This window comes from Halomonas sp. MCCC 1A13316 (assembly GCF_014931605.1).
GTDB lineage: Bacteria > Pseudomonadota > Gammaproteobacteria > Pseudomonadales > Halomonadaceae > Halomonas.
Genome location: NZ_CP053382.1, coordinates 3,463,628 through 3,576,566, shown reverse-complemented (window position 1 = coordinate 3,576,566; position 112,939 = coordinate 3,463,628). Strand labels below are relative to the sequence as shown.

101 protein-coding genes and 1 pseudogene (2 of these 102 cut by a window edge) are annotated in these 112,939 nt (G+C 63.7%); 63 read left to right on the top strand and 39 right to left on the bottom strand.

Annotated elements, in window-relative coordinates; all coding sequences use genetic code 11:
- From HNO52_RS16485 to HNO52_RS16475, 3 genes are all read left to right on the top strand, one after another.
- On the top strand, nt 1–1,148 hold the 3' portion of the coding sequence (locus HNO52_RS16485) for a TRAP transporter permease (RefSeq protein WP_197566324.1). The gene continues 871 nt to the left of window position 1, outside the view; 1,148 of the gene's 2,019 nt are visible here — the last part of the coding sequence; the start codon falls outside the window, past its left edge; it ends in the stop codon at nt 1,146–1,148.
- 143 nt (nt 1,149–1,291) lie between these two features.
- Nucleotides 1,292–1,804 (top strand): 5-(carboxyamino)imidazole ribonucleotide mutase, encoded by a 513-nt coding sequence (gene purE / locus HNO52_RS16480; protein ID WP_197566323.1) that lies wholly within the window; start codon nt 1,292–1,294, stop codon nt 1,802–1,804.
- 37 nt (nt 1,805–1,841) lie between these two features.
- On the top strand, nt 1,842–2,975 hold the full coding sequence (locus HNO52_RS16475; RefSeq protein WP_197566322.1) for a 5-(carboxyamino)imidazole ribonucleotide synthase: 1,134 nt from the start codon (nt 1,842–1,844) through the stop codon (nt 2,973–2,975).
- Nucleotides 2,976–3,057: 82 nt separating this feature from the next.
- On the opposite strand, the gene HNO52_RS16470 is transcribed toward HNO52_RS16475, so the two are convergent.
- The 3 genes from HNO52_RS16470 to HNO52_RS16460 all read right to left on the bottom strand — a co-directional run bounded on the left by HNO52_RS16470 (nt 3,058) and on the right by HNO52_RS16460 (nt 7,239).
- On the bottom strand, nt 3,058–5,079 hold the full coding sequence (locus HNO52_RS16470; RefSeq protein WP_197566321.1) for a PhoX family protein: 2,022 nt from the start codon (nt 5,077–5,079) through the stop codon (nt 3,058–3,060).
- 163 nt (nt 5,080–5,242) lie between these two features.
- The gene (locus HNO52_RS16465; RefSeq protein WP_197566320.1) at nt 5,243–5,803 is read right to left on the bottom strand and encodes a DUF2231 domain-containing protein; all 561 of its coding nucleotides are present in this window, start codon (nt 5,801–5,803) and stop codon (nt 5,243–5,245) included.
- Nucleotides 5,800–7,239, bottom strand: a complete 1,440-nt coding sequence (locus HNO52_RS16460) for an ethylbenzene dehydrogenase-related protein (protein WP_197566319.1) — start codon at nt 7,237–7,239, stop codon at nt 5,800–5,802. Before HNO52_RS16460 ends, HNO52_RS16465 begins: the two co-directional genes overlap by 4 nt.
- Nucleotides 7,240–7,463: 224 nt before the next feature.
- On the opposite strand from HNO52_RS16460, the gene HNO52_RS16455 reads away from it, so the two are divergent.
- Nucleotides 7,464–9,818: a putative bifunctional diguanylate cyclase/phosphodiesterase gene (locus HNO52_RS16455; RefSeq protein ID WP_197566318.1), complete on the top strand. Its 2,355-nt coding sequence runs from the start codon at nt 7,464–7,466 to the stop codon at nt 9,816–9,818.
- A gap of 1 nt (nt 9,819) precedes the next feature.
- On the opposite strand, the gene HNO52_RS16450 is transcribed toward HNO52_RS16455, so the two are convergent.
- Nucleotides 9,820–10,623, bottom strand: coding sequence for a TraX family protein (locus tag HNO52_RS16450; RefSeq protein WP_197566317.1), 804 nt, complete (start codon nt 10,621–10,623; stop codon nt 9,820–9,822).
- Between the two features lie 89 nt (nt 10,624–10,712).
- Here HNO52_RS16450 and HNO52_RS16445 point away from each other — a divergent pair, with 89 nt between their 5' ends.
- From HNO52_RS16445 to HNO52_RS16410, 8 genes are all read left to right on the top strand, one after another.
- Nucleotides 10,713–11,672: a LysR family transcriptional regulator gene (locus tag HNO52_RS16445; RefSeq protein WP_197566316.1), complete on the top strand. Its 960-nt coding sequence runs from the start codon at nt 10,713–10,715 to the stop codon at nt 11,670–11,672.
- Between the two features lie 187 nt (nt 11,673–11,859).
- Nucleotides 11,860–12,387 carry a TRAP transporter small permease subunit gene (locus tag HNO52_RS16440; protein ID WP_197566315.1) on the top strand — a complete coding sequence of 176 codons (528 nt, stop codon included), beginning with the start codon at nt 11,860–11,862 and terminating at the stop codon, nt 12,385–12,387.
- A complete protein-coding gene (locus tag HNO52_RS16435; protein WP_197566314.1) occupies nt 12,384–13,706 on the top strand; it encodes a TRAP transporter large permease in 1,323 nt (440 codons plus the stop codon). Before HNO52_RS16440 ends, HNO52_RS16435 begins: the two co-directional genes overlap by 4 nt.
- An 82-nt stretch (nt 13,707–13,788) precedes the next feature.
- Nucleotides 13,789–14,847 (top strand): TRAP transporter substrate-binding protein, encoded by a 1,059-nt coding sequence (locus HNO52_RS16430; RefSeq protein WP_197566313.1) that lies wholly within the window; start codon nt 13,789–13,791, stop codon nt 14,845–14,847.
- A gap of 89 nt (nt 14,848–14,936) precedes the next feature.
- Nucleotides 14,937–16,316: a glutamine synthetase family protein gene (locus HNO52_RS16425; RefSeq protein ID WP_197566312.1), complete on the top strand. Its 1,380-nt coding sequence runs from the start codon at nt 14,937–14,939 to the stop codon at nt 16,314–16,316.
- Between the two features lie 7 nt (nt 16,317–16,323).
- Complete coding sequence (locus tag HNO52_RS16420; protein ID WP_197566311.1) at nt 16,324–17,709, top strand: aldehyde dehydrogenase family protein; 1,386 nt, start codon at nt 16,324–16,326, stop codon at nt 17,707–17,709.
- Between the two features lie 19 nt (nt 17,710–17,728).
- Entirely contained in the window at nt 17,729–18,910 is a 1,182-nt protein-coding gene (locus tag HNO52_RS16415) for an iron-containing alcohol dehydrogenase (RefSeq protein ID WP_197566310.1), read from the top strand.
- 87 nt (nt 18,911–18,997) lie between these two features.
- Complete coding sequence (locus HNO52_RS16410; RefSeq protein WP_332107641.1) at nt 18,998–19,735, top strand: glutamine amidotransferase-related protein; 738 nt, start codon at nt 18,998–19,000, stop codon at nt 19,733–19,735.
- Between the two features lie 19 nt (nt 19,736–19,754).
- Here HNO52_RS16410 and HNO52_RS16405 read toward each other — a convergent pair whose 3' ends face one another.
- Nucleotides 19,755–21,011 carry an NAD(P)/FAD-dependent oxidoreductase gene (locus tag HNO52_RS16405; RefSeq protein ID WP_197566309.1) on the bottom strand — a complete coding sequence of 419 codons (1,257 nt, stop codon included), beginning with the start codon at nt 21,009–21,011 and terminating at the stop codon, nt 19,755–19,757.
- Between the two features lie 171 nt (nt 21,012–21,182).
- Between HNO52_RS16405 and HNO52_RS16400 the strand changes: the two genes are divergently transcribed.
- On the top strand, nt 21,183–22,385 hold the full coding sequence (locus HNO52_RS16400; protein ID WP_197566308.1) for a cation:proton antiporter domain-containing protein: 1,203 nt from the start codon (nt 21,183–21,185) through the stop codon (nt 22,383–22,385).
- Here HNO52_RS16400 and HNO52_RS16395 read toward each other — a convergent pair.
- Nucleotides 22,360–24,594, bottom strand: a complete 2,235-nt coding sequence (locus HNO52_RS16395; RefSeq protein ID WP_197566307.1) for a heavy metal translocating P-type ATPase — start codon at nt 24,592–24,594, stop codon at nt 22,360–22,362. The genes HNO52_RS16400 and HNO52_RS16395 overlap by 26 nt on opposite strands.
- 79 nt (nt 24,595–24,673) lie before the next feature.
- Here HNO52_RS16395 and cadR point away from each other — a divergent pair, with 79 nt between their 5' ends.
- A complete protein-coding gene (gene cadR / locus HNO52_RS16390) occupies nt 24,674–25,129 on the top strand; it encodes a Cd(II)/Pb(II)-responsive transcriptional regulator (protein WP_197566306.1) in 456 nt (151 codons plus the stop codon).
- 15 nt (nt 25,130–25,144) lie between these two features.
- Here cadR and iadA read toward each other — a convergent pair whose 3' ends face one another.
- The 7 genes from iadA to HNO52_RS16355 form a co-directional block, all read right to left on the bottom strand.
- Nucleotides 25,145–26,293, bottom strand: a complete 1,149-nt coding sequence (iadA, locus tag HNO52_RS16385) for a beta-aspartyl-peptidase (RefSeq protein WP_197566305.1) — start codon at nt 26,291–26,293, stop codon at nt 25,145–25,147.
- Nucleotides 26,294–26,358: 65 nt separating this feature from the next.
- Nucleotides 26,359–27,144: a transporter substrate-binding domain-containing protein gene (locus HNO52_RS16380; protein ID WP_197566304.1), complete on the bottom strand. Its 786-nt coding sequence runs from the start codon at nt 27,142–27,144 to the stop codon at nt 26,359–26,361.
- A 343-nt stretch (nt 27,145–27,487) separates the two neighbouring features.
- Entirely contained in the window at nt 27,488–28,252 is a 765-nt protein-coding gene (locus HNO52_RS16375; RefSeq protein WP_197566303.1) for a transporter substrate-binding domain-containing protein, read from the bottom strand.
- A gap of 120 nt (nt 28,253–28,372) precedes the next feature.
- Entirely contained in the window at nt 28,373–29,107 is a 735-nt protein-coding gene (locus HNO52_RS16370) for an ABC transporter permease (protein ID WP_197566302.1), read from the bottom strand.
- A 1-nt stretch (nt 29,108) separates the two neighbouring features.
- Nucleotides 29,109–29,810, bottom strand: coding sequence for an ABC transporter permease (locus HNO52_RS16365; protein WP_197566301.1), 702 nt, complete (start codon nt 29,808–29,810; stop codon nt 29,109–29,111).
- 10 nt (nt 29,811–29,820) lie between these two features.
- Nucleotides 29,821–30,591, bottom strand: coding sequence for an ABC transporter ATP-binding protein (locus HNO52_RS16360; protein WP_197566300.1), 771 nt, complete (start codon nt 30,589–30,591; stop codon nt 29,821–29,823).
- 240 nt (nt 30,592–30,831) lie between these two features.
- On the bottom strand, nt 30,832–31,818 hold the full coding sequence (locus tag HNO52_RS16355) for a succinylglutamate desuccinylase (protein ID WP_197566299.1): 987 nt from the start codon (nt 31,816–31,818) through the stop codon (nt 30,832–30,834).
- Nucleotides 31,819–32,013: 195 nt separating this feature from the next.
- Between HNO52_RS16355 and HNO52_RS16350 the strand changes: the two genes are divergently transcribed.
- Both HNO52_RS16350 and wrbA read left to right on the top strand, forming a co-directional pair.
- Nucleotides 32,014–32,916, top strand: coding sequence for a class I SAM-dependent methyltransferase (locus tag HNO52_RS16350; protein ID WP_197566298.1), 903 nt, complete (start codon nt 32,014–32,016; stop codon nt 32,914–32,916).
- A gap of 114 nt (nt 32,917–33,030) precedes the next feature.
- On the top strand, nt 33,031–33,627 hold the full coding sequence (wrbA, locus tag HNO52_RS16345) for an NAD(P)H:quinone oxidoreductase (RefSeq protein ID WP_197566297.1): 597 nt from the start codon (nt 33,031–33,033) through the stop codon (nt 33,625–33,627).
- A 104-nt stretch (nt 33,628–33,731) separates the two neighbouring features.
- Here wrbA and HNO52_RS16340 read toward each other — a convergent pair whose 3' ends face one another.
- The gene (locus HNO52_RS16340) at nt 33,732–34,523 is read right to left on the bottom strand and encodes a PRC-barrel domain-containing protein (RefSeq protein WP_197566296.1); all 792 of its coding nucleotides are present in this window, start codon (nt 34,521–34,523) and stop codon (nt 33,732–33,734) included.
- A gap of 310 nt (nt 34,524–34,833) precedes the next feature.
- Between HNO52_RS16340 and HNO52_RS16335 the strand changes: the two genes are divergently transcribed.
- Together HNO52_RS16335 and HNO52_RS16330 are read left to right on the top strand one after the other, a co-directional pair.
- Nucleotides 34,834–36,387, top strand: a complete 1,554-nt coding sequence (locus HNO52_RS16335; RefSeq protein ID WP_197566295.1) for a tetrathionate reductase family octaheme c-type cytochrome — start codon at nt 34,834–34,836, stop codon at nt 36,385–36,387.
- Between the two features lies 1 nt (nt 36,388).
- Nucleotides 36,389–37,021, top strand: coding sequence for a cytochrome b/b6 domain-containing protein (locus HNO52_RS16330; protein WP_197566294.1), 633 nt, complete (start codon nt 36,389–36,391; stop codon nt 37,019–37,021).
- A 91-nt stretch (nt 37,022–37,112) separates the two neighbouring features.
- Here HNO52_RS16330 and HNO52_RS16325 read toward each other — a convergent pair whose 3' ends face one another.
- Nucleotides 37,113–38,186, bottom strand: coding sequence for a tartrate dehydrogenase (locus tag HNO52_RS16325; RefSeq protein ID WP_197566293.1), 1,074 nt, complete (start codon nt 38,184–38,186; stop codon nt 37,113–37,115).
- Between the two features lie 116 nt (nt 38,187–38,302).
- On the opposite strand from HNO52_RS16325, the gene HNO52_RS16320 reads away from it, so the two are divergent.
- A complete protein-coding gene (locus HNO52_RS16320) occupies nt 38,303–39,265 on the top strand; it encodes a LysR family transcriptional regulator (protein ID WP_197566292.1) in 963 nt (320 codons plus the stop codon).
- The gene (locus HNO52_RS16315; protein WP_197566291.1) at nt 39,262–40,587 is read left to right on the top strand and encodes a glycosyltransferase; all 1,326 of its coding nucleotides are present in this window, start codon (nt 39,262–39,264) and stop codon (nt 40,585–40,587) included. The genes HNO52_RS16320 and HNO52_RS16315 overlap by 4 nt, the downstream gene beginning before the upstream one ends.
- A gap of 4 nt (nt 40,588–40,591) precedes the next feature.
- On the opposite strand, the gene HNO52_RS16310 is transcribed toward HNO52_RS16315, so the two are convergent.
- From HNO52_RS16310 to HNO52_RS16300, 3 genes are all read right to left on the bottom strand, one after another.
- The gene (locus tag HNO52_RS16310; RefSeq protein ID WP_197566290.1) at nt 40,592–41,275 is read right to left on the bottom strand and encodes a TVP38/TMEM64 family protein; all 684 of its coding nucleotides are present in this window, start codon (nt 41,273–41,275) and stop codon (nt 40,592–40,594) included.
- A 91-nt stretch (nt 41,276–41,366) separates the two neighbouring features.
- The gene (locus HNO52_RS16305; protein WP_197566289.1) at nt 41,367–42,176 is read right to left on the bottom strand and encodes a M90 family metallopeptidase; all 810 of its coding nucleotides are present in this window, start codon (nt 42,174–42,176) and stop codon (nt 41,367–41,369) included.
- A gap of 3 nt (nt 42,177–42,179) precedes the next feature.
- Nucleotides 42,180–43,748: a bifunctional GNAT family N-acetyltransferase/carbon-nitrogen hydrolase family protein gene (locus HNO52_RS16300; protein WP_197566288.1), complete on the bottom strand. Its 1,569-nt coding sequence runs from the start codon at nt 43,746–43,748 to the stop codon at nt 42,180–42,182.
- 205 nt (nt 43,749–43,953) lie between these two features.
- Here HNO52_RS16300 and HNO52_RS16295 point away from each other — a divergent pair, with 205 nt between their 5' ends.
- The 5 genes from HNO52_RS16295 (at nt 43,954) to HNO52_RS16275 (ending at nt 49,320) form a co-directional block, all read left to right on the top strand.
- Nucleotides 43,954–45,240, top strand: coding sequence for an ABC transporter ATP-binding protein (locus HNO52_RS16295; protein ID WP_197566287.1), 1,287 nt, complete (start codon nt 43,954–43,956; stop codon nt 45,238–45,240).
- Entirely contained in the window at nt 45,237–46,556 is a 1,320-nt protein-coding gene (locus HNO52_RS16290; RefSeq protein ID WP_232090345.1) for an ABC transporter substrate-binding protein, read from the top strand. The genes HNO52_RS16295 and HNO52_RS16290 overlap by 4 nt, the downstream gene beginning before the upstream one ends.
- A 181-nt stretch (nt 46,557–46,737) precedes the next feature.
- Nucleotides 46,738–47,625, top strand: coding sequence for a carbohydrate ABC transporter permease (locus HNO52_RS16285; protein ID WP_197566286.1), 888 nt, complete (start codon nt 46,738–46,740; stop codon nt 47,623–47,625).
- Nucleotides 47,626–47,653: 28 nt separating this feature from the next.
- Nucleotides 47,654–48,499, top strand: coding sequence for a carbohydrate ABC transporter permease (locus HNO52_RS16280; RefSeq protein WP_197566285.1), 846 nt, complete (start codon nt 47,654–47,656; stop codon nt 48,497–48,499).
- Between the two features lie 53 nt (nt 48,500–48,552).
- Nucleotides 48,553–49,320 carry a glutaredoxin family protein gene (locus tag HNO52_RS16275; RefSeq protein ID WP_197566284.1) on the top strand — a complete coding sequence of 256 codons (768 nt, stop codon included), beginning with the start codon at nt 48,553–48,555 and terminating at the stop codon, nt 49,318–49,320.
- Between the two features lie 58 nt (nt 49,321–49,378).
- Here the strand turns inward: HNO52_RS16275 and HNO52_RS16270 are convergent, their stop codons facing one another.
- From HNO52_RS16270 to betC, 5 genes are all read right to left on the bottom strand, one after another.
- Nucleotides 49,379–50,584, bottom strand: a complete 1,206-nt coding sequence (locus tag HNO52_RS16270; protein WP_232090343.1) for a GGDEF domain-containing protein — start codon at nt 50,582–50,584, stop codon at nt 49,379–49,381.
- Between the two features lie 78 nt (nt 50,585–50,662).
- Nucleotides 50,663–51,229, bottom strand: a complete 567-nt coding sequence (locus HNO52_RS16265; protein WP_197566283.1) for a gamma-glutamylcyclotransferase — start codon at nt 51,227–51,229, stop codon at nt 50,663–50,665.
- The gene (locus HNO52_RS16260) at nt 51,226–52,125 is read right to left on the bottom strand and encodes a DMT family transporter (RefSeq protein ID WP_197566282.1); all 900 of its coding nucleotides are present in this window, start codon (nt 52,123–52,125) and stop codon (nt 51,226–51,228) included. Before HNO52_RS16260 ends, HNO52_RS16265 begins: the two co-directional genes overlap by 4 nt.
- Nucleotides 52,126–52,244: 119 nt before the next feature.
- Complete coding sequence (locus tag HNO52_RS16255) at nt 52,245–52,511, bottom strand: DksA/TraR family C4-type zinc finger protein (protein ID WP_197566281.1); 267 nt, start codon at nt 52,509–52,511, stop codon at nt 52,245–52,247.
- Between the two features lie 310 nt (nt 52,512–52,821).
- Nucleotides 52,822–54,363, bottom strand: a complete 1,542-nt coding sequence (gene betC, locus HNO52_RS16250) for a choline-sulfatase (protein ID WP_197566280.1) — start codon at nt 54,361–54,363, stop codon at nt 52,822–52,824.
- A gap of 137 nt (nt 54,364–54,500) precedes the next feature.
- Here betC and HNO52_RS16245 point away from each other — a divergent pair, with 137 nt between their 5' ends.
- The gene (locus tag HNO52_RS16245) at nt 54,501–55,418 is read left to right on the top strand and encodes a choline sulfate utilization transcriptional regulator (RefSeq protein WP_197566279.1); all 918 of its coding nucleotides are present in this window, start codon (nt 54,501–54,503) and stop codon (nt 55,416–55,418) included.
- A 53-nt stretch (nt 55,419–55,471) separates the two neighbouring features.
- On the opposite strand, the gene HNO52_RS16240 is transcribed toward HNO52_RS16245, so the two are convergent.
- Nucleotides 55,472–55,723 (bottom strand): PA2433 domain-containing protein, encoded by a 252-nt coding sequence (locus HNO52_RS16240; RefSeq protein WP_197566278.1) that lies wholly within the window; start codon nt 55,721–55,723, stop codon nt 55,472–55,474.
- 284 nt (nt 55,724–56,007) lie between these two features.
- Between HNO52_RS16240 and HNO52_RS16235 the strand changes: the two genes are divergently transcribed.
- Nucleotides 56,008–57,648: a BCCT family transporter gene (locus tag HNO52_RS16235; RefSeq protein ID WP_232090341.1), complete on the top strand. Its 1,641-nt coding sequence runs from the start codon at nt 56,008–56,010 to the stop codon at nt 57,646–57,648.
- A 76-nt stretch (nt 57,649–57,724) separates the two neighbouring features.
- On the opposite strand, the pseudogene HNO52_RS16230 reads toward HNO52_RS16235, so the two are convergent.
- The 4 genes and pseudogenes from HNO52_RS16230 to glcD form a co-directional block, all read right to left on the bottom strand.
- Nucleotides 57,725–58,127 (bottom strand): annotated as a pseudogene (locus tag HNO52_RS16230) (GlcG/HbpS family heme-binding protein).
- 182 nt (nt 58,128–58,309) lie between these two features.
- Entirely contained in the window at nt 58,310–59,548 is a 1,239-nt protein-coding gene (gene glcF / locus HNO52_RS16225; protein WP_197566277.1) for a glycolate oxidase subunit GlcF, read from the bottom strand.
- 19 nt (nt 59,549–59,567) lie between these two features.
- Nucleotides 59,568–60,659, bottom strand: coding sequence for a glycolate oxidase subunit GlcE (gene glcE, locus HNO52_RS16220; protein ID WP_197566276.1), 1,092 nt, complete (start codon nt 60,657–60,659; stop codon nt 59,568–59,570).
- 10 nt (nt 60,660–60,669) lie between these two features.
- Nucleotides 60,670–62,166, bottom strand: a complete 1,497-nt coding sequence (gene glcD / locus HNO52_RS16215) for a glycolate oxidase subunit GlcD (RefSeq protein ID WP_197566275.1) — start codon at nt 62,164–62,166, stop codon at nt 60,670–60,672.
- 197 nt (nt 62,167–62,363) lie between these two features.
- Here glcD and glcC point away from each other — a divergent pair, with 197 nt between their 5' ends.
- Nucleotides 62,364–63,137 carry a transcriptional regulator GlcC gene (glcC, locus tag HNO52_RS16210; protein WP_197566274.1) on the top strand — a complete coding sequence of 258 codons (774 nt, stop codon included), beginning with the start codon at nt 62,364–62,366 and terminating at the stop codon, nt 63,135–63,137.
- 2 nt (nt 63,138–63,139) lie between these two features.
- On the opposite strand, the gene HNO52_RS16205 is transcribed toward glcC, so the two are convergent.
- Nucleotides 63,140–63,823, bottom strand: a complete 684-nt coding sequence (locus tag HNO52_RS16205) for a GntR family transcriptional regulator (protein WP_197566273.1) — start codon at nt 63,821–63,823, stop codon at nt 63,140–63,142.
- A gap of 179 nt (nt 63,824–64,002) precedes the next feature.
- Between HNO52_RS16205 and HNO52_RS16200 the strand changes: the two genes are divergently transcribed.
- The 10 genes from HNO52_RS16200 to HNO52_RS16155 all read left to right on the top strand — a co-directional run bounded on the left by HNO52_RS16200 (nt 64,003) and on the right by HNO52_RS16155 (nt 75,595).
- Nucleotides 64,003–64,464 (top strand): GlcG/HbpS family heme-binding protein, encoded by a 462-nt coding sequence (locus HNO52_RS16200; protein ID WP_197566272.1) that lies wholly within the window; start codon nt 64,003–64,005, stop codon nt 64,462–64,464.
- Between the two features lie 240 nt (nt 64,465–64,704).
- On the top strand, nt 64,705–65,691 hold the full coding sequence (locus HNO52_RS16195; protein ID WP_197566271.1) for a TRAP transporter substrate-binding protein: 987 nt from the start codon (nt 64,705–64,707) through the stop codon (nt 65,689–65,691).
- A 77-nt stretch (nt 65,692–65,768) separates the two neighbouring features.
- Complete coding sequence (locus HNO52_RS16190) at nt 65,769–66,287, top strand: TRAP transporter small permease (protein ID WP_197566270.1); 519 nt, start codon at nt 65,769–65,771, stop codon at nt 66,285–66,287.
- Nucleotides 66,284–67,564 carry a TRAP transporter large permease gene (locus tag HNO52_RS16185; protein ID WP_197566269.1) on the top strand — a complete coding sequence of 427 codons (1,281 nt, stop codon included), beginning with the start codon at nt 66,284–66,286 and terminating at the stop codon, nt 67,562–67,564. The genes HNO52_RS16190 and HNO52_RS16185 overlap by 4 nt, the downstream gene beginning before the upstream one ends.
- 27 nt (nt 67,565–67,591) lie before the next feature.
- A complete protein-coding gene (locus HNO52_RS16180) occupies nt 67,592–68,374 on the top strand; it encodes an enoyl-CoA hydratase (protein ID WP_197566268.1) in 783 nt (260 codons plus the stop codon).
- 51 nt (nt 68,375–68,425) lie between these two features.
- Nucleotides 68,426–69,613 (top strand): CaiB/BaiF CoA transferase family protein, encoded by a 1,188-nt coding sequence (locus tag HNO52_RS16175; protein ID WP_197566267.1) that lies wholly within the window; start codon nt 68,426–68,428, stop codon nt 69,611–69,613.
- 64 nt (nt 69,614–69,677) lie between these two features.
- Nucleotides 69,678–70,886, top strand: a complete 1,209-nt coding sequence (locus tag HNO52_RS16170) for a pyridoxal-phosphate-dependent aminotransferase family protein (protein WP_197566266.1) — start codon at nt 69,678–69,680, stop codon at nt 70,884–70,886.
- 35 nt (nt 70,887–70,921) lie between these two features.
- Nucleotides 70,922–73,918 carry an FAD-binding and (Fe-S)-binding domain-containing protein gene (locus HNO52_RS16165; RefSeq protein ID WP_197566265.1) on the top strand — a complete coding sequence of 999 codons (2,997 nt, stop codon included), beginning with the start codon at nt 70,922–70,924 and terminating at the stop codon, nt 73,916–73,918.
- A gap of 95 nt (nt 73,919–74,013) precedes the next feature.
- On the top strand, nt 74,014–75,048 hold the full coding sequence (gene ltaE, locus HNO52_RS16160; protein ID WP_197566264.1) for a low-specificity L-threonine aldolase: 1,035 nt from the start codon (nt 74,014–74,016) through the stop codon (nt 75,046–75,048).
- 22 nt (nt 75,049–75,070) lie between these two features.
- Complete coding sequence (locus HNO52_RS16155; protein ID WP_197566263.1) at nt 75,071–75,595, top strand: gamma carbonic anhydrase family protein; 525 nt, start codon at nt 75,071–75,073, stop codon at nt 75,593–75,595.
- 66 nt (nt 75,596–75,661) lie between these two features.
- Here the strand turns inward: HNO52_RS16155 and HNO52_RS16150 are convergent, their stop codons facing one another.
- The gene (locus tag HNO52_RS16150) at nt 75,662–77,365 is read right to left on the bottom strand and encodes an L-lactate permease (protein WP_197566262.1); all 1,704 of its coding nucleotides are present in this window, start codon (nt 77,363–77,365) and stop codon (nt 75,662–75,664) included.
- A 356-nt stretch (nt 77,366–77,721) separates the two neighbouring features.
- Here HNO52_RS16150 and HNO52_RS16145 point away from each other — a divergent pair, with 356 nt between their 5' ends.
- Together HNO52_RS16145 and HNO52_RS16140 are read left to right on the top strand one after the other, a co-directional pair.
- Complete coding sequence (locus HNO52_RS16145) at nt 77,722–78,429, top strand: glutathione S-transferase N-terminal domain-containing protein (RefSeq protein WP_197566261.1); 708 nt, start codon at nt 77,722–77,724, stop codon at nt 78,427–78,429.
- A 141-nt stretch (nt 78,430–78,570) separates the two neighbouring features.
- The gene (locus tag HNO52_RS16140; protein WP_197566260.1) at nt 78,571–78,924 is read left to right on the top strand and encodes a phasin family protein; all 354 of its coding nucleotides are present in this window, start codon (nt 78,571–78,573) and stop codon (nt 78,922–78,924) included.
- A 77-nt stretch (nt 78,925–79,001) separates the two neighbouring features.
- On the opposite strand, the gene HNO52_RS16135 is transcribed toward HNO52_RS16140, so the two are convergent.
- The gene (locus HNO52_RS16135) at nt 79,002–79,613 is read right to left on the bottom strand and encodes a phosphoribosyltransferase (RefSeq protein ID WP_197566259.1); all 612 of its coding nucleotides are present in this window, start codon (nt 79,611–79,613) and stop codon (nt 79,002–79,004) included.
- Nucleotides 79,614–79,933: 320 nt separating this feature from the next.
- Between HNO52_RS16135 and HNO52_RS16130 the strand changes: the two genes are divergently transcribed.
- Entirely contained in the window at nt 79,934–81,400 is a 1,467-nt protein-coding gene (locus HNO52_RS16130; RefSeq protein WP_197566258.1) for a uracil-xanthine permease family protein, read from the top strand.
- 97 nt (nt 81,401–81,497) lie between these two features.
- Here HNO52_RS16130 and uraD read toward each other — a convergent pair whose 3' ends face one another.
- Nucleotides 81,498–82,025 carry a 2-oxo-4-hydroxy-4-carboxy-5-ureidoimidazoline decarboxylase gene (uraD, locus tag HNO52_RS16125; protein ID WP_197566257.1) on the bottom strand — a complete coding sequence of 176 codons (528 nt, stop codon included), beginning with the start codon at nt 82,023–82,025 and terminating at the stop codon, nt 81,498–81,500.
- Between the two features lie 191 nt (nt 82,026–82,216).
- Here uraD and uraH point away from each other — a divergent pair, with 191 nt between their 5' ends.
- The 3 genes from uraH to HNO52_RS16110 all read left to right on the top strand — a co-directional run bounded on the left by uraH (nt 82,217) and on the right by HNO52_RS16110 (nt 84,709).
- The gene (gene uraH, locus HNO52_RS16120; protein WP_197566256.1) at nt 82,217–82,570 is read left to right on the top strand and encodes a hydroxyisourate hydrolase; all 354 of its coding nucleotides are present in this window, start codon (nt 82,217–82,219) and stop codon (nt 82,568–82,570) included.
- Nucleotides 82,571–82,637: 67 nt separating this feature from the next.
- Nucleotides 82,638–83,840: a urate hydroxylase PuuD gene (locus HNO52_RS16115; RefSeq protein WP_197566255.1), complete on the top strand. Its 1,203-nt coding sequence runs from the start codon at nt 82,638–82,640 to the stop codon at nt 83,838–83,840.
- Nucleotides 83,841–83,962: 122 nt separating this feature from the next.
- The gene (locus HNO52_RS16110; protein WP_197566254.1) at nt 83,963–84,709 is read left to right on the top strand and encodes a GntR family transcriptional regulator; all 747 of its coding nucleotides are present in this window, start codon (nt 83,963–83,965) and stop codon (nt 84,707–84,709) included.
- A 68-nt stretch (nt 84,710–84,777) separates the two neighbouring features.
- Here HNO52_RS16110 and HNO52_RS16105 read toward each other — a convergent pair whose 3' ends face one another.
- The 3 genes from HNO52_RS16105 to HNO52_RS16095 all read right to left on the bottom strand — a co-directional run bounded on the left by HNO52_RS16105 (nt 84,778) and on the right by HNO52_RS16095 (nt 88,565).
- On the bottom strand, nt 84,778–86,235 hold the full coding sequence (locus HNO52_RS16105; protein WP_197566253.1) for an NCS1 family nucleobase:cation symporter-1: 1,458 nt from the start codon (nt 86,233–86,235) through the stop codon (nt 84,778–84,780).
- A 75-nt stretch (nt 86,236–86,310) separates the two neighbouring features.
- The gene (locus HNO52_RS16100; protein WP_197566252.1) at nt 86,311–87,687 is read right to left on the bottom strand and encodes an NCS1 family transporter; all 1,377 of its coding nucleotides are present in this window, start codon (nt 87,685–87,687) and stop codon (nt 86,311–86,313) included.
- 131 nt (nt 87,688–87,818) lie between these two features.
- Nucleotides 87,819–88,565, bottom strand: coding sequence for an aspartate/glutamate racemase family protein (locus HNO52_RS16095; RefSeq protein WP_197566251.1), 747 nt, complete (start codon nt 88,563–88,565; stop codon nt 87,819–87,821).
- A gap of 571 nt (nt 88,566–89,136) precedes the next feature.
- Here HNO52_RS16095 and puuE point away from each other — a divergent pair.
- The 10 genes from puuE (at nt 89,137) to HNO52_RS16045 (ending at nt 99,968) form a co-directional block, all read left to right on the top strand.
- Nucleotides 89,137–90,069: an allantoinase PuuE gene (gene puuE, locus HNO52_RS16090; RefSeq protein WP_197566250.1), complete on the top strand. Its 933-nt coding sequence runs from the start codon at nt 89,137–89,139 to the stop codon at nt 90,067–90,069.
- 208 nt (nt 90,070–90,277) lie between these two features.
- Nucleotides 90,278–91,111 (top strand): bifunctional allantoicase/(S)-ureidoglycine aminohydrolase, encoded by an 834-nt coding sequence (locus tag HNO52_RS16085; RefSeq protein WP_197566249.1) that lies wholly within the window; start codon nt 90,278–90,280, stop codon nt 91,109–91,111.
- Between the two features lie 100 nt (nt 91,112–91,211).
- Nucleotides 91,212–91,697: an ureidoglycolate lyase gene (locus tag HNO52_RS16080; protein ID WP_197566248.1), complete on the top strand. Its 486-nt coding sequence runs from the start codon at nt 91,212–91,214 to the stop codon at nt 91,695–91,697.
- 172 nt (nt 91,698–91,869) lie between these two features.
- Complete coding sequence (gcl, locus tag HNO52_RS16075; RefSeq protein WP_197566247.1) at nt 91,870–93,645, top strand: glyoxylate carboligase; 1,776 nt, start codon at nt 91,870–91,872, stop codon at nt 93,643–93,645.
- A 77-nt stretch (nt 93,646–93,722) separates the two neighbouring features.
- Nucleotides 93,723–94,499 (top strand): hydroxypyruvate isomerase, encoded by a 777-nt coding sequence (gene hyi / locus HNO52_RS16070; RefSeq protein WP_197566246.1) that lies wholly within the window; start codon nt 93,723–93,725, stop codon nt 94,497–94,499.
- A 217-nt stretch (nt 94,500–94,716) separates the two neighbouring features.
- The gene (locus tag HNO52_RS16065; RefSeq protein WP_197566245.1) at nt 94,717–95,601 is read left to right on the top strand and encodes a 2-hydroxy-3-oxopropionate reductase; all 885 of its coding nucleotides are present in this window, start codon (nt 94,717–94,719) and stop codon (nt 95,599–95,601) included.
- Nucleotides 95,602–95,825: 224 nt separating this feature from the next.
- Entirely contained in the window at nt 95,826–97,130 is a 1,305-nt protein-coding gene (locus tag HNO52_RS16060) for a glycerate kinase type-2 family protein (RefSeq protein WP_197566244.1), read from the top strand.
- On the top strand, nt 97,127–98,614 hold the full coding sequence (gene pyk, locus HNO52_RS16055) for a pyruvate kinase (RefSeq protein WP_197566243.1): 1,488 nt from the start codon (nt 97,127–97,129) through the stop codon (nt 98,612–98,614). The genes HNO52_RS16060 and pyk overlap by 4 nt, the downstream gene beginning before the upstream one ends.
- 90 nt (nt 98,615–98,704) lie before the next feature.
- Nucleotides 98,705–99,454: a GntR family transcriptional regulator gene (locus HNO52_RS16050; RefSeq protein ID WP_197566242.1), complete on the top strand. Its 750-nt coding sequence runs from the start codon at nt 98,705–98,707 to the stop codon at nt 99,452–99,454.
- Nucleotides 99,455–99,458: 4 nt separating this feature from the next.
- A complete protein-coding gene (locus tag HNO52_RS16045; RefSeq protein WP_197566241.1) occupies nt 99,459–99,968 on the top strand; it encodes a DUF192 domain-containing protein in 510 nt (169 codons plus the stop codon).
- On the opposite strand, the gene HNO52_RS16040 is transcribed toward HNO52_RS16045, so the two are convergent.
- Complete coding sequence (locus HNO52_RS16040; RefSeq protein ID WP_197569267.1) at nt 99,954–100,811, bottom strand: DMT family transporter; 858 nt, start codon at nt 100,809–100,811, stop codon at nt 99,954–99,956. The two genes, HNO52_RS16045 and HNO52_RS16040, sit on opposite strands and share 15 nt — an antisense overlap.
- A 196-nt stretch (nt 100,812–101,007) precedes the next feature.
- On the opposite strand from HNO52_RS16040, the gene HNO52_RS16035 reads away from it, so the two are divergent.
- The 3 genes from HNO52_RS16035 (at nt 101,008) to HNO52_RS16025 (ending at nt 103,853) form a co-directional block, all read left to right on the top strand.
- Nucleotides 101,008–102,018 (top strand): DctP family TRAP transporter solute-binding subunit, encoded by a 1,011-nt coding sequence (locus HNO52_RS16035; protein WP_197566240.1) that lies wholly within the window; start codon nt 101,008–101,010, stop codon nt 102,016–102,018.
- 61 nt (nt 102,019–102,079) lie between these two features.
- Nucleotides 102,080–102,559: a TRAP transporter small permease gene (locus HNO52_RS16030; RefSeq protein WP_197566239.1), complete on the top strand. Its 480-nt coding sequence runs from the start codon at nt 102,080–102,082 to the stop codon at nt 102,557–102,559.
- Nucleotides 102,549–103,853 (top strand): TRAP transporter large permease, encoded by a 1,305-nt coding sequence (locus HNO52_RS16025; protein ID WP_197566238.1) that lies wholly within the window; start codon nt 102,549–102,551, stop codon nt 103,851–103,853. The genes HNO52_RS16030 and HNO52_RS16025 overlap by 11 nt, the downstream gene beginning before the upstream one ends.
- On the opposite strand, the gene HNO52_RS16020 is transcribed toward HNO52_RS16025, so the two are convergent.
- Complete coding sequence (locus tag HNO52_RS16020) at nt 103,850–104,365, bottom strand: macro domain-containing protein (RefSeq protein WP_197566237.1); 516 nt, start codon at nt 104,363–104,365, stop codon at nt 103,850–103,852. The genes HNO52_RS16025 and HNO52_RS16020 overlap by 4 nt on opposite strands.
- A 141-nt stretch (nt 104,366–104,506) precedes the next feature.
- On the opposite strand from HNO52_RS16020, the gene HNO52_RS16015 reads away from it, so the two are divergent.
- From HNO52_RS16015 to HNO52_RS15995, 5 genes are all read left to right on the top strand, one after another.
- The gene (locus HNO52_RS16015; protein WP_197566236.1) at nt 104,507–104,737 is read left to right on the top strand and encodes a DUF2798 domain-containing protein; all 231 of its coding nucleotides are present in this window, start codon (nt 104,507–104,509) and stop codon (nt 104,735–104,737) included.
- Between the two features lie 199 nt (nt 104,738–104,936).
- Complete coding sequence (locus HNO52_RS16010; RefSeq protein WP_197566235.1) at nt 104,937–106,325, top strand: KamA family radical SAM protein; 1,389 nt, start codon at nt 104,937–104,939, stop codon at nt 106,323–106,325.
- A gap of 289 nt (nt 106,326–106,614) precedes the next feature.
- Complete coding sequence (locus HNO52_RS16005; RefSeq protein WP_197566234.1) at nt 106,615–107,595, top strand: TAXI family TRAP transporter solute-binding subunit; 981 nt, start codon at nt 106,615–106,617, stop codon at nt 107,593–107,595.
- Nucleotides 107,596–107,746: 151 nt separating this feature from the next.
- A complete protein-coding gene (locus HNO52_RS16000) occupies nt 107,747–110,344 on the top strand; it encodes a TRAP transporter permease (protein WP_197566233.1) in 2,598 nt (865 codons plus the stop codon).
- Nucleotides 110,345–110,355: 11 nt separating this feature from the next.
- Nucleotides 110,356–110,784: a universal stress protein gene (locus HNO52_RS15995; RefSeq protein ID WP_197566232.1), complete on the top strand. Its 429-nt coding sequence runs from the start codon at nt 110,356–110,358 to the stop codon at nt 110,782–110,784.
- A 14-nt stretch (nt 110,785–110,798) separates the two neighbouring features.
- On the opposite strand, the gene HNO52_RS15990 is transcribed toward HNO52_RS15995, so the two are convergent.
- Both HNO52_RS15990 and HNO52_RS15985 read right to left on the bottom strand, forming a co-directional pair.
- Nucleotides 110,799–112,115 (bottom strand): NAD(P)/FAD-dependent oxidoreductase, encoded by a 1,317-nt coding sequence (locus tag HNO52_RS15990; RefSeq protein ID WP_197566231.1) that lies wholly within the window; start codon nt 112,113–112,115, stop codon nt 110,799–110,801.
- An 8-nt stretch (nt 112,116–112,123) separates the two neighbouring features.
- Nucleotides 112,124–112,498 carry a c-type cytochrome gene (locus tag HNO52_RS15985; protein WP_197566230.1) on the bottom strand — a complete coding sequence of 125 codons (375 nt, stop codon included), beginning with the start codon at nt 112,496–112,498 and terminating at the stop codon, nt 112,124–112,126.
- Nucleotides 112,499–112,769: 271 nt separating this feature from the next.
- On the opposite strand from HNO52_RS15985, the gene HNO52_RS15980 reads away from it, so the two are divergent.
- Nucleotides 112,770–112,939, top strand: partial view of a DUF2189 domain-containing protein gene (locus HNO52_RS15980; protein WP_197566229.1) — the start only. Its footprint extends 643 nt past the window's final position; only the first 170 of its 813 coding nucleotides appear in the window; its start codon is at nt 112,770–112,772; its stop codon lies off the right edge, out of view.

Sequence of the window (112,939 nt, the reverse complement as noted above, 5' to 3'; positions counted from 1 at the left end):
TCATGCCGCCGTTGATGGGCGCCGGGGCCTTCCTGATCGCCGAATATACCCGCATGCCATACCTCGAGATCGTCAAGGTCAGCATCCTGCCGGCGATCATGTATTTTTCCACCGTCTATCTCTTCGTGCATATCATCGCCCTCAAACAGGGCATGCAGGGCATGGCGCGCTCCGAGCTTCCTCAAATGCGCGACGTTATGAAGGAAGGGTGGCACTTCCTGCTGCCACTGCTGGTATTGGTGTGGCTACTGGTGATGAACATGTCACCGATGCGGGTAGGCTACTACGCCATCCTCACCATGCTGGCCGTGGCGGTGTTGCGCTTTGCGGTGTGGTTCCTGTTCATCGCGCCGCGCGACGGTCAGAAAGTGACCGGCGAGACGCTGCGGGAGGCCGTGAAGGCGGGGCTGGTCAAGCTGGCTGGCGGCCTCGAGCTGGGTGCCCGGAATGCGGTGGCCGTCTCCATGGCCTGCGCCGTGGCCGGCATCATCGTCGGCGTGGTGGGCCTTACCGGACTCGGACTGAAGTTCTCTTCCATGATGATGGCATTCTCGGGCGGCAACCTGTTGCTGGCGCTGGTCATGGTGCTGCTGGCCAGTCTGGTACTGGGCATGGGCCTGCCGGTCACCGCCAGCTACATCGTCCTGATCGTGCTGGTAGGGCCGGCACTGACGGCTGAGTTCGGTGTGCCGCTGCTGATCGCTCACCTCGTGGTGTTCTGGTACTCGCAGGATTCCAACGTGACACCCCCCATTGCACTGGCGGGCTTTGCCGGTGCGGCGATTGCCGGGGCCAAGCCGATGGACACCGGGTTTCAGGCTTGGAAGTTCGCCAAGGGGCTCTACCTGATTCCCTTGTTCATGGTCTACAACCCTGAAATCATCATGGGGGGCTCGATACCTGTTCTGGTATGGACGGCACTCATTGGCTTCCTGGCTCTGGGAGCCTTCGCCGCGGCCCTGGAGGGGTTCCTGTTCACCTGGATGTCATGGCCGGTACGCTTGGTATTGTTGCCGGCGATCGTGGCGGCCTTCTATCCCAACCTGCTGGTAGAGGTAGCCGGGGTCGTCGTGATGATTCTCGCGATGGGCGGCAACTGGCTGGCCAGCCGGCGTGACGCGGATATCGCCGGCGCCGGGCCGGCCTGAACCCGGTGGTCGCTCTGGATTGATGTGACCGCTTGCCCAACTGGTCAAGATGACGACGCCCGCGGGCGCCGTTAGAATACCTGCCCTTCAATTTGCGCGTCGTGTCTTTGCGCCGCCTTTCCAGCGTCACTACGGGAGCCTACATGCAGTCCTCCAACCAGCAGCCGCGCGTCGGCGTGATCATGGGGTCGAAGTCCGACTGGCCGGTCATGGAGCATGCGGTGGCAATGCTCGAACGCCTGGGGGTGGCCCACGAGACGCGCGTGGTCTCGGCCCATCGTACGCCGGATCTGCTGTTCGACTACGCCAAGTCCGCTGCCGGGCGCGGTCTGCAGGTCATCGTGGCCGGTGCCGGCGGAGCCGCTCACCTACCCGGCATGGTGGCCTCGCAAACGGCGCTGCCGGTGCTCGGCGTGCCGGTGGAGTCCAAGGCGCTCAAGGGTCTCGACTCGCTGCTCTCCATCGTGCAGATGCCGGGCGGCATCGCGGTGGGCACGCTGGCCATCGGCAAGGCCGGAGCGACCAACGCCGGCCTGCTGGCGGCGCAGATCGTGGGGCTGCAGGACGATAAGGTACGCGCTGCCGTCGAGGCTTTTCGCGCCGAGCAGACCCAGACGGTGCTCGACAACCCCGACCCACGCCCCCCGACCGAATGAACCAGAGCCGAATGAGCCAGCGAGAGGAGAAAACGACATGAACATCGGCGTGCTCGGTGCCGGCCAGCTCGGCCGTATGCTGGCCTTGGCCGGCTATCCGCTGGCCAACCGCTTTACCTTCCTCGATACCACCGGCCATCCCAGTGCGGGAATCGGCGAGGTGATGATCGACACCGACCAGAAGCACCTCGAGGCGTTCCTGGCCAAGGTCGACCTGGTCACCTATGAGTTCGAGCACCTGCCCGTGGCGCTGGTGCAGGCCATCGAAGAGGTCAAGCCGGTCTATCCCTCGAGCGAGGCGATTCGCATCTGCCAGAACCGCGCCGAGGAGAAGGCACTGTTCGATCGCCTGGGCATCCCCACGCCGGCCTACCGCCTGGTGGAGCATGCCGACGAACTGGAGGCCGCGGCCCGCGAGCTGGGCTGCCCGGTAGTGGCCAAGTCGGTCACCGAGGGTTACGACGGCAAGGGACAGGCGGTGCTGCGGGATCCCAGCGAGGCGGCCGAGACCTGGTGCAGCATCAACCACCCCCGGCTGATCGTCGAAGCCTTTGTCGACTTCGTACGCGAAGTGTCGATCATTGCCGTGCGTGGGCGCGATGGCGAGGTAGTCTTCTACCCCATGGCCGAGAACCTGCACGTCGACGGCATCCTGCGCTATTCGCTGGCGCCGATGCCGGACCTCGACGAGGCGGTGCAGCAGACCGCCGACGGCTATATTCGGGCTCTGCTCGACGAGCTCGACTACGTTGGCGTGCTGACCCTCGAGCTGTTCCAGACTCGCGACGGCAGGCTGCTGGCCAACGAGATGGCGCCGCGGGTGCACAACTCTGGCCACTGGACCATGGACGGCGCCGTGACCAGTCAGTTCGAGAACCACCTGCGTGCCATCCAGGGTCTACCGCTGGGCGATACCTCGGCGCGCATGCCGACCTGCATGGTCAACGTGATCGGCCAGGAGGGCGACCCGGCGGCGATACTCGCCATCGGTGACGCTCACCTGCACCGCTACGACAAGAGCGAGCGCCCCGGGCGCAAGCTCGGCCACGTCAATCTGCTGGCGCCGACCCACGGCGAGCTGCTCGAGAAGGTGCACGCTTGCGCCTGGCTGTTGCCCGAGGCGCCGGAGCCGCGCTTCAGCTTCGAGGACAAGTTCCGCCCAGGCCACTGAGCCGGCCGATCGCAAGACAGCGCAGCGGGCCCCGCCATGGCGGGGCCCGCTGCGCTGCGATTCGCTCGCTCAGATATTTGCCCTATGCGCCGATGATGCCGCCGTCTTCTCGCGTGATCACCAGCGTCGCCGAACGCGGAATCTCACTGCCGCCCTCCGGCCAGTGGCTTGTCAGCCGGTTCTTGGCGAAGTCCTGTGCCGAGGTGTTGGCGCCGGGGTGCTGCACGTTGACGAACAGCGTGCGCTGGTCGGGCGTCATGGCAATACCGGTGATTTCCTGGCCGATGGGGCCGGTGAGGAAACGCTTGAGCTCGCCGGTTTCGGGGTTGGCCACCAGCATCTGGTTGTTGCCGAACGGTGCGTAGACGCCTGCATTCACCGCCGATTCGCTGATGTCGGTCTGGATCCACACACGGCGATCGGGATCGATCCACAGCCCGTCGGGCGACGCCAGGATGGCGTCCTGGTCGAGGGGCTCGCCGTGCAGGTCGCGCCCGCTCTCCCCGTCGCCCGCCAGCAGGAAAATATCCCACTGGAAATGTTCTGCAGCGTGGGTGCCGTCTTCCTGCCAGCGGATGATGTGGCCAAAGTGATTCTCGGCGCGCGGGTTGGCAGCGTCGCGTTGCTCCTCGCTGCGGCGGGTGTTGTTGGTCAGCGTGAAATAGACCTGGCCGCTGGCCGGGTCCACCGCGCCCCACTCCGGGCGGTCCATCTTCGTCGCCCCGGCGTGGTCGGCAGCGCTGCGGGCATTGATCAGGATATCGGCCAGATCGGCAAAGCCGTTTTTCGGCGTCAGTCCGTTCTTGCCCGGTGCCAGCGCCAGCCACTCGCCACTACCGTCTTCGTTGAACCTGGCCACATAGAGCGTGCCCTCGTCGAGCAGTGAGCCATCGGCAGTGGCGGCCTGATAGGGTCTGGCCGAGACGAACTTGTAGATGTACTCGAAGCGTGCATCGTCGCCGGAATAGCAGACCACCGACTGACCCTCCACGGCGGGGGCGAAGATCACCCCCTCATGGGCGAAGCGGCCTAGGTGGGTGCGCTTGATCGGCGTACTCTCGGGATCGTAAGGGTCGATCTCCGTCATGTAGCCGAAGCTGTGGGGCTCGTTGCGGTAGTCCTCGCTGGGCGAGGCGCCGCGGGAGGTGGCGTCGAAGCGGATGAACTCATCGGCGCCGCCTTCGGCACGATGCCATTGGTAGCGCCCCTCGCTGCGCGTCTGGATGCCGTAACGCGACTGGCGGCGATCGATCTCGGCATCCTCGTTGGCGAAGTAGCCCGACCAGTTCTCCTCGGCGGCGAGATAAGTGTTCCATGGCGTGACGCCGTTGGAGCAGTTGTTAAGGGTGCCGCGGGTCATGCTGCCGTCTGGGCTGTACTTCGTCATGACGTGTTCGGTACCGGCCACCGGCCCGGCCAGGCGCATCGGCGTCAGGCCGGTGATACGCCGGTTGTGCTCGTCCTCGACCACCTGCCACTGACCGGTCTCGCCTGCTTGGACGCGTACGACGGTAACACCATGGCCGTTGATCTCCTTGCGCACCTGATCGGCCTCGCGCGTGCCGTCCCTCTGCGCGGGAAAGCCGCTGGAATCGAGTGCCAGGCCCTGGGCAGCAGCGTGCATGAAGCGCGGCTCGACGTACTCATGGTTGAGTACCAGCAGGCCGTCGCGGGAGCTGCCCTCGATCGGAAAGAAGTGCATGCCGTCGTGGTGGCTGCCCACCTGGTGGGCCTGGTCCTCGCCGCTGGCTTCCAGGGAAGCGGCCGGCATGCTGCCACTGATCGGCGTGCCCCAGGGGATGAAGGTCTGCACCCGGTAGCCTTCCGGCACCACCACACTGTCGGCGGTACTGACCGGGATCGCCTGGAAGCCAATGCTCGGGGCCGGTGCGCCGGTACCGGCGGCCAGGGCGCGGCCGAAGGGCAGGCTGGTGGCCATGGCGCTCGCTACCGCCACGGCCAGACTGCTGCGCAGCAGCGCGCGGCGGCTCATGCGTGCCTCTAGGATATCGCCGAAGTAGGTATTGGACGAGGTGTTGCTCGCCGGCTCGTCACCTGCGGCGAGGGTCGGGTCAGTGGTACCGATGTGCTGGGGCTGTTGCATCTGCTTGCCTCACATGAAGTCACGGGGAGCCCCATGGTCGGGTGAGAAAGTGACATCGGCATGAACGAATGAAGTCGTATGCATGACACCGGGTGGCCAACCCCGGACTGGAAGGCCCCGCACCAGAGGGGCCTTCGGCTCACTTGGTCGAGGTTGGTAGGGATCAGTCGTCGGTGCCGGACGGACGCTTGTGACGATGCCCCAGGATGGCGCAGGCCAGGCCGATCATCACCATCACCGCCACCACCCAGCCGGGACTGTAGAAGGTAGTGTAGACCTCCCAACCGGTGAGACGCAGCAACTCGGAGAATCGCGTCGTTGCGCCGGCAAGATGCCCTCCCAAGGTGCCGGTAGTGGCAAAAAGCAGTCCGCCCATCAACGCCAGGACAACCAATACCCAGCGCCGCCTCCCGTTGAAAGCGGTTGCACCGGCCCGCCATACCAGAACGGTGAGCATGCTATAGAGGCCCAGCGACCACAGGGCCATCAAGATATGGTTGCGAGCCATCGGGCTGGCCAGGTTGGCCTCCAGTGGCCAGACCAGCAGGCCGCTGACGATGGCGGCCGAAGCCCCGAGGAGGCTGAGTACCAATACCGGTAGCAGGGCGGCGCGGCTAAGTTCGGCCAGCTGGCCGGGAAGCAGGGTGCCGATCAGTATCATCAGGGTGGCCAGGGCCCAGAACGCTTCCGGAAAATGAACGAGCATATGGTGCATACCGGTCATGAGCGATCTCCTCGGGAGCGTGGGCGGAAGACGGGTAGCAGGGCGAGGGTGACGCCGAGCATGGCGAGCAGGCCGGCGATCAGGGTCAGCCACCACTGGCCGGTAATGGCGTCGTTGAACTCCATCTCCATGCCATAGAGCGCCAACTGCTTCTCGCTGTGACGGGGCCGGACCGGCTGGCCGGCGGCGATGTCCTCGGCTCCGGCGTGTGCACGGCTGGTCAGTAGCGGCCAGTCCACCTGCCCGGGGTAGAACAGCGTCATTTCGAACCAGTCGTCGCTCCACTCCGGTGAGTCGTTATCGATGCGTTGGGCCATTATGTCACTGTGACGACCGAGCCCCAGCGAATAAGGATGCGAGACGTAGTGCCAACGACTGCCTGTCGCATTGCGATACACGGCGATGCCGATGTCATAGACGCCCTGTTCGCGGAAGGTTTTGTCATCCAGTGGGTTTCCAGTATCCATGTCGCGTACCAGGGTTACGTCCCAATAGCCGTCTTGCCAGCGTGCATTCCCATGCACTGCGATGGTCCCCCGGGAACCCTGTGGCTCACGCAGCAGGCGGCGTGGGATCACGTCGCCGTTCTGCCAGTCATGACCGGGGTCGAAGTCGGTGCGGTTGGCCTCGGACAGGTAGTAGAGACCGTCGAAATCGACCTGGCCGGACGTCACGTCCTCCCAGCGCAGGGCGCGCTGGCCGGTCTGTTCGGGGTCGAGCATCCATAAAGGGCGATTGTTGTCGACGTCCCAGTTGGTGAGGTAGGGGCCAGTTCCGGCGTCGCTGTTGCGATACTCCCCGATCCACTGGTCGTCGGAGGCGCCGATGGGGTTGGAGCGTCCGGCACGCCAGTGCCACAGGTCGAGGAAGTAGCCGGCCTCGCGCTGGGCAGCGAGCGTCTCGGTATCTTCTACGCTGCGCCAGTCATGCTGGTCCGTCCGCGTGCCCGGTAGGTACTTGCGCACGTCGCTCTGGCCGAGCTGCTCGCCCAGGTGCGGATGGGCGGTGACCTCGGCCGGCGAGGCCGAGTCGCTGAAGAAGCGCATCCGGTCGCCGACGGTAACGTAGCCACCGTAGAGACCGAAGTCCGGCACGCCACCGTCGTCGACCAACATGGCCACTCGGTCCTCGTAGGTGCCGTCGGGATCGGGACCGGCCCGGGAGTTGCCGTGACGGATCCACTCACCATCCTCGAAGCGCAACATGTCGTGATAGACATGGGCGTGCTCGGCGGGCCAACGGTAGCGGAAGAAAATTCGCTCGCCGTTGTAGGCGGCCTGTACCTGCAACGGCATGGTCAGTTCGTCGGGAATCCAGATGTTGCGTTCGAGATCATTGCCAATCACCCCGGCGCCCTGGGTGGCCCAGGCCAGCCCGAGGGCGATCGGCAGGCCTAAGACCAGCCACGGGCCGGCACTCTTGTCATGACTCGCCATGAGAACTCCTGCCATGGTTAAAATATGTAACTGCCTTCCAGTGTGGACCACGTCAGAGTGAGCGAGCTGATACAAATCAAGAGCGGAGCGACAATTGGCCACATTTTTTGAATTTGGCGTGGCGCACAAGGACAGCCGAATTGCGTTGAGAGGCTGCCTCGCCAAACATAGACATATCAAGTAAATATAGAACAGTTAGAACAATAACCGACTCGGACCCCAGCATGGCCCTTGCGCTTCAGGATGAGCAACGCGAGCTAGACGCGGCACCGTCAACGGATGTTTCCCGTCGTCGCCAGTTGACCCATGAACAGGTGCTCCTGCTCTACGAGCGGCTGTGGCAGCCGGTGCTGGCCAGCGTTCTGGCGGCGTGTCTGCTGGTGGGCGCCATGTGGCCGATCATGCCGCCGAGCTACCTGCTGGGCTGGCTGGGCGCTCTGTTAGTCGTGTCGGGCGGGCGCCTGTGGCTGGCCTGGTATTTCCACCGTCAACCGGCAAAGCGGCGGCGTCAACGGCGTTGGCTGTATCGGTTTGCCTGGGGTACCGGTATCGCAGGTGGGCTGTGGGGAGTGGCCGGCCTGACGATGTTCACCATGGAGCATCACGGCCAACTGGCGGCGCTGGCGATCGTGCTGACGGGCATCGCCGCCGGCGGGGTCACCACGCTTTCACCAGTGGCATGGATGGCACCGTTGTTCGTCCTGCCGACCATGCTTCCACTTCTGGTTCAGATGTTGCTGCAAAATACCTCCCTCGCCCTGCTGCTGGCCGCCATGATCGTGCTGTTCCTGGGGCTGGTGCTCATCATCAATCGTCGCCTGCATCGCACCATTTCCGACAATATCGCCCTGCGCCTGCTCGTCTCTTCGCGCGAGCGGCAACTGCGTGTCAGCGAGGCGCGCTACCGTGCCATCTTCCGCCACACGCCGCTGGGCGTGATGCACTTCGACCGCGAGGGGCGGGTGGTCGACTGCAACGAGAAGTGCCTCGACATCCTCGGCAACAGCCGACAGCGCCTGCTGGGCATGAACCTGCTGACACAGCTGAACGACGAGCGCGTGGCCGGGGCGATACGCGATGCCCTGGAGAGCGGTACCGGCTACTTCGAGGGTACTTACCGTACCGTGGTCAGCGGCAAGCAGACGCCGCTGCGTGCATTCTACAGTGCCCTGCGCAATGAGGCGGGCGAGGTGGTGGGGGGCGTGGCGGTTATCGAGGACTTCACCGAACGCAAGCTGGCCGAAGAGACCATCCATCGCCAGGCCTACTTCGATCCGCTCACCGAACTCCCCAATCGACGCATGTTGATCGAGACGCTGGCTTCGACCATCCGCGATCGTCGCGACGACGGCCGTGTCGGGCTGGTGATGTTCCTCGACCTGGATCGTTTCAAGATCATCAACGACACCCTCGGACATGCGGTGGGGGACGAGCTGCTGCGCCAAGTAAGCAAACGCCTGCTGCTGAGCCTCGATAAAGACGCCATGGCGGCGCGGCTCAGCGGCGATGAGTTCGTGGTGATGATGCCGGCCCTGAGCTCTGACCGCCAGGCTGAGCTGAGCCGGGCCGAACACCGCGCCGAGCGGCTGCTCTCGACCCTGCGCCGTGCCTACGATCTGGGCGGGCAGCACATCAGCGTGACGCCGAGCATCGGCTACACCCTGTTTCCTCTGGGCGACGAGGACGTGGGAGACGTGCTGCGCCATGCCGACACTGCCATGTATCAGGCCAAGCTGAAGGGACGGGCACAGATCTGCGGCTACGAGCCCTCCATGCAGACCCAGATGAGCTGGCGCCTGGAGATGGAACAGGCACTGCGGCTCGCTCTAGCTGAGGATCAGTTGAGCATCGCCTTCCAGCCCCAGCTTGACGAGAATGAGCATGTTATCGGCGGCGAGGCGCTGATGCGCTGGCACCATCCCCGCCATGGCTGGGTTTCGCCCGAGGTGTTCATCGCCATCGCCGAGGAGAGCGATCTCATCGTCGAGCTCGAGACATGGATGTTGGATCGCTGCTGCGGGCTGCTTTCCCGTCTGCCAGTCGAGATCCTGCCGCGATTGTCGGTCAATATCAGCGTGCGACACTTCACCCAACCCGGTTTCGTCGAAGGGCTCACTTGGGTGACCGGTGCCCATGGCATTGACCCGACGCGGCTCGTCGTGGAACTGACCGAGAGCATCATGATCGATGGGCTCGAAGATGCCGTCGAACGCATGCAGGCGCTCAAGCAGCTGGGGGTGCACCTGGCCCTGGACGATTTCGGCACGGGATTCTCTTCGCTCTCCTATCTCAAGTCGTTGCCGCTGGACGAGCTCAAGATCGACCGCAGTTTCGTCAGCAACCTCGATACCGATGGCAGCGATGCCGCCATCGTGGAGACGGTGCTGGCCATGGCCCAGCACCTCGGTATCGACGTGGTCGCGGAGGGGGTAGAGAACGAAGCCCAGCATGAGTTCCTGCGGACTCGCGGCTGCCGGTTGTTCCAGGGGTATCATTTCTACCGGCCCATGCCTGGCGAGGCCTTCGAAGCGCTGCTGGCCGGCAGGGAAGTGGAGCAGGCCGGCCAGGATCGGGCCTGATTCAGCCGAGCGCACCGCCGCTGGTCCACAACCACAGGGCGATAAGTGCGAAGTGGCTGGGGTACCACGCCAGCCACAGCCGGCGGGGCATGGCGACGGGAACGTCGCGGGCCAGGCGATGTGCGCCGGCGGCCAGCCACAGCACTGTCAGGCAGGTGGCAACGGTAAACGACTTGGCCATATCGGAGCTGTTCATGAGTCCGGCGACGACCAACAGCGGCACGGCCATGGCGACGGCAGCGAGTCGCTCGGCAAGTGAGTCCCCGGCATTATGCAGGTGGTGCAGCGCAAGCATGAACAGCGGAATCAGCAGCAACCCGCGGTGGCCGTACTCGACCCATTCGCCGAGCAGATACCAGACCGCCAGGGTCGTCGCCAGGCCCAGCCCCGCCCAGGCGCTGCCCAGACTGCCGCTGCGATGGCGCGCGAGCAGTTCGCGCAGCCAGGCGCCCCAGGCCAACCCCAGTGCCAGGGTGAAGCAGACGTTGAGGATGAAGGCATCGGAGGCCCGCGGCATCAGCATGTAGGGTAGTTGGGCGGTCAGCCCGATGACCAGGATGCGGCGGGCATAGCACAGCGGATTGCGGGTATTGAACAGGCCATGCCAGGCGACCATCGCGGCGAACAACGGAAAGGCGATGCGGCCCAGCGACGACCCCGCCCAGCCGAGTTCCCAGCCGGCGGGCAAGACATAACGGGAGAGATGATCGATGGTCATGGTGGCGAGCGCTAGCCACTGTCCCCAGCCGGTCCAGGTGGAAACGGGGCGCTCTCGCACTGTCGGAGCGACGGCCTCTGCGGTCATCGGAACCTCCCTGTTAAAGACGACAGTCGTGTGACCGGTGCGCTGTTGGAGAAGTTCAGCGCCCGACGGGATGAAACGAGGGCATACAGATGCGCAGCGGCTTCGGTTTCGATCTTCGCAGCATGGAGATCTTCGTCGAGACATTGGAGCAGGGCAGCCAGAGCGCGGCGGCCAGGCGGCTGGGGCTCAAGCAGTCCTCGGTTTCGCAGAGCCTGGCCAACCTGGAGGAGAGCATGGGCGTGACGCTGTTCAAGCGTCACTCACGCCCCCTGGAGCCGACCAGCGCAGGACGCTTCTTCTACGACCGTGCCCGCCGCCTGCTCGACGATGCGCGCAATACCCGGCGCGAGCTGGTCAGCGGTGGTTTCGGCCAGCTCCATCAGGTTCGCCTGGCGCTGGTCGACTCGCTGGCAACGGCGGTGGGACAACCGCTGATCGAGCTGATACGGCGCCATACCCGCGACTATACCCTGACCACCGGGCTGTCGCACATGCACGGCCACTCCCTGTTGACGCGTCACGTGGATATCATCGTTTCCGATGATCGGCTGGAGAACTACGACGGTCTGGAGCGTCATGGCTTGCTGCGCGAGCCCTTCGTGCTGGTGATGCCGCTCTCCTGGAACGGCCCGCTCGACAACCTGCGCTGGCTGGCGCGCCACCTGGACTTCGTGCGCTATACGCCGCAGTCGTTGATCGGCCAGGCCATCGAGCGCCACCTGCGCTTGAACCAGCTCGAGCTGCCTGCCCGGCTGCATCTCGACAACACCTTCGCCGTGCTGCGCCTGGTCAGCGCCGGTGCCGGATGGACCATCACCACCCCGCTGTGCCTCTATCAGGCCGGCCTCGACGACCTTCAGGTTATGGTGGCGCCGTTGCCGCTGGCGCCACTGACCCGGGAGCTGACGCTGGTGGCTCGGCGTGACGAGTTGGGCGAGCTGCCCGCGCTGCTGGCACGCGACAGCCGGCGCCTGCTGGAACAGCATTTCCGGACTCAGCTGGAGCGGGCGCTGCCCTGGCTCTCCGCCGAGGTCATCACCCAGACCTGACCCCACCACTGCCGGATATCATCGCCCTCGCCACGCACCCTATGGGTGCGTGGCGCGGCTCAGGCGTCCCTTTCGCGAGCATTATCGATTTCATCGATACCCCAGACGTCGCCGATACCGATGCTTGTTGCGCATTCCCGAGTCACGTCCGAAGACTGAGCGAAACCCAAGCGATCGGTACTGGAAGATGCCAAGAATAATAACGCTCTATGTGCGTTGGGTGGATGCGTTCAACCGGGTGGTGGGGCGCATCGTCATGTTTCTGATCTTCGTGATGATCGGCGTCCTGCTCTATGCCTCGGTGGCGCGCACCGCCTTCAACAGCCCGCTGATCTGGAGCATCGAGGTTTCGCAGTTCATGATGGCCGCCTACTATCTGCTGGGCGGCGCTTACGCCATGCAGATGGACGCCCATGTACGCATGGACCTGTTCTACTCGCGCTGGTCCGACCGCACGCGGGCCATCGTCGATGCCATGACCATCCTGCTGCTCATCGTCTTCCTCGGCACGCTACTGTTCGGCGGCATATCCAGCACCGAATATGCCTTGCGCTATGGCGAGACGAGCTACACCTCCTGGGCGCCACCCCTGGCGCCGATAAAGATCATCATGACCTTCGGCGTGCTGCTGATGCTGCTGCAGAGCATCTCGACCCTGTTCAAGGACATTGCCCGGGCGCGTGGCGTGGCGCTGGAAGGGGGGAGTCCTGAATGAGCTACGAGATGATCGCCCTGCTGATGTTCTCGACCATGATGCTGCTGCTGCTCACCGGGCAGCGGGTATTCGGCGTGATCGGCTTCGTCGGCGCCGCCTCGGCGCTGCTGCTGTGGGGGCAGGGTGGCGTGGAGATGCCGTTCAATTCCGCCATCCAGCTGATGAACTGGTATCCGCTGCTGACCCTGCCGCTGTTCATCTATATGGGCTACATGCTCTCCGAGTCGGGTATTGCCAGCGAACTCTACGAGATGTTCCACGTCTGGATGGGCTCACTGAGGGGCGGCCTGGCGGTGGGCACCATCGGCCTGATGGTGGTGGTCTCGGCGATGAACGGGTTGAGCGTGGCGGGCATGGCCATCGGCGCGACCATCGCCCTGCCGGAACTGCTGCGGCGCGGTTACGACAAGATCATGGTTACCGGCGTGATTCAGGCGGGAAGTTCGCTGGGCATCCTGGTGCCTCCCAGCGTGGTGCTGGTGCTCTACGGCATGATCGCGCGCCAGCCGGTCAGCCAACTGTGGCTGGCCGGGGCCATTCCCGGCCTGATACTGGCCGCGCTGTTCGTCATCTACATCGTCATTCGCTGCCGTCTGCAGCCGCATCTCGGCCCGGCGCTGCCCTCCGAAGAGCGCCAGATGAGCCTCGCCGAAAAGCTCAAGCTGCTGCGCGCCGGCATCCTGCCGCTGCTGATCTTCTTCTTCATGACCGGGCTGTTCCTGATGGGCGTCACCAGCCTGGTGGAGAGTTCGGCGGTAGGGGCGGTGTCGGCCACCCTGGCCGCGCTGGTCAAGCGCCGCCTGACCTGGAAGGTGATCGAGAGCACCGTGCACAAGACGCTCGGCATCAGCTGCATGTTCATGTGGATCATCCTGGCGGCGCTGTGCTTCGGTGCAGTATTCGATGGCCTCGGCGCGGTGCGCGCCATCGAGAACATCTTTCTCGACCGCATCGGCATGAGCCCGTGGCAAATCCTCGTGATGATGCAGCTCTCCTACATCCTGCTGGGGATGTTCCTCGATGACACCGCCATGCTGGTGATCGTGGCACCGCTCTACGTGCCGCTGGTGATCAGCCTGGGCTTCGACCCGATCTGGTACGGCGTGCTCTACACCATCACCGTGCAGATCGCCTACATGACCCCGCCGTTCGGCTACAACCTGTTCCTGATGCGCGCCATGGCGCCGCCGGAGATCTCGCTTGGCGACATCTACCGTAGCGTCTGGCCCTTCGTCGGCATCATGCTGATCGGGTTGGCGCTGATCACCATTTTCCCGCAGCTGGCGCTGTGGCTGCCGCAGCTCTATCGCGGCTACTGACGACTCCCAGGAGGTGCACCACGGCACGACGATCGAGTACCACGATTCTTCCGACAACAAGCAAAACAGCAGGAGAAGACCCATGACCAATCGTCGCGATTTTCTCAAGAAGGCGGGCCTGGCCACTGCCGCCACCGTCGGGGCCACCACTATTTCGGCACCCTACGTCCACGCCCAGTCGCGCAGCCCGATTCGCTGGCGCTTGCAAACCTACGCCGGGCCGGCGTTAGCCGAGCATGTCATCAAGCCCTCCATCGACGCCTTCAACAAGGCCGCCAACGGCGAGATGGAGATCGAGCTCTACTACGCCGACCAGTTGGTGCCCACCGGCGAGCTGTTCCGCGCCATGCAGCGCGGCACCATCGATGCCGTACAGAGCGATGACGACTCGATCAACGCACCTGTCGACGTCTCGGTATTCGGCGGCTACTTCCCGTTCGCCTCGCGCTACAGCCTCGACGTGCCGGCACTGTTCCACCACTACGGGCTCAAGGAGATCTGGGAGGAGGCTTACGGCGAGGTAGAGGGCGTTACCTGGCTGGGTTCGGGCGCCTGGGACCCGTGCAACTTCGTCACCCGCGACCCGATTCGAAGCCTTGCAGACCTCGAGGGCAAGCGCGTGTTCACCTTCCCAACCGCCGGGCGCTTCCTCAGCCGCTTCGGCGTGGTGCCGGTGACGCTGCCGTGGGAGGACATCGAGGTTGCCATGCAGACCCGTGAGCTCGACGGCATCGCCTGGGCCGGCATCACCGAGGCCTATACCGTGGGCTGGGCGGACGTCAGCAACTACTACCTGACCAACAACATCTCGGGTGCCTGGGCGGGCTCCTACTTCGCCAACACCGAGCGTTGGAACGAGCTACCCGAGCACCTCAAGACCCTGTTCAAACTGTGCATGGACAGCTCGCACTATTACCGTCAGCACTGGTACTGGTGGGGCGAGGCGCACTACCGCACCACCGGCGGAAAGCTGGAGCTGACCTCGATTCCCGAGTCGGAGTGGCAGCAGATCGAGGACGAGGCGCTGGCCTTCTGGGACGAGATCGCCCAGGAGAGCGACCGCAGTGCCCGCGTGGTGCAGATCCTCAAGGACTATCGGCAGACCATGCAGCAAGCAGGACCTCCCTACCGCTACGGTTGAGGGAAAGGGCGGGTGCGATAGCCGCACCCGCCCTGTCGGCTTGCGCCGCAACCGTGAACGACAAAGACAAGAGGTGCGAGGAAACCGAGATGAGCCGACTCCAGGCAAGAGACATCAAGAACGCCGACGATGCCCGGCGAATCGTCGAACAGCGTGGCCTCAGCCACGTCAAGGTCGGCATGTTCGACATCGACGGCGTGATGGTCGGCAAGTATATGCGTCGCGACAAGTTCTTTCACGCACTCAGCGAGGGCTTTGCCTTCTGCGACGTGGTGCTGGGCTGGGACAGCAAGGATGAACTCTACGACAACGTGAAGTACACCGGCTGGCACACCGGCTACCCCGATGCCGAACTGCGGGTGATTCCCGAGAGTTGCCGCGAGTTGCCCTGCGAGGGCGACATGCTGCTGTTCCTGGCCGAGTTCACCGGCGCGGCCGAGACGATTTGCCCACGCGGGCTGCTACGCCGCGTGCTGGCGAAGGCCGGGGAGATGGGCTTTGCCGTCTGCGGTGCGCTGGAGTACGAGTTCTTCATGTTCCAGGAGACCCCGGAGTCGGTGCGCGAGAAGGGTTTTCGCAACCTCAAGCCGCTGACCCCCGACATGATGGGTTACTCGATGCTCAGGAGCTCGGTGCATGGCGAGCTCTACCACGAACTGCTGGGCATGGCCGAGACGATGGACTTTCCCATCGAGGGGCTGCATACCGAGACCGGCCCCGGCGTGCTGGAGGCGGCGATACGCGTCGACGATGCATTGGCCGCCGGCGACAAGGGCGCACTGTTCAAGACCTTCACCAAGGTATGGGCGCAGCGCCGCGGGCTGATGGCTACCTTCATGGCCAAATGGTCGCCGGACTACCCCGGCCAGAGCGGCCACATCCATCTCTCGCTCAATCACCGCGACAGTGGCGAATCGGCCTTCTTCGACGCCGACCAGCCCCACGGCATGAGCGACGTTCAGCGCCACTTCGTCGCCGGGCAGCAGAAGCTGATGCCGGAGTTCCTGGCCATGTTCTCCCCCACGGTAAACAGCTATACCCGCCTGATTCCCGGTTTCTGGGCACCCACCGATGCTACCTGGGGCGTGGAGAATCGCACCACGGCACTGCGGGTGATTCCCGGCAGCGCCAAGTCGCAGCGTGTCGAATACCGCCTGGGCAGTGCCGATGCCAACCCCTACCTGGCGTTGGCGGCGGCGATCGGCTCCGGCCTCTACGGCATTGAGCAGCGGCTCGAACCGGATGCGGCGGTGACCGGCAATGCCTACGAGCTGGCCCATCCCGAGCATCAGGCGCTGTCGCGTACGCTGTGGGAGGCCGCTCAGCGGCTCAAGGCGTCCGAGGCGGCACGCAGCCTGTTCGGTGATGCCTTCGTCGAGCACTTCGCGGCCACTCGTGAATGGGAAGAACGCCAGTTCCGTCGCCATATCACCGACTGGGAGCTGGATCGCTACTTTGAGATTATTTGAGGTGCACATGGCCACACAGAAAACGATTTCACCGGTCGACGGATCGCTCTACGTCGAGCGGGAGTTGGCCGACCCTGCCTGGGTCGAAGCGACATTGAAGAAAGCGGTGGCGGCGCAGCGTACGTGGCGCGAGACGAATCTTGCCGAGCGGGCGCGGTTGTGCTCGAGGATGGTCGATGCCTTCGTCGCTCGTCGCGACGAATTGGCCCGGGAGCTGACCTGGCAGATGGGGCGGCCGATCGCCGTGGCCAGCGGCGAAATTGGCGGTTTCGAGGATCGCGCGCGCACCATGATCTCGCTGGCCGAGGATGCCCTGGCGCCGATCCGCTTGGCCGACAAGCCCGGCTTCACCCGCTACATCACCCGCGAACCGCTAGGCGTGTCGTTCATCGTCGCGCCGTGGAATTTCCCTTTCATGACGGCCGTGAATGCTGTGGTGCCAGCGATCATGGCGGGCAACGCGGTAATCCTCAAGCACTCCGCCCAGACCCCGCTGTGCGCTGAGCGTTTCCAGCAGGCCTTCGACGAGGCCGGCCTGCCCGAGGGAGTGTTCCAGCATTTGCACCTCTCTCACGACGCCGCTGAAACGATGATCCGAGATGCCCGTATCGCGCATGTCTCTTTCACCGGCTCGGTGGCGGGCGGGGCGATGGTCGAGCGCAACGCCGCCGGGCACTTCATTGCCACCGGGCTGGAGCTCGGCGGCAAGGATCCGGCCTATATCCGTGCCGACGTGAACCTCGACGAGGCGGTGCCGGGCGTGATGGACGGCGCCTTCTTCAACTCGGGACAGAGCTGCTGCGGCATCGAGCGCATCTACGTGCACGAGTCGCTTTTCGACGACTTCGTCGAGCGCGCCGTGGCCTGGGTGCGCCAGCTCCGGCTGGGCAACCCCACCGACCCCGAAACCACCCTGGGGCCGCTGGTACGTCCCGCAGCGGCGGACTTCGTGCGCGGCCAGGTCGAGGAGGCGGTAGCTGCCGGAGCCAAGGCTTGGATCGACCCCGGCGACTACCTGCAGTCGGTGCCGGGGAGCGCCTACCTGGCGCCACAGGTGCTGACAGGTGTCGACCATTCGATGCGGGTGATGAGCGAGGAAAGCTTCGGCCCAGTGGTCGGCATCATGCCGGTAGCGGACGACGAAGAAGCCATACGCCTGATGAACGACAGCGACTTCGGCCTTACCGCCGCAGTATTCACTCGGGATATCGCGACGGGCGAGTCCATTGCCCGACGCCTGGAGGCCGGCACGGTGTTCACCAACCGCTGTGACTTTCTCGACCCTGAACTGGCCTGGACCGGGGTCAAGCAATCGGGGCGGGGCTGTTCGCTGTCACGCATCGGCTACGAGACATTGACCCGGCCCAAGTCATTCCACCTCAAACACGCCTGAGCTGGTCCAGGAGAACGCCATGAGCCACGACATGAAATCCTTCACCATGGGCTGGAACTATCCCGCCAGCATTCTCACCGGGGTGGGGCGCATTCGCGACCTGCCCGAGGCATGCAAGGCGCTGGGCATGGGCGCGCCGCTGCTGATCACCGATCCGGGGCTGGCGGCGCTACCGATGGTGCAGGCGTGCGTACAAGCGTGCCAGGAGGCCGGCCTGCGCATTGCAGTGTTCAGCCAGGTCAAGGGCAACCCCACCGGGCGCAACGTACTCGACGGTATGACGGCCTTCCGCAACGGCAGCCACGATGGTGTGATCGCCTTCGGCGGCGGCTCGGGGCTCGACGCCGCCAAGGCTGTGGCGCTGATGGCCAACCAGCGCGAGGGGCTATCGCTATGGTCGCTGGAGGATATCGGCGACAACTGGAAGAATGCCGACGCCCAGGCCATCGCTCCCATCGTCGCCGTGCCCACCACCGCGGGTACCGGCTCGGAGGTGGGGCGTGCCTCGGTAATCACCGACGAGGCGGAGCACGTCAAGCGCATTATCTTTCACCCCGGCATGGTTCCGGCTACGGTGATTCTCGACCCCGAACTCACCGTGGGGCTGCCGCCGGCGATCACCGCCGCCACCGGCATGGATGCGCTGTCGCACTGCATGGAGGCGTGGTGTTCGCCAAACTACCACCCCATGGCCGAGGGCATCGCTGTCGAGGGCATGCGTCGTATCGATCTCTACCTGCAGCGCGCTTACAGCGACGGCCAAGACCTCGAGGCACGCATGAACATGCTGGTGGCCTCGAGCATGGGCGCGACCGCCTTTCAGCGTGGCCTGGGTGCCATGCATGCCTTGGCGCACCCGCTCGGGGCGCTTTACGACGCCCACCACGGAACCTTGAACGCGGTGCTGATGCCCTACGTGCTGCGAGCCAACGAGCGCGCCATCGGCGAGCCGATGGTGCGCCTGGGGCGCTATCTCAACCTGGAGCAGCCGGGGACGGCGGCGGTGATCGACTGGGTGTTGGGCCTGCGCGAACGGCTCGGTATTCCGCATACCCTGGCCGAGCTGGGCATCGATACGCGCCAAGCCGAGAAGGTCGGACGCATGGCTGTGGCGGACCCCTCGTCGGGCACCAATCCGGTCGCCTTCGACGCCGACGAGTACCGCGGTATTTTCGTTGCCGCCGTGGAAGGCCGCCTCTAGGCTTCGTTCGCGAATCGTACAGACGAAGCCAAGGGTCTTTTTGCTGGCGATGCCGTGGCAGGCAGGCCGGTGTCCAGGGAAGGTTCAATGAAAGGAGATTCACCGATGCGCATCGGGCTATTGCAGTGCGATGACGTGGCGCCGGAACTGTGCGAGGCCCACGGCAACTATCCGGAAATGTTCGCCGCCCTGTTCCGGCGGGTTGACCCCACGCTGGAGTTCCAGGTCTGGCGCTGCCTGGATGGCGAGATACCCGACGACATCGACGCCGTCGATGCCTGGATGACTACCGGCTCGAAGTATGGCGTCAACGACGGGCTGCCCTGGGTCGAGGCGCTGTGTGGCTTCGTGCGTGAACTGTGGGAGGCCGGCAAGCCGCTGGTGGGTATCTGCTTCGGCCACCAACTGATGGCCAAGGCACTGGGCGGTGAAGTTATCAAGAGCGACCGGGGCTGGGGCGTAGGCATGTCGTTCAACCGCATCCAGTCACGCGCCGAGTGGATGGAGCCCTGGCAGCCGGGCCTCGATCTGCTGGTCAGCCACCAGGACCAGATCGAGGCGCTGCCGCCCGAGGCCACCGTCGTCGGCGGCAGTGATTTCTGCCCCCATTACCTGATGCAGATCGGCGAGCACTTCCTCGGCGTGCAGGGCCACCCAGAATTCACCAAGGAATACTCGCGCGACCTCATGGCCCTGCGCCGGGAGCTGGTCGGCGATGAGCGAGTGCGCGAAGGGCAGAGCTCGCTCTCCACCGAAGTCGACGACACGCTGATGGCGCGCTGGATCGTCAACTTCATGCAGCGGGCCATAGCGCTGCGCGACTGATCTTGACCGCCTGCTGCTTTCAGCGAAAACGACTGGCCGCGCAGCCTGCGAGCCAGTCGGGTGCTTCGGCTTTGATGCTGGCCGCCAGCAGGCGGCCGGTGGTGGCGGCCAGGGTCAGGCCCAGGTGGCCGTGGCCGAAGGCGTAGCTGACGCCGGGCAGGGAGGAGGCGGGGCCGATCACCGGTAGCGAGTCGGGCAGCGATGGACGCAGGCCGAGCCAGCTCTGGCTGGGCTCGCCAAGCGGGCCGAACAGTGCCTCGGCATGGCGCCTGATGTAGTCGAGTCGTTCGGGATTGGCGGGATCGTCGCGATGCCCCAGCTCGACCGTGCCGGCGATGCGCAGGCGGCCCTTCATCGGCGTGAGGTAGAAGGCGTTCTCGACCGGGCAGCAGGGGCGGCTGACCAGCTCACGGGCGGAGGGAAATTCCAGATGGTAGCCACGCTCCGCTTCCAGCGGGATGCGATCGCCGCCATCGCGGGCCAGGGGTTGCGACCGGATGCCTGTGGCAACCACCACGCGCTCAGCCTGCCAGGGCTCGTGGTCGGTCGTGATACGCACACCGCCGTCACATGCCTTGAGCCCGAGCGCCTTGGCACGCACCAGTCGTGCGCCGCGACTCTGCAGTCTTTCGGCCAGCCGCTGGGCCAGGGTCAACGGGTCGCTCAGGTGGCAGGCGTCGGGAAACAGGATGCCGCCTTTCGCCAGACCCTCTAGCGCCGGTTCCAGCGCCGCCACGGCGTGCGAGTCAAGGCGTTCCTGAACGATGCCGTAACGCTCGCGGGCGGCAATGTCGCGCTGTGCTTCGTGCCATCCCTTGGGGCTACGATAGAAATACAGCGCGCCTCGTCGGTACAGGGTAACGCCCTCGTCATTGTCCTCCAGGTCGTCGAGCACCTGTTGCCAGTCTTCGACGGCGGGAGCGAGCAGCTCGCCCAGGATCTGGGTGGCGTGCTGGGCGCGGCGCGGGGTGGAAGCCTTGAGAAAACGCCAAAGCCACGGGGCCAGCCTGGGCAAGTGCTGCCAGCGTAGGTGAAACGGCGATTGGGGCGACAGCAGCAACATCGGTGCCTGCCGCCATAAGGCAGGCTGTGCAATGGGTTCGACGGCGTAGTTGGCGAGCGTGCCGGCGTTGCCGGACGAGGCTCCGCTGCCGGGCGGTTCCGGGTCCATCAGGGTGACCTCGAAGCCCTGCTGCTGCAGATGCCAGGCACAGGCCAGGCCGACGATGCCGGCACCGATGACGACGACCTCGGCGTGCTGGGTAAGCTGGTTCATGTGCTGTTGCCTGTGTCTGGTTGTTTCGCCGTGGCGTCCAGCTATCGATTCTCTTACGCCGGTGCGTTGAGCGACAAGCCTGCCGGAAATCGCGTTGTTGTGAGCAGGAGGATACGCTTAACTCCTGCCACATCGCGGTTTTTTTCGAGTGAAACAGGGAGGCGCAGGGAGATGACGGCAAGCGAAGCCTGGCAGGCAGCCACCCGACACCTTGATCTCGCCACCACCAACCTGATTCTGCTGGGCCTCATCCTGAGCCTCAGCATCCTTGCCGACACGGTGGCCAGCCGTACCCGGTTGCCGCGAATTTCGCTGCTGGTGCTGGTCGGCGTGGGCGTTGCCATCGTTCAGCAGGTGTGGATGGGCCTGGAAGGGGGGCGTCCGTTGGAGGGGCTCGGCGAGCCGCTGATCCAGGTCGCCTTGGTGATGGTCGCTTTCCTGTTGGGGGGCGAATTGACCCTTGAGCGCCTGCGCCGTACCGGCCGGATGATCCTCCTACTGTCATTCGCCGTCCTGCTGGTGAGCGTTGCGGTGGTTGGCGCAGGGCTGTTGCTGCTGGGCTACCCGTTGCTGGTTGCCGTCAGCCTGGCAGCGATTTCGGTGGCCACCGATCCGGCTGAAGTGCGCGAGGTCATTCACGAGAATAGCGACACGCGATTGCCTGCCCGGTTGTTGATGGGCATCGTCGCCATCGACGATGCCTGGGGCATCCTGACTTTCGGCTTGGCAATGGCGCTGCTGGGATGGCAGCTCTCAGGCGATGGTAGTGGGGCATTGCTGCCATCGCTCTGGGAGCTGGGCGGGGCCGTGCTGCTAGGCACGGCTGTAGGGGCTCCTGCCGCCTGGTTGACGGGGCGGTTGCGGCCCGGCGAACCGACTCTGGTCGAGGCGCTGGCGCTCATTCTGTTGCTGGCCGGCCTGGCCGCGTGGCTCGAGGTGTCGGCGCTGCTGGCGGCAATGCTCGCCGGTGCGCTGGTGGCCAATCTCTCCCGTCATCACACTCGCTCGTTCAACGAGATCGAACATATCGAGTGGCCTTTCCTGATCTTCTTTTTCGTTCTCTCGGGGGCAAGTATCGACCTGCGTTACCTAGGTAGCGCCGTGTGGCTCACCCTGGCCTACATCGCGCTGCGTGCGCTGGGACGCTACCTCGGCGGCCTGGTCGGCGGCGGTCTGGTGCGAACGCGGGAGGTGCAGCTGCCGCGTGATATCGGCCTGGCCCTGACGCCCCAGGCAGGCATCGCCATGGGCATGGCGCTGCTGGTGTCGGAGCGTTATCCCGCGCATGGACCGACGCTGCTCTCGGCCGTCGTGGTTTCCACCGTGGTCTTCGAAGTGCTCGGGCCCTTCATGGTGCGACGAGTTCTGCGTTGACCGATTGCTGGACGCTGCGTACGCGCAGCAGGCGTAAGCCGTTGGCCACCACCAGCAGGCTGGCACCCATGTCGGCAAATACCGCCATCCACAGGGTGGCGTGGCCGCTGAAGGCCAGCGCCATGAAGACCACCTTGAAACCCAGAGCGATGGCGATGTTCTGCATCAAGATGCTGCGTGTGCGACGCGACAGGCGCAGGAAGTCGGCCAGCCGCCGCGGGTCGTCGTCCATCAGCGCCACGTCGGCTGTCTCGATGGCGGCATCGCTGCCCAAAGCCCCCATGGCGAAGCCGATGTCGGCGCGGGCGAGTGCCGGGGCATCGTTGATGCCGTCACCTACCATGCCCACCGAACCTTGCTGAGCGCGGGCCTCTATCATGGTCAGTTTGTCTTCCGGCAGCAGCGAGCCGTGGGCCTTGTCGATGCCGGCCTTGGCGGCCACCGCGGCAACGCTCGCCGGGTTGTCGCCACTCAGCATCAGCGTATTCACGCCCAGGCGATGCAGCGCTTCGACCGCCTCACGGCTCTCTTCGCGCAGGGGGTCACCGACGGCAAACAGCGCCAGCGGTCGGGTCTCCTTGCCCAGAATCACCAGGGTCTCGCCGCGGGCCTCGTGTTCGGCCAGGTGGGCCTCAAGCGTGCTGTCTATCGTTGCGAACTGTTGCATCAGTCGGCGGTTACCGAGCCAGACAGTATGCTCACCCTGCCTGGCAACCATGCCGCGGCCCGGCAGTTCCTGCACCTCGCTCACTTCCAACGGCACGATGCCATCTGCCTCGGCGGCACGTGCCAAGGCTGCCGACACCGGATGCGAGGAGCGGCCGGCGAGCCCCGCTGCCAGGCTGCGCAGCCGGGTTTGGGCAGGTTCGTCCCGTGTCGGGTCGAGCGGGTGCCAGGCCCGCTGCGAGGGGCGGCCCTGGGTCAGGGTGCCGGTCTTGTCGAAGGCGATGGTGGCCAGCCGATAGCCTTGTTCGAGTACATTGCCGCCTTTGATCAGGATGCCCGAGCGTGCGGCGGCGGCAAGGCCACTGACGATGGTCACCGGAGTGGAGATCACTAGCGCGCAGGGGCAGGCGATCACCAGCAGGACCAGCGCACGGTAGACGCCCTCGAGCCAGCCAATGCCGAACAGTACCGGCCAAGTAAGCGCGACCAGCAGGGCAATGGCGAACACTGCCGGGGTATAGACGGCGGCGAAGCGGTCGATGAAGCGCTGGGTAGGGGCGCGGCTGGATTGGGCCTGCTCAACGGTATGAATGATGCGGGCCAGGGTGGTGTCGCTGGCTGCGCGGGTGGTCCGGTAGAGGAACTCGCTACCCTGGTTGACGCTGCCGGCGAACACGGCCTCGCCCGGCGCCTTGTCCACCGGCAGGCTCTCGCCGGTGATGTGCGATTCGTCCAGCGCCGGGTGGCCCTCGGCGACGCTGCCGTCCAGCGCCAGGCGCTCACCGGGGCGCACGCGAACCAGGCTGTCGACGGCGACCTCACCGGCCGGAAAGGAACGGAAGCTGCCATCCGGCTGTTGCACGCTGGCGCTCGCCGGTGCCAGGTCGAGCAGTTCGCGAATGGCATTGCGAGCCCGGCCCAACGAGCGCGCCTCGATGCGCTCGGCCAGGGTGAACAGTACCAGCACCATCGCCGCCTCGGCCCACTGGCCGATCAGCAGCGCGCCAGTCACTGCCACGCTCATCAGCGCGTTAATGTTGAGGGTGCGGTGGCGCAGGGCGATGAAGCCCTTTTTCCACGTGGGCAAGCCGACCAGAGCGATGGCCGCCAGCGCCAGCGCGGCGGCTAGCCAGGGCTCGGCCAGTTCCAGCCAGTGGCTGGCCTCGGCGGCCAAGGCGAGCGTGGCGGCAACGCCGATCTTCCACCATGGCTCCCCGTCGCTGGCTGCCGGCGCGTTGCGCTGGGTCGGGTCATCGCGTTCGGCGGTCATGCCGGTAGCGGCTATGCGGCGCCGAATGACCTCCTCGCCGACATCCCGATGGTGCACGGTGAGCCTGCGACCGATCAGGTCGAAGTCGAGCCGCTCGATGCCCGGCATGTCCTCCAGTGCGCGGCGCAGCAGCCCCTCTTCGGTGGGGCAGCACATCGCTTCGATGCGCAAGCGCAGCGAATCGACGCCTGGCTGTGGTTCCTTCGGCCTCGTCGGGGCCGGGGACGTATCGACGCTGCAGGCGCCGCCGGAGCAGCAGGATCGTTCAGCCATGGTAGAACTCCGTGTCATTGGTCTACCTTGATGAGACACCCTGTAGCCACTACAGGGTCAAGCGACTTGTGAGGTGTTCATGAAAATCGGTGAACTGGCCACCCGCACGGGCTGCCCGGTGGAAACCATCCGCTACTACGAACGCGAAGGGCTTTTGCCCGAGCCTGGCCGCAGCAGCGCCAACTATCGGCTGTACGCTGAGCCCCACGCCGAGCGGCTGCGCTTCATCCGCCACTGCCGCACGCTGGACATGACCCTGGACGAGATCCGTACCCTGCTCGACTACCACGATCACCCGCGCCAGCCCTGCAATGCCGTGAACGGGCTGATCGACGACCACCTGGCTCACGTCGAGACCCGCATCGAGCAGTTGCAGGCTCTGCGCCAGGCATTGGTGACGCTGCGCTCGCGCTGCAACGGTGTGACCGATTCCAGCCACTGCGGCATCCTGCAGGAGCTGGCTCAGCCCACGCCGCATGAGCTTCCAGCCGAGGCTTTCGAAACCAGCCACGTACCGGGGCCGCATGGTCACTGAACCTGGTTTGTTTCCTCAATCTCTGCGATACACCCGCCGGCCCAGTGCCCAGACCTCGTCGATGTCCCACTCGCCTTCGGCAAGCACCAGCAGGTCGGCATCGCAGCCGGGGTCGAGTCGGCCCTTGGCGGAGAGGCCGAGCGCGTCGGCGGCGTAGGTGCTGGCGACGCTGATCGCCTCTTCCAGGGCGATGCCGTGAACCTCGGCGCATTCCCCCACGACTCCGAACAGGCTGGCCAGTCGGCCGGGCTCGAGGCCGATAAAGCGGCGCTGTGCATCGAAGCGGGGCAGCGAGGCGTTGGCGTCCGATGACAAGGTGATTCGCGATGGCTCGACGCGGGCGTGCAGGGCGCGTGCCACGGCCTCGGCGGCGGCCACTTCGCCGCCCGCCAGCAACTTCGGCGTGGTGCTGGTGGTGAAGTCGATGCGTCCGCCTTCTCTGGCGAACCGCAGGCCGTCCTCGAACAGCTCCGGAGTGCGGTTGATGTGAGTGGGCAGGAACTGCGCAAGGGGAATGGCGCTGTCGCGGGCTGCCTCGCGTAGCGGCTCCAGGCGGGTAGGAGCGTCGCCGGTATGGATGAAGACGATGCCGGACTTGCCTGCCAGCATGCCGGCGGTGCGGGCCTCCGAGGCCAGGCGAGCCAGCTCGAAGGCAGAGGGCTGCGAGCCGCGGTGATCGCTGATCGCCACCTCGCCCACGCCGATGAATTCGGGAATGAAGAGAATGTCGCTGCCCACCGAGCCGGTCAGCGTCACCGGCGGTAGCTGGTAGGAACCGGTATAGCAGTAGGTGGTCAGGCCGCCCGCGGCCAGTTCGCGCGCCTTGCCCAGCAGGTTGGCCGGGGTGCGGGTCAGGGCGTCAGTGCCCAGTGCGCCGACCAGGGTAGTCACGCCCGAGGCCAGCGCGGCCTCCAGCGTCAGCTCGGCGGTACGCGTGCCGAAGCCGCCCTCGCCGCCGCCGCCAATGAAATGAACCAGCGGGTCCACCAGGCCGGGGATAACGCGCCGTCCCTCCAGGTCGATCTCCGTGATGGCTTGCCCCACGGCGGGTAGTGCCTGGTCGGCAGGTACCACCGCGGCGATCCGTCGATCGGCGATCAATAGGTGGCACAACCCCATGGCACGGGGAGCGTAGAGGCGGGCATTCTTCAGCAGGGTCAGCATTCTGGCTCCTCAGGAAAGGCGAACGCCGGCTGACACCGGCGTTCGCGGGGTTGGCTCAAGCCGGGTTACAACTTGATATCGTAATTGAAGTACTTCTCCATCAGCGCGTCATAGGCGCCGTTCTCCTTGAGCGCCGCCAAGGCCTCGTTGAAGCGCTCGGCGAGTTCGCGGTCGCGCTTGCGGAAGGCCACGCCCACGCCCTGGCCGAAGATGTGCTGGGGCTCCTTGATGAAGCCGCTGATACGCTGGAAGTCGCTGCCTTTGGTGTCGATGGCGATGGTCGATTCGGCTACCGGATAGTCCATGAAGGTGAGGTCGAGGCGGCCGGCACGCAGATCGGTGACCACGTTGTCGGCGCTGGTGTAGCGGCGTATCTCCACGACATCGCCGTAGAGCTCGGAGACGTAGTTGTCCTGCAGCGTGGCGCGCTGCACGCCGACCACCATGCCCTCAAGGCTCTCTCGGTCCTCGATGTCGATGTCACGCTCGTTGGCGGTGACCCAGGCACTCGGCGTGGTGTAGTAGGGCTCTGAAAACAGCACCTGCTGGGCGCGTTCCTCGGTGATCGCCATCGACGACATGATGGCGTCGTACTTGCGCGCCAGCAGGCCGGGGATGATGCCGTCCCAGTCCTGCTCCACCCAGGTGCAGTTGGCTTCGAGGTAGTCGCACACGGCGTTGCCCAGCTCGATCTCGAAGCCGGTCAATTCTCCGTCCGGAGTGCGGTACATGAAGGGCTCGTAGGGAACATCGACACCGAGGCGAATTTCGTCGCTGTCGCGGGCCTGAGCGACACCGGTGAACAGGCTGGCGGCCAAGCCGGCGGCCAGGAACAGATTGATATGACGCATGAGGCTTCCTCCCGGGAAGGCGTTTATTGTGGTGTATTGCTGGGATTGCCGAGCACGGGCGACGGCTGTGCAATCAGCGGTCTGGTGACCGAGATGCAACGGATGGCACGGGTGTGCCGATACGGCCAGGAAGGCCGCAGGAAGGGCTTATTCGTCGAACCACTCGCTGAGGTAGAAGCTGCTGAAGAAACAGCGATAGGCCTCGAGCGATTGGCGAATGCGGTAGGCGGAATCGATCATGGACGGGGTCCCGATGCGATAGGTTTGACAGGTCGACTGTCGTGCAGCTCGGCCTGGCTGTCAACCCCTCCCCGGCCTTGCCGGGGAGAGGAGAAACGCGAGCTTACTGTTCGAAATAGCGCTGGAAGATTTCATCGTAGGTGCCGTCTTCCTTCAGCGTGGCCAAGGCCTCGTTGAAGCGCTCGGCCAGTGCCTCGTCACGCGGACGGAAGGCGATGCCGAAGCCGTCGCCGAAGTACTCCTTGGGCTCGGTGATCATTTCGCCCACGACCTTGTAGGACCGCTCGTCACTTTCGAGCAGCGTGGACTTGCCCACCGGGAAGTCGAGGAACACGATGTCCAGACGTTCGGCTTCCATGTCCAGCACCATGTCGTCGGCGGTGGAGTATCGGCTGATGTCGGCCACGTCGCCGTAGTGGTCGGTGACATAGTTGTCCTGCAGGGTACCGCGCTGCACACCGATGGTCATGCCATCGAGCGCTTCGGTGCTGGGCTCGCTGAGGTCGGCTTCTTCAGGAGCGAACCAGGCGGAAGGGGGCGTGATGTACGGATCGGAGAACAGTACGGTAGCGCGGCGTTCGTCGTTGATGGTCATCGACGACATGATGGCGTCGTACTTGCGCGACAGCAGGCCGGGGATGATGCCGTCCCACTCCTGTTCGATCCATTCGCAGGTCACGCCGATCTCTTCGCACAGGGCGTTGCCCAGTTCGATGTCGAAACCGGTCAGTTCGCCTTCGGGCGTACGGTACTCCATCGGCTCGTAGGGCACGTCGACGCCGAAGCGGACGTGATCGTAGTCACGGGCCTGGGCGGTTCCGGCGGCGATGGCGACGCCCAGCAGGGATACAGTCAGCAGTTTTTTCATCGTTCGGTTCCTTGTTTTCGTTCGTGCACCGATCAGGTGACGTCGCGCCTGAATTTAGCGCAGCCGCGTCGGGGCCGAAAGTCCCCGAGCGCGGTTTTTCCAACGCCTGTTTGACGTTGCTCAGTTCCCGCTCAGTGGCTTCAGGTGTGCCAGAAGCCGCTTCTCGAGATAGCGGAATAGATAGAGAATCATGAAAGTCAGGCAGAGATAAATCAGCGCGGCAAAAATGAACGCCTCGAAAGGCGCATAGTAGCGCGCATAGACGAAGCGAGCCGCCCCGGTAATATCCATCAGCGTGACCACGCTGGCAATGGCGCTGGCGTGCAGCATGAAGATCACCTCGTTGCCGTAGGCCGGCAGGGCGCGGCGGAAGGCGCTGGGCAGGATGATGCGTCGCATCGTCAGCCCCGACGACATACCGTAGGCACGGGCCGCCTCGATCTCGCCGCGCGAGGTGGCCTTGATCGCGCCGTGGAAGATCTCGGTGGTGTAGGCGGCGGTGTTGAGCGTGAAGGCGATCAGCGCCGGATAGAAGGCTTCCTTCAGCACGGGCCACAGGAAGCTCTCCTGGATGCCATCTACGAATACCACGCCGTAGTAGATGATGTAGAGCTGGACCAGCAGCGGCGTACCGCGAAACACATAGGTATAGAAGTAGACCGGCAGCTTGATCCAGCGATGCTTCGAGCCGCGCAGGATTGCCAGCGGAACCGCCAGTACCAGGCCGATCAGTAACGACACGAACACCAGCTGTGCAGTGGTGACCAGTCCGCCCCAGTAGTAGGCCAGCGTCTGCGGCGTGAAGATGACGTTGCCTTCCAACAGGCTCGCGAGCCATTGATTCAATTGTTCCATCTCAGTGCTCCCCGAAGCCGACGTTGTAGCGCTTCTGCAGGCGGGCGAAGATCCACTCCGACACGCTGGCGATCAGCAGGTAAATGACTGCCACGGGAATCAGGAAGGTGAACGGCTCGTGGGTGGCGCGGGAGGCCTCGGCGGCGACGCGCACCATGTCGGTGAGCCCGATCACCGAGACCAGCGCGGTGGTCTTGAGCAGCACCATCCAGTTGTTGGACAGCCCCGGCAGCGCGTGACGCATCATCAGCGGGAAGCGGATGCGCCGAAATACCAGCCACGAACCCATGCCGTAGGCCTTGGCCGCTTCGACCTGACCTTCATCCACCGCCATGAAAGCGCCGCGGAAGGTCTCGCCCATGTAAGCGCCGAAGATGAAACCGATGGTGATCACACCGGCAATGAAGGCGTTGAGGTTGATGAACCAGTCTACGCCGAACTGATCGTAGAGCTTGTCGGTGAGCATGTTCAGCCCAATCTGGCCGCCGAAGAACAGCAGCATCATCAGCACCAGGTCGGGCACACCGCGGATCAGTGTGGTGTAGAGCGTGGCCGTACGATGCAGTAGCCAACTGCGCGACATCTTGGCGCTGGCGGTCAGCAGGCCGAGCAGGACGGCCAGCGCCAGCGACAGCACCGCCAGTTGCAGGGTCACGCCAGCGCCTTCGAGCAGGCGGGGGCCGTAGCCGTGAAGATCGAGCATGGTGTCTCCCTCAGTACTTCGGCGCCAGGAACTGCTGAAGCCGCGGCGAGGTGGGGTTGACCAGTACATCCTGGGGCGGCCCGGCTTCCTCGATCACGCCCTGATGCAGGTAGATGACCTGGCTCGAGACGTCCCGGGCGAAGCCCATCTCATGGGTCACCACGACCATGGTGCGGCCTTCTTCGGCCAGGTCACGCATGACCTTCAGCACGTCGCCGACCAACTCTGGATCGAGCGCCGAGGTGGGCTCGTCGAACAGCATGACTTCGGGGTCCATGGCCAGCGCCCGGGCAATGGCGCCGCGCTGTTGTTGACCGCCGGACATCTGCGCCGGGTAGGCATCGGCGCGTGCGGTCAGGCCGACTCGCTCGAGCAGGGCACGGGCATGCTCGACGGCTTCTTTCTTCGACTTGCCGAGCACGTGAATCGGCGCCTCGATGATGTTCTCCAGCAGTGTCATGTGCGCCCACAGATTGAAGCTTTGGAACACCATCGACAGCTTGGCGCGCATATTGACCACTTGCTTCCAGTCCGCCGGCTCGCGGCCGTGTCGAGTCTGCTTGAAGCGGATCTCCTCGCCGTGAACGATGAGGTCGCCCTCGTCGGGCTGCTCGAGCAGGTTCATGCAGCGCAGGAAAGTACTCTTGCCGGAGCCGGAGGCTCCGATCAGGGTGATGACGTCGCCCTTGTGAGCCTTTAGTGAAAGGCCCTTGAGGACTTCGGTATCCCCGAAGCGTTTCTTGATGTTGCGTACTTCGAGGGGAATCGGGGTATCGGCCATGGGTCGGGCTCCAGATCGGGACGAGTCGCCAAGGCGACGGCCGGTTAAGCGGGCAGGCGCGAAAAAAGGGGCGATTCTAACAGGCCTTGACGCTTTGGTCAGAGCGAACTGAGGTTCGTGCCGTGGGACGATGGTCGATAAGGCGGAAGGTAAGTGGCATGAAAAAACTCCTGGTTATTGTTTTAAAGCGACATCTTGTGCTGAAAGTTCGGTTTTCTTCAGGCTTTTCTATCGCAAGCTTCAGCCGGGAGGTGCTGCGGGACGGGCCAGCAGCGCCGCGCGCGCGCCGCGCTCTACCGCGGCATTGGGAAACACCACGCTGAGCGGCTCCTTGCCGACGATGAAGGGGCCGGCCTCGGCATCTTCGGCGAGCCGCGCGCCGGGCTTGAATTCAGTGAAGTTCGGCGTGTCGTCGGCGAAGCACAGGCGGAAGTCATCGGAGTGACGCATCAGCTCGTGGTATACGCGGAAGAACACCATGCGTTCAGGGGCGTCGCCTGCCGGTTCGCGCCCTTCGAGCAGTGACTCCAGCAGGCGTGCCATGGGCGCCAGGGGAGCGAGGTCGTTGTGGCCGAAGGGCAGGGCGCGTCCCAGTTCCAGGGTGAAGGCCTGCGCCTGATGATAATGCTTGGAGTAGTGGGAGAAGGTCCAGCTGTGCTGATGTTGGTGCAGCACTGCCTGGATACCCGCCGCCGCCAGCCAGCGCCACTGTTCATGATGTGTCGCGGCGTCGGCGTAGGGTTCGACCACGAAGCGCGGGTAGCGGCTGTCTCGAATCGCCGTATGCAGGTCGTAGTGAAGGCGTTCGAGCCCTGGATAACGGGCGAAGAAGGCATCCACGGCGTGCATCAACCGGCGGGCGCGATCCGGCTCCATACCGGTTTCAACGAGATCGCGGCGGAACAGGCGGTTGAGATTGGTGTTCACATAGCGCTCGGCGCGCCGGATCGCCTCGAGGTTGCCCAGAATCACCAGTACCGGTGCGCCCAGCGTCAGCAGCCCCGCTTCGAGGCGTGCCAAACACTCACCGAGCAGTTCGATGGGGGCGGTCTCGTTGCCGTGGATGCCCACCGAGATCACGCTGGCATGCGCATCGTCGCGGCGCACTGCGGGTGTCAGTTCGAGAATGCCTGCTGCGTGCAGGGTATAGGTGCCGCCGGGAAGCTTGCCGCTACGTGACTGAGGCGTGGCGTCTTCCAGGCTGAGTTCGATCCATTCCGACAGCATGGGATGTCCGGGTCGGTTGTGAGTACGATGTGAGACCATCGCCACCATCCTGTGCGCGAGGCCATATCGCAAGATCGCGCGTCGGGCTGGTGAAAGCCCGGGTGCGATATTGAAACTGGGCGAGCCGACCTTTGGCCAATGGGGGCGGGGCCGGGCGAAGGCTAAGCTGGCTTCTTTCTAGCGCGAGGATCCACCATGCCCAACGATCGAGATGAGCCAGGTTTTGACGATTACCTCGACCGGCTCAATGCGCACTACGAGGCCGCTACCGCAAGCCAGGGCGAGACCCTGCTGGCGAGGCTGCAGGAGGCGTTCAGGGCAGCGGGATCCGATCCCTATCGACTGAGCCTCGACGACGTGGCGGGGGTCGATCAGCTGCATCTCGGCGGTCGCCGTGCCAGCCGTGCCCTGGCGGCACTGGGCGAGCTGCGAGGCGGTGAGCGAGTTCTCGACGTCGGCTGCGGTACCGGTGGCGCCAGCCGATTGCTGGCCGCCGAGTATGGCTGTGACGTGGTCGGGGTCGACATCACGCCAGCCTTCATCGAAGTGGCGAATTGGCTCAGTTTGGCCACCGGGCTGGCTGACCATACGCGCTTCGTGTGCGCCGATGCCGCCGATGTGCCACTGGCGGCGGGCAGCCTCGAGGTGGTGTGGTGTCAGCATGCGCTGATGAACATGCCGCACGTGCCGCGGGTGCTGGCCGAGTGGCAGCGCCTGCTGGTGTCGGAGGGCCGCGTGCTGCTGCACGAACTGGTGGCTGGCGACAACCACGAGCCATTGGCATTGCCGGTGCCTTGGGCGCGTGAACAGGCCACCAGCCACCTGCGAAGCCGGGATCAGCTCGAGCGTGTCATGGCGCTGGCCGGCTTCGAGCCGCTCGGGGTGGAGGACGTCACCGATGCGGCCCTGGCCTGGCGGCAGGAGCATAGCCGGCGAGAGAGCGGTGCTGACGAGGCGGCGCGGGAGGCAGGCTCGCTACCGGGACCAGGGTTGATCTTCGGCAGCGAGTTTGCCCGGATGGGACGCAACCTGCGCGACAATCTGGTGGCCGATAAGGTGCGGGTACTTGCCGGCAGCTGGCAGCGCGGGCAGCGATAAAATCGAATCGGCTAGACGAAATGCTTCGCTTTTCTTCATCCCGTTCCTTTCTATGCTGTAGGCACTCGCCGGCTAAACCGGCGTTTGGACGGCAACCACGAAAGGAGGCGCAAGATGACCAAGGTACTCGTGCTCTACCACTCCATGCATGGCCATATCGACACCATGGCCAAGGCCGTGGCCGAAGGCGTACGCCAAGTGGAGGGAGCAGAAGTCGAAGTCAAGCGCGTACCCGAGACCATGGATCCGGAGACCTATGCCAAGGCCGGCGGCAAGACTTTCGACACCCCGGAGGCCAAGCCTCAGGAACTGGCCGACTACGATGCATTAATCTTCGGAACACCCACGCGCTACGGCAACATGACCGGGCAGATGCGTACCTTCCTGGACCAGACCGGCAGCCTGTGGGCCAAGGGTGCGTTGCGTGGCAAGGTAGGCAGCGTGTTCACCTCGACCGGCACTGGCGGCGGCAACGAGACCACTATCTTGACCTCGTGGACCACACTGGCGCATCACGGCATGCTGATCCTGCCGATCGGCTATGGGCTCGAGTCCCAGTTCGATATCTCCAGCGTGCAAGGCGGCTCGCCCTATGGGGCGTCGACGCTTGCCGGGCCTGACGGGTCGCGCCAACCGACCGAGCATGAGCTGGAGCTGGCCAGGATGCAGGGCAGGAGCGTGGCCGAGGTGGCCGGGAAGCTGGCTGCCTGAGTCAGGCGAGACTGGCGCAGCCATACCCCCTGCAACAAGAAGGGAGGCGCGGCAGAGCCGCGCCTCCCTGGCATGACCTTCGGTTCATGCGCCAGACCTGATGCTTAGTTGCTCTGCGTGGCTTCCTGCAAGGTCTGGTTGCCGTCGATTTCCTCGTACTGGTCGCTACCGTAGTCGCCGGACTCACCGCTGTCGCCGGACTGTACCGCCAGCTCGTTCTCGTTGCGGATCTCCAGTTCGTCTACCGAATAGCCCATCTCGTCCTCACCGAAACCGAGGAAGCCGCCTTCGGAAATGACGACGAAGGCTTCGTTGCTCTCGGTGTCGCGAACGACGCGCTCGACGTCACCGATTTTCTTTTCATCCTCTTGGCTATAGACGGCCTTACCTTGGAGCTCGCTGACCTCCATGCTCATCAGGTCGTTTTCCTGCGAGCTTTGTTCGGAGTTCTGCTGCTCCTGGGACTGCTGGTCCTGTTTCTTCTGTTCCTCGTCGGAGTCTTTCAGCTTGGCCTCGGCGTCTTCAGCCTCCTGAACCTCCACGTTGGCCTCGCCCTTCTTCTCGACCGTAACCTCGGGCTCGGCCTGATCCACGCTGACGTTCGGATCCTTCTGCTCGATAGTGACCTCTGGCGGATTCTGCTCGACAGTCACATCCGGCGGCTGTTGCTCGACCTTCACCTCAGCCGGCTCCTGATCGACGTTCACGTCGGCAGGTTCTTCCTCGACATTGATTTCTGCAGAACCGCTACCGGACTGAGTCTGGCTGCTCTGATCCTGCATCTGCTGCTCGTTCAGCGGCTGGGTCTCCTCATCCTGAGACTCCTGTGCAAGAAGCCCGTGACTCAGACCAGCGCTCAGTGCACCTACCGCAATGGCAATTGCTGTCCTTTTCATGCCGTTCCTCCTTATTCCATTGGCTTGCCCTGTGGGCTTGCAATGATCAGGCTAGACGAGGAATCGACAATATGGGCGGATGTTTACGGAGAATAACGTAAACTCATCAGACAGTAACTCGTGGGAAGCTTTGCTCCTATCGCCTGTCACCCACCACCCGGTCTGTCACTGCAGCAGCGTTAAGCCGAAAGGGTCCTTTTCGAGGCTTCCTTGACCCGGATCATCCCGAAGTTTTGCGGTATAGCCATGCTTAACGACAGGCAGGCGCGAAGCGGTCGCCCTGACGGGTAGCGTGATCGGGGAGCGGGAAATGATCAAGCGCAAGCAGCGGGCCGGCTGGTGGGCACTGGCGGCGATCATGGGGTGGCTGACATTGCTCCCTGCGGCTCATGCCAGCACCGCGGACCACACGCAATTCGCGGAGCTGCAGGGACCTTTCGCGAGTGCCGATCAGGTGACCGAGGCCTGCCTGGGATGCCATACCGAGGCTTCGAAACAGGTGATGGCAACCCGCCACTGGACCTGGGATTACGAGAATCCCCACGGCGGTGAGCGACTCGGCAAGCGCACCATGCTCAATACCTTCTGCATTGCCGACCTGTCCAACGAAGGCTTCTGCCAGTCCTGCCATGTGGGTTATGGCTGGGAGGATGACACCTTCGACTTCAGCGACCAGAGCCGTGTCGACTGCCTGGCCTGCCACAACACCGGAGACTACGTGAAGAAGGGCGGCTGGGCCGGCTGGCCCAACGAGGCGCTGACCGACCTGACCCAGGCGGCGCGCCACGTGGGCAGCACCTCTCGGGAGACTTGCGGCAGCTGCCACTTCTACGGCGGCGGCGGAGACGGCGTGAAGCACGGCGACCTGGACTCCTCACTGGTGAACGCGCACCGCGACCTGGACGTTCACATGGCCGTCGACGGGCTGGACTTCAGCTGCAGCAGTTGCCATCAGACCGAGAGCCACGAAGTGCCCGGCAGCCGTATCCAGGGCACGGCCGTGGACGCCCAGGCGGCCATGATTCGTGGCAGCCAGGAGGAGCGCAACCCGGCCACCTGCCAGGCCTGCCATGGCGATACGCCCCATGAGGCCGGCGCCATGGCCGAGCGGCTGAACGCGCATACCCGCACTCTGGCCTGCCAGACCTGCCATATCCCGGCGTTTGCCCGCGGTGGAATACCCACCAAGATGGCCTGGGACTGGTCCACTGCCGGAGAACTCGATGAGTCGGGGAGCCCGATCCAGCGCAAGGACGACAACGGCCACGCGATCTATGACAGCAGGAAGGGGGACTTCGTGCTGGGTGAGGACGTGGTGCCTGAGTACCTGTGGTGGGACGGGACAACCACCTTCGTCACCGCCGAGACCGTCATCGATCCGTCAGAGCGAGTACTGGTCAACACCTATCATGGGACCCCAGGGGCCGAAGATGCCCGCATCTGGCCGGTCAAGCGAGCGCTGGGCAGGCAGCCCTATGACACCGTCCACCGGACTCTGCTGCGCCCCCAGATAGCCATCCCGAACGACACCGCCTTCTGGTACAACTTTGATTGGGACAAGGCACTGGCGGTGGGTACCGGAATCTCGGGCCAACCCTTCAGCGGCGAGTACGACTTCGTCGATACGGCAATGCTGTGGCCCATTACGCATATGGTGGCGCCAAGCGAACAGGCCCTGAAGTGCGGTAGCTGTCACGTCGAGGAGGGGCGTCTCGCGGGCGTGGAAGGCGTCTGGTTGCCGGGGCGAGACCGCCACCAACTGCTCGACCGCTTCGGTTTCGGCTTGGCCGGTCTGATGCTCTTGGGAGTCCTTGGTCATGGCGCCCTGCGTTATGCCAACCGCAACCGTCGCAAGGAGCATTGAGATGAGCCAGCGCATCTACCTCTTCACTCGCTTCGAGCGCTTCTGGCACTGGTCCCAGGCGATGCTGGTGATCGTCCTGCTGTTCAGCGGCTTTGCCATTCGCGGTGTCCATTCGCTGATCCCCTTCGGTCCGGCGGTACGGCTGCATGAGACGGCGGCCTGGCTGCTGATCGGCCTGTGGGTGTTCGCCATTTTCTGGCACTTCACCACCGGTCAGTGGAAGCACTACATTCCGACCCTGACGAAAATCGACGCCATGGTGCGCTACTACGCCTACGGCATCTTCACTGGCGCCCCCCATCCTTACAAGGTGACAGTAGAGCGCAAGCACAATCCGCTTCAGCGCCTGGCCTATCTGGGCGTCAAGTTGGTGATCAATCCGCTCATATGGGTCTCGGGGCTGCTTTATCTGTTCTGGGGGAGTGTACGTGACAGCGTGCCGGCCTTCCTCGGCCTGGAGCAGGTAGCCGGTCTGCACGTCCTGGGTGCCTTCCTGATGCTGGCCTTCCTGATCATCCACGTCTACCTCGCCACCGCCGGCCATACGCCCATGGCCCATATCAAGGCAATGGTAACCGGCTGGGAGGAGGTAAACGACGTGGGCCAGGTCAAGCATCCGCCACGGGCGCCCTGACTACCGTGCGCTGTATAATCCTTGCACGGCAGAGCGGCCACCGCCTTGGCGGTGACCGCTCTTTCTACGGTGAGAGACTCGGGAGAGTGTTTCAGCCCTCGAGGCGTGCTGCAATGGCCCGGCCCAGTGTCGCGGTATTTCCTAGCCCCCGAATGTCCGGGGTCAGCACGGCCTGATCGGCCTCGGTCAGCACCGCCTCGAAGGCATCGACGATCGCCTTGGCGGCGTCGGCGTGGCCCAGGTGCTCGAGCATCATGGCGCCGGACCAGATCTGGCCGATGGGGTTGGCGATGCCCTTGCCGGCGATGTCCGGGGCGCTGCCGTGAACCGGTTCGAACAGGCTGGGGAAGGTACCCTCCGGGTTGATGTTGGCCGAAGGCGCCACACCGATGGTGCCGGTGCAGGCCGGGCCCAGGTCGGAGAGAATGTCGCCGAACAGGTTGCTTGCCACCACTACGTCGAACCAGTCGGGATGCATGACGAAGTTGGCGGTAAGGATATCGATGTGGAACTTGTCGACGCTGACCTCGGGGTAATGGTCCGACATGGCCACGACTCGCTCGTCCCACCACGGCATGGTGATGGCGATGCCGTTGGACTTGGTGGCCGAGGTGAGCTTCTTCCGCGGCCGGCTCTGGGCCAGCTCGAAGGCGAACTTCAGCACCCGGTCGGTGCCGTAGCGAGTCATCACCGTCTCCTGGATGACAACCTCGCGCTCGGTGCCCTCGAACATCTTGCCGCCGACGCTCGAGTACTCGCCCTCGGTATTCTCGCGTACCACATAGAAGTCGATGTCTCCGGGCTTGCGGTCGGCCAGCGGGCTCTTGATGCCGGGCAGCAGCTTGCACGGTCGCAGGTTGATGTACTGGTCGAACTGACGGCGGAATTGCAGCAGCGACCCCCACAGCGAGACATGATCCGGCACTCTCTCGGGCCAGCCCACGGCGCCGTAGAAGATCGCATCGAAGTCCTTGAGCTGCTCGAACCAGTCGTCGGGCATCATCTTGCCGTGCTTTTCGTAATAGTCGCAGCAGGCGAAGTCGAAGTGAGTCAGCTCCAGGTCGATATCGAAGCGCTTGGCAGCGGCTTCCAGAACGCGCAGGCCTTCCGGCATCACTTCGTTGCCGATGCCGTCACCGGGAATGACAGCGATACGATGGGTCATGGTCGGTTCCTCGGATGGTTGAGTCAGGTGTCGAGCTGCCCCCAGTCTAGCTCTTGGCTTTGTCGAGATAATCGGGCTGAATGGAAAGGTATTGTTGAACGAGAGTGGAGAATGGCATGGCCCAGCTCGACGATCTTGGCTTCTTCCAGCAGTTGGCCCGGGCCGGAAGCCTGACGGCCACGGCGCGTGAACTGGGCCTGTCGCTATCGGCGGTGAGCAAGCGTCTCAAGCAGCTCGAAGCGCGCCTGGGCGTGGAGCTTGCCAGCCGTACCACGCGACGGTTGTCGCTGACCGCCGAAGGCGAGCGCTACCTGGCGCGGGGTGCGGCCATTCTCGAGGAGCTCGCCGAGCTGGAGGAGGCGCTGGGCGTGCAGCAGGCGGCGTTGTCGGGTCCGCTCAGGGTGAATGCCACCTTCGGCTTCGGCCGGCGCCACGTGGCGCCGCTGCTCTCGGCGTTCTGTGCCCGTCATCCCGGCGTCGAGGCCGTGCTAGAGCTTTCCAATTACCCGCTGAGTCTTGGCGAGCAGGGCTTCGATGTCGGCGTTCGCGTGGGCGAGCCGCCCGATTCGCGTCTGGTGGCCCGGCGCATCCTCGCCAACCGTCGTGTGCTGTGTGCCTCGCCCGATTACGTGGCGTGCATGGCGCCGCTCGCTGAGCCGGCCGATCTTGCTGCCCACGCCTGCCTGGTGCTGCGCGAGAACGAGAGCGACTACGCCGTGTGGCGCCTGTGCCGGCGTGACGGCAGGAAGGCCGAACAGGCGATGAAGGTGTCCGGTCCGCTGACCAGCAACGATGGCGAGGCGATCGTGCAGTGGGCGCTCGACGGCCATGGTATCGTGCTGCGCTCCTGGTGGGACATCCACCGGCAACTGGAATGCGGGAAACTGGTCGAACTGTTGCCCGAGTGGCAGGGCGTGCGTGCCGATTTCCATGCCGTCTACCAGCAGCGGCGCCACGTACCGGCACGCATCCGCGCTTTCGTTGCCTATCTTGAGCAGGAGATGCCTCGGCGGGTACCCGTGCCGGGGCGTCTGGAACAGGCCAACCGGCCCCCTGATGGAGGAGACCGTCTCCCTTGAACGTTCTCATGTTCACCAATACCTATGCGCCCATCGTGGGCGGGGTCAGTGAATCGGTGCAGCGTCTCAAGACGCAGTTGCAGTTGGCGGGGCATGACGTCCTGGTGGTGGCGCCACGTCTCGAAGGGCAGCCGCACAGGGAAGACGGCGTCGTGCGGGTGGTGGCCGTACAGCATTTCAACGGCAGTGACTTTTCGCTACCGGTGCCGATCCCCGGCCAATTGATCGAGGCGGTCGAGGCGTTCGACCCCGATGTGGTGCATTCCCACCACCCCTTCCTGCTGGGCGATACGGCGGCTCGGGTGGCCGATACCTATGGTCTGCCGCTGATTTTTACCCAGCATACCCTCTACGAGTACTACACCCATTACGTGCCGGGGAACTCCCCGATGATGCAGCGCTTCGCCAAGGCGCTGGCCACGCAGTATTCACATATGTGCGACGAGCTGATTGCACCCAGCGAAAGCATTCGTCATCTGCTGCTCGAGCGCGGTGCCAATACTTCGATCTCGGTTGTCCCCAGCGGCGTCGATGTCGCCCGCTTCGCTACGGGAGACGCTGAGGCCTGGCGCGATCGGTTCGGCATTCCGCGTGACGCCTATGTCATCGGTCACCTGGGGCGGCTGGCTCGGGAGAAGAACCTGCTGTTCTTGATGGAGGCCGTGGCAAGCGCCCTGAAGCGCCTACCGAGGGCGCATTTCCTGGTGGTCGGCAGTGGCGATGCCCAGGCGGCCATGTATGACATGGCCAAGCGTCAGCGCATTGCCGACCGCGTGCACTTCACTGGCAACCTGCAGGGACCGGCGCTGGTCGACGCCTATCACGCCATGGACGTCTTCGCCTTCGCATCGCACAGTGAGACGCAGGGCATGGTCATTGCCGAAGCGATGGCCACCGGGCTGCCCGTGGTCGCCGTCGATGCGCCCGGTATCCGGGAAATGGTCGTCGATAAACGCAACGGCCGCCTGCTGGCCCGGGACAACGCCGAGGTCATGGCGCAGGCACTGGTTGCGCTGAGCGATGCCGAGCGGCGCCTGCCCATGTCTGTCGCGGCGCGCAGGATGGCGGAGCAGGTGGACGAAGCGCGCTGCGCCGCGCGCTGCCTGGCTGTCTATCGCCGTGCCATCGCCGCGGGCGGGCCCTATACGCATGCGGACGAGGGAGGTTGGGAGCGGGTACGGGCTCGGCTCGGTGCCGAGTGGCGCATGCTGCGTCACCGCGGGCGGCTGCTTAAGCACCTCGTGCAGGAGGAGTGGGACCAGGAGCGTCCGAGCTGGTGGCCGGGACGTCGCGAAGGGGAATCGGAACTGCCGCCCAAGTGAGCCATCAGGCGCGGCGCTTGCGGCGCCAGTCGGCCCAGCGCTTGAGGGCGTAGAGCAGGGCGATTCCGGCGGCGATGCCTCCCACGGACCAGACCAGCTCCTGGCGATTCTCGGCTGTCAACAGCGAGCCGAGCTGACTGCCGAGCAGAATGATGGCCGCAAGCCCCGGGGTCAGCCCGATGACCGTTCCCAGCATATAGTCGCGAAAGCGTATGTGAAAGGCACCGGCCATCATGTTGGTCAGCGTGAAGGGCGCAAGCGGCAGCAGGCTGACCAGCGTCATGGTGCGAATGCCGCGTCCGGCCAGATAGCGCGACAGGCCTTGAAGGCGGGTGCCGCCATGGCGCATCAGAGCGTCACGTCCCAGCCTTCGCCCCAGCCAGTAGGTCACGACGGAGCCGGCCAGGGTCCCAACGAAGGAGTAGATGAAGCCCCATACGGGGCCGAACAGCAGGCCAGCGAGAACCACCAGCACGCTCATCGGGAACAGGGTCAGTGAAGCGACCAGATAGGCCCCGACCACTATCGCGCCCGCCCACGGCGAGTCGCGCCATGACAGCGAGCCCTGCATCAGCGCGTACAACGTATTGGCATCGAGCAGGTCGCGCGCCGCCAGCCACTGCCACAACAGGCCGAGGGAAGCCAGCAAGGCGAGGGCGATCAGCAACAGGGCAATCTTGCGCGACATAGCGGGTTTCCGACGCCTCGAAAAGCTTCATCATAGAACAAAGAGACCGCTGGATGCTGGCTCTCGGGCGCTTTTCCAACGGTTGCTGCGTTTAGATGTGCTGTCGCTCGGGCAGGCGCTGTAGCGGCTGCTGGCCGAAATAACGTGTTAGCAGCGCATAAAGGTCCGGGTAAGCAGCATCGAGCGCGTCGGGGGCGGTGAAGAAGTATTCGCAGCAGACGGCGAAGCACTCGCCGGGGTGGGTGGCGGCGTAGTCGTCGATGGGAGGCGTGTCGCCGCGTTCCAGGTGCGCCTGCAGGTCGTCCCACACCGCGGTGAATACGCGATGCCACTCCTTGGGACCGATATCGCGCGGTAGCGGCGGAAAACCGTCGACATCGAGCGAGTTGCCCATGTCTAGCTTGTGGGCGAGCTCGTGGATCACCACGTTGAAGCCGCTGAAATCGCCGCTTTCCATCAAGTCGGGAAAGGCCACCACCACCGGGCCCTGATGCGAGGTTTCGCCGGCACGTTCGTCCTCGTAGGCGTGCACCACGCCGAACTCATCCATCTCCTCCACTTGGCGGTGAAAGGCCTCCGGCAGGATCAGGATCTCGTGGAAGCCCGAGAAGGCTTCATCGTGGTCGTCCTCGGACCAGCCCAGCGTCAGCAGGCAGGCCTGGGCGGCCAGTGCCAGTTGGGCAGGTTGGTCGAAGGGTGTGCTCTGGGTCAGCTCCGGGTGCAGGCTCATGCGCTTTGCGTGCAGGAAGCGCCAGGCGCGCCGCCCCAGCCGCTGCGCCTCCTGTTCGTCGAGAAAGGCCAGCAGCGGCAACCTCGAACGTGCCTCGGCCCAGGCCGATTCGGGAAAGGGATGGCGGGCCTCGAAGCGCTCGGCCCGCCAGCGGCGCAGGCGGTCAAGCATGCTTCAGCCCTCTTCCTGCCGGGCGCCTGACTTCCATGACCAGTCGCGCCAGCGCAGATCGAACAGATCCTTGCGCCGATCCTTGAGATTGGTCACCGAGCCCTCGGCACGCACTACGGTGAGGCGGGTGAGGTCGAGGTCGGAGAAGATCACCATTTCGGTATTGGGCGTGGTTTCAGAGAGCACTGCATCGTGTGGGAAGGCGAAATCCGAGGGCGAGAACACTGCCGATTGGGCGTACTGGATGTCGAGGTTGCGAATCGACGGCACGTTGCCCACGCTGCCGCACAGCACCACATAGCACTCGTTCTCGATGGCCCGCGCCTGGGCGCAGTGGCGCACCCGCAGGTAACCGTTCTTGGTATCGGTCCAGAAGGGCACGAAGAGAATGTCCATGTCCTGGTCGGCCAGCAGCCGGCCGAGTTCTGGGAACTCCACGTCATAGCAGATCAGGATGCCGACACGCCCGGCATCGGTATCGAACACGCGCAGCTCGTCGCCGCCTTCGATCACCCATTCGCGACGCTCCTGGGGCGTGATGTGCAGCTTCGACTGGTGCTCCACGTCGCCGTCGCGGTGGCACAGGTAGCTGACGTTGTAGAGCCGGCCGTCCTCATGCTCCTCGATCATCGAACCGGCGATGATATTGATGTTGTAGGACACCGCCATGCGTGACAGCTCGTTCTTGAACTGCTCGGTAAAGCCTGCCAGGTAGCGGATGGCGGCGATCTGGTCCTGCTGGGTGGCACGGTCCTGCAGCCCCATCAGCGGCGCGTTGAACAGCTCCGGGAAGACGGCGAAATCGCTCTGGTAGCTGGAGATGGCGTCGACGAAGTACTCCACCTGCTGCAGCACCGACTCCACCGAGGCGCACTCGCGCATCTGCCACTGCACGGCGCCGATGCGTACCTGGGTGGGGCGGTTCTCCAGCACCCGCTCGGCGGGTTCATAGAGAATGTTGTTCCACTCCAGCAGGGTGGCGTAGCCCTGAGATTTTTCGTCCTCCGGCAGGTACTTGCGCAGCAGCCGCTTTACCTGGAAGTCGTTGGCCAACTGGAACGAGAGGATCGGGTCGTGGACCTCCTTGCGCGCTACCCGTTCGATGTACTCGGTGGGGCTGAGGTCCGGATATTCGTGATAGTTGGGGATGCGCCCGCCGGCGAGAATCGCCCGTAGATTGAGCGAGCGGCACAGTTCCTTGCGCGCCTCGTAGAGGCGCCGCCCCAGGCGGTAGCCGCGATAGTCGGGGTGGATCAGCACGTCCAGCCCGTACATGGCGTCGCCTTCGGGATCGTTGAGGATGATCTCGCGATTGCCTACCAGGTCGTCGTACTTGTGCGGGTTGGAGAACTCGTCGTAATCGACCCGCACTGTCAGCGCCACGCCTACCAGCCGCTCGTCGTCCTCGATGGCGATCTGGCCGTCGGGGAATTCCTGGATCAGCCGATCAATGGTGTGCTGCGGCCAAGCGCCGCCGATGTCGTCGTAGACGGCATCCATCAGCTTCTTGAGCTGCGGGTAATCGTCCTGTGTCAGGTTGCGGAGGTTGAGGTGCAGGTCGTCAAGGGACATTGCGCTCGGTTCCTGATCAGGGTGGAAGGCACATTCTACCATGCGCTGAGCGCTGGCCCGACCGTAGCCGGACAGTGGCCTTGTGTCACTACTCTGTCACCGAAACGCTTCACCATTGCCGCAAAACGATGCATAAGCGGCTACGCTGAGTTCGGGAGAGACGATGACAGCCATGCCATGCCTTCACCGGCAACGCGGACGCAGCATGAACCCAGACAACAATCATCAGACCAAGAATCCGCTCAGCCAGCCTACCATCTCGCAGCCCGGCTCGAGGGAGCGTCAGCGCATTCGGCTCGAGGCCGTGAGCAAGCGCTGGGGCGACACCACCGCCGTCGACGGCATCGGCTTCGACGTGGCGCCGGGCGAGTTCGTCATCCTGCTCGGCCCTTCGGGCTGCGGCAAGTCGACCACGCTGCGCATGATTGCCGGCCTCGAGCAGGCCAGCGCCGGGCGCATACATATCGGCGAGCGCGACGTCACTCACCTGCCGCCGGGCGACCGGGGGCTGAGCATGGTGTTCCAGTCCTACGCGCTGTTTCCTCACTTGAGCGTGGCCGACAATATCGTCTTCGGGTTGCGCAGCCGCAAGGTGCCCAAGGCCGAGCGCCAAGAACGGCTGGCGCGGGTCGCCGAGCTGGTCGATCTCGAAGCCTATCTCGAACGCAAGCCGGCCCAGCTGTCGGGTGGCCAACGCCAGCGGGTCGCCCTGGCCCGGTCGATCATTTCCGAACACCCCATCTGCCTGATGGACGAGCCGCTGTCCAACCTCGATGCGCGCCTGCGCGGCGAGATGCGCCGTGAGATAAAGGCGCTGCAGCAGCGTCTCGGCATGACGGTGATCTACGTCACCCACGATCAGGTCGAGGCGATGAGCATGGGCGACCGGGTGATCCTGATGCAGGATGGGCGCGTCGTGCAGGATGGCACCCCCGACGAACTCTATGACCGCCCGGCAACGGCCTTTGCCGCCGGCTTCATCGGCAGCCCGGCGATGAATCTGGTGCCGCTTGCCGCCGCAGCCGACGGCGCGGTCATCGAAGGCGAGCCGCACTGCAGCGTGGCGGCACATGAGGCCAAGGGACACTGGTTCGGCGTTCGTCCCGAGGACATCCGCCTGCTGCCGGCCGAAGCCTCCGGCGTACCCGCCAAGGTGATCGACGCCGAGTACCTGGGAGCCGACAGCATCGTGCGGCTGCAGGTCGGCAGCCAGCAGCTGCGCGCACGCCTCGAAGGCAAGCCGGCAATGGCGGCCGGCACTGCCTGTCGGCTGCAGTGGCGGCGCGAGGCGGCCCACTTCTTTGCCGGGGATGACGGCCGGCGCCTGGCGATCACGGGGCACGATCTCGCTGCACCGCCAGGTCGGCATCGCTTCGAGCCGCACTCGCCATACTCTCCGCTGCCGGGTACGGCGGCTTCCGCAGGGCAAGACAGCGAGGCCCAGGCCTCGTCCAACCATGCAGGGAACGACTCTCCAGGAGTGAACCGATGAACGCACGCTTTTCGCTCGTAAAAGACAGCCTCGCAAAGCGCAGCCGAATGGGGGCCGCGGCCCTGGCTGGCCTGCTGGCCGCCGGCTCGCTGAACGCCCAGGCCCAGACCGAGCTGACCATGTACTACCCGGTGGCGGTGGGCGGTGCCCTGACCGATGTGATCGATGGCCTGGTAGCCGAGTTCGAGAACGAGCACCCGGACATCTCGGTGGATGCCATCTACGCCGGCAACTACGACGACACCCGGGTGCGGGCGATGTCGGCCATCGAAGCGGGCGAGGCGCCGCAACTCTCGGTGCTGTTCTCCATCGATCTGTTCGACCTGCTCGAGCAGGACGCCATCATCGCCTTCGACGAGGTGGTCGAGAGCGAGGAGGAGCGCGAGTGGCTCGACAGTTTCTATCCGGGGCTGATGGAGAACGGCAGGATCGACGGCCAGACCTACGGCATTCCCTTCCAGCGCTCGACCATCGTGCTTTACTGGAACAAGGACGCCTTCGAGGCCGCTGGGCTCGACCCCGAGACGCCGCCCGAGACCTGGGAGGAAATGGCCGAGATGGCCGCTGCGGTACGTGAAGCCAGCGGCGGCGAGCAGTGGGGCGTGATGGTGCCCTCCACCGGCTATCCCTATTGGATGTTCCAGGCTTTCGCCTTCCAGGACGGCCACCGGCTGATGAACGAAGAGGGCACCGAGGTCTACTTCGACGACCCCGCCGCCATCGAGGCGCTGGAGTACTGGGTATCACTGGCCGAGGAGCACGAGGCGATGCCCGACGGCACCATCGAGTGGGGCACCCTGCGCCAGAACTTCCTGGAAGAGTCGACCGCCATGATGTGGCACAGCACCGGTAACCTCACCGCGGTGCGCAACGACGCCTCCTTCGACTTCGGCGTGGCCATGCTGCCGATGAAGGAGCAGCGCGGCAGCCCCACCGGCGGCGGCAACTTCTACCTGTTCAAGGGCAGTAGCGAGGAGGAGCAGCACGCCGCCTTGACCTTCATCCGCTGGATGACGGCACCCGAGCGTGCCGCGGCCTGGTCGATCGAGACCGGCTACATGGGGGTGAGCCCGGCGGCCTACGAGACCCAGGCGCTGCAGAGCTATGTCGAGGAGTTTCCGCCGGCCGCGGTGGCCCGCGACCAGCTCGAGCACGCCACGGCGGAGCTGGCCACCTACCAGGGCGGGCGCGTACGGCGAGCGCTGGACAATGCCGTGCAGGCGGCGCTGACCGGCCAGATGTCGCCCGAGGAGGCCCTCAAGCAGGCTCAAGCCGAGGCGGATGCAGCGCTGCGTCGCTACGCGCGCTCCCGTTGAGGCTCGAAAGACGTAACGTCGAGAATTCGAACCGACGCAGGCAGGGAGTCGGTGGTAAGGCCGAAGAGGAGGTCATTCGACAGGGAAGTCGAATGTAGCGTCCAGGGAAGGATTCACAGCGCCTCATCGATGGTACGGCACTCCGGGCCCTTGCCCCGGGTAGCTCCAGACAGGACATGCCATGGTGATTCAAAACGCCGACCGACGCATGCAGATCTACGGCGCGCTATTGCTGCTGCCGGCGGCGGTGCTGCTCGGCACCTTCGCCTATCTGCCCACCGTGGCCACGCTGATCAACAGTTTCTTCCTGCCCGGCTTTCGCGGTGCGCCGCCGGAGTTCGTCGGGCTGGAGAACTACGCCATGCTGGTCGAGGACGTCACCTTCTGGAAGGTGGCGCGCAACAACCTGATTTACGCCCTGGGCACCATCCCTACCTCCATTGCCCTGGCGCTGGGCATGGCGCTGTTCGTCAACGCCCGCCTGCCGGGGCGCGGCTTCGTGCGCATGGCCTACTTCACGCCGACCATCCTGCCGATGATCGCCGCGGCCAACATCTGGATGTTCTTCTACGCGCCGCAGATCGGCCTGTTCAACAAGCTGCTCGGCGCGCTGGGGCTCTCCGGCGTCAATTGGCTTGGCGACCCCGGCATGGCGCTGACTTCGGTGATCGTGATGACCGTTTGGAAGGAGGCCGGCTTCTTCATGATCTTCTACCTGGCGGCGCTGCAGAGCATCCCGCCGGAACTGAAGGAGGCCTCGGACCTGGAGGGCACCAGTCGCTGGAGCTTCTTCTGGCGGGTGACCTTCCCGCTGCTGATGCCGACCACGCTGTTCGTGCTGATCAATGCGCTGATCAATGCCGTGCGGGTGGTCGACCATCTTTTCATCCTGACCAAGGGCGGGCCCAACAACGCCACCAACCTGCTGCTCTACTACGTCTACGAGAACGCCTTCTCGTTCTTCGACCGCACCTACGCTGCCACCATCACGGTGGTGATCCTGCTGGTGCTGGCAGTGGTGGCCACGCTCAAGTTCACCGTGCTCGACCGCAGGACGCACTATCAATGAAGACACGAGCAATGAAGGACTCAAGGCCATGAACCAGGCCAGCACTCTCGCTGCCGTCAAGCGATTCGTGATCCGGGTGCCGAGCCTCGAGACGGTCGCTGCCTGGCTGCTGGCTATCGTCTGGATCTTTCCACTGCTTTACGCGATCTGGGCCGCCTTTCATCCATCGGCCTACATGGTGCGCTTCGACCTGCTCGCCCCGCTGACGCTGGAGAACTTCGCCGACGCCTGGGCCCAGGCGCCGTTTGCTCGCTATTACCTCAACACCTTCCTGCTGGTCACCGGCGTGGTGCTGGCGCAGTTCGTGGTCTGCACCCTGGCGGGGTTCGCCTTTGCCCGCTTCCCTATTCCCGGCAGGGATTTCCTGTTCATGCTGGTGCTGATCCAGCTGTTCGTCTTTCCCGAGGTGCTGATCGTCGAGAACTACCGCATCGCCAGTGGCCTGGGGCTGGTCGACACCATCACCGGCATCGGGCTGCCGTACGTCGCCAGCGCCTTCGGCATCTTCCTGTTGCGACAGACCTTCAAGACCATTCCGCGTGAACTGGAGGAGGCCGCCAGAGTGGAGGGCTTGGGCTGGATGGCGATCCTGCTCAAGGTCTACGTGCCCTTGGCCAAGCCCACCTACCTGGCCTACGGCCTGGTCTCGATCAGCCACCACTGGAATAACTTCCTGTGGCCGCTGGTGGTGACCAACTCGGTGGAGAGCCGCCCGCTTACCGTGGGGCTGGGCATCTTCTCGGCGCCGGAAACCGGCGTCAACTGGGCCACCGTCAGTGCCGCCACGCTGCTCAGCATCGCGCCGCTGCTGGTCGCCTTCCTGCTGTTCCAGCGCCAGTTCGTGCAATCGTTCCTCAGGGCGGGAATTCGCTGATAGAGGCCGATTGACTACCCTTGGGGTGAATGCATGACCCAAGGAGAGATGTCATGGCTCATGGACAGACGGCAGGACGGGACAAGCAGGCCCAGCTCTATCGCATGGTCATGGAAGAGCACCTGTGCCCCTTCGGCCTGAAGAGCAAGGACCTGCTGGAGCGCCAGGGGTTCGAAGTCGAGGATCACCACCTGACCACGCGCGAGGAGGCGGAGGAATTCAAGGAGAAGCATGACGTCGATACGACACCTCAGGCCTTCATCGACGGCCAGCGCATCGGCGGTTATGACGAGCTGCGAGAGCATTTTGGCCTGGACTCGCCGGGAGAGGATGAGACCACCTACCAGCCGGTGATCGCGCTGTTTGCCACGGCGCTGCTGATGGGGCTTGCCGTAAGCTGGACCGCGACCGGCTCGCTGATGAGCGCGAGGATGCCGGAGTACTTCGTGGCCATCGCCATGGCCTTGCTGGGGCTGCAGAAGCTCAAGGACGTGGAGAGCTTCAGCACCATGTTCCTCAACTACGATCTGCTGGCTCAGCGCCAGGTGCGCTATGGCTATGTCTATCCCTATGCCGAGACGCTGGCGGGGATCCTGATGCTGGGCGGTGCCCTGGTCTGGCTGGCCGCACCCGTGGCGCTGTTCATCGGTACGGTGGGCGCCGTCTCGGTGTTCAAGGCAGTTTATATCGACAAGCGCGAACTCAAGTGCGCCTGCGTCGGCGGTGACAGCCAAGTACCGTTGGGCTTCGTCTCGTTGACCGAGAACCTGATCATGGTCGGCATGGGCATCTGGATGCCGCTGCGCATGTACGTGCTATAGCGCTGTGCCTGGGTGTCGACTCTTCCTAGCCGGCTGGGCCGTACCAGGCCTCGGCGTTTCATGCGGGTAGCGGCCCATCCTGCAGCGGTGCCAGCACGCTGCGGTTTCGCCCCGCACGTTTGGCCTGGAAGAGTGCCGCGTCGGCAATCGAGAGCAACGTCGCGGACTCCATCGATTTATGTGGTCTCAGGGCGGCCGCGCCGACGCTTACGGTGATCACCCCCGGGCCTGCCCGGGGAATGGCGAGTGCCTCGATGCCCTGCCGGATGCGTTGGGCGGCGCGCATCGTCGAAGAGGCCGAGGCGTTCGGCAGCAGCACGACGAACTCCTCCCCACCATAGCGCACCACCAAATCGACCTCATTTCGGATATGGTTCTGCATCTCCTGGGCGACCTGGCGCAGGCAGGCGTCTCCCTTCAGGTGGCCGTAATGGTCGTTGTAACTCTTGAAGTGATCGATATCGATGACCAGCATGCCAAGCAGGGTGTTCTCGGCGAGTGCCTCGTCCCAACGCAGCTCCAGCATGGTATCGAAGTGGCGTCGGTTGGCGACGCCGGTCAGCGGGTCGGTAATGGAAATCTTGGTCAGGGCCCGGTTGTCATGAAGCGCAGCGTTGGCCCTGAGCTGCTCGCGTAGCAGCAGCAGGTAGGATTGGCGCTCGCTGGCTTCCAGGCGGAAGTTGGCCAGCAAGGTAAAGACGGCACTCGAGACAAAGAGAACCAGCGTATTGATTTTTACTGCACTATCAGTGTGATCGTAGGGCACCACGAAAGCCGCCATGATAACCCCGCAGAGAAGTGATGAGACGAGGGCGAAGCTGAAGCGCAGCGAAAAGAGAATATTGCCCACCACCAGAATCAGGCCGAACGAGAAGGTATCGAGAAACGAATAGGGTGACTTGGACAGGTAGAAGATCAGGCTGGAACACAGCATTCCCAAGACCAGGGTAGCGGCCATCGTCGCTTCACGTATGGCCGGGGGCAGGCGAAGGCGTACACAGTAGAGGGCCAAGATAGCCAAGGGGGTCATCAGGCCGAAGCGAATCCAGGCAGCGGTTTGCATCGACTCTGGACGAATGACGTAGTCATTGAAGATATAAAGATCGTAGATCACCAGTGCCACGATGCCGGCGATCAGCAAATGGCGCCTGCGACGAGCGGAGGTGTCGGCCATGAAGCGGGCTTCCACCACGGCACTGAAGCGCAGACGATACCAGGGCCTGAACAGGTCCGCTTCCACGGCTTGCAGCAGGGTTTCTTTCACAGCCGGTTCCCCCTTACGAGAACGGCACCATTTTTGGTCTGGTGCTCTGAAAGGGTTATCGGCTGGAAAAGGCCTAACTTAATTTTTTATGCTACTGACCCGTGTCATCAAGGTGGACACATGCTCATCCTGTGCGCCGAGATTCTCCAGCGCGGCAGCGAGGTTCAGCAGGTAGTCGCGATTGGCGCCGCTGGGGCCATGGGCGGTGGCGATCTGCCGAGCCATCTCCTCGAGCGGGGCGTCGCCGAGGAAGGCGGCGTTATCTTCTGTCGCGAGATAGATCAACCCCTCGGCGTGGCTGCCGTCTTGGAAGTGCAGTATCACTCTCTCGCGCAGATAACCGTTCTTCTCACGCACGTCCAGCGGCCCCAGCGTGTCGGCATCGATGCGGTAGGCCATGCCTTGGCAGACAGAATAGGGCGACTCGACCAGCGTGGCCACGCGTCCCGGTGCTTCCGGCGTGCCGCGGTGATCGTGGGAGCCCTGCCAGAAACGCCTGGCCCAGCCCTCGATATGAGCAGGGCGATGCTCGTGGAAGGGAAACTCGGCCTTCCAGATCAGCGAGCCATAGCCGAACAGCCAGATCGTCTCGTCGGGATCGAAGAAGATCCGTTCGCGATTGAGGTGCGTGGTGTCGTGGGTCATGACGGGCTCGGCGTCTTGCGTAGCAGCGGTTGGGTCAGTGTCTGGGCCATGATCACGCCGGCGAGCACCAGCAGGCCGCCGACCAGATGGAACAGGGCAATGCGCTCGCTTAGGAAGAGCATGGCGATCAGGGCGCTGAACAACGGCATCAGGTTGATGAAGATACTGGCCTGGCTGGCGCCGATCTGGCGGATCGCTCGCATCCACAGGAAAGTCGTCACGATCGAGGCGGGGATACCAGCGTAGAGGATCAGCCACACGTTCTGGCCGTCGACCGGTGTCATGGGCCCCATCAGATAGGGTGGCAGCAGGAACAGCACGGCGAATACCACTTGGGCATAGAGCACCACCCAGGGCGGCAGGGCCAGCGGCCAGCGCTTGAGCATCACGCCATAGAGCGCATAGCAGGTGGCGGCCACCACCATAAGCAGATCGCCAAGGGCCACCTGAAGATCCAGCAGCGCCAGCGGGTCGCCCCGTCCCAGCAGCACCAGTACTCCGAACAGCGCAATCAGTCCCCCCAAGGTGCCGCCGCGGCTGGGCGCCTCACGCAGGATCAAGGCGCTGAGCAGGACCGTCAGCAGTGGCACCATAGCCGCCAGTATGCCCATGTTGGTGGCCGTGGTGGTCTCGGCGGCCACGTAGGCAAGCCCTTGCCAGAGCCCCATGCCGAGCAGCCCCAGTACGGCCAGCTTGGGCCATTCGCGGCGTAACGTCTTGCGGTGGTGCCAGGCGGCCGGCAACACGAAGGGGGTCAGCACGGCCAATGCCAGCACCCAGCGCAAGAAGGCGATGCTGCTGGGGGCGATCGTTCCCACGGTGAGCTGGTTGATGGTCATGTTGCCCGACCAGATCAGCACGGCCCCCAGCGGGGGCAAGAAATAGAGCAACGGCATGGCGGCCTCATGAGCATGAAGAAGCCCCGCTGATGTCGGGGCTTGTCGAGTCACTATGATATCGAGCTGTCCCAGAGGTGAAAATGCTAAGGAGGCTAATAAACTCTGGCAGGCGATGCTCAGCGCAGCTGGCTGTCCTTGCTGCCACGCCGGTTGTAGCCACTGTAGGCGGTGCGCTGCTTGTCGCGCTCGCTCTGGCAGGCGATGCACAGGCGCACGCCGGGCATGGCCTCTCGACGCGCCTGGGGAATCGGTTCATCGCACTCCTCGCAGTGCGTCAGGCTCTCGCCCCGGGGCAGTTCGCTGCGCGCTCGCTGCAACGCATCCTCGACGGTACTGTCGATCTGTTCTTGTACCGCTCCGTCTCGTGACCAGCCGCCTGCCATGTTTTGCCCCCTTCGGCTCTCAATGAGCCGTCTGATCATGCTGACAGTTTGGGCTATCCGAACGGTGCGGACCACTCCCTGGAGTCCAGCTCAATGGGTTCAGAAAATCCACGAAGATCTTGAATACCATTCCAGCGTCCCGGTTGAGAAGCTGACAATGGACTGGAACAGGCTTCCCGCCCTCTCAGGAAACAGCAGCTGAACTCTGCTTTTTATATCATTTTATTTTAAACGTTTTTTTCATAAGCCTTCGCTGCTGTTTTCCTTGCTACGACTGTAGCAGTTGTGCATGCCGTACTATTCCTCCTGGCTATTCGATTGAGGCCACGGGGAAGCGCGAGCGCCGCTCAAGATCGTCCAAGTCGATGTTGTTGCGCATGTACTGGGTCCTGGCATCGAACATCGGCTGGTGATCCCAAGGCGTGACCTTGCCCTGCTTGAGTGCCCGCGAAACAAGTTTGCGGCGTTGCTGGCTGGCGATCACCTCGCCGTGAACCCGCTTATAGTCCCAGCGGCTAGCGACCTCATTGCGGAACTGCTTGCACAGGTCCAGGTGCGCGGGGTCCTCGGCCAGGTTGTTGAGTTCCAGCGGGTCGGCCTCGAGGTTGTACAGCTGGTCGGGATCGGGAGCCGTATAGACGAACTTGTAGCGTCCGCGGCGGATCATCAGCAGCGGTGCGATGGCACCTTCGCCGAGATACTCGCCGATCACCTCGTCGTGTCCGCCATTGCCGGTCAGATGTGGCAGCAGGCTGCGACCGTCGATGGGCACGGCGTATTCCGGTGCCTCGCCGTGATGGGCAAGTTCGGCAAAGGTCGGCAACAGATCCATGGTCGACACCGACTCGCGCACGCGGCCCGGGGTAAAGCGCTCGGGGGCATGGACGATCATCGGGACGCGGGCCGAATCCTCGAACCAGCTCATCTTGTACCAGAGGCCGCGCTCGCCGAGCATGTCGCCGTGGTCGCCGGAGAATACGATGATGGTGTCCTCGTCGAGGCCGGTCTCCTTCAGGGTCTTCAGCACGGCGCCGATCTGGTCGTCGACGTAGCTGAGCGCGCCGTAGTAGGCGTGGCGCGCGTTACGGATCTGCTCGTCTGTAATGGAGTCCTCGTCGAGCTGATAGACATGACGCAGGCGTTGGGAATGCGGATCCATCAGTACGCGCGAGTAGGGGACGCGCGGCATGTCGATGGCATCATGGTCGTAGCGGTCCCAGTACTCCTGCGGAATGGTGTAGGGGTCGTGCGGATGGGTCAGCGATACGGTCAGGCAGAAGGGACGCCGCTCGCCGTTGTGCGCCGGATTGTTGCGAGCATAGTCGTAGAGGAAACGCTTGGCGCGGAAGGTGACCTCGTCATCGAAATCGAGCTGGTTGGAGCGCACGCAGGGGCCGGCCTGAATCACCGATGACATGTTGTGGTAATAGCTCGGCCGCTCGTCGAAGTTCTCCCAGTCGACGAACCAGCCGTAGTCGGCCGGGTAGATGTCGGTGGTCAGGCGCTCCTCGAAGCCGTGGAGCTGATCCGGGCCGCAGAAGTGCATCTTGCCCGACAGCGCGGTGGCGTAGCCGGCATCGCGCAAGTAGTGGGCAAAGGTCGGAATGTCGGCGGCGAACTCGGCGGCATTGTCATAACCGCCGATGCGTGAAGGCAACTGGCCGGCCATTAATGTAAAGCGTGACGGCGCGCACAGCGGACTGTTGCAGTAGGCCGAGTCGAATACCACGCCCTCGGCAGCCAGTCGCGACAGGTTGGGTGTCTTGACCAGCGGATGGCCATAGATGGGCAGCGCCGATGCCTTCATCTGGTCGGCCATCAGGAACAGGATATTGGGTTGCTTGCGGGTCATGGGGGCCTCTCTTGCTTGTCGCTGCGCACTGGATTGTCATGCTCGAGCCAACCGGGGCTGTCTCTTATGACAGTCTCCCTGCTAATCTCATGGCTTGTAAACTTGCTAAATTTTTATGGGAGGCATTAGTTAAACTAATGTCGTGGATAGCAAAGTCTGGGTCGCCCAACGGCCTGCGAGTGTTCGAGGCGGCAGCCCGGCACCTGAGCTTCACCGCCGCGGCGCGTGAACTGCGTTCGACACAGTCCGCCGTCAGCCAGCAGGTGCGCGCCCTGGAAGAGCAGCTCGGCCTGGTGCTGTTCGAACGCATCTACCGGGGGGTAAAGTTGACCGAGGCGGGACATGCGCTGTTCGTCAGCGTGCAGGAGGGCTTCGGCACCATCGATCGCACCATCGAACGGCTCCAGCACAAGCATCGCCATCCGCACGTGAACATCCTGACCGACTTCTCGTTCGCCGCTTATTGGCTGATGCCGCGACTGCCGCGCTTCCGCGAACGTCATCCGCATATCGACGTACGCATCGTCACCAACCAGGGCGTACTCGACTGGCGGGCCCAGGAGGTCGACGTGGCGATCGTATTCTGCGATGAGCGTATTCTTGCCAGCGGCGTTCCGCTGCTGTTCTGTGAAGATGTCTTTCCCGTGTGCAGCCCGGGCTTTCTGCAACAGCACGGACCGATCTCGGATCTCGAGGCACTCAGCAAGGCGCCGCTGCTGACGCTGACTGCCGAGCAGGGGCTGCGTTGGCTGGATTGGCCGAGCTATTTCGAGCGGTTGGGGGGTATGACTCACCTCGAATCGTCGGAGCTGACCTTCAACAATTACACCCTGCTGATCCAGGCAGCGATTGCCGGGCAAGGCATCGGCATGGGGTGGCGCGGCCTGGTCGATGACATGCTGGAGAAGGGGATGCTGGTCGGCCTGCAAGACCTGCGCCTGCGTTCGCCGCGGGGCTATGGCCTGGTCGATGCACGCCCGGACATTCCCGGCGAGGCAAAACGGGCGCTGCAGGAGTGGGTGCTGGAGTGCGCGGCTCAGGCGCAGGAAGCTTGAAAGCAAGCCGGCGGGAAGAGATGCCGGGCGTGAACCCGCGCCCGGCATGTTTCTTAGACGCCAAGGATCTCCTTGGCCTCGTTGAGTGCCTCCTCGGACTGGGCATGGTCACCGTCGTTGTGGTACTGCTCGCCCTGATCGCGTAACTCCTTGACGCGAGCGATCTCATCTTCGCTGAGCTGAGAAACCTTGGCGTCATCCTCTAAAGCGTCATCGATCTCGGACATGAGCATGGGGCACTGGCTGGCCCAGGCAGGCGCCATGAAGGCCATCAACACGAGTGCGGCAAATAACTTTTTGATCATTTTGGGTTCCTCCCGTGGGGCGCAGCCCTGTCAAGCTCCTCCCCGGACTGGCCGTGAATGCTTTTGTCAGGTGCCTTGCCATTGTCTGACTGGCCGTGAACGGATGGTGGCGTGCAGGGCAATGGCCGGCGCTGTCAGTATAGATGGCCATTGCGTTTCATACAGAGACGACGATGTTCTCGTCGAATGGGACCAACAGGGATGTCTGTGGAATGGTTGGCCTGGCTCATATAGGCTGAAGAGAAAAGCTAAGCCATTATTTATATTGATAAAAGGAGTAACCCATGAACAACTCGAGTGACCCGGAGCCGCACCATGCGGCTAGCGACATGCAAACGGACTACACCGTTGGCCAAGACAATATCGAAGGGCGGTTGGGGCCCATCGGTTTCGATATCCACAACCGGGTCTTCGTCGTATCGGCACTCGCATCGGGAGTCTTCATCCTGCTTACTCTGCTTTTCCCGGAAAGGGCGGGGAGCATCTTCCAGTCTATCGTTGGCTTCGCCACCGGGACGCTCGATGGGTATTTCATGCTGGTGGTGGATTTCTTCATCCTGTTCTGTATCGCGCTCGTCGTCCTGCCCTATGGCTCGGTCAGGCTGGGCGGACCCGATGCTCGGCCGGATTACGGCTACCTCTCGTGGTTTGCGATGTTGTTTGCCGCCGGTATCGGCATCGGATTGCTGTTCTTCGGAGTGCTGGAGCCGGTCTACCATGCCAACGTCTCCCTGCCGTTGGGCATTGCCTCGCCGTTCGGCGCCGATGGGGAGCTCAATCCCGCGGCCGTGCCCGAAGCGACGGCCTTGGGCCTTGCAGGCACTTACCTGCATTGGGGCATTCACGGCTGGGCCGTCTACGTGGTCATGGCGTTGGCACTGGCCATCTTCACCTATAACAAGGGATTGCCGTTCTCCATTCGCTCGGCGTTCTTTCCGATCCTGGGCGAGCGCGTATGGGGCTGGTGGGGGCATGTCATCGACATACTGGCAGTGTTTTCCACCCTGTTCGGCCTGGCGACGTCGCTCGGGCTAGGGGCGCAGCAGGCCAACGCCGGGATGAACTTCGTCTTCGGGCTGGAGGTCAGCACCGCCGCCCAGGTCGTCATCATCGTGCTGGTGACGGCGGTGGCACTGGTATCGGTCTGGCGCGGGCTCGAGGGGGGCGTGAAGAAGCTCTCTGAAATCAACATGATCATGGCCGTGCTGTTCTTCTTCTTCGTGCTGTTCGCCGGCCCGACCCTGGTGGCCCTGGGCGGGTTCTGGACCGGCCTTGCTACCTATGTGAAGGAGTTCGTCCCGCTGTCGGCCCCCTTCGGTCGTGACGACGACGCCTACCGTCAGGCGTGGACGATCTTCTACTGGGCCTGGTGGATCAGTTGGGCGCCGTTTGTCGGTATGTTCATCGCCCGGGTGTCGCGTGGGCGCACAGTACGGGAGTTCGTGACCTGCGTATTGTTGATTCCCAGTCTGTTCATCTTCATCTGGATGGGCGTCTTCGGTGCCACTGCACTGGATCAACTCTACGCCGACCCCGCAGGCAGCCTGGTCAAGGAGTACGTGATCGATAGCTACAGTCCCGAGCTGTCGCTGTTCGGGATGCTCAACGAGCTGCCGTTGACGGGGCTTATGTCGACCCTCGGCATCATGCTGGCGCTGATCTTCTTCGTCACCTCATCGGATTCCGGCTCCCTGGTGATCGATACCATCACTGCCGGCGGCAAGATCGATGCGCCACGGCCACAGCGGATGTTCTGGGCTACGGTGGAGGGATTGGTCGCCATCGTGCTGCTGATTGGCGGGGGACTGACAGCACTGCAGGCGGGGGTGACGGCGACGGCGATTCCGTTCTCCATCGTGATGCTGTTGATGTGCTACTCCATCATCGTGGCGTTGAATGGCGAGCTGCGCCGCAAGCTTCCCTGATCCAGCGCTGACCAGGTGAGAAGCAATACGCCCCGCTGCCAGGCCAGCGGGGCGTTTGTCTGGCAGGCAGGAAAGTTCAGCCGATGGCGACGATGCCGGCCTTGGCGATTTGTACGTCCTGGTCGGGCTTGACGCCCGACACACCGACGGTACCTGCGACCTCGCCATCGACCAGCACGGGAACACCGCCGCTGAGCAGGCCAGAGAGCGGGGCGGAAGAGGAAAGCGTTGCGGCCGCCGTTGATCATCTCCTCGAAGACCTGGGTCTCCTTGCGGCCGAGTGCGGCGCTGCGCGCCTTCTGCGTGGCGACGTCCGGCGTCATCGGTGCCGCCCCGTCGAGGCGGCGCAGGCCGAGCAGGTGGCCGCCGTCGTCGGCCACGGCGATGGTCACCGCCCAACCGTTGGCTTCGGCTTCTTTCTGGGCGGCGTCGAGGATGGCGTTGACGTCGGTCAGGGTGAGTACGGGCTTGGTCTTCATGGTTCCTTCCTCTTATTCACAATTTCTTTTCGATGGTTGAGAAGCGCTGAGGCGCGTCACGAACGAACGCAGGTTGCGCGAGGCTGGAACGCAGGAACCGAAGCATACTTTAGTATGTGAGGATTCCGACCGGGCTGGCGCACCAGTACCGCCCCGCGCAAGATGCGTAGTGCAGTAGCGACTCAGTGTTTCTCCAGGGCTTCGTCGACAATCTCAATCCAATGCCTGACCGGCGTGCGCCCCGCGCCGTTGAGGTGGGTCTGGCAGCCGATGTTGGCGGTGACGATCGTCTCGGGATTACCGGCCTCCAGCTCGTTGAGTTTGTTGTCGCGCAACTGGGTGGCAAGCTCCGGCTGGGTGATCGAGTAGGTGCCCGCCGAACCGCAGCAGAGGTGCGCATCCTGAACCGGGGTCAGGGTAAAGCCGAGCTTGATCAGCACACCCTCCACCGCGCCGCCGAGTTTCTGGGCGTGCTGCAGGGTGCAAGGGCAGTGGAAGGCGAGGCGACGGCCTGCATCGACCTTCAGGTCTTGCAGGTCTTCATCGCGTAGCACCTCGACCAGATCCTTGGCCAATTCGCTCACGCGCTTGGCCTTCTCGGCGTAGGCCGGGTCATCGGCGAGGATCTCGTCATACTCCTTGACGAAGGCGCCGCAGCCGCTGGCGGTCTGCACGATCGCCTCGGCCCCGGCCTCGATGTGTGGCCACCAGGCGTCGATGTTGGCCCGCGCCCGAGCGCGGCCGTCGTCCTGGGCGTTGAGATGAAAGTCGACGGCTCCACAGCAGCCGGCTTCGCTGGCCGGCGTGAGGCCGATGCCCAGGCGGTCGAGCACACGCGCCGTGGCGGCATTGGTGTTGGGCGACAGCCCCGGCTGCACGCAGCCTTCGAGTACCAGCATCTGCCGTGCGTGGCGCTGGTGGTCGGGGCGCGTGCCGGCGTCCACCGGCTTGGGTGGCAATTTGTCCTTGAGCTTGCCCGGAACCAGCGGGCGGAAGGTCTGGCCCAGCTTGAGCAGCGCCTGGAAGCGTTTGGGCTCCACCAGCGCCTTGCGCAGGGCGAAGCGCTGGGCGCGGTCGGCAGCGCTGCGCGGTACGCGGCGCTCGATCTCGGCGCGGCCAATGTCGAGCAGCTTGTGGTACTCCACGCCGGAGGGACAGGTGGTCTCGCAGTTGCGGCAGGTCAGGCAGCGGTCCAGGTGCAGGCGGGTCTGCTCGGTGACGTTCTCGTCGTCGTCCGGGTTCTCCAGCATCTGCTTCATCAAGTAGATGCGCCCGCGTGGGCCGTCGCGCTCGTCACCCAGCAGCTGGTAGGTGGGACAGGTGGCGTTGCAGAAGCCGCAGTGCACGCAGCTGCGCAGGACGCGGTCGGCCTCCTGGATATGCGGCTGCTTGAGGGCTTCCTCGGTGAAGTGCGTCTGCATGTCGAAAATCCTGTGCGTCTCAGAACGCCGCGTAGAGCCGGCCGGGGTTGAAAATTCCCTTGGGGTCGAGCTGAGCCTTGAGGTTACGGTGATACTTCGTCAACACCTCGGGCAACGGTGTGAAGGGTTCCACATCGGCCGGGCGTGGGCCGTAGCAGGTGGCGTGGCCGCCGGCGTCGCGGCAGGCCTGTCGCACGGTTTCGGCGTCAAGTTCGGCGCGCAACCAGCGCTGGGCACCGGCCCAGTCGTGAATCAACAGCCGCTCGTCGATACCGGGAAGATCCAGTGGCGGCGCACGGTGGGGCAGCGAGAGTCGCCACAGCGGCGCCTGGCCGGCGCGGAAGTAAGGCATCTGCTGGTCGCGTAGGGCGGTCCAGAAAACATTGTCGAGCTCGTCGCCGCCGATGCGCGCGCGGGTGGCGGCCACCGAGCTAGGGCCGCCTTCCAGACGCAGATGCAGGGCGCCATCGAGCCAGGCGGCGGCGCTGATCGGCAGCGGTTCGCGGCCCCACTCGGCCAGGCGAAGGCGGGCCTCTTCGAGCGGCAGCTCCAGATGCAGGCTCTGCACGGCGCCCGGTAGCGGCAGCACCTTGAACGAGACTTCGGTAATCAGGCCCAAGGAGCCCTGCGCGCCGACCATCAGTCGCGACAGGTCATAACCTGCCACGTTTTTCATCACCTCGCCGCCGAAGCGCTGCTCGATGCCTTCGTGATTGATCACTCGCGTGCCCAGCACGAAATCGCGCACCGCGCCGGCCCAAGGCCGCCGCGGGCCGGAGAGGCCGCTGGCGACCATCCCGCCCACAGTGCTTGCCTCACCGTAGCGGGGCGGCTCAAAGGGCAGCATCTGGCCGTGCTCGGCAAGGGCCGTCTCGAGCGCGGCCAGCGGCGTGCCGGCGCGCACCGAAACCACCAGCTCCACCGGATCGTAGAAGCTGATGCCGCAGTGCTCATGAGTGTAGAGCTCTTCGCCTTTCACCTCGCGGCCGTAGAAAAAGCGAGTGTCGCCGCCGACGATGCGCAGCGGGGTGCCGTCGGCGTTGGCCTGTCGGATGCGCTCGGCAAGGGCTTCGCTGGCATCGTGGTCGTGGGGAGTCGTTGCTGTTGCCATGGTCACTCCGTCAGCCTTGCTGTGCACCGGGGGCGGTGTCGGCAGTCGCACTCTTGATGGTTCGGAACTCCGAGCAGCGCGCCGGGGTGGGAATGTTCTTGCCCGGGTTGAGCAGGTCGCGGGGGTCGAAGGCGGCCTTGGCGGCGCGGAAGGTGGCCAGCTCGTCGGGGCGGAACTGGGCGCACATCTGATTGATCTTCTCGCGGCCGACGCCGTGTTCGCCAGTGATGGAGCCGCCCACCCGGACACACAGTTCCAGGATCTCGCCGCCCATCGCCTCGGCCACGGCCAGCTCGCCTTCGCGGTTGGCATCGAACAGGATCAGCGGATGCATGTTGCCGTCGCCGGCATGGAACACGTTGGCTACCTTCAGCCCATAGCGCTCGGAGAGGTCGCTGATGCCCTTCAGTACGCGGGCCAGCTCGCGGCGGGGAATGGTGCCGTCCATGCAGTAGTAGTCGGGCGACATGCGCCCCACCGCGGGGAAGGCATTCTTGCGCCCGGCCCAGAACCTGGCGCGCTCGGCGTCGTCGCGGGCCTGCTTAATGCCGGTGGCACCGGCATCTTCGAGCACGCGACGCACGGTCTCGCTATCGTCGTCGACATCGGCCTCGACACCGTCGAGTTCGCAAAGCAGGATCGCCTCTGCATCAACCGGGTAGCCGGCACCGATGAAATCCTCGGCGGCGATGATGGCGAGCTTGTCCATCATCTCCAGGCCGCCGGGGATGATGCCGGCCTCGATGATTGCGCCCACGGCATTGCCGGCTTTCTCGACGTCATCGAAGCTGGCCATCAGCACCTTGGCGACCTCGGGCTTGGGCAACAGCTTGACGGTGATTTCGGTAACCACGCCGAGCATACCCTCGGAGCCGTTGAACAGCGCCAGCAGGTCGAAGCCGGGGGCGTCGAGGGCGTCGCTGCCCAGCGTCATATGCTCGCCTTCGATGGTGAGGACTTCCACCTTGATCACGTTGTGGACGGTCAGGCCGTACTTGAGGCAGTGCACGCCACCAGCATTCTCGGCCACGTTACCGCCGATCGAGCAGGCGATCTGCGACGAGGGGTCCGGGGCGTAGTAGAGCCCGTAGGGCGAGGCTGCCTCGGAGATGGCCAGGTTGCGCACGCCGGGCTCAACCCGGGCGGTTCGCGCCTCGGCATCGATCTCGAGGATGCGCGAGAAGCGTGACATCACCAGCAGCACGCCGTGCGTGAGCGGCAGTGCGCCGGCGGAAAGCCCGGTGCCGGCACCGCGGGTCACCACCGGCACGCCGAGTCGATGGCACTCCTTGAGCAGCCGTTCGACCTGCGCCATCGAGTCGGGCAGCGCTACCAGTAGTGGCAGGGTACGGTAAACCGAGAGCCCGTCGCACTCGAAGGGGCGCATGTCCTCCTCGCGATGCAGCAGGGTCATGCCCGGAATGGCCTGAAGAAGTGTGTCGCGGATGGCCGCCTGGTCCAACTCGGGGGTCGGGCCGTCGAGCCTTTCATCGAAGAGGATGTTCATCAAGCGCCTCACTGCAAGTCTTGGCGGCGGGTTATCCTTGTGCAGGAATCCAATTTGCGCCCCGCCGGCCGTCTTGTCCAGCCTGTGGTCTACTGGTATTACCAGTTGTTTATAATTACCTTGGAAATAATTTTCATGTTACACCATGGCGCAATCATCAGGCGGTTACAAGCCGCTGCACCGCGCCCGGAGGAGCCATGCTTGAAAGTACTGAACCACTGATGCGAGCACGTACGCCCGATGCGGTGGCGGCCCGCCTGGAGCGGCTGATTCTCGATGGTGTGTTTCGCCCCGGGCAGCTGTTGCCTTCGGAACGGCGCCTGTGCGATCGACTCGGTGTCTCGCGTACCTCGCTTCGCGAAGGGCTGCGTGTGCTGCGCAGCAAGGGCATCATCGTCACCCGGCAGGGGCACGGTTCGGTAGTGGCGGAGCTGGTGGCCGGGCGCGACGACAGCCCGCTGATGCACCTGTTTCGCGATCATCCACGGACCCTGTTCGATCTGCTCGAGGTACGCTCACTGCTCGAGGGCGAATCGGCCAGGCTGGCCGCGGAGCGCGCCACGCCGGCCGACCGCGTGCTGATCCAACGTCGTTACGAAGCCATGGTCGAGTACGTCGAGCGGGGCGAGATCGAAGTGGAGCAACTGGCACACCTCGATCATGCCTTTCACCTGGCCATCTGCCAGGCCTCCCACAACCCGGTCCTGGTGCACACGCTGCAGTCGCTGACCGATCTGCTGCTGAGCTCGGTCTTCGCCTCGGTGAAGAACCTCTATCACCGCGAGGCACCGAGACAGATGATCAACCGCCAGCATGCCCGGCTCTACCGGGCGGTGATGGAGGGCAAGCCCAAGTCGGCCCGGCGCGCCGCACTCGATCACCTGTCGGGAATCGAGGCGCAACTGCGCGAGATCGAGGCGGAGGATCAGCGCCTGGAGCGTTCGGCGATGCGGCTCAAGGAGTGGGCGTGAGATCAGGCATTGACGGTATCGAGCGTTTTCTCATTCTCGATGACACCAGCCAGCGAAGCCACCTCGAGTTTGTTGCAGAGGTGGTCGCGTAGTATCTGCCCCAGGCGTTTCCCGTCACGTGACTCAAGCGCCAGGATCATGTGCTCGTGATCCTGAACGGCGCGGCGCCAGAAATCGTCGGTCATCTTTTTCGAATAGCGCACGCGTTTCACGCGCTGGCTGAGGTTGCTGTACATCTCCTGCAGTACCTCGTTAGCCGAGGCGGCCAGTATCCCCTCGTGGATCTTCTGGTTGACCTTGAAGTACTCCGGCAGGTTGCGGTCGTGGTAGTGCCGGAGCATCTCGTCATGCAGTGCACGTATGGCCTTTATGCCCTCATCGCTGATGTTCTGGCAGGCGAGCTCGCCGGATAGCCCCTCGAGAGTTCCCATCAGGTCGTAGGTATCCTTGACCATCTTCAGCGTCAGGCGCATGACACGGGCTCCACGGTTGGGCAGTAGCTCGATCAGGCCCTCGGAGGCGAGCACCTTCAGGGCTTCTCGTAGCGGTGTGCGGGACACCCCGAACCGTTCGCAGAGCTGCTTCTCCGATATTCGCTCGCCCGGTGCGAGATCCCCCTGCTCGATGAGTTCCCGGACGCGGTCGGCCACTTCCAGATAAAGGCTGCGATGCTGGATTTTACTCATGGCATGAAGTCCTAGAGGCGTTGGCGTCCCGATGGTCCCGGCCGGTGTTCCCTCTGCGTCGCCGAGCCCTACTTATTCATCTCGGCGGAAACGGGTCCGACTGGCATTCTTTCACAGAAGATATTATGAATTCAAAATTCAACTAATATCTACTACCTGACCATCATAAGGAGTCTCCCATGGCCGGCAAAGTCTTCCGCAGTCAGTTTCAGCTTGGTCGTTCCCAGGCCAGAGCCATCATCGACGGGGCTTTCGCCATGGCGCGCGATACCTCGTTGGAGCCTCTTACCGTGGTGGTGATCGACGGTGGCGGTCACGTTGTCGCCGCCGAGCGAGAAGACGGCTGTGCCCCGCTGCGCTTTCCCGTAGCTCAGGGCAAGGCCTTCGCTGCGCTGGGTAATGGCGCCTCGAGCGGCGTGATCGGGGCCCGCAATGCGGAGCGACCGGCCTTCCTCGCCAGCGTAGCTGCCGTATCGAATGGCCATTTCGTTCCGGTCCCGGGCGGCGTACTGATCCTGAATGGCGAATCCTTTGTCATTGGTGCCGTGGGCGCCAGTGGCGCATCTTCGGCTGAGGATGAAGCCGCCGCCATTGCTGGTATCGAGGCGGCGGGATTGGCCTGGGGGATCGAGCCGACATGAGGGTAAAGTCAGTATCTGTCAGATTGGTTTGACTAAAGTTTAATACCTAATAATGAATTTTGAATTCAAATTGGATTCGTAACGGTCGGACTCACCGAGCCGTTGGATGGCCGAGGATGCTCGGACCGTCGGGATGTCCCCGCGGTCCTGCAGGAGCCGCCATGGCCAGCAGACTGCCTTCGAGTGGATGTCACACCCGGGCAGCACGCCTACAACAACAAGCCAGCACCGGAGAATCCAATGAAAATGATCAAGACAGCATTCGCCTCCACCGCCCTTGCCGTCGCCATGGCGCCCGGCCTGGGGATGGCACAGACCGAGCTGCAGTTCGGCCACGTAGGCAACCCCGGGTCGCTGTTCTCCGCCTCCGCCGATGAGTTCGCCAAGCGTGCCAACGAGCGCCTGGGTGACGACTACCAGGTGGAGGTCTACGGTTCGAGCCAGCTGGGTGGCGACGACTCCATGATGCAGAAGCTCAAGCTAGGCCAGCTCACCTTCACACTGCCTTCCACCGTGATGTCCTCGGTGGTCGATGAGTTTGGCCTGTTCGAGATGCCCTACCTGATCAAGGATCGGGAGCACATGAAGCGGGTCATCGATGAAGTCATCGAACCCGAGCTCTATCCGCTGGTAGAGGAGGAGGGCTACAAGATTATCGCCGTATGGGAGAACGGTTTCCGCCAGATCACCAACAACGAGCGGCCCATCGAGACGCCCGAGGATCTGGAGGGTCTGAAGCTGCGCACGCCGAAGGGCGCCTGGCGGGTGCGCATGTTCGAGGAGTATGGCGCCAACCCCTCGCCCATGGCGCTCTCTGAAGTCTTCACGGCGTTGCAGACCGGCACCATGGATGGCCAGGAGAATCCCCTGGTGCAGATTCACTCCCAAAAGTTCCAGGAGGTCCAGGACTACCTCTCGCTGACCGGCCATGTCTACACACCGGCCTACGTGGTGGTTTCCAAGAGCCACTGGGAGGATCTGCCGGAAGACGTGCGTGACGTCCTCGAGGAGACCGCCCAGGAGGTCCAGGACTTCGTCTACGAGACGGCCGCCGAGCAGGACGAGCAACTCCTCGGCGAGATGGAAGAGGCCGGCATGGAGATCAACGAGGCCGACAAGCAGGCCTTCATCGATGCCAGCGGCCCTGTCTACGACCTCTTCGGCGAGGAAGTGGAAGGCGGCAGCGAGCTGATCGAGCGCGTGCTGGAGCTCGGCGAGGAGGAGTGATCCTCGCCCGCTGAGCCGACCTTCCCGACCGCCCCTCATGGGGCGGTCCCTCCCTGACTCGACGGAGTGTTACCTCCATGTCCCTGGCAAGATTGCGATCCGGCTTCGAGTGGTTGCTCGAAGTCATCACCATGTTTCTAGTGGTGTCGCTGGCGGTAGTCGTGCTGCTCGGCGTCACCTTCCGATTCGCTGGCAACGCCCTGAGCTGGTACGACGAGGTCGCCGCCGTGATGCTGGCCTGGGTGACCTACTATGGCGCCGCCCTTGCCGCCCTCAAGCGCGGCCACATCAGCGTGCCCGGTCTGGTCTATGCCCAGCCGCGTCCGGTGCGCATGATCCTGGTGGTGATCGGCGAGGTAATCATCCTCGGCTTCTTCGTGATGCTCGCCGTCTACGGCGTGCATGTCATCGGCATTATCGGCGGATCGACCCTGGTCAGCGTGCCGATACCGGTCTGGGTGACCCAGTCGACCATTCCCATCGGTGCCGGGCTCTACGTGATCGCCGAGCTGATCAATCTGCCTACCATCATGCGCGAGGCCTGGCACGGCAAGGCGCCGCCTTCGGAGCTCGACATCGTGGAGGAACTGCAATGACGACTGCCCTGATCCTCCTGTCAGGCCTGGCGATGATCTTCATCAACATTCCCATCGCTGTGGCCCTCGGCGCGGTGTCGCTGCTGGCGATGCTGGTTCTGCAGGGCTCGAACAGCCTGCTCAGCTTCCCCATCGTGATGTTCGAGGGGGCGACCAAGTTCCCGCTGATCGCCATCCCGCTGTTCATCCTGGCCGGCGCCATCATGAACACCGGCGGCATCTCCCGGCGGCTGATCGACTTCGCCTCGGCCCTGCTGGGGTTCATCCGCGGCGGCCTGGCGATGGTCAACGTCGGCACCTCGCTGTTCTTTGCCGAGATATCCGGCTCGGCGGTGGCCGATGTGGCGGCCCTGGGCTCCATCCTGATGCCGGCGATGAAGAAGAAGGGCTATCCGGCCCCCTTCACCGCTGCCCTCACGTCCTCCTCGGCGTCGCTCGCCATCATCATCCCGCCCTCGATCCCCATGATCCTCTATGCCGCCATGGCCGATACTTCCGTGGTGCAGCTGTTCGTGGCCGGCATCGTGCCGGGCGTCGTCGGTGGCCTGCTGATGATGGCGCTCTCCTGGTACTTCGCGGTGCGCTACAACTGGCCCGTGGAGCAGGTCTTTCAGCTCAGCCGGGTGTGGAGCACCTTCAAGGCCGCCGGCCTGGCCTTCGTGCTGCCCCTGCTGATCCTCGGGGGCATCTTCGGTGGCTTCATGACCGCCACCGAGGGCGCCGCCCTGGCGGTGGTGGCCTCGCTGGTGATCAGCGTCCACTACCGTGAGCTCAAGTGGGCGAAACTGAGGGCGGCGATGGTCGAAGGTGGCGTCCAGACCGCGGTGGTCATGCTGCTGGTGGCAAGCTCCGCGCTGCTGGGGGACTTCCTTACCCGGGCCCAGCTGCCGCAGACACTGGCCGCAGTGATCGGCGACTTCACCAATAACAAGTACATGGTGCTGGCGCTGCTCAACATCTTCCTGCTGCTGATTGGCATGATCCTACACTCGGCGGCGGCCATCATCCTCACCGTGCCTATCGTCATGCCGCTGGTGATGATGGTGGGCATCGACCCGGTCCACTTCGGCATGATCGTCACACTCAACCTGGCCATCGGCCAGCAGACGCCGCCCGTCGCCAGCGTGCTGATGACCGCCTGCTCGGTGGCCAAGGCGGACATCTGGGAAGTGTCCAAGGCCAATGTGCCCTTCGTCGTTCTCCTGTTCGTGCTGCTGATGCTGGTGACCTACGTGCCGGTGTTCCCCATGGGCCTGGTGGAGTTCTTCTACCGGTGAGCCCGATGACCCTGAGAGGAGAATGCGATGGCTGATGCCTTGATCTTTCGACGCGAGGGCAACCTCGCCTGGATCGGCTTCAACCGGCCCGAGAGCCGCAACGCCATGACCTGGGAAATGTACGACGCGCTCGAGGCCTGCTGTGACCGGCTGAGCGAGGATGACGACATCCAGGCCGTGGTGCTGCATGGTGTTGGCGGCGAGGCATTCGTGGCCGGCACCGATATATCTCAGTTTGCCCACTTCGATGCCCCCGAGGACGCCGTCGGCTATGAGCGGAGAATAGACCGGGTCGTCGGCAAGCTGGAACGCTTGGCCAAGCCCACTATCGCCCTTATCGAAGGCGCCTGCGTGGGCGGTGGGGCAGCCTTGGCGCTGGTCTGCGATTTCCGCTATTGCACGCCGTCGTTGAAGTTCGGCGTACCCATCGCCAGAACGCTGGGCAACACCCTGTCGATGACCAACGTCTCGCGAATGGTGGACATGATCGGCGTCGCCCGCACCAAGGAGGCGCTGATGATGGCCAAGCTGTTCGGTGCCGAAGAGGCTCGGCAGTCGGGGTTGGTCAACGGCGTCTTCTCTGCCGAGACGATCGTCGACGAAGTGACCGCCATCGCCGCCGGATTCGGTCGGCGCGCGCCGCTTACCGTCCAGGCCAGCAAGGCGCTGGTGGGGCGGGTAATGGAAGAGCGCCGTGCCGCCGCGAACGCCAGCGACGACTGGGTCACCACCTGCTACATGAGCGATGACTTCAAGGCAGCTGTGAACAAGTTTCTGCACAAGACACCCTTCGAATGGACCGGCCGCTGACCTCCGCGCGTCACGCCAGCCACGCGAACCACATAAAGCGAGGTGAAGCCCATGCTTCCCCTGGAAGGACTCAAGGTACTGGACGTCTCACAGATCATGGCCGGCCCCTACTGCACCATGGTGCTGGCCGACATGGGGGCGGAAGTGGTCAAGGTCGAGAAGCTCAACGGTGGCGACGACAGCCGCCAGATGGGCCCCTACGTCAACGACGAATCGACCTGCTTTTCGCAGATCAACCGTAACAAGAAGAGTATCTCGCTGAACCTGAAGGACGAGCGGGCTCGGGATATCTTCTATCGCCTGGCCAAGGACGCCGACGTCATCGTCGAGAACTATCGCACCGGGGTGACCCGGTCGCTTGCGATTGACTACGACACCATCAAGGCGATCAATCCGGGCATTGTCTACTGTTCCATTTCCGGCTACGGCCAGACTGGCCCCTACAGCCATCGCGGCGGTTTCGACCTGGTAGCCCAGGGCATGACCGGCTTGATGTCGATGACCGGGGAGAAGGGTCGGCGGCCGCTGAAGACCGGCATCGCCGTCTATGACATCGGTGCGGGGATCACGGCCGTCTACTCGATCCTGGCCGCGTACATCCATCGTATGGCCACTGGGGAAGGCCAGCATATCGACATCGCCATCACAGAATGCGGGCTGCCCTGGTTCACCTGGGAAGCGGCCGCCTATTTCGCCGAGGGCAGGGTACCCGAGCCCACCGGCTGGCGGCATCGTGTCTCTGCCCCTTATCAGGCGGTCAAGGCCAGCGACGGCTACATCATGCTGGGCTGTGCCAATCAGCGTACCTGGGAGCGCTTCTGCCGAGATGTGCTCGAGCGTGAGGATCTGATGGCCGAGCCGCGCTTCCTGACCAACCACGACCGTGGCCAGCATGTCGAGGAACTCGAAGCAGTACTGGAAGCGATCATGGTCGAGCGGGATATGAAGTACTGGCTGGACCTCTGCGACAAGGCAGGGGTGCCGGCCGGTCCGATCAATGACTTCGCCCAGGCGATGCAGGACGAACACTACCTGGCACGAGGCATGGTGCAGGAGATGCAACACCCGGTGATCGGCAAGATGAAGACCATCGGCTTTCCCAGCAAGTTTTCTCGTACCCCTTCACAGATCAGAAGCCCGGCGCCTCTGTTCGGCCAGCATACAGATGAGGTGCTGGCGGGGCTCGGCCTTTCCAGGGAGCAACTTGAGACGCTGCGAGAGGAGGGCTGCATCAAATAACTTTTATGCTGACTGAAAATGAATTCATTATCAAAAATACAAAACAATTATCGGAGATAGACGCATGTTGAATCTCGATTTCCATCCATCCGGTCGCCACTTCCTGCAAATCCCCGGCCCCTCTCCGGTACCTGACCGCATCCTGCGGGCCATGAGCCTGCCGACTATCGATCACCGTGGTCCGGAGTTCGGTGCGCTCGGGCGTGAGATCCTCGGCAAGATTCAGCAGATTTTCAAGACACAGAACCCGGTGATCATCTACCCGGCATCCGGCACCGGAGCCTGGGAAGCCGCACTCTCCAACACTCTGTCGCCGGGCGACCGGGTGTTGATGTTCGAGACAGGACACTTTGCATCGCTGTGGCACAAGATGGCGCAGCGCCTGCAGCTCGAACCCGAATTCCTCGGTTTGCCCGGCTACGAGGGCTGGCGTCACGGGGTCCAGGCCGACATGATCGAGGCGCGTCTGAAGAAAGATACGGCGCATGAGATCAAGGCGGTTTGTGTGGTCCACAACGAGACATCTACCGGCGTGACCAGCGACATCGCCGCGGTGCGTCGTGCCATCGATGCCGTTGACCACCCGGCGCTGCTGCTGGTCGACACTATCTCGGGCCTGGCCAGTGCCGACTATCGGCATGACGAATGGGGTGTGGACGTGACCATCTCGGGTTCCCAGAAGGGCCTGATGCTGCCCCCGGGCATCAGCTTCAACGCCGTTTCCGATAAAGCCATCGAGGCCAGTTGCCACAATCGCATGCCGAAGAGCTTCTGGGCCTGGGACGAAATCCTCGAGGCCAACAAGAATGGCTACTGGCCCTATACCCCCAGCACAAACCTCCTCTACGGTCTCAACGAATCGCTGGATATGCTGCTCGAGGAGGGTCTGGACAACGTACTCGCGCGCCACCAGCGCTGGGCCGCCGGTGTGCGCACGGCGGTCGAGGCCTGGGGGCTGGAGATTCAATGCCAGGATCCGACGGTCTACTCGCCTGTGCTGACCGGGGTAGTGGTGCCCGAAGGTGTCGATGCCGACGAAATCCGCAAGATCATCTACGAGCGCTTTGACCTGTCGCTGGGCATGGGGCTGGGCAAGGCCAAGGGCAAGATGTTTCGTATCGGCCACCTGGGCGACTGCAACGACCTGACCCTGATCGCCACGCTAGGCGGCTGCGAGGCGGGAATGAAACTGGCCGGGGTAGAGCTCAAGGAGAGTGGCGTCTGCGCCGCGCTCGAGTACTTCGCCAACCATCCGCTGAAACGCGCCCGTTGACCATCGGCTTTGATCAGCTCGGCTAGGAGGCAAGCATGACTTCCCTGAAGGATAACGCCCGGCCTCGGGATGCCCGGGTCAAGCCGGTCACCGACTTGGCCGCCCGGCTTTCCCGGGAGCTGCAAGGCGAAGTGCTGTTCGACAACGCCTCCCGGGGTCGCTACTCGACCGATGCGTCGATCTACCAGGTGATGCCCGTCGGAGTGGTCATTCCCCGAGACCAGCACGATCTGAAGTTGACCCTGGACATCGCACGCGACGCCCGGGTGCCGGTGCTGGCGCGAGGCGCCGGTACCAGTCAGTGCGGCCAGACGGTTGGCGAGGCGGTTGTGATCGACAATTCCCGTTGGCTCAACCAGATCGTCGAGTTCGACGCCGAGGCGCGCACCGTGGTGGTCGAGCCGGGCATCGTGCTCGATCACCTCAATGCGTGGCTCAAACCCCATGGGCTCTGGTATCCGGTGGATGTCTCCACCAGCGCTCAGTGCACCCTCGGCGGCATGGCCGGCAACAACTCCTGCGGGTCGCGCTCGATCCGCTATGGCAACATGGTGCATAACGTCCTGGGCATCGACGCCTGGCTGGCCGACGGCAGCGAGGGAAGCTTCGGGTTCGTGGATGAGCTGCCTGCCACGGGGCGGGTGCGGGAGCTGGCGGAGGGCGTCAAGGCGATTGCCGTGGGCGTGGCACCGGATATCCGCGAGCACTTTCCGAAGGTGTTGCGGCGGGTGGGCGGTTACAACCTTGATATCTTCCATTGCCAGAACCCCAAGCCCTACGATGCCGAGGGCCGCGTAAACCTGGCCCATCTGTTGGTGGGTTCCGAGGGCACCCTGGCGGTCAGCCGCCGCATCAAGCTCAAGCTCTCGCCGCTTCCCGAGCACAAGGTGCTCGGCGTGGTGAATTTCCCGACCTTCTACCAGGCTATGGATGTCACCCAGCACATCGTCACCCTCGATCCCTCCGCGGTAGAGCTGGTCGATCGCACCATGATCGAGCTGTCGCTGGAAAACCCCTCGTTTCGTCCGGTGATCGAAAAGGCATTGATCGGCAAGCCCGAGGCAATCCTGCTGGTGGAATTCGCCGGTGCCGACTGCGACGCCCAACTGGCCTCGCTGGCCAGCCTCAATGAGTTGCTGGCCGAGCTGGGGTTGCCGGGATGCGTGGTCGACATGCCGGAGCCGGCCGAGCAGAAAGCGCTATGGAACGTGCGCAAGGCGGGGCTCAACATCATGATGAGCATGAAGGGTGACGGAAAGCCGGTCTCCTTCATCGAGGACTGTGCGGTGCCGCTCGAGCATCTGGCCGAATACACCGACAAGCTGACCGAGGTTTTTCATCGTCATGGTACCGAGGGCACCTGGTACGCCCATGCCAGTGTCGGCACCCTGCATGTGCGGCCGATACTCGACATGCGCCGCGGTGGCGCCGAGAAGATGCGCGAGATTGCCGAGCAGGCCTCGGCACTGGTTCGTGAATACAAGGGGGCCTACTCCGGTGAGCACGGCGACGGCCTGTGTCGCGGCGAGTGGGTGGCCTGGCAGTTCGGCAGCACTCTCAACGACGCCTTCAAGGAGGTGAAACGGCGCTTCGACCCCGACAACCTTCTCAATCCGGGCAAGATCGTCGATACCCCCAAGATGGATGAGGAGCGATACTTCCGCTTTTCGAGCGACTATCGCAGGATCCCGCTGAGCCCGGTGTTCGACTGGTCGCCGTGGGACGTCAAGCGCGACCCGCTGACCGGCGAGCAGAGCGCGCCCGGTACCGGCGGCGATGTCACCCACGGCCTGGCCATGGCGGTCGAGATGTGCAACAACAACGGCCACTGCCGCAAGTTCGACGCCGGCACCATGTGCCCCAGTTACCGTATCACTCGTGATGAGCAACACCTGACCCGTGGACGCGCCAACACCCTGCGCCTGGCATTGTCCGGTCAACTCGACGGCGAAGGGCTGGCCAGCGATGACGTCAAGGAAGCGCTCGATCTGTGCGTGTCGTGCAAGGGATGCAAGCGCGACTGCCCCACGGGCGTCGATATGGCCAAGTTCAAGATCGAGGCGCGCACCGCCCGGGCCAAGGCCAAGGGGCTCTCGCTGCGTGACCGCCTGGTCGGCGAGATGCCGCGCTACGCCCCCTGGGCGAGCCGATTCTCGGGCTTGCTGAGCGCTGCCGAGCGGATGCCATTCTTCTCGCGACGAGTCAAACAGGCGCTGGGCCTGGCAGAGCAGCGTGACTTCCCCAAATTTCGCGGCAACTTCCTTGCCGAACACCAGGGACAAGCGGCACAGGCGTCCCGCGAGGTGCTGTTGTTCGTCGACACCTTCAACAACTACATGGAGAGCGAAAACGCCCGTGCCGCCAAGCGAGTGCTGGAGAGGGCCGGCTATCAGGTGCATCTCAACGTCAAGCCGGGCGAACGTCCCCTGTGCTGTGGTCGCACCTACCTCTCCTCCGGCCAGTTCGACAAGGCCAAGGCCGAGGCGAGGCGCTCCCTCGATCATCTGATGCCTTTCGTCGAGCGCGGCGTATCGATCGTCGGGCTCGAGCCGTCGTGCCTGCTGAGCTTGCGCGACGAGTTCCTGCAGTACGGCTTCGGGGAGGCGGCACAACGGCTTGCCGAGTCGGCCCTACTGTTCGAAGAGTTCCTGGTGAAGGCACATGACGCCGGTGAGTTGCCACTAGAACTCAAGCCGGTCGGTCACGCAAGGGCATTGCTGCATGGCCACTGCCACCAGAAGGCCTTCGATGCCTTGCGGCCGGTCGAGCGGGTGCTCGCATGGATACCGGAACTCGAGGTAGTGACGATCGAGTCCTCATGCTGCGGCATGGCGGGCAGCTTCGGCTACGAGGCAGAACACTACGACGCCTCGCAAAAGATGGCGGAACTGTCGCTCCTGCCGACGATCCGTGAGGCCGGCGACGATGCCGTACTGGTGGCCGATGGAACCAGCTGCCGTCACCAAATCCGCGACGGCAGCGGCCGCGAGGCGATGCATGTGGCCCGTTTGCTCGAGCAGGCGCTGGCTTGAGCGCCGACAAGCCCTCATCATGGCGTGAGCGAGCCGGGGCGGCAGCCGTCGCCCTTTGCCGTGCTCGGCACAGAGACACAGAGGCGAGGCCCTTCATGATCGATCTACGCAGTGACACCGTGACCCGACCCACACCGGCCATGCGCGAGGTCATCGCCCATGCCGAGGTGGGGGATGACGTATGGGGAGACGACCCTACGGTCAACGCCTTCGAGCAGGGCACCGCCGAGCAGGCTGGCAAGGCCGCCGCACTGTTGTTCCCCTCGGGCACGCAAAGCAATCTCTGCGCACTGCTGACCCACTGCCAGCGAGGCGAAGAGGTAATCGCCGGGCAGCTCTCTCACCTTTACCGAGACGAAGGCGGAGGAGCCGCGGCCCTGGGCGGCATTACGGCCCAGGCCCTGCCCCATGAGGACGATGGCAGCCTGGACCTAGGTGCGCTACACGCCGCGGTGAAGGGGGATGACATTCATCATGCCCGCACCCGCCTGCTGGCGCTGGAGAATACCTTTCGTGGCAAGGTGCTGTCACAGGCCTACCTGACGGCGGCAACGGACCAGGCCCACAGTCAGGGGCTTTCCACCCATCTGGACGGGGCGCGGCTGTTCAATGCCGGCGTGGCCTCGGGGCAGTCCCTCGCCGAGTTGTGCCGCGGCTTCGATTCCGTATCGTTGTGCTTCTCCAAGGGGCTCGGGGCGCCGGTGGGCTCGTTGCTGCTGGGAGACGCCGATTTCATCGCCCGGGCTCGGCGGTGGCGCAAGACGCTGGGCGGCGGCATGCGCCAGGCGGGGGTCCTGGCCGCGGCCTGCCAACATGCCCTGGAACATCACGTCGAGCGTCTGGCCGAGGACCATGACAACGCACGGCGCCTGGCCGAGGGGTTGCAGGCCGTGCCGGGAGTGGAAATCCGTGCCTGCGATACCAACATGGTATTCGTCGCGTTTCCCGAGGCACACTGCCGTGCCCTGCAGGCTCACCTCGAGGCCCGCAGCATCATGCTCGCGGTGGGGCCGGTGACCCGCCTGGTGACCCACCTGGACGTAAGTGAGGAGGACATCCAGCGGGTGGTGGCGGAGGTGGGCGGCTACTTTGCCGGTGCCGGAAGCGAGCTTCCGGTCTCGGCGATCTGATATCCCAGCGGAGGAGCTTGTCATGGCGATCTACCGGTATGCAGAACACTGCCCCGAGATTCACGCCGACGTATATGTGGCGGAAACCGCCGACGTGATCGGGCAGGTAACGCTCAAGCGTGGCGCCAGTGTCTGGTACCAGGCGGTGCTTCGCGGCGATACCGACCACCTCGAAGTGGACGAAGAGAGCAATATCCAGGACGGGGCCGTGCTGCATGCTGATCCCGGGTTTCCGCTCAAGGTGGGCAAGGGCGTGACCGTAGGTCACCAGGCGATGCTGCACGGCTGCACCATCGGCAACGGTAGCCTGGTCGGTATACAGGCGGTGATTCTTAATGGTGCCGTGATCGGCGAGAACTGCCTGGTGGCGGCGGGCGCCGTGGTCAAGGAGGGGGCCGAGTTTCCACCGAATTCGCTGATTGTCGGCGCCCCGGCAAAGGTCATTCGCGAGCTTTCACCCGACGTGATCGAGGGGATGGCCAGGAATGCGGCGGGCTATGTCGAGCGAGGCAGACGGCATGCAAGCGAGCTCGAGCGCATCGGTTGAGCTTGGTAGAATACGAAAAAGCCCCGCGTCCATGAGGACGCGGGGCTCGTGCTTGTGTTGGACTTGTCAGCCGCCGACTTGCATCAGCGGGTCGGTTACGCCGAGGACATAGAAGGCGATCAGGCCGATCAGGCCGGTGAAGATCAGATAGTAGAGCGTCGGCAGGATGGTCTTGCGGATGGTTTCGCCCTCGCGGCCGAGCAGGCCCACGGTGGCCGAGGCCGCGACCACGTTGTGGATGGCGATCATGTTGCCCGCGGCGGCGCCGACGGCCTGTAGCGCCACCATCATGGCGGTGGAGACGCCCAGCGCACCGGCGACATTGAACTGGAACTCGGACAGCATCAGGTTCGATACGGTGTTCGAGCCGGCGATGAAGGCTCCCAGCGCACCGACTGCCGGTGCGAAGAAGGGATAGACGCCACCCACGCTGTCGGCCACGAACTGAGCCATAGCCACCGGCATCGACACCAGGTCGGCGGCGTTGACCCCGGAGTTGATCAGTATCCGCACCATGGGGATGGTGAAGATGAGCACGAAACCGGCGCCGAGCAGCGTGCGTGAGGATTCGCCGAAGGCCGCCTGGAGTTCGCCGATTCGCATGCGATGCAGCACGGCGGTGACCAGTACCACCATCAGCAGGATGCCCCCCGGCAGGTATAGCGGGGCGATGCTACCGGAGACGCCGGCTTCGCCGAGGATGTTACTCCAGCCAAAGGCGAAGCCGGTGAGCGCCTCGCGCAGCGGGTCGATGACGCGCGACGCCACCAGGAACAGTGCCAGCAGCACGTAGGGCAGCCAGCCCATCCAGGTGGAGAGCGGGGTCTTGCCGGCGATGTCGTCGATGTTGATCTCGATCTTGCCGATCCAGCCGGCCGGCCAGGCGCTACGCTCGGGGAAGTCCCAGGTATCCTTGGGCAGCAGAAAGCCGCGGCGTGCCGCGGGCACGACGATGGCCAGGCCGACCATGGCGCCGATCATCGACGGGAACTCCGGCCCCAGCAGCACGCCCGCCAGGGCATAGGGCACCACGAAGGCTACGCCGGTGAACAGTGCGAACGGCGCAATGGAGAGCCCTTCCTTCCAGGAGCGGTTGGCGCCGAAGAAGCGCACCATGATCACCACCATGATCAGCGGCATCAGGATGCCGACGATGCCGTGCACGATGGCGACTTCGGCGGCGATCAGGCGGAAGTATTCGAGCCAGGTGTAGCCGCCGGCCTCGAGCTGCTCGGTGATGGCGTTCATGTTGACGCCCCCGGAGACGCCGACCACGATCGGCGTGCCCACGGCACCGAAGGAGACCGGCGTGGATTGGATCATCATGCCCACCACCACGGCGGAGAGAGCGGGAAAGCCGAGCGCGACCAACAGCGGTGCAGCCACGGCGGCGGGCGTGCCGAAGCCCGAGGCACCCTCGATGAAACAGCCGAACAGCCAGGCTACGATGAGCGCCTGCACCCGGCGGTCGGGGCTGATGCCGGAGAATCCGTTGCGGATAGCCGCGATACCGCCGGAGTGCTTCAGGGTATTCAACAGCAAGATCGCGCCGAAGATGATCCACAGGATCGAGACGGTCAGGATAAGGCCCTGGAGCGTAGAGGCGAGCACCCGATTGACACTCATCTCCCAGGCGAGCAGCCCGATCAGGGCGGTTACCACGAAGACGATCGGCATGGCGGTGCGAGCGGCCATGCGAAAGCCGATAAGCAGTACGCCGGCCAGTATCAGCGGCGTGAAGGCGAGTAGAGCTAGGGTCGTATCCGACATGGACGTTTCCTCGATTCTCCTTGTTGAGTACACCAACGCGACTTTCGCGGCGGCGCAACTTGGCGCGTGCGGCCGGCGGGAAGCAACGATACGAAGTGCAATCGCAAGTTGCCATCTTGGATAATTGGTATTACCAATATTGACTAAGGGGTGTCGGTCGTACGTTTTTACATTTCTTGTTGGAATTCAAAAAATTGCCTTTCATTAAAAGGGGCTTTCCGGTGCTGGGGGTACATTCGTTGTTAGACTAATGGACAGGCTGACGGCCACGGCGTCGCCAGCCACAGCCTGGTTGGCATCCTGCCGGCAAGGCTGGCACTATCCATCTACGACTAACGATTTCGCCAGGAGGCGTCATGGCAAGGGTTCTCTTTGATCTCTGCGGCATCGACGAAGGATTGCGCTTCTCTCCCTACTGCTGGCGCGTACGCTACGCGCTGGCCCACAAGGGGCTCGATGCCGAGACACGCGCTTGGCACTTCACCAACAAGGAAGCGCTCGCCTTCGCCGACTACGACAAGGTGCCGGTGCTGGTCGACGGCGACGACACGATCACCGACAGCTATGCGATCCTGCGTTATCTAGATCGCACCTATCCCGAAGCTCCGCTGCTGGGAGATGGTATGGCCGAGGCTCGAGCTCGCTTCTTCAAGCACTACGCCGAGCGCGCCCTGGCGCCGGCCATGATGCGCACCATCATAATGGACCTGCTCAACGCCATCGATCCCAAGGATCGCGACTACTTCCGCGAGACCCGCGAGAAGCGCTTCGGCAGAACGCTCGAGGAATTCCACTCCCCGGCCAAGGGGCTGGCGCAACTGGATGCAGCGCTCGAGCCGTTGCGGGGGTGCTTGAAGGAAGCCGATTACGTTGACGGTGAGTCGCCTGCCGCCGCCGACTATCTGCTGTTCGGAACGTTCATGTGGGCGAGGGTAGTCTCCACCGCCGACCTGGTATCGAATGCCGACCCGGTCTACGGCTGGATAGAGCGCATGCTGGATCTGCATGGTGGGCTCGGACGCAGAGCAATGCGCATAACGGATATCGAAGGCGCCTATCGCTGACGCTCTTGAGCCAGTTTGTTCGTCCTATTGACCCCGCATGCTGCAACGCACAAAAATTATTGCAACGCACAAGTCGAACTGCTATGTTGCATTGCAACAAGGCTCCTTCCTGCCTTGGCAACGCAACGATGGAGGTGTCTCATGAGCAAGACTCAAGAAAAGACTACCCAGCAGTTCGAAACTCTGTTCTTTGGCCCGGCGCGTGCCTATGGCTCGCTGACCCTGGAATATTACGAGAAGCTGCTGTCGGCTCAGATGGAAGCCTTCCGTAGCTACTCCGACCTGAGCCTGGCCCAGGCCCGTGCCTGGACCGATGTCAAGGACTCCGAGGGCCTCAAGCAGGTCTTCGAGACCCAGCAAAAGGCCGCCAAGGAACTGGGCGAGCGCCTGCAGGGCGACACCAAGAAAGTGGTCGACTTGAGCCAGGAGTTCCTGCAGAAGGGCCAGCAACTGGCCGAGCAGAACGTCAAGGCAGCCAGCGCCGCGACCAAGTAAGTCGCAGCCAGCGCTCAGCGCCTAAGGCCGCTACCCGCAAGGGTAGCGGCCTTTTCTCTTGCTTGATGAACAGGTGTTCACTCTTCGAGCAGCTCCATCACTTCCTCTTCCTCGACCTGACCGAAATCGGCGTAGAACTGCCCGACCGCCATGAATCGCTGGGGCGCATCCAGGCAGACGACCTCGTCGGCAATCGCCTCCAGGCGGGCGACGGCGCTGGGGGAGGCCACGCCGAGTGCAGCGATCAGTCGGTCAGTCCGCCCCTTCAGGGTTTTCAGCGCAGCTTCCATGGTGGCGCCGGTGGCGCTGCCGTCGTCGACGATCACCACCACACGGCCCTCGGGCGGAATCGGTGGGCGGACCGGGCTATAGCGTTGGCGTCGCTCCTCGAGCAGCTTGCGCTGCTGCTCCGCTTCGCGTTCCACCGCCTCCTGAGAGAATTGTGAGGCTGCCGCGTCCAGCTTCATGGTGCCATCCTCGCTGATCGCACCGATGGCGAACTCGGGGCTCCCCGGGGCGCGTATCTTGCGCACCAGCACCACATCGAGTTCCCCCTCGAGGGCATCGGCCAGGTAGCGTCCCATGGGCACCCCACCGCGGGGTATCGCCAGTACCAGCGGGTAGGTGCCCTTCAAGTGTTCCAGGCGTAGTGCCAGCTGTTCGGCCGCGTCCAGTCGATCACGAAACATGTTGCTCTCCTTCTCCTCAGCCTCAAGGATTTCTCTCCAGTGTAGCTGGGCCTTTCTCACGAGAGAGGCGGTGCCAGACGCTTAGACAGAAGGCGGGCAAGAAAAGGGGTGGAAAGAATTTCTGTATACAATAAATTAAGATACTGTCGCCTTGAGGTAGGTAGTTTGGAATACATTTATTGACCGATTGGACAAGATAACGAGTCGCAGCGTGAGCTGTCAGGCTTGGCGTGTATCCGGAAACTTCTTGGCCGCAATTCGAACAATCAGCGGTGGTTGGCTTTCCGTATGCAGAAACACAACAACGACTGGATGGATCCATGCGAAAGATTCAGAACACTTCGATTTTCGACTTCCAAGGCCGGCCTTCGCTGGCCAAGGCATTGCCCTTGTCGCTACAGCATGTCCTGGCCATGATCGCTGGCGTCATCACGCCGCCGATCATCATCGCAGGCGTTGTGGGCGCCACGCCGGAAGAGAAGCTTTTACTGATACAGATCGCCGTGCTGGCCTCGGGAGTCTGTACGCTGTTCCACCTTTATGGGGTATGGAAATTCGGCGCAAGGCTGCCGGCGATTTTCGGTGTGGGATTTGCCTACGTGCCGACGTTGATCGCCGTGGGGGCACAATATGGCATCGAGGGGATTCTCGGTGCCCAGCTGATCGGCGGAATTACCATGATGGTGGTGGGCTACTTCATCCAGTATGTTCGCCACCTCTTTCCGCCGGTGGTGGCGGGTACGGTGGTGCTGGTCATTGGTCTGTCACTCTACGACATCGCGGTGCGTTACATGGCCGGCAGTGGCAACGCCAGCGCCCCCGGTTTCGGCGACCCGCAGAACTGGATCGTGGGGTTGGTGACGTTGGCCACCGTGCTTGTCGCCTCACAGTTCGGCAAGGGGGTCATCAAGCTCTCGGCCATCATCGTCGGCATTCTCGTCGGCTACGCGCTGTCGCTGTCGCTGGGGATGGTCGATTTTGCTTCGGTAGCTCAGGCCAGTTGGGTGGCGGTGCCCCAAGTCATGCCCTTCGCCATGGAGTTCCATGCCTCGGCAATCGCCGCCATGGTGGTGATCTGTGTGATCAACTCGGTGCAGACCATCGGCGACCTATCGGCGACCACCGTGGGCGGCATGAATCGTGAGCTGAGGACGCCGGAGTTGACCGGTGGCCTGCTGGGGAACGGCCTGACGACGACAATTAGCGCCTTCTTCGGCGCCTTGCCCACCTCCACGTTCAGCCAGAACGTCGGCATCGTGGCCATGACCAAGGTAATCAGCCGCTTCGTGCTGGCGCTGGCCGGCGGCTTCATGCTGCTGGCGGGGTTCAGTCCCAAGTTCGGCGCGATCATGACCACCATCCCCTATCCGGTGCTCGGCGGGGCCACCATCACCGTGTTCGGCATGATCACCATGACCGGCATCAAGCTGCTAATCAAGGACGAGCTCTCCGCCCGCAACATGACCATCGTGGGCCTGGCGTTGGCGCTCAGCCTGGGTATCGCCGAGGTGCCGGCGGCGATCGAGCGTTTCCCGGAATGGCTGCAGAACCTGGTCGGCGGGGCGCCCATCGTGGTGGCCGCCATCACCGCCTTCGTGCTCAACCTGCTGCTGCCGAATACCACTCTGGCCGACGAAGCCCGCGAGCGCGAGGCAATGGCGCGTGCGGATGCCGGCGATACCGAGGCTGGTGCCACTCCCGCACTTGACGAGTTAGGGCGAGAGCGGCATAAGCGCGCTGGCCCTGGTGGAGCTCAAGCGGCGCCCAACAATGCCCGAAGCGGCTGAGTCCGAACTCGCATGCGTCGGTACAGCTGACCAAGATCGCGAAGCAAAGCGACCCGCAGCGGAGTGAGCGCCGCGGGTCGTGGCGTCTTGGCTCAGACTAACCCTCGGCGCGCGCTTCCAGGCGGAAGCGAGCGATGCGGTTGATCTGCTCGATGGCGGTGCGACGCTCCTCTTCAGGGGAGTTTTCCAGGCGCGTGTCAAAGGCGGCGAGAATGGCGTGCCGGTCGCTACCCTTCACGGCCATGACGAAAGGAAAGCCGAACTTCTCCTTGTAGGCCCCGTTGAGGCGCTCGAAGCGGGCCATCTCTTCCGGCGTGCACTGGTCTAGCCCGGCGCCGGCCTGTTCGCGGGTGGAGTCGTCGGTCAGTTCGCCGGCGATGGCGGCTTTGCCGGCCAGGTCGGGGTGGGCGCGAATCACCTCGAGCTGGCGTTCCGGCGTGGCGCTGCGCAGCGTCTGGCCCATGGCATCGGCGAGGCCGGCCGGCGTGTCGTGCGTGTCAGTCAGGCCGTGCTCCCAGGTCAGTTCGGCCACCCAAGGTGAATGCTCGAAGATGTCGCCGAAGTTTGCCACGAATTCATCGCGGTCGAGCTTACTGGGGCGGGGCGCCAGTATCTTGTCGTTCATCCTGTTCTCCTTATTCAGTGCTGCAAGGCGGTGCTCGTAGCGTATCACCAAGAAAGTGTATACAAAAAATCTTTGAAATGTACTATCGGAAGAGCTAAAACTGTCTTCAGTGGTTGCCGAAGCGGCAGACTCGCGCAACATTGAATTCCCGGGGCCAGCCAGCCCCGGCCAACAACGGGGAGACAGACACAATGGGACGACTGACGACACATGTTTTGGATACCGCCCAGGGCAGCCCCGGCGAAGGTATCCGCATCGAGGTTTTGCGCCTCGAGGGCGACAGGCGGGTGCCACTCAAGACGGTGACGACAAACGACGACGGTCGCTGCGACGGCCCCATCCTGGAGGGGGATGACTTCACCTCGGGCGAATACGAGCTGGTCTTTCACGCCGGTGACTACCTGCGTCGGCAGGGCATACAGGCGGATGAGCCGCGCTTCCTCGACGTGATTCCGCTGCGCTTCGGCGTGGCCGACGACTCGCAGCATTACCATGTGCCGCTGCTGTTGTCGCCCTATGGGTACTCCACCTACCGCGGCAGCTAGGGAAGTGTTGGATGAGAGGCTGCGCTCCGCGATGCGGCGTCAACAACAACTAAGCTGAGACCACCTGATGCAAGCTTACCTCCTGGATTTCGTCAACTTCATGCTGCGCTGGCTGCACGTCATCGCGGCCATCGCCTGGATCGGCGAGTCGATCTACTTCGTGATGCTGGATAACGGACTGCGCAAGCCCAAGGCGGCCGAGGATCGTGACAAGGGTGTATTCGGCGAGATGTGGGCCGTACACGGCGGCGGCTTCTACCACAATCAGAAGTATGCCACGGCGCCCGACAAGCTGCCGGAAGACCTGCACTGGTCGTTCTGGAAGGCCTACACCACCTGGCTTTCCGGTTTCGCCCTGTTCGTCCTGCTGTACATGGCCAATCCGGGCTTCTACCTGGTCAACCCCAACAGCGACTGGGCGTGGGCCGCCGGTCTGAGTGGCTGGCAGGCCAATCTGCTGGCGCTGGCGTTCCTGCTCGGCGGCTGGGTGGTCTATAACGAGCTGTGCAAGCGCATCAGCCCCAACATGGATCGCGACGGGATCCTGAGCCTGGCCGTGGCCGTATTGATGGTCGTGGTCTCCTATCTCAGCGTACACCTGTTCTCGGGGCGTGCCGCCTTTCTGCTCACCGGTGCCGTCATGGCCACCGCCATGTCGGCCAACGTGTTCTTCTGGATCATCCCCGGCCAACGGCGCATGGTGAAGGCTATGAAGGCGGGCGAAACGCCCAATCCGCTTGACGGCAAGCGCGGCAAGCAGCGTTCGGTGCACAACACCTACTTCACCCTGCCGGTCGTGCTGCTGATGATCAGCAACCACTACTCCTTCGTGTACAGCCATGAGTATGCCTGGGTGCTGATGGCGCTGTTCATCTTCGCCGGGGCGCTGATTCGCCAATTCTTCGTGCTGATGCATGCCGGCAAGATCCAGCCCGCCTACCCGATAGCCGGTGTGGCGCTGATCGCCGTTGCCTTCTGGGTCGGCATGCCGGGAACTGGGGCTTCGAATGGTGCCGACGGGGAGGCAGTTACGAGCCTGGCCGAGGTCGAGGCCATCATCGAGTCACGATGCGTTGCCTGTCACTCGGCCAACCCGACCCAGGCGGGCTTTGGTTCGGCCCCGGCGGGGATCATCTACGACACCACGGCACAGATCGAAGGGCACCGCGAGAAGATCCAGGAAGTGGTGGCCAGCAAGTACATGCCGCTGGGCAACATGACCGGCATGACCGACGAGGAGCGCGCTGCGATCGCTGCCTGGTCGGAGTAAATCGAATTCGTGGGCCCGCTTGTCCCCAGCCCGCTTGTCAGCGGTGCTGGGGGCATTTGGTTCGAGTTGGCGGAAGAAACGTATACAATGACTGGCAGTGACGGGATGCGAGGAGGGCGACCATGAACCAGCGGCAGAGCCTGGCCGACGATGGCGGTTCGAGCAAGGCCAAGCCTCGGCGCTTGGGCAAGAATGGCGATGGGGCGGAGCGTCACGAGGCGATCTATCGCACCATCAGCGATGCCATCATCGAGCACCGCCTGCGTCCCGGGGCACGCCTGCGTGAGGATGCCCTGGCCGAGGTGTTCGGCATCAGCCGTACCGGTATTCGCAAGATCCTTCAGCGCCTGGCCCTGGAGCAGCTCGTCACGCTGACGCCGCGGCGCGGCGCCAGCGTGACGCGGCCCACCGCCGACGAAGCGACGGATGTCTTCAACGCCCGCCAGATGGTGGAGTGCGGCCTGATGCCCGAGGTCGCCCGCCGTATCAAAGCCGAGGACGTGAACGAACTGCGCGACATGGCCCGGCGTGAGCGCGAGGCGCTTCGCTCGGGTGAGCAGAGCCGCGCGATCAAGCTCTCCGCCGCGTTCCACGAACGCCTCGCCCAGCTCTCGGGCAATGCTACTCTGGCGGCGTTCGTCGGCCAGCTATGCTCGCGCTCCTCGTTGATTCTTGCCGTCTACGGCAGCTCCGGCCACCTGGGCTGCGAGTCCCACGACCACGACGACCTCATCGGCTTTCTCGAAGCCAAGAACGGTGAGCGGGCCACCGCCTTCATGGGTCGTCATCTCAAGGCCATCGAAGCCTCTCTCTCCATCGTGGAAGAAGAAGAAGAGACACCGGACCTGCAGCGCATCTTCGGCATCTAGGCGTTATTCGGGACAAGACAAAGGCGCCCCCGGCCAGGCCGGAGGCGCCTTTTGCCACAGTGCTTGCGTTAGATGGCCGACGTCGCAGCCGCCGGGCGATGGCTCAGCATCAAGCCGTAGTAAAAGGTACCGCCGAGCGCGGCGCCAATCATCCAGCCGTAGCCGCCGAGGCCGGCTAGCGCCGGCACCAGCACGGTAGAGATCGAGAACAGCGCAGCACCGCCGAAGGCCAGTAGTGCCCGGTGGTTCCATCCCTTGACATAGTAGTAGGCACTGCCCGGCTTGGAGGAGAATAGCTGCTGCATGTCGAGATGCTGATGCTTCACCAGGTAGTAATCCACCACGATGATGCCGTAGAAGGGCGCGACGATGGCGCCGAGCGCGTTGACGAAGCCCGGTACGCCGATCTGGCTGATCACCGAGACCCACAGTGCACCGACGAAGAAGGCCACCACGGCAGTAATCAGCCCACCCACCTTGAAGCTGATCTTGCTGGGGAACAGATTGGCCAGATCGTAGGCCGGTGGGATGAAGTTGGCCACCAGGTTGATGCCGACGGTAGCGGCAAAGAAGGTCAGTGCGGCGATGATGGTCAGCGGCAGGGAATCGACCCGCTCGACGATGTCGGCCGGGTTGGTCAGGGCCTCGCCGAACAGGACCAAGGTGCCGGCGGTGATGATCAGCGCGATGAACGAGAAGAAGGCCACGTTGAGCGGCAGGCCCAGTAGATTGCCGAGCTTCATCTGGCGCTCGGTCCTGACGAAGCGAGTGAAATCGCCGAAGTTGATCACCACCGCGGCGAAATAGGCCACCATGGTGCCGACGATCGCCAGGAAGGCAGCCACGGCGCTACCGCTGCGCTCGGCGTCGGCGCTGAAAATGGTGCTGATGGCAGGCAGCAACTCATCGCCGGCCTGGTACCAGACCACGATCATCAGCGCCACCATCACCACGTAGACCAGAGGGCCCGCCCAGTTGAGGAAGTGCTTGATGCGCTCGATGCCTTGCCAGAAGATCGCGATCTGGAACAGCCAGACGATCACGAACGACACCCAGGCCACGCCGGAGAGGCCCAGGAAGGTCGAGCCATCGCCGGCGCCGAACAGCGCAGTGATCAACAGCGTCACCGCGGTGGAGGCGAAATAGGTCTGCACGCCATACCAGAAGATACCGATGATCGCGCGCAGCATGGCCGGCAGGTTGGCGCCGCGCACCCCCATGCTGGCGCGGACCATGACCGGGAAGGGGATGCCGTACTTGACGCTGGGCTTGCCGGTCAGGTTGACCAGGTACATGACGATCACCCCGGCCAGGATGATGGCCGCCATGACCGCCCAGCCGTTGAGTCCGTAGGTCAGGAACAGCGAGGCCGCCAGGGTGTAGCCGAACAAGCTCTGAATGTCGTTCGACCAGACGTTGAAGATCTCGAATGCGCCCCAGCTGCGGTCCTTGTGCTTCAGCGGGGCCAGGTCCTCGTTATATAGCGATGGATCGATGTTCTGAATGTTCAGCTCATTGTCTTGCATCGTCGTCACCGTTGTCATTGTAAGAAAGCTCGCCCGCCCGGCATGACCGGGAAGGCGAAGCAAGGCTGCACGAGGCTACTGGCGGAAGCGTTGGCAGGGGGCCCAGTACAGCATCAGCAGGTAATAGGTCAGGCCGGCCGGGATCAGGCTGGCGTACCAGGACACGGCGGAGAAGATCAGAGCTGCGGCGATGCCCACTGCGGTGGCGATCAGCGCCGCTACGTTGACCCCTTTGTACGGGCCGTTCTCGTCGTAGAGCTTGCCAAGGTCCAGGGTGCGACGGCGTATCAGGTAGTAGTCGACCACCAGGACGGCAAAGATCGGGCCGAGGAAGGCAGAGTAGGTCTGCACGAAGAGCTGCAGGCCGGCCGCCGAGTCCGGCTGCACCAGCTTCCAGGGAAAGGTGGCGAAGGCCAGCAGGCCGACGATCACCGTGGAGGTGGTGAACTTCAGCTTGAACACGTCCATCAGCACGTAGGTCGGCGGCACCACGTTGTTGAGTACGTTGGTAGTGACCTGGGCGAAGGCGATGAACAGCAGCGTGGTCATGAGCAGTGGCGTGTTGTCCACGGCATTGGCGAAGACCTGAATGGGGTCGGCGGTGCCGGTGGCCTCGGACACCATGTAGCCAATCAGGCCCATGAACAGGGTGCAGGGCAGGATCGACATGGCATAGATCGTGGTGAGCAGACCCTGGCCGGTACCCTCCTTGTGCTCGCGCGAATAATCGCTGACGTTGAGCATCATGGTGCTGTAGATACCCAGGAACAGCATGGTGGCGCCCCAGAAAGGCATGCCCCAGGAGCCTTCCATGGTCAGCAGATTGGCGGAGAGCACATCGCCGTAGCGCACCACCGTGCTGTAGAACATGTAGACCAGCGAGGCGAGGATGAAGGCGCTGCCGATGTTCTCCAGCCACTTGATGCCCTGGAAGCCCATCACCGACAGACCGATCTGCAGGAACTGGAAGGTGATGAAATAGAACACCAGGTTATCGAAGCCGAACAGGGTGGCCGAAACCATGTTCAGTGCTCCGGCGCCGATCCAGCTCTGGAAGCCGTACCACACCACCGCGGGAACGGCCCGGACCAGACCAGGCAGGCGCGTACCGGCAAAACCGAAGGCGCTGCGCGCCTGGACCATGAATGGGATGCCGTACTTGTAGCCGGCAGCACCATTGATCGCCAGCGCGATACCGATCACGAAGCAGCCGATGGCGATCGCCAGCGTGGCCTGGATCAGGTTCAGCGTGCCGACCACGCTGGAACCCATGGTGAAGGTGCCGATCGAGACGCAGCCACCGAACCAGGCGAGAAAGTAGGAGCCGCGCCCCATGATGCGAGTCTTCTGCGGGGCCAGGGATTCCTGGCCCGGCGCCTTGGTGGCATGAGGGGCTCCCGCCCCCAAGGCGGCTGGGTCGGCCGCCGTGCTGTGTGGGTTGGTGTGTTGCATGGGTCTATCCTCGCAAGTCGTTGCTCTATGTTGTGGTTGTGCCCGATGCTGCTCTCGGGCTTTGTGGCGAGACGTGCTCAAGGCATGTTTTTAAGAGTGTCGTTATGCGTGTCTTTGCCGGTCAGGAAGTCTCAGTGCTCAGGTGTGAGGTTCGAGTACCTCTCGAAGCGTCCGTTGAAGGCTTTGGGGCGCGGGAACGCCAGGTCGCCATGCTTGCTGGTGCCGAGCCCCAGGCCGACAAGGGCCTCGGCCAGCTTGACCGCGGCCGTGACGCCCTCGATCACCGGCAGGCCAACCTCGCGGGAAATTGTGTCGGTCAGGTCGGCCATGCCGCCGCAGCCCAGCACGATGGCGCCGATGCCATCTTCGTCGCGCGCCCGGCGGCACTCTTCGACGATTCGTGAAAGCGCCGCCGAGCCGTTCTCCTCCAGATCGAGCACAGGAATTTCGGCGGCACGTATCCGACGGCAGTGATGGCGGAAACCGTACTGCTCCAGCAGGTGCTCGGCGATGATGGCGGTGCGCGAGAGGGTGGTGACCACCGAAAATCGGGTGCTGATCAGAGTAGCGGCGTGAAAGGCTGCCTCGGCGATGCCGATGACCGGCGCTCGGGTGAGCTCGCGAGCCGCCAGCAGCCCCGGATCGCCGAAGCAGGCAATCACGTAGGCGTCGGTAGCCTCCTTCTCTCCGGCCAGCACTTCCTCCACCACGCCCACCGCGCTGATGGCTTCGTCGAAGTGGCTCTCGATCGATACCGGGCCGTCGGCCGGCTGTGTCGCCACGATGGTCGTGTCGCTAGTCGCCACGCGGCGTGCCGCTTCGCCGATCTTGTGGGTCATCGCGACCGTGGTGTTGGGATTGATGATGCGTAGGCGCATGCGAGCTCCGAAGTTTTCTTGTGAACAATAAAAAATGTCTTTGTACACAAAATAGGCGTTGCAAGCATTGAGCGCAAGCATTTCACTTCGTCTGGGGAATTCGAATAAATACGTTAATAAACAAAGAGTTGTTAATAGAAATGCAGAAGAGTGGGATTTTTCAGCGTCTATACTTAAGTCGTATTCAGCGCAAATAAAGCTTGATTGGCGACTATCTCTTAGGAGAATTGTATACACTTTTGATGCTATTCACGCTCTGGCGCCATCATGAGCTGAAAGGAAAGTGGGCAAGTGCACGAGCCTTCCAAAAACATGGTTGCAAATCGCTGTAATTTTTGTATACAAAGAGGGGTGTGTAACGCATCTCTGGCTTGCTAGCTGAAGAATGAAACGAGACTTGCCGGTCGGATATAGCGTCTACGCTGGTTTGGTGTGGCGTGATGAGAGTTGACGGCACCTGGTTGCAGTTTTAATGGATACATATTATTTTGATAATTGTATACAATTTGTGTTGAGCAAAGCCGGCGAGGCTTGTATCCGCAAAGGCAGTAGAGAACAAGAGGAAGGACTCATGAGCGTTGGCCCTGACTACCCCCGTGATCTCGTCGGCTATGGCCGCAATCCCCCTCATGCCAATTGGCCGGGACGAGCAAAAATCGCCGTACAGTTCGTGCTCAATTACGAAGAGGGAGGAGAGAACTGCGTGCTGCATGGCGATGCAGGCTCCGAGCAGTTCCTCTCCGAGATCATTGGTGCCCCAGCCTTTCCCGACCGCCATCTCAGCATGGAGTCGATCTACGAGTACGGTTCGCGAGCCGGCGTCTGGCGAATCCTGCGCGAATTCGAGCGCCGCAGCCTGCCATTGACGGTGTTCGGCGTGGCCATGGCGCTGGAGCGCCATCCCGAGGTGGCCCAGGCATTCAAGGAGCTGGGCCACGAGATCGCCTGCCACGGCTACCGCTGGATTCACTACCAGGAAGTGCCGGAACACGTCGAGCGCGAGCATCTTCATCGCGCCATGGAAATATTCCAGCGTCTCTACGGTGAGAAGCCGCAGGGATGGTACACCGGCCGCGACAGCCCAAACACCCGCCGGCTGGTACTCGACGAGGGCGGCTTCCTCTATGACAGCGACTACTACGGCGACGACCTGCCGTTCTGGACCCGAGAAGCCGATAGCCAGGGCATCGAGCATGACCACCTGATCGTGCCCTATACCCTGGACAGCAATGACATGCGCTTCGCCGCGCCTCAAGGCTTCAATACCGCCGATCACTTCTTCGCCTACCTGCGTGACGCCTTCGACGTGCTCTACGCTGAGGGAGATGAATCACCCAAGATGCTCTCGGTGGGCATGCACTGCCGGTTGCTTGGCCGCCCCGGCCGTTTTCGCGCCCTGCAGCGTTTCCTCGACCATATCGAGGCACACGATCGGGTCTGGGTGACGCGGCGTGTGGATATCGCCAAGCACTGGATGGAACACCATCCGGCGCCTGGACGCTGACGTAGAACCTAGGCAGAGCAGCCTAGCTACTGCACGCGGGGGCGCCGGGGACAGGCTAAAGAGGAGGTCCTTCGCCATGGAAGGCGAAGGTAGCGCCCAGGGATGGGTTCACAGCGCCTCCTCGAAGGCCTGTCGACGGATCAGCCCCGAGAGACGCAACCGCCATGATAGCCTGAGCGCTATCTTCGGCATTCTTTCAGGACAATCCATGAGTCAACGTACCTATTACGCCCCACACGGCGGGCATCCGCCCCAGACCCAGCTGCTCTCCGATCGGGCGGTGTTCACCGAAGCCTACGCCTTCATACCCAAGGGCGTGATGGGCGACATCGTGACCAGTAACCTGCCGTTCTGGGAGGCGACCCGACTATGGGTGCTGGCGCGCCCACTCTCCGGTTTCGCCGAGACCTTCTCGCAATACATCATGGAAGTGAGCCCGGGCGGCGGCAGCGAGCGTCCCGAGCTCGACCCCGCCGCCGAAGGCGTGCTGTTCGTGGTCGAGGGCGAGATGACGCTGATCATCGCCGGCGAACGCCACGAGATGACACCGGGCGGCTACGCCTTCCTGCCGCCAGGCTGTCACTGGCAGCTACGCAACGAGTCCAATGCGCCGGTGCGTTTCCACTGGGTGCGCAAGGCCTACGAATACGTCGAGGGCATCGAGGTGCCTCAGGCTTTCGTGGTCAACGAGAACGATCTCGAGCCCAACCCGATGCCCGGCACCGAGGGGCGCTGGGCCACCACGCGCTTCGTCGACCCGGCCGATGTGCGCCACGACATGCACGTCAACATCGTCACCTTCCAGCCCGGCGCGGTGATTCCTTTCGACGAGACCCACGTCATGGAGCACGGCCTCTACGTGCTCGAGGGCAAGGCGGTCTATCACCTCAACCAGGACTGGGTGGAGGTCGAGGCGGGGGATTTCATGTGGCTGCGCGCTTTCTGCCCGCAGGCTTGCTATGCCGGCGGCCCGGGGCCGTTCCGCTATTTACTCTATAAAGACGTGAACCGCCACGCGGCGCTGCGTTTGGGTGCTCGCTGAAAGGGCAAAGCGCCTCCGCGATGGTCCGACACTTCGGGGCCTGCCGCCGGAACAGCCCCGGCGATACGGGCTAACTGCCGACTGAATTCGAGGGGCTAACATGCTGGAACTCAAAGCCGAGCCGCTGACGCCGGAGGCCTTCGCGCCGTTCGGTGACGTCATCGATACGCGTACGGCGGATTACTTTCACATCAACGCCGGACGCACCCGGCGCTACCACGACCTGGCCAAGGTCGAGACCCTGGGCGAGCAGGCGAGGGCGCTGATCAGCATCTTCGTCAGCCAGCCGGTCTCGATCCCGCTGGAGCTCGACTTCCTCGAGCGCCACCCCCAGGGCAGCCAGGCCTTCATGCCGCTGCACGAGGAGCGCTTCGTGATCGTGGTCGCACCGCCCGGTGACGGCATCGACCCGGCGGAAGTGCGCGCCTTCGTCACCGACGGCCGCCAGGGCGTCAACTACCGCGCCGGCACCTGGCACGCCATCCAGTCGGTGCTGGAGCGTGAAGGGGAGTTCCTGGTCGTCGACCGCGGCGGTGAAGGCAACAACTGCGACGAGTACCCGCTGGCGCTACGCATTACGCTTTGAGCCTTGTGAACGAAGAACCCAGGCAGCCGATTCTGCCTGGGTTTTTTTTGCCTAAAATTTTTTTTGAAAATATTTTCCATAAACATTGACGCAACGCGTGTCGACTCCTAATCTCGTTATACAGAAATATTTTCCAAAAACAATCTGGTCGCCACTCACGGGAGGAACCGTCATGGCTCGAATGACCGCAGCAGAGGCCGCCGTACACGTGCTTCGCAAGGAAGGCATCGATATCGCCTTCGGCGTGCCCGGTGCCGCCATCAATCCGTTCTATGCCGCCCTGCGCAAGATCGGCGGTGTCGATCACGTGCTGGCCCGCCACGTCGAAGGGGCGTCGCACATGGCCGAGGGCTATACCCGTACCAAGGCCGGCAATATCGGCGTGTGCATCGGCACCTCCGGCCCTGCCGGCACCGATATGATCACCGGGCTCTACTCGGCCAGCGCGGATTCCATCCCGATCTTGTGCATCACCGGCCAGGCGCCGCGTGCCAAGCTGCACAAGGAGGATTTCCAGGCGGTCGACATCCAGGCCATCGCCGGGCCGGTGACCAAGTGGGCGGTCACCGTGCTGGAGCCGGCTCAGGTGCCGCGCGCTTTCCAGCAGGCTTTCCAGCTGATGCGCTCTTCGCGCCCCGGCCCGGTGCTGATCGACCTGCCGATCGACGTGCAGTTGAGCGAGATCGAATTCGACCCAGACACCTACGAGCCGCTGCCGGCCTACAAGCCCAGCGCCTCACGCGCTCAGGTCGAGAAGGCCATGGCCATGCTCGACGAGGCCGAGCGCCCGTTGCTGGTTGCCGGCGGCGGCATCGTCAACGCCGATGCCAGCGAGCTGCTGGTCGAGTTCGCCGAGCTCACCGGCGTGCCGGTCATCCCTACGCTTATGGGTTGGGGCAGTATCGCCGACGACCATCCGCTGATGGCCGGTATGGTGGGGCTGCAAACCTCGCATCGCTATGGCAACGCCACGATGCTCAAGTCCGACTTCGTGATGGGTATCGGCAATCGCTGGGCCAACCGCCACACGGGCAACCTCGAGACCTACACCAAGGGGCGGAAATTCGTCCACGTCGACATCGAGCCGACCCAGATCGGGCGTATCTTCGGCCCCGACTACGGCATCGTCTCCGACGCCAAGGCGGCGCTCGAGCTGTTCGTCGAGATCGCTCGCGAGCGGAAGGCGGCGGGCACACTCAAGGATCGCAGCGCCTGGGCCGAGTCCTGCCAGGAGCGCAAGCGCACCCTGCTGCGCAAGACCCACTTCGACGAGGTGCCGGTCAAGCCGCAGCGGGTCTACGAGGAGATGAACAAGGTCTTCGGCAAGAACACCCGCTACGTCAGCACCATCGGCCTGTCGCAGATCGCCGGCGCCCAGTTCCTGCATGTCTACAAGCCGCGCCACTGGATCAACTGTGGCCAGGCGGGCCCGCTGGGCTGGACCATTCCCGCCGCGCTGGGTGTATGCAAGGCCGACCCGGAGGCCGAAGTGGTGGCGCTCTCCGGCGACTACGACTTCCAGTTCATGGTCGAGGAGCTCGCTGCCGGCGCCCAGTTCAAGCTGCCTTACATCCACGTGCTGGTGAACAACTCCTACCTGGGGCTGATCCGCCAGGCCCAGCGCGGTTTCGACATGGACTACTGCGTGCAGCTCTCGTTCGAGAACGTCAACTGCCCCGAGATCAACGACTACGGCGTCGATCACGTCTCGGTGGTGGAAGGGCTCGGCTGCAAGGCGCTGCGTGTGACCCAGCCCGACCAAATCGCGCCGGCCCTGGAAGAAGCGAAAGCCCTGATGCGCGAATATCGCGTGCCGGTGGTGGTGGAAATCATCCTCGAGCGGGTGACCAACATCGCCATGGGCACCGACCTCGACGGTATCAACGAGTTCGAGGCCCTGGCCGAAAACAGCGCGGATGCCCCGACCTCGATCGCGGCTCTCACGTAGCACATTGCGCTGCGTCATCGCGGGGACGATGGCGCGGCGCCGTCATACATCGACAACACATATAAAGGGAGACCCAAATGCCCAAGTTCGCTGCCAACCTCAGCATGCTGTTCACCGAGGAGGATTTTCTCGACCGCTTCAAGGCCGCCGCCGAGGCCGGCTTCAAGGGCGTCGAGTATCTCTTTCCCTATGACTACACGGCCGTTGAACTCAAGGCGCTTCTCGACGAGCACGGCCTGACCCAGGTGCTGCACAACCTGCCGGCCGGCGACTGGGGTGCCGGAGAGCGCGGCATCGCCTGTCATCCGGATCGTGTCGAGGAGTTCCGTGCCGGCGTCGACAAGGCTATCGACTACGCCACCGTGCTCGGCTGCAAGCAGGTCAACTGCCTGGCCGGCATCCAGCCCCAGGGCGTAAGCCTGGAGCAGGCGCGCCGCACTCTGGTGGAGAACCTGCGCTACGCTGCCGGCAAGCTCAAGGCCGCCGGCATCCTGCTTTTGGCCGAGCCGGTCAACACGCGCGACATTCCCGGCTTTTTCCTCAACCGCACCGAGCAGGCTCTGGCGATCTTCGACGAGGTCGGCAGCGACAACCTCAAGCTGCAGTACGACATCTATCATATGCAGATCATGGAAGGCGACCTGGCACCGACCATCGAGAAGCACCTGGATCGCATCGCCCACGTGCAGCTGGCCGACAACCCCGGGCGCCACGAGCCGGGCAGCGGCGAGATCAACTACCCGTTCCTGTTCACCCATTTCGACCGGCTGGGCTACGACGGCTGGATCGGCTGCGAGTACAAGCCGAAGACGACGACGAAAGAAGGGCTGGGCTGGCTGGATAGCGTCCGCTGAGAGGAGCGGTAGGCACCTGGCCCGATGAGCTGTCCCAGCGGCAAGTCCCGAAGTGTCGGACCATCACGAGGGCGCTGTGAACCCATCCCTGGGCGCTACATTTGCCATCCATGGCAAATGACCTCGCTGCGACTTGCCCCCGGCGCTCATCTCTCCAGCCGCTGGAAAATGTGCCTTAGTACAGAAAGCATAAAGACAAGCTGAAAGGAGAAGCATCATGAGCAAGATAGGATTCATTGGCCTTGGCATCATGGGCCGCCCCATGGCGGGGCATCTGCTGGATGCCGGCCATGAACTCGTCACCGTCAAGCGCGGCACCCTGGACGCCACCCTGGCCGAGAAGGGCATGACCGAACTCGACAGCCCCCGCGCCGTGGCCGAGCAGGCCGAGGTGGTCATCACCATGGTGCCGGACACCCCGGACGTCGAGCAGGTGCTGTTCGGCGAGGGCGGCGTCGCCGAGGGGCTCAAGCCGGGCACCTTGGTGATCGACATGAGCTCCATCGCGCCCATTGCCACCCAGGGCTTCGCCAAGCGCATCCATGAGGCCGGCGGCGAATACGTCGATGCGCCGGTCTCCGGTGGTGAGGGCGGCGCCATTAACGCGGCACTGACCATCATGGTGGGGGCCACCGAAGAGGGCTTCTCGCGTGCCAAGCCGATCCTCGAGGTGATGGGCAAGACCATCACTCACATCGGCGGTCATGGCGCCGGCCAGACCTGCAAGGTGGCCAACCAGATCGTCGTTGCACTGACCATCGAGGCGGTGGCCGAAGGCCTGCTGTTCGCCTCGAAGGCGGGCGCCGACGTGGCCAAGGTGCGCGAATCGCTGCTCGGCGGCCTGGCCCAGTCGAAGATCCTCGACGTCCACGGTGAGCGCATGATCAAGCGTACCTTCGATCCGGGCTTCAAGATCAAGCTGCACCAGAAGGATCTCAACCTGGCGCTTGAAGGCGCGCGCAGCCTCGACCTGGCACTGCCCGGCACTGCCAACGCCCAGCAGCTGTTCCAGGCCTGCGTCGCTCATGGCGGAGAGGACTGGGATCACGCCGGGATCCTGCGTGCTTTGGAATCGCTGGCCGACCACGAGGTGGGCAGCTGATTCGCGCTCGATGAGGAGGCACCCTGCGGCCTGCCAGTCGCGCAGACGCTGAGCCGATACTTCCCTCCTGGTGGGCGTCGGGTCGTCGCCCACCTCCAAGCCGCACCCGGTGTGGCTTTTACCCGGCGTCGGGATCCCCGGCTGGACCCCGCCCGCCGTCGGGCTTTTTTCTCACCTTCCCGGCTGTTACCGTCGAAGCCTATCGCCCTGCGAGGTAGCCAAAGATGACTCCCCAACTCCCTCCCTTCGATCCCGAGCTGGACGTGGCGGATTGGCTGCGCCGCCTCGCCGACATCGCCGTCGCCGCCGTGCATCCCGACACGCTGGTGGCCGACTTGCTGCCCGACCCGCCACCAGGGCGCACCGTGGTGGTGGGGGCGGGCAAGGCGGCAGCCGCCATGGCCGCCGCGCTGGAGCGCGCCTGGCAGGCGCGCTGTCCAGATGCACCGCTCTCCGGCCTGGTCGTCACCCGCTATGGGCATGGGGCCGATTGCGAGGTGATCGAGGTGCTCGAGGCCTCCCACCCGATGCCCGACGATCTGGGCGAAAAGGCGGCCCGGCGCATGCTCGAGGCGGTGACGGCGCTCGGCGAGAACGATCGCGTGATCGCATTGATTTCCGGCGGCGGCTCGGCGCTGATGACGCTGCCAGCCGAGGGCATCACCCTTGCCGACAAGCAGGCGATCAACCGCGAGCTGCTGCGCTGCGGCGCGCCGATCGGTCAGATGAACACCGTGCGCCGCCACCTCTCGGCGATCAAGGGTGGCCGCCTGGCCGCGGCGGCGCATCCGGCTCAGGTGGTGACCTGGCTGATTTCCGACATTCCCGGCGACGTGGCCACGCAGATCGCCTCGGGGCCGACCCTGCCCGACCGCTCGACCCCGGCCGATGCGCTGGCGGTGCTCGAGCGCCACGCCATCGAGGTGCCGATGCACGTACGCCAGCATCTCGAGCGGAACACCTCGGCCCCCTCGCCCGACGACGAAGCCTTCGAGCGCGACGACAGCGTGACCCTGGCGCGAGCCCACGACGCCTTGGAAGCCGCCAGGAACGTGGTGGAGGAGGCCGGTGTGATAGTGCGCGTGCTGGGCGACGACCTGGAGGGCGAGGCTTGCGAGCTGGGCCGTGCCCATGCACGCATGGCGCTGGAGGCACGCGACGAGGCCGCCTCGCCGCTGCTGATCCTCTCCGGTGGCGAAACCAGCGTCACCGTGCGCGGAGATGGGCGTGGCGGGCGCAACGTGGAGTATCTGCTGGGACTGCTCGAAGCGCTGGAAGGGGCTGCGGGAATTCACGCCCTGGCCATCGATACCGACGGCATCGATGGCTCCGAGGACAACGCCGGCGGGCTGTTCTCTCCCGACGACTGGACCCGTGCCAAGAAGCAAGGACTCCAACCCGCCGATTACCTGTCACGCAACGACGCGTATACTTTCTTCCAGGCGTTGGATCGGCTCATCGTGACCGGGCCTACCCGCACCAACGTCAACGACTTCCGTGCCATCCTGGTCTTGCCGAGGACACCATGACGCTACCGCCCCACGCTCCCATCCACGAACCCATCCGCCGCACCAAGATCGTCGCCACCCTGGGCCCGGCCAGCGACCGCGAGGGCGTGCTGGAGGCCATGCTGCGTACCGGCGTCGACGTGGTGCGGCTCAACTTCTCCCACGGCAGCGCCGCCGACCATCGCCGCCGGCTCATCGCCGTGCGCCAGATCGCCGAGCGCCTGGGCCGCAGCGTGGCCGCGCTGGGCGACCTGCAGGGGCCCAAGATCCGCATCGCGCGCTTTCGCGACGGCGCGGTGGTGCTCGACGAGGGCCAGCCCTTCGTCCTCGACATGGATATGGACACCGAGGCCGGCGACGCCACCCGCGTCGGCTGCGAGTACACCCAGTTGGCCGACGACGTCACCGCCGGCGATAGGCTGCTGCTCGACGACGGCCGCCTGGTGCTGACGGTGGAGCGGGTCGAGGGCGCCCAGGTGCACACCACCGTGGTCACCGGCGGCAAGCTCTCCAACAACAAGGGCATCAACAAGCAGGGCGGCGGGCTCTCGGCCCCGGCGCTCACCGACAAGGACAAGGCCGACCTCGAGACCGCCATCGAGATCGGCGTCGACTACCTGGCCGTCTCCTTCCCGCGCCATGCCGAGGACATGCACGAGGCGCGGCGCCTGCTCGGCGACGCCGGCCGCGAGATCGGCCTGGTCGCCAAGCTCGAGCGCGCCGAGGCGGTGGCCGACGAGGCCACGCTGGACGGCATCATCGAGGCCAGCGAGGCGGTGATGGTGGCGCGCGGCGATCTCGGCGTGGAGATCGGCGACGAGAAGCTGATCGGCATGCAGAAGCGCATCATCAAGCGCGCCCGCACGCTCAACCGCGCGGTGATCACCGCCACCCAGATGATGGAGTCGATGATCGACTCGCCGCTGCCCACCCGCGCCGAGGTGTTCGACGTCGCCAACGCCGTGCTCGACGGCACCGACGCGGTGATGCTCTCGGCCGAGACCGCCGCCGGCGACTACCCGGTGGAGACCCTCGAGGCCATGCGCCGGGTGTGCCTCGGCGCCGAGCGCGAGCGCATCGCCCAGGAGTCGGGCCACCGCATCCACGAGGGCTTCTCGCGGGTCGACGAAACCATCGCGCTGTCGGCCATGTACGCCGCCAACCACCTCACCGGGGTGGCCGCCATCGCCTGCATGACCTCGACCGGCTACACCCCGCTGATCGCCTCGCGCATCCGCTCGGGCCTGCCCATCGTCGGGCTCGCCCACAGCCCCATCGCCCAGCGCCGCATGGCGCTCTACCGCGGCGTAGTCTCGCTGCCGTTCGATACCACCACGATGGCCGCCGGCGAGCTCAACGACCGCGCCCTGGCCCTGCTGGTGGAAAAGGGGATTGCCGAGCCCGGGGATCATGTCATCCTGACCCGGGGCGATCACATGAACGCCCACGGCGGAACCAATACCCTGAAGATACTGGACGTTGCCGAGAAGCATGCGCAGGCCTGAGTTTTGTATACAGAAAGCCGGCTTCCGTGTGGCCTGAGTGTGGGAAACGTGCGAAGGTAAGCTCATGAGCGAAAGGGGCGAGAGGCTAGCATGAGCAATACCTGGCAGGAGGAGGTGGCCGCAGAAACGCGAGCCGGCGGCCGAATCAGCGACCGCTTCATCGTCGACAAGGTGCGTACTGCGGTACTGACCCAGCGTTTGCCGCCGGGGACGCGTCTTCCGGAAGTGGCCTTGGGCGAGATCTTCGGTGTCAGCCGTTCGGTGGTGCGCAAGGCATTGACTCGCCTGGCGGCCGACCACGTCGTCAGCCAGCAGCCCAATCAGGTGGCCCGCGTACGCGCGCCGAGCATCGAGGAGACCCGCGAAACCTTTGCCGCGCGGCGCCTGGTGGAGGGCGAGGTGGCCGCACTGTTGGCTGGGAATATCGACGAGGCGCTGCTCGAAGAGATCGCCACGCTGGTCGCACGAGAGGCCGAGGCACACGCCCATGGCGACGAACCGGCACGCATCGAGAACTCGCTGGCCATTCACCACCTGCTCGCCGAGTACGCGCCCAATCGGGTGCTCGGCGCCATGCTCACCGACTTGGTCCTGCGCACTTCCATCGTCATTGCGCTCTACAAGCGGGCGGGGCTGGCCAGCTGCTATCTGCCGCAGGACCACCCGGCGCTGCTCGAGCGCCTGCGCGACGGCGATGCCGAGGCCGCTCGACAGTGTATCCATGACCACCTGCAAGCGCTCGAAGGTCTGCTCGACTTGCGCACGCGAGAGACGCGCATCGACCTGATGGCGATACTCGGGCAGCGTGAAGGTGCCACGATGAGCCTGAGCAAGGAGTGACGTGATGCTAGCCAAGCGTGCGTTACCTGTCGCCTGGTTGGCCACGCTGCTGGCCTGGCAGCTACCGGCCGCAGCCGATGAAGCCGCAAGGCTCCAGCGTAGCCCGCTGGAGATACATGCAGGCTCCGAGCGCCATCGGCTGGAAGTTGAATTGGCACGTACCTCGGCCGAACGGCAGAAGGGACTGATGGACCGCGACCGTCTCGCTGCCGATGCCGGCATGCTGTTTCTCTACGAGGAGCAGCAGCCGGCTGCGGGCGGTTTCTGGATGTACCGTACGCGTATTCCACTGGACATCGCTTTCATCGACGCAAGTGGCCGTATCGCTACCCTGCATACCATGCAGCCGTGCCTCTCGCGCAACCCCTACGACTGTCCGGTGACCATCGCCGGTGCCACCTATCATGCCGCGCTGGAGGTCAACGCCGGATACTTCGAAGAGCGCGGCATCGAGGAGGGGGCCTGCGTCACCTGGCCTGGCCGTGCCGAGGGCTGCGCATCAGCGACCGAATAAGGCGCGGAAACGAATCACGATCAACCCCACCCCGGCGATGACCATGGCCCCACCGAAGGCGATATACGCGTTGAGGGCCTCTCCCAGCAGTACGATACCCAGCACCACGGCACCTGCCGGTACCAGCAGGCTCAGCGGCGCCAGCCGACTGACCGCATGCCGGCGCAGCAGGCCGTACCACATGCCGTAGGCGACGATCGACGACATTACCGCCGTGTAGAACACCGCCCCCCAGCCGAACCAGCCGGCCGTCGCCATGGCGCTCATCTGGTCGCGCTCGAACCACCAGGAGCCAATTGCCACCTGAGGCACGGCAAACAGTGCCGTCCAGCCCGCCAGCGCCATGGGCGCCAGGTTGGGTCCTTTCTTGATCAACAGTTGTGATACCGCCCAGCCGAAGGCGCTGAGCAGCAGCAGGGCCATGGGCAGCGGCGAGGGCAGGCTGGGGCCGCCGGCCAGGACCACCACCCCGCCGAACGACAGCGCGAGCCCGACCATCCGCTTGGCGCTCAGCCTCTCGCCCAGGAAGATCACCGCCAGCAGCGTGGCGAAGGGCGTGCCCATTTGCACCAGCAGCGCCCCGGTACCGGCCTCCGCCTGTCCCAGGCCGATGAACAGCAAGGCGAAGTGCAGGGTGCCGAAGGTGGCCGACAGCAGCAGCAGGAAGGGCAACTGATGGCGCGCCACGGGGTGGAAGGGCACCAGCAGGGTGGCGACCAGAAGGAAGCGCAGGGTGGTCAGCAGCAGCGGCGGCAGTTCCTGGACGCCCAGCTTGATGACGATGATGTTGAGAGCCCAGATGGCCACGATCGAAAGGCCCAGCAGCAGGTCGCGCAGCGGCACGGTAGCTTCCCTCATGATTTCGGCCCGGCGAGAGTAGCAGTCTCTTACCTGGGCGGCGGCCAATATCGTTAACGGGCTACCATTCAACGCGTGACATCGTAGAATGTCGAGGCGTGACGACGCATTCGTCGATCCCCGCCAGAACGATAATCATGGCCGGTCATGTCGCAACCGGCCTCAGCTGCAAGGACACGTCATGAATTCAGTAAGCCGTATCTCACGTATCGCCGCGGTCCTGGCCGGTGCCGCCGTGCTGACCGCTTCGCTTACGGCACAGGCACGTGAACTTTCCATCTCGACCGTGCTCTCCGACGCCTTTCCTTGGGGCCAGGCGGCCGAGAAGTGGGCCGAGCTGGTGGAGGAGCGCACCGACGGTGAGCTTACCCTGCGTGTCTATCCCAATTCGCAGCTGGTCAACGGCGATCAGACACGAGAGTTTTCGGCCATGCGCACGGGGCTGATCGACATGGCGGTGGGCTCGACCATCAACTGGTCTCCGCAGGTGCCTGAGCTCAACCTCTTCTCGCTGCCGTTCTTCATGCCCGACGAGGCGGCAGTGGATGCCGTGACCGGTGGTGCCGCCGGCGAGATGATTTTCGAGGCCATCAAGTCGCGTGGCGTGATTCCGCTGGCCTGGGGCGAGAACGGCTTCCGCCAACTCTCCAATTCTCGCGGCCCCATCGACGAGCCCGGCGATCTCGACGGTCTCAAGATTCGTGTGGTCGGCTCGCCGCTGTTCCAGGACACCTTCACGGCGCTGGGCGCCGACCCCACTCAGATGAGCTGGGCCGATGCCAAGCCGGCACTGACCACTGGCGCCGTGGATGGCCAGGAGAATCCGCTCTCGGTATTCGACGTGGCGCGCATCGATCAGGTGGGGCAGGAATACCTGACGCTGTGGAACTACATGAACGATCCGCTGATCTTCGCCGTCAATGAGCAGGTCTGGGCTACGCTCTCCGAGGAGGAGCGCAAGATTCTGCGCGAGACCGCCGTCGAGGCGGGCGAGTGGGAGATCGCCATGACCCGCGAGCAGGAGAGCGAGCGGCTGGCCGCCATTCAGGAGCGCGGCGTTCAGGTCACTGAACTTACCGAAGAGCAGCATCGCGCCTTCGTCAATGCCACCCAGAGCGTGCACGAGAAGTGGTACCCGCGCATCGGCCAGGAACTGATCGACGCCGCAAGTCAGGAAATCGAGGCCCGCTGAGCCACTTTCCCGCCTGCCCCGGTTTTGAACGCGAAGCCGGGGCTTTCATTGTGAGGCTTCCATGAAGTTCTCTCCCGATGCCAAACCCGAGCGATGGCTGGGCTCGCTGGCGCTGGCCGTCATTTCGCTGATCAGCCTGGGCAATGTCGTCACCCGTTACGTTACAGGGGGCTCGCTGGCCTTTACCGAGGAATTCTCGGTATTCCTGCTGGTGGTGCTGACCTTCACCGGTGCTTCGGTAGCGCTGCGGCGCAACGGCCATATCCGCATCGGTCTGCTCGAGCGTGCACTGCCGAAAGGGCCGCGTCGTGTGCTGATCATTTTCCAGTGTCTGTGCGGCGCCATCGTGCTGGGGCTTATCACCTGGTTCGGTGCCAAGCTGACCTGGAACGAGTATCAGTGGGAGTCGCTGTCGCCGGGGCTCGGCCTGCCGCAGTGGTGGTACCTCGCCTGGTTGCCGCTGCTGTCGGCGGCGATGCTGGTACGCCTGGTGCAGCAGACCGTCGACCGCCTGCGCGGGAGGCTCGAGGATGAACCCTGATCTGTGGATGATCCTGGCTTTCGCCGGGTTGTTGATCGCCGGCGTGCCGGTGGCTTTCTCGCTGGCGCTGGCCGGGGCGGTGGGTATCGTGGCGGGTCTCTCGCCGGCGATGCTGGCCACGCTCGGCACCAACACCTACAACAGCATTGCCAAATATCCACTGATCGCCATTCCGCTGTTCATCACGACCGGGTTGATCTTCGAACGCGCAGGGGTGGCGCTGCGCCTGGTGCGCTTCGCCCAGGCGCTGATCGGGCCTCGGCACGGCGGCCTGGCACTGGTGGCGGTGCTGGTGTGCATGATCATGGGCGGCATGAGCGGTTCCGGCCCGGCGGATGCCGCGGCGGTGGCCATGGTGATGCTGCCGAGCATGACCAAGGCGGGCTATCCCAAACCCTTCTCGGCCACGCTGATAGCCGCCTCAGCCTCCACGGCGATCCTTATTCCGCCGTCGGTGGCGCTGATCCTCTATTCCATCGTGGTGCCCGGGGTCGATCTGCGGGCGCTGTTCGCCGCAGGGCTCTTTCCCGGCGTGTTGGCCGGCCTGGCGCTGCTGGTGCCGGCGTTGCTGGTGTCCCGACGCTACGGCTGGGAGGGTGGAGCTCAAGTGGAGGGCGCCGAGCGGCTTGAGGTGGGCGAAACCTTCAAGCAGGCGCTGCCGGCGCTGTTCGCCCCGGTGCTGATCCTTGGCGGGTTGCGCTCGGGACTGTTCACGCCCACCGAGGCGGCAGTGGTGGCGGTAGCCTATGGCGCCCTGGTAGGCCTGTTCCTGACGCGCGAGATTGGTCTGCGTGACCTATGGGGCCTGCTCGGCGAGGCGGCGGTGATCTCCGGTGTGGTGATGCTGATCATCGCCCTGGCCGGTATCTTCGCCTGGGCCGGCACCATGCTCGGCACCTTCCGTCACTTGGCGGAGTGGGTCATTGGCCTGTCCGACAACGGAGGGGTGCTGCTGGTCCTCGTCATGCTGGCGGTGCTGCTGGCTGGGATGGTGCTCGATGCCATCTCGATCTACCTGATCATGATGCCGATTCTGATCCCGGTGATGCAGCATTTCGGCTGGAATCCGGTGTGGTTCGGTATCCTGCTGGCGATGAACATCGCCATCGGACAGTTCACGCCACCAGTGGCGGTCAACCTGATGGTGACTACCGAGATCGCCAGGATCCGCCTGGAACAGACCCTGGGCTGGGCGCTGCTGTTCGTGCTGGCCATGGCTAGCGCCCTGGCCCTGGTGGCGCTCTTCCCGGAGATAGCCCTGTGGTTGCCGCGCGTACTCGGCTACAACGTCTAGCCGAGTGAGTCCAAGGTGCGCTGGAAAACCTCGGTGCTGGCGGCATCGAACAGCACGAAACGCACCCGTTCGATGCCGGTGCATTGGGGCAGCGTCTCGCTCACCGTGGTGAGTGCGATCCGAGTCGCTTCCTCGAGAGGGTAGCCGAAGGCGCCAGCCGAGAGAGCAGGGAAAGCCAGGCTGGATATTCCCTGCTGCTCGGCCAGCGACAGGGCGTTGCGATAGCAGGCGGCCAGCAGTTCCGCTTCCGGCTTGTCGCGGCCATAGACCGGCCCCAGGCAGTGGATCACATGACGATTGGGCAGGCCGAAGGCCTCGGTGATCACGGCCTGGCCGGGTTCGATCGGCGCCAGGGGACGGCAGGCACGGTCGAGCTCCGGCCCGGCTGCTCGATGCAGGGCGCCGGCCACGCCACCACCTGGGCGCAGTTCTGCGTTGGCGGCATTGACCACCGCATCCATGTCAGGCTGATTGGCGATATCGCCCTGGCGGCACTCCAGTTGGGTTGGCATGAGCAGGCTCCTTTTGGTCTTGTCACCAGTCTGGTCTTCGCACAAGAGGAAGTTCAAGGCCGACGCGCTGGGGTTGCCGTACCGCTTTTTCTTCGGACAGGTGCAGCCGGCTAGTGTTCCATTCGAATTAGGAGAGGCCCGATGTCGATTCCTCCTCGCTATGCGCCGCTGGCCTTCGCGGTGCTCATGTCGATCTACATGGTCACCTTGATGACCTTCGTGATTACCTGGGTCAATACCGGGCTCAACGGTGACTTTCTCTCACGCTGGTGGCGTGCTTTCTATATCGCCTGGCCGATCGCCTTTGCCCTGATTCTCCTCGGTGCGCCGCGCTTGCAGCGCCTGGTCGGTCGTCTGGTGCATATGGACTGAGTGGGCGGATCGTTACGGATTGCGGTTCTTTTCGAGACATTCGTTGCAAATAGAAACAGAAACTTGCAACTCGACTGCCCAGGCGGTACCAATGTGCTCCCCCGATAAGCCACGGCTCGCCGATACCAGGCCGGTATAACGGCGTCTTTGCGCCGCAGCGCAGGGTTTCGGCCATGGCACATGACAACAGGAGGAGACAATGAACCAGCGTGCAAATATCGACCTCGGCAATGCCGGCGCCGAGGCCATCGAGGCCCGCCAATTCAAGGTCTATACCCATCGTCAACTGGACAAGATCGAGGCGATACAGAGACTACCTGAAGACCTGCGTTTCGACATGCGAGTGGTCAGCCAGGTGCTGCCTTTTCGAGTCAATGAATATGTCATCGACGAGCTGATCGATTGGGACAACGTACCTCAAGATCCTCTCTTCCAGCTCACTTTCCCTCAGCGCGGCATGCTCCTTCCCGAGCACTTCGACGAGGTGGCCGACTTATTGCGCCGCGAGGCGGGTGCTGGCGAAATGAAGCCGGTGATCGAACGCATTCGCGGCGAGCTCAACCCGCACCCGGCGGGGCAGATGGATCTCAACCTGCCCATGCTGGATGGCGAGCCACTACCCGGCATGCAGCACAAGTACCGCGAGACGGTGCTGTTCTTTCCCAGTCAGGGCCAGGTCTGCCACAGCTACTGCACCTTCTGCTTCCGCTGGGCGCAGTTCGTCGGCGACAAGGAGCTCAAGTTCGCTTCCAGCGAAGCGGATTCGCTGCATCGTTACCTGGCCGAGCACACCGAGGTCACCGATCTGCTGATGACCGGCGGCGACCCGATGGTGATGAAGGCCAAGCATTTGCGCCAGTATCTGGAGGGGCTGATGGCGCCGGAGCTGGATCACGTCCAGGACATCCGAATCGGCACCAAGAGCCTGACCTTCTGGCCCTACCGCTTCGTCACCGACCCGGACGCTGAGGATATCCTCGAGTTGTTCAGAGAGTTGGTGGCTGCTGGAAAACATGTCGCCTTCATGGCGCACTTCAACCACTGGAAGGAGATGGACACCCCCATCTGCCGCGAGGCAATCCGGCGTATTCGTGCCACTGGCGCCGAGATACGCACTCAGGCACCCCTGCTTCGCCATATTAACGACGATGCCGATCAGTGGGCGAAGATGTGGACCACCCAGGTGCGCCTGGGGATGATTCCCTATTACATGTTCGTCGAGCGCGACACCGGCGCTCGCCACTACTTCGAGCTGCCGTTGGTACGTGCCTGGGAGATCTATCGTGAGGCGATGAAGCAGGTCCCAGGGCTGGCGCGCACCGCTCGCGGTCCCTCCATGTCCGCCGATCCGGGCAAGGTGGAGATCCAGGGGGTCACCGAGATACAGGGAGAGCAGGTATTCGTGCTGCGCTTCATCCAGGGGCGCGACGGCGACTGGGTGCAGCGTCCTTTCTTCGCCAAGTACGATGCAGGAGCGACCTGGCTCAATCACCTCGAGCCGGCATTGGGCGAGGACGAGTTCTTCTTCGAAAGGGAATTCGCGGCAATGAAAGAGGAGAAGCAGGAACTGATTCTCAAGGCCTCCTAGGTTCGTATCGATAAATGGGTGCCGTCCGATGGCCCTCGAATGATCGAGGAGCTGCCAGCAGGGCGGTTAGAAATACTCATGGGGCATGCATATCAGGAATTAACGCCCACTAAACGAAAAGGCAGACTAGAATTAGGCCAAGTTGAAAAAGACCCATCGTTCCGACGTTTTTTTCGCTAAAGTAGAGGGGAGCGGTAGTTTCAGCCAGCCAGTGGCTGAACGACTGGCTACTCAGGGATCTTGCTCGTCAGTAATGACAGCTAGCCAATAACGTCAAAGAGGTGTGTTAATGAAACGCCATGCTTTTTCCGCGGCAGCCTTCTCGGGAGCGCTCATCGGCGCCGCCATGTTCGCCACACCGGCAGTGGCCCAGGAACGCTTCATCACCATCGGTACCGGCGGCCAGACGGGCGTCTATTACGTGGTGGGTCAGTCGGTCTGTCGCATGGTGAATCGCGGCAGCGACGAGCACAACATTCGCTGTAATGCACCGTCCACCGGCGGCTCCGTGGCCAACGTCAACGGTATGCGCAGCGGCGAGCTCGACATGGGCGTGGTGCAGTCCGATGTCCAGTACCGTGCCTACCATGGCGAGGACAACTTCGAGTCCGACGGTGCCTGGGAGGACATGCGTGCCGTCTTCACCATGCACGGCGAGCCGCTGACCGTGGTGGCGCGTGCCGACTCCGGTATCGAGCATTTCTCCGATTTCCCAGGCAAGCGCGTCAACATCGGTAACCCGGGCTCCGGCCAGCGCAACACCATGAACGTGGTGATGGAAGCCATGGGCTGGGATACCGAAACCTTCTCGCTGGCTTCCCAGTTGGACGCCGCCGAACAGGCCGCGGCCCTGGCGGATAACAACATCGACGCAATGGTCTATGTAGTAGGTCATCCCAACGGCTCCATCCAGGAAGCCACCACTACCATCGACGCTCGACTCGTCCCGGTAACCGGTGACGAGATCGATACCCTGATCGAGGAGCATCCCTACTATACCCGCTCGGTCATCCCCGGCGGCCTGTACCGTGGCAACGACGAGGATGTCGAAACCTTCGGCGTGGCGGCAACCTTCGTAACGTCTACTGAAACGGACGAGGAAGTCGTCTACGAGACCGTAAAGGCGGTATTCGAGAATTTCGATCGCTTCAAGCGTCTGCATCCTGCGTTCGAAAACCTCAATGAAGAAGACATGATCTCCGATGGCCTGACAGCACCTCTGCACGACGGTGCCGCTCGCTACTATCGTGAGCGTGGCTGGATCGAGTGATGTGGCGTTGAGGGCAAGATACTCCCTCTGGTGAGATGCGCGGACCCAAGGGGTCCGCGCGTCCGTTTGGACCGGCCAAAGACTTTTGAGCGAACCGGCTTTGAGAGCGGTCGACCTTCAAGAGCTGAAGCGATGGTGGGGCACGACGGTAATGACTAACGAAAAAGCAAATCCACAAAAGCCCGAGGTGGATCTCGAGGACATGGTTGCCTCGAGCGACAGCGGGGCGCGCAAGCCGCTGGGTGTCCCAGGGAAGCTGCTGGTCGGCATAGCGGCTACCTGGTCGCTGTTCCAGCTCTGGATTGCCTCGCCGTTGCCTTTCTTGCTCCGCGCGGGGGTATTCAGCGCGACCGAGGCGCGTTCGATTCACCTGGCCTTCGCCACTTTCCTGGCATTCATGGCGTATCCTGCGTTCAAGCGCTCGCCGCGCGACCGCATACCGGTCCAGGACTGGGTGCTGGCACTGGTGGGGGCATTCTGTGCGGCCTATATGTTCCTGTTCTATGCCGAACTCGCCGAGCGGCCGGGGGCGCCAATCCTGCGCGACGTGATCGTGGGTGTGGTGGGTATCCTGGTGCTGCTCGAGGCAACCCGGCGGGCACTGGGGCCACCGCTGGCGATCGTGGCTTCGCTGTTCATCGTCTATACGCTGTTCGGGCCCTATATGCCGGGTATCCTGGCGCACCGCGGAGTCAGCCTGTACGGACTGATCAATCACCAGTGGCTGACTACCCAGGGCGTCTTCGGCATTGCGCTTGGTGTCTCCACCAGCTTCGTGTTCCTGTTCGTTTTGTTCGGTGCCTTGCTCGACAAGGCCGGTGCCGGCAACTATTTCATCAAGGTCGCCTTTTCACTGCTCGGTCATTACAAGGGCGGTCCGGCCAAGGCCGCTGTGGTGGCTTCCGGCATGACCGGCCTGATTTCGGGTTCCTCCATCGCCAATACCGTCACTACCGGTACCTTTACCATTCCCATGATGAAGCGCGTCGGCTTCTCGTCCGAGAAGGCCGGCGCGGTTGAGGTGTCGTCCTCGGTAAACGGCCAGATCATGCCGCCGGTGATGGGGGCGGCGGCCTTCCTGATGGTCGAATACGTCGGCATTTCCTATGTCGAGGTGATCAAGCATGCTTTCCTGCCGGCGCTGATTTCGTATATCGCACTGGTTTACATCGTGCATCTCGAGGCGCTCAAGGCCGACATGAAGGGCCTGCCTTCGAGCAATCCGGTACGTCCTTTCCTCAACAAGGCGATTGGCTTTCTGACGGGGCTGATCCTGCTGATGGCGCTTTCTTTCGCCGTCTACTATGGCCTCGGTTGGCTCAAGCCGATACTGGGCGACACCACGCCTTGGGTGGTCGCCGTGATGCTGGCCGTGGTCTATGTGGGCCTGCTCAGGCTCGGTTCGAATTACCCCGAACTCGAGATCGACGATCCCAACTCTCCAGTGATCAATCTTCCGCAAACCCGGCCCACTGTCATGGTAGGGCTGCACTATATCTTGCCGGTGGTCGTGCTGGTCTGGTGTCTGATGGTGGAGCGCCTTTCTCCGGGGCTTTCGGCCTTCTGGGCCACTGTGCTCATGATCTTCATCATGGTTACTCAGCGCCCCATCATCGCCGCGTTCCGCGGCCAGAGCAGGCTGGCAGCCGATATCCAGGAGGGCTTTCTCGACCTGTGGTCAGGCCTGGTGGCTGGGGCTCGCAACATGATCGGCATTGGTATCGCCACCGCCACGGCGGGTATCGTAGTGGGAGCAGTTTCGCAGACGGGCGTTGGGCTGGTACTGGCCGATGTGGTGGAGGTCCTGGCCATGGGCAACCTGATGCTGATCCTGCTGCTCACCGCGCTGCTCAGCCTGATCCTCGGCATGGGCCTGCCTACAACCGCCAACTACATCGTGGTATCGGCGTTGATGGCGCCTGTCATCGTGCTGCTGGGCCAGCAGAATGGCCTGATCGTGCCGTTGATCGCAGTGCACCTGTTCGTGTTCTATTTCGGCATCATGGCCGATGTGACGCCACCGGTGGGGCTGGCGTCGTTCGCGGCGGCGGCAGTCTCCGGCGGCGATCCGCTGCGTACCGGCTTCCAGGCCTTTTATTACAGCCTGCGTACCGCTGCGCTGCCGTTCCTGTTCATCTTCAATACCGACCTGCTGTTGATCGACGTAGGATGGCTGCAGGGGATCGTGATATTCATCATCTCCACCATTGCCATGTTGATCTTTGCCGCGGGTACCCAGGGCTTCTTCCTGGTACGCAATCGCTGGTACGAGTCGATCCTGCTGCTGCTCGTCGCTTTCACCCTGTTCCGCCCAGGGTACTGGATGGATCGCATTCACGATCCCTACCAGTCGGTGCCGCCGCAGCAGTTCGTCGAGGCCCTCGGCAACGTCGACGAAGACAGCCAGCTGAGGGTGCAGATCGAGGGCCTGAATGCCTACGGTGAGCCCATGAGTACCTATATCCAGGTACCGGTACCGCGCGGAGACAGTGCCGAAGAGCGCATGCAGAGCCTGGGCCTCGAGCTGTTGACCGAGGACGGCCAAACCCTCATCGATTTCGTCGAGTTCGGCAGTACGGCTGAAGATCTAGGCTTCGATTTCGACCAGGAAATCGTCGAGGTGCTGGCCCCGGTGGATCGCTGGGCCAAGGAGTGGATGTGGATACCTGGCTTCCTGGCTTTCGGTCTGGTGGTGTTGCTGCAGCGTCGACGCCGTCACCAGCGGCCGTCGGCTGCTCGAGCGGCTTGAGGAGGGGAAAGATGTACAACAAGATTCTGCTACCGGTGGACCTCAACGAGGAGTCCTCCTGGACCAAGGCGCTACCCACGGCGCTGACTCTGTGTCGCACATTTGGGGCCTCGCTGCACGTGGTGACAGTGCTACCGGACTACCATATGCCGCTGGTCGGTTCCTACTTCCCGAGTGACTTCGCGGAGAAGGCGCATGAGGCCTTGTCCAAGGCTCAGCACCGGTTCATCAAGGAGCATGTGCCCGATGACATCCAGGTCCAGTCGGTGATCGTCGATGGCTCGCCCTGGGAGGCGATCGTCAAGTCGGCCAAGAAGCTCGGGGTCGACCTGATCGTGATGGCCTCGCACAACAAGCGCAAGTTCGCCGACTACGTGCTGGGACCCAACGCCGAGCATGTGGTGCACCACTCCAAGATGTCGGTGATGATCGTGCGCTGAGCGGCGCCGGGGTATCAGGCCTGCGTACCCCAGGTGTCCTGGCAGATTGCGTTGTACCAGCCGACGGCATACTCGGCTTCCAGGGCACGGGTGGCCTCGGGGGCGTCCAGCGGGCTCAGGCCGCCGGCTCCCTCGACCTCGGCAATGTTGCCGTCCTGGACGCGATAGACGCCTGCCTCTGAGATACCGTAAGTGGAACCCACCAGGCTATAGCAGGCACTGGTCCAGTACGCTTCAGGAGCTGGGCGCGACTCCAGTGAGGCGGCAATGGCCGCTGCCACGACCTTGGCCTGGGCGCTGGCACAGAAGCCCGACTTGGGCATCGGGTCAGCGATGGCGGCGTCGCCGATCACGAACACATCCTCGACCTGCTGCGACTCGAAGGTTTCCGGCTTGACCGGTACCCAGCCGGAGTCGTCGGTCACGCCGGCACGCTCGGCAATCCAGCCGGCCTTCTGCGGCGGTATCACGTTGAGCACGTCGGCCCGATGAACGATACCGGACTCGGTCTCGACTTCCAGCCGGTCGGCGTCGACCCGTGTCGCGCGGCCGTCGCCGGACAGCCCCACCCACTCGATGCGACCGCCATAGAGCTGCTCCCAGCCCTCCATGAACAGCGCCTGCTTGGAGAAGCTGTCCTTGGCGTCAAGAATCAATACCTTGGATTTCGGCTTGTATTGGGTCAGGAAATTGGCCACCAGACTGGCACGCTCGTAGGGCGCGGGCGGGCAGCGGAAGGGGTTGGCCGGGGCGACCATGACGAAGCTGCCGCCGTCTTCCATGCCCAGCAATTGGGAGCGCAGCAACTCCGTCTGTTTACCGGCCTTCCAGGCATGGGGAGCCTTGTCGGCTGCTTCTTCATCGTAGCCTTCCAGTGCGTTCCAGCGCATGTCGATCCCTGGGGAGAGAATCAGCCGATCGTAATCCAGCTCGCGCCCGGTGGAGAGTCGCACCGTGTGGGCAGTGGCATTGACGTCTTCCACCTCAGCTTGGATAACACGTACTCCATGGCGATCCTGCAAAGTGTCATAGCCCTGCGAGATGTCTTCCATGCTGCGCAGTCCTGCCAGATGCAGATTGCTGAAAGGGCCGGTGTAGAAGGTTTCGGCCGGCTCGACCAGGATCACCTCGATCGCCGGATTGGCTCGCTTGAGGTACTTGGCCGCCGTGGCGCCACCGAAGCCGCCTCCCACGACGACGACCTGTCCGGCATGCTGGCTGCCGATGGTGAAGGGAGTGATGCCACCGATCAGCGGCAGCAGCGAGGCGGCCCCCAGGCCTTTGATCACTCGTCGACGATCAAGAGCGGAACGTTGAAGGTGTTTTGTCATGCGCGCTTCTACTCCTGTGGTTCTTGCTCAGTTTCCGTAGCATCGTCGGCCTGCGGGTCGATGGCGGAAAAATGACTGGCTAGGGCGGCGAGCTCTGCGTTGGTGAAGCCCTTGGCGATGCGATCCATGACAGTGGTATCGCTGATTTCGTCGCGCTTGAACGCGAGCAGCCGCGCTTCCAGAACGGCGGCGGGCCTTCCGGCAATGGTCGGCACACTGCCCACCAGGCGTCCGTCAGTACCGTGGCAGTTGGCGCAGGAGCCGGCCATGAGGGCCGTCTGTTCGGAGGAGAGGGTATCCTCGGCAAGGCATGGGAGGACTGCCGCCGAGAGCGTCAGCGTACTCAGCAGCACGGTGGTCGCCTTGTAAAAATTCCGTTTCATGGGCTGGTCCCGGGTGACATTTCCTTTCTTGGACCACGGCCTCGAAGCGCTCGTTCAGGACTAGCGGCTTAGGCCAGGTATACGCCCGGCAGTTGGTGACTGAATGCATCGATTAACCAAATTGGCTCTCCGCGTTGACAACTTTGCGCGGCAGTCTTGCGCGCGGTCAACTACATTAAAAAAGCATTAAGACAACAAGACGTCATCCGGACCTCCCGGCTGGAGAGACGCTCGCATCGTCCTTCTCATGGCGACCAAACGGGGTACGACAATGAATGCAGCCACAAGAAGTGCCGGACAGCCCTCCACTCCCAACGTCAAGATCACCATCAACCCGATCGGTATGGACAGGCCCAAGGCCTGGCTGGTGGCCGGCTTCGAGGATTTCCGTCAGGCAATGGCGGTGAGCCTAGCCTACGGCATGTTCTGGGTCGGCTTGAG

What these genes read in the sequence shown, in the direction of transcription:
- purE (WP_197566323.1), top strand. Translation starts at nt 1,292, where the DNA reads ATGCAGTCCTCCAACCAGCAGCCGCGCGTCGGCGTGATCATGGGGTCG.
- HNO52_RS16475 (WP_197566322.1), top strand. Translation starts at nt 1,842, where the DNA reads ATGAACATCGGCGTGCTCGGTGCCGGCCAGCTCGGCCGTATGCTGGCC.
- HNO52_RS16470 (WP_197566321.1), bottom strand. Translation starts at nt 5,079, where the DNA reads ATGCAACAGCCCCAGCACATCGGTACCACTGACCCGACCCTCGCCGCA.
- HNO52_RS16465 (WP_197566320.1), bottom strand. Translation starts at nt 5,803, where the DNA reads ATGACCGGTATGCACCATATGCTCGTTCATTTTCCGGAAGCGTTCTGG.
- HNO52_RS16460 (WP_197566319.1), bottom strand. Translation starts at nt 7,239, where the DNA reads ATGGCGAGTCATGACAAGAGTGCCGGCCCGTGGCTGGTCTTAGGCCTG.
- HNO52_RS16455 (WP_197566318.1), top strand. Translation starts at nt 7,464, where the DNA reads ATGGCCCTTGCGCTTCAGGATGAGCAACGCGAGCTAGACGCGGCACCG.
- HNO52_RS16450 (WP_197566317.1), bottom strand. Translation starts at nt 10,623, where the DNA reads ATGACCGCAGAGGCCGTCGCTCCGACAGTGCGAGAGCGCCCCGTTTCC.
- HNO52_RS16445 (WP_197566316.1), top strand. Translation starts at nt 10,713, where the DNA reads ATGCGCAGCGGCTTCGGTTTCGATCTTCGCAGCATGGAGATCTTCGTC.
- HNO52_RS16440 (WP_197566315.1), top strand. Translation starts at nt 11,860, where the DNA reads ATGCCAAGAATAATAACGCTCTATGTGCGTTGGGTGGATGCGTTCAAC.
- HNO52_RS16435 (WP_197566314.1), top strand. Translation starts at nt 12,384, where the DNA reads ATGAGCTACGAGATGATCGCCCTGCTGATGTTCTCGACCATGATGCTG.
- HNO52_RS16430 (WP_197566313.1), top strand. Translation starts at nt 13,789, where the DNA reads ATGACCAATCGTCGCGATTTTCTCAAGAAGGCGGGCCTGGCCACTGCC.
- HNO52_RS16425 (WP_197566312.1), top strand. Translation starts at nt 14,937, where the DNA reads ATGAGCCGACTCCAGGCAAGAGACATCAAGAACGCCGACGATGCCCGG.
- HNO52_RS16420 (WP_197566311.1), top strand. Translation starts at nt 16,324, where the DNA reads ATGGCCACACAGAAAACGATTTCACCGGTCGACGGATCGCTCTACGTC.
- HNO52_RS16415 (WP_197566310.1), top strand. Translation starts at nt 17,729, where the DNA reads ATGAGCCACGACATGAAATCCTTCACCATGGGCTGGAACTATCCCGCC.
- HNO52_RS16410 (WP_332107641.1), top strand. Translation starts at nt 18,998, where the DNA reads ATGAAAGGAGATTCACCGATGCGCATCGGGCTATTGCAGTGCGATGAC.
- HNO52_RS16405 (WP_197566309.1), bottom strand. Translation starts at nt 21,011, where the DNA reads ATGAACCAGCTTACCCAGCACGCCGAGGTCGTCGTCATCGGTGCCGGC.
- HNO52_RS16400 (WP_197566308.1), top strand. Translation starts at nt 21,183, where the DNA reads ATGACGGCAAGCGAAGCCTGGCAGGCAGCCACCCGACACCTTGATCTC.
- HNO52_RS16395 (WP_197566307.1), bottom strand. Translation starts at nt 24,594, where the DNA reads ATGGCTGAACGATCCTGCTGCTCCGGCGGCGCCTGCAGCGTCGATACG.
- cadR (WP_197566306.1), top strand. Translation starts at nt 24,674, where the DNA reads ATGAAAATCGGTGAACTGGCCACCCGCACGGGCTGCCCGGTGGAAACC.
- iadA (WP_197566305.1), bottom strand. Translation starts at nt 26,293, where the DNA reads ATGCTGACCCTGCTGAAGAATGCCCGCCTCTACGCTCCCCGTGCCATG.
- HNO52_RS16380 (WP_197566304.1), bottom strand. Translation starts at nt 27,144, where the DNA reads ATGCGTCATATCAATCTGTTCCTGGCCGCCGGCTTGGCCGCCAGCCTG.
- HNO52_RS16375 (WP_197566303.1), bottom strand. Translation starts at nt 28,252, where the DNA reads ATGAAAAAACTGCTGACTGTATCCCTGCTGGGCGTCGCCATCGCCGCC.
- HNO52_RS16370 (WP_197566302.1), bottom strand. Translation starts at nt 29,107, where the DNA reads ATGGAACAATTGAATCAATGGCTCGCGAGCCTGTTGGAAGGCAACGTC.
- HNO52_RS16365 (WP_197566301.1), bottom strand. Translation starts at nt 29,810, where the DNA reads ATGCTCGATCTTCACGGCTACGGCCCCCGCCTGCTCGAAGGCGCTGGC.
- HNO52_RS16360 (WP_197566300.1), bottom strand. Translation starts at nt 30,591, where the DNA reads ATGGCCGATACCCCGATTCCCCTCGAAGTACGCAACATCAAGAAACGC.
- HNO52_RS16355 (WP_197566299.1), bottom strand. Translation starts at nt 31,818, where the DNA reads ATGCTGTCGGAATGGATCGAACTCAGCCTGGAAGACGCCACGCCTCAG.
- HNO52_RS16350 (WP_197566298.1), top strand. Translation starts at nt 32,014, where the DNA reads ATGCCCAACGATCGAGATGAGCCAGGTTTTGACGATTACCTCGACCGG.
- wrbA (WP_197566297.1), top strand. Translation starts at nt 33,031, where the DNA reads ATGACCAAGGTACTCGTGCTCTACCACTCCATGCATGGCCATATCGAC.
- HNO52_RS16340 (WP_197566296.1), bottom strand. Translation starts at nt 34,523, where the DNA reads ATGAAAAGGACAGCAATTGCCATTGCGGTAGGTGCACTGAGCGCTGGT.
- HNO52_RS16335 (WP_197566295.1), top strand. Translation starts at nt 34,834, where the DNA reads ATGATCAAGCGCAAGCAGCGGGCCGGCTGGTGGGCACTGGCGGCGATC.
- HNO52_RS16330 (WP_197566294.1), top strand. Translation starts at nt 36,389, where the DNA reads ATGAGCCAGCGCATCTACCTCTTCACTCGCTTCGAGCGCTTCTGGCAC.
- HNO52_RS16325 (WP_197566293.1), bottom strand. Translation starts at nt 38,186, where the DNA reads ATGACCCATCGTATCGCTGTCATTCCCGGTGACGGCATCGGCAACGAA.
- HNO52_RS16320 (WP_197566292.1), top strand. Translation starts at nt 38,303, where the DNA reads ATGGCCCAGCTCGACGATCTTGGCTTCTTCCAGCAGTTGGCCCGGGCC.
- HNO52_RS16310 (WP_197566290.1), bottom strand. Translation starts at nt 41,275, where the DNA reads ATGTCGCGCAAGATTGCCCTGTTGCTGATCGCCCTCGCCTTGCTGGCT.
- HNO52_RS16305 (WP_197566289.1), bottom strand. Translation starts at nt 42,176, where the DNA reads ATGCTTGACCGCCTGCGCCGCTGGCGGGCCGAGCGCTTCGAGGCCCGC.
- HNO52_RS16300 (WP_197566288.1), bottom strand. Translation starts at nt 43,748, where the DNA reads ATGTCCCTTGACGACCTGCACCTCAACCTCCGCAACCTGACACAGGAC.
- HNO52_RS16295 (WP_197566287.1), top strand. Translation starts at nt 43,954, where the DNA reads ATGAACCCAGACAACAATCATCAGACCAAGAATCCGCTCAGCCAGCCT.
- HNO52_RS16290 (WP_232090345.1), top strand. Translation starts at nt 45,237, where the DNA reads ATGAACGCACGCTTTTCGCTCGTAAAAGACAGCCTCGCAAAGCGCAGC.
- HNO52_RS16285 (WP_197566286.1), top strand. Translation starts at nt 46,738, where the DNA reads ATGGTGATTCAAAACGCCGACCGACGCATGCAGATCTACGGCGCGCTA.
- HNO52_RS16280 (WP_197566285.1), top strand. Translation starts at nt 47,654, where the DNA reads ATGAACCAGGCCAGCACTCTCGCTGCCGTCAAGCGATTCGTGATCCGG.
- HNO52_RS16275 (WP_197566284.1), top strand. Translation starts at nt 48,553, where the DNA reads ATGGCTCATGGACAGACGGCAGGACGGGACAAGCAGGCCCAGCTCTAT.
- HNO52_RS16265 (WP_197566283.1), bottom strand. Translation starts at nt 51,229, where the DNA reads ATGACCCACGACACCACGCACCTCAATCGCGAACGGATCTTCTTCGAT.
- HNO52_RS16260 (WP_197566282.1), bottom strand. Translation starts at nt 52,125, where the DNA reads ATGCCGTTGCTCTATTTCTTGCCCCCGCTGGGGGCCGTGCTGATCTGG.
- HNO52_RS16255 (WP_197566281.1), bottom strand. Translation starts at nt 52,511, where the DNA reads ATGGCAGGCGGCTGGTCACGAGACGGAGCGGTACAAGAACAGATCGAC.
- betC (WP_197566280.1), bottom strand. Translation starts at nt 54,363, where the DNA reads ATGACCCGCAAGCAACCCAATATCCTGTTCCTGATGGCCGACCAGATG.
- HNO52_RS16245 (WP_197566279.1), top strand. Translation starts at nt 54,501, where the DNA reads ATGTCGTGGATAGCAAAGTCTGGGTCGCCCAACGGCCTGCGAGTGTTC.
- HNO52_RS16240 (WP_197566278.1), bottom strand. Translation starts at nt 55,723, where the DNA reads ATGATCAAAAAGTTATTTGCCGCACTCGTGTTGATGGCCTTCATGGCG.
- HNO52_RS16235 (WP_232090341.1), top strand. Translation starts at nt 56,008, where the DNA reads ATGAACAACTCGAGTGACCCGGAGCCGCACCATGCGGCTAGCGACATG.
- glcF (WP_197566277.1), bottom strand. Translation starts at nt 59,548, where the DNA reads ATGCAGACGCACTTCACCGAGGAAGCCCTCAAGCAGCCGCATATCCAG.
- glcE (WP_197566276.1), bottom strand. Translation starts at nt 60,659, where the DNA reads ATGGCAACAGCAACGACTCCCCACGACCACGATGCCAGCGAAGCCCTT.
- glcD (WP_197566275.1), bottom strand. Translation starts at nt 62,166, where the DNA reads ATGAACATCCTCTTCGATGAAAGGCTCGACGGCCCGACCCCCGAGTTG.
- glcC (WP_197566274.1), top strand. Translation starts at nt 62,364, where the DNA reads ATGCTTGAAAGTACTGAACCACTGATGCGAGCACGTACGCCCGATGCG.
- HNO52_RS16205 (WP_197566273.1), bottom strand. Translation starts at nt 63,823, where the DNA reads ATGAGTAAAATCCAGCATCGCAGCCTTTATCTGGAAGTGGCCGACCGC.
- HNO52_RS16200 (WP_197566272.1), top strand. Translation starts at nt 64,003, where the DNA reads ATGGCCGGCAAAGTCTTCCGCAGTCAGTTTCAGCTTGGTCGTTCCCAG.
- HNO52_RS16195 (WP_197566271.1), top strand. Translation starts at nt 64,705, where the DNA reads ATGAAAATGATCAAGACAGCATTCGCCTCCACCGCCCTTGCCGTCGCC.
- HNO52_RS16190 (WP_197566270.1), top strand. Translation starts at nt 65,769, where the DNA reads ATGTCCCTGGCAAGATTGCGATCCGGCTTCGAGTGGTTGCTCGAAGTC.
- HNO52_RS16185 (WP_197566269.1), top strand. Translation starts at nt 66,284, where the DNA reads ATGACGACTGCCCTGATCCTCCTGTCAGGCCTGGCGATGATCTTCATC.
- HNO52_RS16180 (WP_197566268.1), top strand. Translation starts at nt 67,592, where the DNA reads ATGGCTGATGCCTTGATCTTTCGACGCGAGGGCAACCTCGCCTGGATC.
- HNO52_RS16175 (WP_197566267.1), top strand. Translation starts at nt 68,426, where the DNA reads ATGCTTCCCCTGGAAGGACTCAAGGTACTGGACGTCTCACAGATCATG.
- HNO52_RS16170 (WP_197566266.1), top strand. Translation starts at nt 69,678, where the DNA reads ATGTTGAATCTCGATTTCCATCCATCCGGTCGCCACTTCCTGCAAATC.
- HNO52_RS16165 (WP_197566265.1), top strand. Translation starts at nt 70,922, where the DNA reads ATGACTTCCCTGAAGGATAACGCCCGGCCTCGGGATGCCCGGGTCAAG.
- ltaE (WP_197566264.1), top strand. Translation starts at nt 74,014, where the DNA reads ATGATCGATCTACGCAGTGACACCGTGACCCGACCCACACCGGCCATG.
- HNO52_RS16155 (WP_197566263.1), top strand. Translation starts at nt 75,071, where the DNA reads ATGGCGATCTACCGGTATGCAGAACACTGCCCCGAGATTCACGCCGAC.
- HNO52_RS16150 (WP_197566262.1), bottom strand. Translation starts at nt 77,365, where the DNA reads ATGTCGGATACGACCCTAGCTCTACTCGCCTTCACGCCGCTGATACTG.
- HNO52_RS16145 (WP_197566261.1), top strand. Translation starts at nt 77,722, where the DNA reads ATGGCAAGGGTTCTCTTTGATCTCTGCGGCATCGACGAAGGATTGCGC.
- HNO52_RS16140 (WP_197566260.1), top strand. Translation starts at nt 78,571, where the DNA reads ATGAGCAAGACTCAAGAAAAGACTACCCAGCAGTTCGAAACTCTGTTC.
- HNO52_RS16135 (WP_197566259.1), bottom strand. Translation starts at nt 79,613, where the DNA reads ATGTTTCGTGATCGACTGGACGCGGCCGAACAGCTGGCACTACGCCTG.
- HNO52_RS16130 (WP_197566258.1), top strand. Translation starts at nt 79,934, where the DNA reads ATGCGAAAGATTCAGAACACTTCGATTTTCGACTTCCAAGGCCGGCCT.
- uraD (WP_197566257.1), bottom strand. Translation starts at nt 82,025, where the DNA reads ATGAACGACAAGATACTGGCGCCCCGCCCCAGTAAGCTCGACCGCGAT.
- uraH (WP_197566256.1), top strand. Translation starts at nt 82,217, where the DNA reads ATGGGACGACTGACGACACATGTTTTGGATACCGCCCAGGGCAGCCCC.
- HNO52_RS16115 (WP_197566255.1), top strand. Translation starts at nt 82,638, where the DNA reads ATGCAAGCTTACCTCCTGGATTTCGTCAACTTCATGCTGCGCTGGCTG.
- HNO52_RS16110 (WP_197566254.1), top strand. Translation starts at nt 83,963, where the DNA reads ATGAACCAGCGGCAGAGCCTGGCCGACGATGGCGGTTCGAGCAAGGCC.
- HNO52_RS16105 (WP_197566253.1), bottom strand. Translation starts at nt 86,235, where the DNA reads ATGCAAGACAATGAGCTGAACATTCAGAACATCGATCCATCGCTATAT.
- HNO52_RS16100 (WP_197566252.1), bottom strand. Translation starts at nt 87,687, where the DNA reads ATGCAACACACCAACCCACACAGCACGGCGGCCGACCCAGCCGCCTTG.
- HNO52_RS16095 (WP_197566251.1), bottom strand. Translation starts at nt 88,565, where the DNA reads ATGCGCCTACGCATCATCAATCCCAACACCACGGTCGCGATGACCCAC.
- puuE (WP_197566250.1), top strand. Translation starts at nt 89,137, where the DNA reads ATGAGCGTTGGCCCTGACTACCCCCGTGATCTCGTCGGCTATGGCCGC.
- HNO52_RS16085 (WP_197566249.1), top strand. Translation starts at nt 90,278, where the DNA reads ATGAGTCAACGTACCTATTACGCCCCACACGGCGGGCATCCGCCCCAG.
- HNO52_RS16080 (WP_197566248.1), top strand. Translation starts at nt 91,212, where the DNA reads ATGCTGGAACTCAAAGCCGAGCCGCTGACGCCGGAGGCCTTCGCGCCG.
- gcl (WP_197566247.1), top strand. Translation starts at nt 91,870, where the DNA reads ATGGCTCGAATGACCGCAGCAGAGGCCGCCGTACACGTGCTTCGCAAG.
- hyi (WP_197566246.1), top strand. Translation starts at nt 93,723, where the DNA reads ATGCCCAAGTTCGCTGCCAACCTCAGCATGCTGTTCACCGAGGAGGAT.
- HNO52_RS16065 (WP_197566245.1), top strand. Translation starts at nt 94,717, where the DNA reads ATGAGCAAGATAGGATTCATTGGCCTTGGCATCATGGGCCGCCCCATG.
- HNO52_RS16060 (WP_197566244.1), top strand. Translation starts at nt 95,826, where the DNA reads ATGACTCCCCAACTCCCTCCCTTCGATCCCGAGCTGGACGTGGCGGAT.
- pyk (WP_197566243.1), top strand. Translation starts at nt 97,127, where the DNA reads ATGACGCTACCGCCCCACGCTCCCATCCACGAACCCATCCGCCGCACC.
- HNO52_RS16050 (WP_197566242.1), top strand. Translation starts at nt 98,705, where the DNA reads ATGAGCAATACCTGGCAGGAGGAGGTGGCCGCAGAAACGCGAGCCGGC.
- HNO52_RS16045 (WP_197566241.1), top strand. Translation starts at nt 99,459, where the DNA reads ATGCTAGCCAAGCGTGCGTTACCTGTCGCCTGGTTGGCCACGCTGCTG.
- HNO52_RS16035 (WP_197566240.1), top strand. Translation starts at nt 101,008, where the DNA reads ATGAATTCAGTAAGCCGTATCTCACGTATCGCCGCGGTCCTGGCCGGT.
- HNO52_RS16030 (WP_197566239.1), top strand. Translation starts at nt 102,080, where the DNA reads ATGAAGTTCTCTCCCGATGCCAAACCCGAGCGATGGCTGGGCTCGCTG.
- HNO52_RS16025 (WP_197566238.1), top strand. Translation starts at nt 102,549, where the DNA reads ATGAACCCTGATCTGTGGATGATCCTGGCTTTCGCCGGGTTGTTGATC.
- HNO52_RS16020 (WP_197566237.1), bottom strand. Translation starts at nt 104,365, where the DNA reads ATGCCAACCCAACTGGAGTGCCGCCAGGGCGATATCGCCAATCAGCCT.
- HNO52_RS16015 (WP_197566236.1), top strand. Translation starts at nt 104,507, where the DNA reads ATGTCGATTCCTCCTCGCTATGCGCCGCTGGCCTTCGCGGTGCTCATG.
- HNO52_RS16010 (WP_197566235.1), top strand. Translation starts at nt 104,937, where the DNA reads ATGAACCAGCGTGCAAATATCGACCTCGGCAATGCCGGCGCCGAGGCC.
- HNO52_RS16005 (WP_197566234.1), top strand. Translation starts at nt 106,615, where the DNA reads ATGAAACGCCATGCTTTTTCCGCGGCAGCCTTCTCGGGAGCGCTCATC.
- HNO52_RS16000 (WP_197566233.1), top strand. Translation starts at nt 107,747, where the DNA reads ATGACTAACGAAAAAGCAAATCCACAAAAGCCCGAGGTGGATCTCGAG.
- HNO52_RS15995 (WP_197566232.1), top strand. Translation starts at nt 110,356, where the DNA reads ATGTACAACAAGATTCTGCTACCGGTGGACCTCAACGAGGAGTCCTCC.
- HNO52_RS15990 (WP_197566231.1), bottom strand. Translation starts at nt 112,115, where the DNA reads ATGACAAAACACCTTCAACGTTCCGCTCTTGATCGTCGACGAGTGATC.
- HNO52_RS15985 (WP_197566230.1), bottom strand. Translation starts at nt 112,498, where the DNA reads ATGAAACGGAATTTTTACAAGGCGACCACCGTGCTGCTGAGTACGCTG.